General features: G+C 44.3%; 100 protein-coding genes (1 of these 100 running past the window's edge). 40 read left to right on the forward strand and 60 right to left on the reverse strand.

What is annotated here, in order from left to right:
- Positions 1 to 236: 236 nt before the first annotated feature.
- Together HUO09_RS17910 and HUO09_RS17915 are read right to left on the reverse strand one after the other, a co-directional pair.
- A complete protein-coding gene (locus HUO09_RS17910; RefSeq protein WP_188234888.1) occupies positions 237 to 1,799 on the reverse strand; it encodes a PAS domain-containing methyl-accepting chemotaxis protein in 1,563 nt (520 codons plus the stop codon).
- 202 nt (positions 1,800 to 2,001) lie between these two features.
- Complete coding sequence (locus HUO09_RS17915; protein WP_167411085.1) at positions 2,002 to 2,616, reverse strand: OmpA family protein; 615 nt, start codon at positions 2,614 to 2,616, stop codon at positions 2,002 to 2,004.
- A gap of 153 nt (positions 2,617 to 2,769) precedes the next feature.
- Here HUO09_RS17915 and HUO09_RS17920 point away from each other — a divergent pair, with 153 nt between their 5' ends.
- Both HUO09_RS17920 and HUO09_RS17925 read left to right on the forward strand, forming a co-directional pair.
- Positions 2,770 to 3,396, forward strand: a complete 627-nt coding sequence (locus tag HUO09_RS17920; protein ID WP_188234889.1) for a thiol:disulfide interchange protein DsbA/DsbL — start codon at positions 2,770 to 2,772, stop codon at positions 3,394 to 3,396.
- An 11-nt stretch (positions 3,397 to 3,407) separates the two neighbouring features.
- Complete coding sequence (locus HUO09_RS17925; RefSeq protein WP_042483099.1) at positions 3,408 to 3,881, forward strand: FKBP-type peptidyl-prolyl cis-trans isomerase; 474 nt, start codon at positions 3,408 to 3,410, stop codon at positions 3,879 to 3,881.
- Positions 3,882 to 3,948: 67 nt separating this feature from the next.
- Here HUO09_RS17925 and HUO09_RS17930 read toward each other — a convergent pair whose 3' ends face one another.
- Complete coding sequence (locus tag HUO09_RS17930) at positions 3,949 to 4,551, reverse strand: beta-phosphoglucomutase family hydrolase (protein WP_167411088.1); 603 nt, start codon at positions 4,549 to 4,551, stop codon at positions 3,949 to 3,951.
- A gap of 140 nt (positions 4,552 to 4,691) precedes the next feature.
- Between HUO09_RS17930 and HUO09_RS17935 the strand changes: the two genes are divergently transcribed.
- Positions 4,692 to 6,455, forward strand: coding sequence for a methyl-accepting chemotaxis protein (locus HUO09_RS17935; protein ID WP_188234890.1), 1,764 nt, complete (start codon positions 4,692 to 4,694; stop codon positions 6,453 to 6,455).
- A gap of 87 nt (positions 6,456 to 6,542) precedes the next feature.
- Here the strand turns inward: HUO09_RS17935 and HUO09_RS17940 are convergent, their stop codons facing one another.
- Positions 6,543 to 7,073, reverse strand: a complete 531-nt coding sequence (locus HUO09_RS17940) for a GNAT family N-acetyltransferase (RefSeq protein ID WP_167411090.1) — start codon at positions 7,071 to 7,073, stop codon at positions 6,543 to 6,545.
- A gap of 164 nt (positions 7,074 to 7,237) precedes the next feature.
- Here HUO09_RS17940 and HUO09_RS17945 point away from each other — a divergent pair, with 164 nt between their 5' ends.
- The 4 genes from HUO09_RS17945 (at position 7,238) to napH (ending at position 11,851) form a co-directional block, all read left to right on the forward strand.
- A complete protein-coding gene (locus HUO09_RS17945) occupies positions 7,238 to 8,359 on the forward strand; it encodes a fatty acid desaturase (RefSeq protein ID WP_188234891.1) in 1,122 nt (373 codons plus the stop codon).
- Between the two features lie 302 nt (positions 8,360 to 8,661).
- The gene (gene dcuC / locus HUO09_RS17950) at positions 8,662 to 10,029 is read left to right on the forward strand and encodes an anaerobic C4-dicarboxylate transporter DcuC (RefSeq protein ID WP_102942256.1); all 1,368 of its coding nucleotides are present in this window, start codon (positions 8,662 to 8,664) and stop codon (positions 10,027 to 10,029) included.
- A gap of 204 nt (positions 10,030 to 10,233) precedes the next feature.
- On the forward strand, positions 10,234 to 10,995 hold the full coding sequence (gene napG / locus HUO09_RS17955) for a ferredoxin-type protein NapG (protein ID WP_188234892.1): 762 nt from the start codon (positions 10,234 to 10,236) through the stop codon (positions 10,993 to 10,995).
- A gap of 10 nt (positions 10,996 to 11,005) precedes the next feature.
- Positions 11,006 to 11,851, forward strand: coding sequence for a quinol dehydrogenase ferredoxin subunit NapH (gene napH, locus HUO09_RS17960; protein WP_188234893.1), 846 nt, complete (start codon positions 11,006 to 11,008; stop codon positions 11,849 to 11,851).
- A gap of 105 nt (positions 11,852 to 11,956) precedes the next feature.
- Here the strand turns inward: napH and HUO09_RS17965 are convergent, their stop codons facing one another.
- Together HUO09_RS17965 and narQ are read right to left on the reverse strand one after the other, a co-directional pair.
- A complete protein-coding gene (locus HUO09_RS17965) occupies positions 11,957 to 12,589 on the reverse strand; it encodes a response regulator (RefSeq protein WP_188234894.1) in 633 nt (210 codons plus the stop codon).
- The gene (narQ, locus tag HUO09_RS17970; protein ID WP_188234895.1) at positions 12,576 to 14,309 is read right to left on the reverse strand and encodes a nitrate/nitrite two-component system sensor histidine kinase NarQ; all 1,734 of its coding nucleotides are present in this window, start codon (positions 14,307 to 14,309) and stop codon (positions 12,576 to 12,578) included. The genes HUO09_RS17965 and narQ overlap by 14 nt, the downstream gene beginning before the upstream one ends.
- A gap of 252 nt (positions 14,310 to 14,561) precedes the next feature.
- Here narQ and napF point away from each other — a divergent pair, with 252 nt between their 5' ends.
- From napF to HUO09_RS18010, 8 genes are all read left to right on the forward strand, one after another.
- Positions 14,562 to 15,044, forward strand: coding sequence for a ferredoxin-type protein NapF (gene napF / locus HUO09_RS17975; RefSeq protein WP_188234896.1), 483 nt, complete (start codon positions 14,562 to 14,564; stop codon positions 15,042 to 15,044).
- A gap of 15 nt (positions 15,045 to 15,059) precedes the next feature.
- A complete protein-coding gene (locus HUO09_RS17980) occupies positions 15,060 to 15,365 on the forward strand; it encodes a chaperone NapD (RefSeq protein WP_167411097.1) in 306 nt (101 codons plus the stop codon).
- On the forward strand, positions 15,362 to 17,851 hold the full coding sequence (gene napA / locus HUO09_RS17985) for a periplasmic nitrate reductase subunit alpha (protein ID WP_188234897.1): 2,490 nt from the start codon (positions 15,362 to 15,364) through the stop codon (positions 17,849 to 17,851). The genes HUO09_RS17980 and napA overlap by 4 nt, the downstream gene beginning before the upstream one ends.
- A gap of 87 nt (positions 17,852 to 17,938) precedes the next feature.
- Complete coding sequence (locus HUO09_RS17990) at positions 17,939 to 18,400, forward strand: nitrate reductase cytochrome c-type subunit (RefSeq protein ID WP_167411099.1); 462 nt, start codon at positions 17,939 to 17,941, stop codon at positions 18,398 to 18,400.
- Positions 18,401 to 18,426: 26 nt separating this feature from the next.
- Entirely contained in the window at positions 18,427 to 19,005 is a 579-nt protein-coding gene (locus HUO09_RS17995) for a NapC/NirT family cytochrome c (protein ID WP_167411100.1), read from the forward strand.
- An 11-nt stretch (positions 19,006 to 19,016) separates the two neighbouring features.
- Positions 19,017 to 19,151, forward strand: a complete 135-nt coding sequence (locus tag HUO09_RS18000; RefSeq protein ID WP_167411101.1) for a TIGR02808 family protein — start codon at positions 19,017 to 19,019, stop codon at positions 19,149 to 19,151.
- A gap of 182 nt (positions 19,152 to 19,333) precedes the next feature.
- Positions 19,334 to 20,626 carry an efflux RND transporter periplasmic adaptor subunit gene (locus HUO09_RS18005; RefSeq protein WP_188234898.1) on the forward strand — a complete coding sequence of 431 codons (1,293 nt, stop codon included), beginning with the start codon at positions 19,334 to 19,336 and terminating at the stop codon, positions 20,624 to 20,626.
- Complete coding sequence (locus HUO09_RS18010) at positions 20,623 to 23,730, forward strand: efflux RND transporter permease subunit (RefSeq protein WP_223159488.1); 3,108 nt, start codon at positions 20,623 to 20,625, stop codon at positions 23,728 to 23,730. The genes HUO09_RS18005 and HUO09_RS18010 overlap by 4 nt, the downstream gene beginning before the upstream one ends.
- Here the strand turns inward: HUO09_RS18010 and HUO09_RS18015 are convergent.
- The 14 genes from HUO09_RS18015 to urtA form a co-directional block, all read right to left on the reverse strand.
- Positions 23,725 to 24,672: an AEC family transporter gene (locus HUO09_RS18015; protein ID WP_188234899.1), complete on the reverse strand. Its 948-nt coding sequence runs from the start codon at positions 24,670 to 24,672 to the stop codon at positions 23,725 to 23,727. The two genes, HUO09_RS18010 and HUO09_RS18015, sit on opposite strands and share 6 nt — an antisense overlap.
- Positions 24,673 to 24,872: 200 nt before the next feature.
- Positions 24,873 to 25,415 (reverse strand): HupE/UreJ family protein, encoded by a 543-nt coding sequence (locus HUO09_RS18020; protein ID WP_167411104.1) that lies wholly within the window; start codon positions 25,413 to 25,415, stop codon positions 24,873 to 24,875.
- A 48-nt stretch (positions 25,416 to 25,463) separates the two neighbouring features.
- Positions 25,464 to 26,108 (reverse strand): urease accessory protein UreG, encoded by a 645-nt coding sequence (gene ureG, locus HUO09_RS18025; RefSeq protein ID WP_188234900.1) that lies wholly within the window; start codon positions 26,106 to 26,108, stop codon positions 25,464 to 25,466.
- A 2-nt stretch (positions 26,109 to 26,110) separates the two neighbouring features.
- Positions 26,111 to 26,773 carry an urease accessory protein UreF gene (locus HUO09_RS18030; protein WP_167411106.1) on the reverse strand — a complete coding sequence of 221 codons (663 nt, stop codon included), beginning with the start codon at positions 26,771 to 26,773 and terminating at the stop codon, positions 26,111 to 26,113.
- Positions 26,773 to 27,327 (reverse strand): urease accessory protein UreE, encoded by a 555-nt coding sequence (ureE, locus tag HUO09_RS18035; protein ID WP_188234901.1) that lies wholly within the window; start codon positions 27,325 to 27,327, stop codon positions 26,773 to 26,775. The genes HUO09_RS18030 and ureE overlap by 1 nt, the downstream gene beginning before the upstream one ends.
- Positions 27,328 to 27,350: 23 nt before the next feature.
- On the reverse strand, positions 27,351 to 29,057 hold the full coding sequence (ureC, locus tag HUO09_RS18040) for an urease subunit alpha (RefSeq protein ID WP_188234902.1): 1,707 nt from the start codon (positions 29,055 to 29,057) through the stop codon (positions 27,351 to 27,353).
- Between the two features lie 10 nt (positions 29,058 to 29,067).
- Positions 29,068 to 29,373, reverse strand: coding sequence for an urease subunit beta (locus tag HUO09_RS18045; protein WP_188234903.1), 306 nt, complete (start codon positions 29,371 to 29,373; stop codon positions 29,068 to 29,070).
- Positions 29,374 to 29,381: 8 nt separating this feature from the next.
- Entirely contained in the window at positions 29,382 to 29,684 is a 303-nt protein-coding gene (gene ureA / locus HUO09_RS18050) for an urease subunit gamma (protein ID WP_167411110.1), read from the reverse strand.
- Between the two features lie 25 nt (positions 29,685 to 29,709).
- The gene (locus HUO09_RS18055; protein WP_223159489.1) at positions 29,710 to 30,561 is read right to left on the reverse strand and encodes an urease accessory protein UreD; all 852 of its coding nucleotides are present in this window, start codon (positions 30,559 to 30,561) and stop codon (positions 29,710 to 29,712) included.
- A 13-nt stretch (positions 30,562 to 30,574) separates the two neighbouring features.
- Positions 30,575 to 31,270 (reverse strand): urea ABC transporter ATP-binding subunit UrtE, encoded by a 696-nt coding sequence (urtE, locus tag HUO09_RS18060; RefSeq protein WP_167411112.1) that lies wholly within the window; start codon positions 31,268 to 31,270, stop codon positions 30,575 to 30,577.
- Positions 31,264 to 32,103 (reverse strand): urea ABC transporter ATP-binding protein UrtD, encoded by an 840-nt coding sequence (gene urtD / locus HUO09_RS18065; protein WP_167411113.1) that lies wholly within the window; start codon positions 32,101 to 32,103, stop codon positions 31,264 to 31,266. The genes urtE and urtD overlap by 7 nt, the downstream gene beginning before the upstream one ends.
- The gene (gene urtC / locus HUO09_RS18070) at positions 32,100 to 33,185 is read right to left on the reverse strand and encodes an urea ABC transporter permease subunit UrtC (RefSeq protein WP_188234905.1); all 1,086 of its coding nucleotides are present in this window, start codon (positions 33,183 to 33,185) and stop codon (positions 32,100 to 32,102) included. The genes urtD and urtC overlap by 4 nt, the downstream gene beginning before the upstream one ends.
- A gap of 2 nt (positions 33,186 to 33,187) precedes the next feature.
- On the reverse strand, positions 33,188 to 34,798 hold the full coding sequence (urtB, locus tag HUO09_RS18075; RefSeq protein WP_188234973.1) for an urea ABC transporter permease subunit UrtB: 1,611 nt from the start codon (positions 34,796 to 34,798) through the stop codon (positions 33,188 to 33,190).
- Between the two features lie 204 nt (positions 34,799 to 35,002).
- Positions 35,003 to 36,277, reverse strand: coding sequence for an urea ABC transporter substrate-binding protein (gene urtA / locus HUO09_RS18080; RefSeq protein ID WP_167411115.1), 1,275 nt, complete (start codon positions 36,275 to 36,277; stop codon positions 35,003 to 35,005).
- A 339-nt stretch (positions 36,278 to 36,616) separates the two neighbouring features.
- Between urtA and HUO09_RS18085 the strand changes: the two genes are divergently transcribed.
- A complete protein-coding gene (locus HUO09_RS18085) occupies positions 36,617 to 39,964 on the forward strand; it encodes an ATP-binding protein (RefSeq protein ID WP_188234906.1) in 3,348 nt (1,115 codons plus the stop codon).
- Positions 39,961 to 40,881, forward strand: a complete 921-nt coding sequence (locus tag HUO09_RS18090; protein ID WP_188234907.1) for a DNA-binding response regulator — start codon at positions 39,961 to 39,963, stop codon at positions 40,879 to 40,881. The genes HUO09_RS18085 and HUO09_RS18090 overlap by 4 nt, the downstream gene beginning before the upstream one ends.
- A 57-nt stretch (positions 40,882 to 40,938) precedes the next feature.
- Here HUO09_RS18090 and HUO09_RS18095 read toward each other — a convergent pair whose 3' ends face one another.
- Positions 40,939 to 43,014, reverse strand: coding sequence for a peptidase U32 family protein (locus HUO09_RS18095; protein WP_223159491.1), 2,076 nt, complete (start codon positions 43,012 to 43,014; stop codon positions 40,939 to 40,941).
- 278 nt (positions 43,015 to 43,292) lie between these two features.
- Here HUO09_RS18095 and HUO09_RS18100 point away from each other — a divergent pair, with 278 nt between their 5' ends.
- From HUO09_RS18100 to HUO09_RS18130, 7 genes are all read left to right on the forward strand, one after another.
- The gene (locus HUO09_RS18100; RefSeq protein WP_167411119.1) at positions 43,293 to 43,850 is read left to right on the forward strand and encodes a DUF1439 domain-containing protein; all 558 of its coding nucleotides are present in this window, start codon (positions 43,293 to 43,295) and stop codon (positions 43,848 to 43,850) included.
- A gap of 75 nt (positions 43,851 to 43,925) precedes the next feature.
- Entirely contained in the window at positions 43,926 to 45,404 is a 1,479-nt protein-coding gene (locus tag HUO09_RS18105; RefSeq protein ID WP_188234908.1) for a bifunctional diguanylate cyclase/phosphodiesterase, read from the forward strand.
- Positions 45,405 to 45,664: 260 nt separating this feature from the next.
- The gene (locus HUO09_RS18110; protein WP_167411121.1) at positions 45,665 to 47,311 is read left to right on the forward strand and encodes a methyl-accepting chemotaxis protein; all 1,647 of its coding nucleotides are present in this window, start codon (positions 45,665 to 45,667) and stop codon (positions 47,309 to 47,311) included.
- A 228-nt stretch (positions 47,312 to 47,539) separates the two neighbouring features.
- Complete coding sequence (locus HUO09_RS18115) at positions 47,540 to 49,186, forward strand: methyl-accepting chemotaxis protein (RefSeq protein WP_188234909.1); 1,647 nt, start codon at positions 47,540 to 47,542, stop codon at positions 49,184 to 49,186.
- Between the two features lie 180 nt (positions 49,187 to 49,366).
- Entirely contained in the window at positions 49,367 to 50,503 is a 1,137-nt protein-coding gene (gene chrA, locus HUO09_RS18120) for a chromate efflux transporter (protein WP_188234910.1), read from the forward strand.
- A 53-nt stretch (positions 50,504 to 50,556) separates the two neighbouring features.
- The gene (locus HUO09_RS18125) at positions 50,557 to 51,270 is read left to right on the forward strand and encodes an AraC family transcriptional regulator (protein WP_188234911.1); all 714 of its coding nucleotides are present in this window, start codon (positions 50,557 to 50,559) and stop codon (positions 51,268 to 51,270) included.
- 99 nt (positions 51,271 to 51,369) lie between these two features.
- Complete coding sequence (locus tag HUO09_RS18130; RefSeq protein ID WP_188234912.1) at positions 51,370 to 52,305, forward strand: DMT family transporter; 936 nt, start codon at positions 51,370 to 51,372, stop codon at positions 52,303 to 52,305.
- Here the strand turns inward: HUO09_RS18130 and HUO09_RS18135 are convergent.
- The gene (locus HUO09_RS18135; RefSeq protein ID WP_188234913.1) at positions 52,223 to 53,659 is read right to left on the reverse strand and encodes a PLP-dependent aminotransferase family protein; all 1,437 of its coding nucleotides are present in this window, start codon (positions 53,657 to 53,659) and stop codon (positions 52,223 to 52,225) included. The two genes, HUO09_RS18130 and HUO09_RS18135, sit on opposite strands and share 83 nt — an antisense overlap.
- A 100-nt stretch (positions 53,660 to 53,759) precedes the next feature.
- On the opposite strand from HUO09_RS18135, the gene HUO09_RS18140 reads away from it, so the two are divergent.
- Both HUO09_RS18140 and HUO09_RS18145 read left to right on the forward strand, forming a co-directional pair.
- On the forward strand, positions 53,760 to 54,665 hold the full coding sequence (locus HUO09_RS18140) for an EamA family transporter (protein ID WP_188234914.1): 906 nt from the start codon (positions 53,760 to 53,762) through the stop codon (positions 54,663 to 54,665).
- 109 nt (positions 54,666 to 54,774) lie between these two features.
- On the forward strand, positions 54,775 to 55,089 hold the full coding sequence (locus HUO09_RS18145; protein WP_167411128.1) for a hypothetical protein: 315 nt from the start codon (positions 54,775 to 54,777) through the stop codon (positions 55,087 to 55,089).
- Between the two features lie 62 nt (positions 55,090 to 55,151).
- On the opposite strand, the gene HUO09_RS18150 is transcribed toward HUO09_RS18145, so the two are convergent.
- Both HUO09_RS18150 and HUO09_RS18155 read right to left on the reverse strand, forming a co-directional pair.
- Positions 55,152 to 55,511, reverse strand: coding sequence for a group 1 truncated hemoglobin (locus HUO09_RS18150; RefSeq protein ID WP_167411129.1), 360 nt, complete (start codon positions 55,509 to 55,511; stop codon positions 55,152 to 55,154).
- Positions 55,512 to 55,519: 8 nt separating this feature from the next.
- Positions 55,520 to 56,050: a hypothetical protein gene (locus HUO09_RS18155; protein WP_223159492.1), complete on the reverse strand. Its 531-nt coding sequence runs from the start codon at positions 56,048 to 56,050 to the stop codon at positions 55,520 to 55,522.
- A gap of 146 nt (positions 56,051 to 56,196) precedes the next feature.
- On the opposite strand from HUO09_RS18155, the gene HUO09_RS18160 reads away from it, so the two are divergent.
- On the forward strand, positions 56,197 to 58,122 hold the full coding sequence (locus HUO09_RS18160) for a winged helix-turn-helix domain-containing protein (RefSeq protein WP_373563708.1): 1,926 nt from the start codon (positions 56,197 to 56,199) through the stop codon (positions 58,120 to 58,122).
- A 10-nt stretch (positions 58,123 to 58,132) separates the two neighbouring features.
- Here the strand turns inward: HUO09_RS18160 and leuE are convergent, their stop codons facing one another.
- From leuE to HUO09_RS18180, 4 genes are all read right to left on the reverse strand, one after another.
- Complete coding sequence (gene leuE, locus HUO09_RS18165; protein WP_167411131.1) at positions 58,133 to 58,774, reverse strand: leucine efflux protein LeuE; 642 nt, start codon at positions 58,772 to 58,774, stop codon at positions 58,133 to 58,135.
- 121 nt (positions 58,775 to 58,895) lie between these two features.
- Positions 58,896 to 59,636 (reverse strand): DNA-binding transcriptional regulator YciT, encoded by a 741-nt coding sequence (locus tag HUO09_RS18170; protein WP_167411132.1) that lies wholly within the window; start codon positions 59,634 to 59,636, stop codon positions 58,896 to 58,898.
- A gap of 75 nt (positions 59,637 to 59,711) precedes the next feature.
- Positions 59,712 to 62,135, reverse strand: a complete 2,424-nt coding sequence (locus HUO09_RS18175; RefSeq protein ID WP_188234916.1) for a formate C-acetyltransferase/glycerol dehydratase family glycyl radical enzyme — start codon at positions 62,133 to 62,135, stop codon at positions 59,712 to 59,714.
- Positions 62,136 to 62,137: 2 nt separating this feature from the next.
- Positions 62,138 to 63,037 carry a glycyl-radical enzyme activating protein gene (locus HUO09_RS18180; RefSeq protein WP_188234917.1) on the reverse strand — a complete coding sequence of 300 codons (900 nt, stop codon included), beginning with the start codon at positions 63,035 to 63,037 and terminating at the stop codon, positions 62,138 to 62,140.
- 175 nt (positions 63,038 to 63,212) lie between these two features.
- Here HUO09_RS18180 and HUO09_RS18185 point away from each other — a divergent pair, with 175 nt between their 5' ends.
- Complete coding sequence (locus HUO09_RS18185) at positions 63,213 to 63,887, forward strand: fructose-6-phosphate aldolase (protein ID WP_188234976.1); 675 nt, start codon at positions 63,213 to 63,215, stop codon at positions 63,885 to 63,887.
- A 36-nt stretch (positions 63,888 to 63,923) separates the two neighbouring features.
- On the opposite strand, the gene HUO09_RS18190 is transcribed toward HUO09_RS18185, so the two are convergent.
- A complete protein-coding gene (locus HUO09_RS18190) occupies positions 63,924 to 64,538 on the reverse strand; it encodes a HutD family protein (protein WP_188234918.1) in 615 nt (204 codons plus the stop codon).
- Positions 64,531 to 65,916 (reverse strand): formimidoylglutamate deiminase, encoded by a 1,386-nt coding sequence (locus tag HUO09_RS18195; protein WP_188234919.1) that lies wholly within the window; start codon positions 65,914 to 65,916, stop codon positions 64,531 to 64,533. The genes HUO09_RS18190 and HUO09_RS18195 overlap by 8 nt, the downstream gene beginning before the upstream one ends.
- A gap of 243 nt (positions 65,917 to 66,159) precedes the next feature.
- Here HUO09_RS18195 and hutG point away from each other — a divergent pair, with 243 nt between their 5' ends.
- A complete protein-coding gene (gene hutG, locus HUO09_RS18200; RefSeq protein WP_188234920.1) occupies positions 66,160 to 66,972 on the forward strand; it encodes an N-formylglutamate deformylase in 813 nt (270 codons plus the stop codon).
- Between the two features lie 149 nt (positions 66,973 to 67,121).
- Positions 67,122 to 68,444 (forward strand): YjiH family protein, encoded by a 1,323-nt coding sequence (locus HUO09_RS18205; protein WP_188234921.1) that lies wholly within the window; start codon positions 67,122 to 67,124, stop codon positions 68,442 to 68,444.
- Between the two features lie 81 nt (positions 68,445 to 68,525).
- Here the strand turns inward: HUO09_RS18205 and HUO09_RS18210 are convergent, their stop codons facing one another.
- The 4 genes from HUO09_RS18210 to HUO09_RS18225 all read right to left on the reverse strand — a co-directional run bounded on the left by HUO09_RS18210 (position 68,526) and on the right by HUO09_RS18225 (position 70,865).
- Positions 68,526 to 69,071 carry a GNAT family N-acetyltransferase gene (locus tag HUO09_RS18210; protein WP_167411138.1) on the reverse strand — a complete coding sequence of 182 codons (546 nt, stop codon included), beginning with the start codon at positions 69,069 to 69,071 and terminating at the stop codon, positions 68,526 to 68,528.
- Between the two features lie 175 nt (positions 69,072 to 69,246).
- On the reverse strand, positions 69,247 to 69,843 hold the full coding sequence (locus tag HUO09_RS18215; RefSeq protein WP_167411139.1) for a glutathione S-transferase family protein: 597 nt from the start codon (positions 69,841 to 69,843) through the stop codon (positions 69,247 to 69,249).
- 98 nt (positions 69,844 to 69,941) lie between these two features.
- Positions 69,942 to 70,388, reverse strand: coding sequence for a GNAT family N-acetyltransferase (locus HUO09_RS18220; protein WP_188234922.1), 447 nt, complete (start codon positions 70,386 to 70,388; stop codon positions 69,942 to 69,944).
- A gap of 57 nt (positions 70,389 to 70,445) precedes the next feature.
- Positions 70,446 to 70,865 (reverse strand): rhodanese-like domain-containing protein, encoded by a 420-nt coding sequence (locus HUO09_RS18225; RefSeq protein WP_188234923.1) that lies wholly within the window; start codon positions 70,863 to 70,865, stop codon positions 70,446 to 70,448.
- A 144-nt stretch (positions 70,866 to 71,009) separates the two neighbouring features.
- On the opposite strand from HUO09_RS18225, the gene HUO09_RS18230 reads away from it, so the two are divergent.
- A complete protein-coding gene (locus tag HUO09_RS18230) occupies positions 71,010 to 71,900 on the forward strand; it encodes a LysR family transcriptional regulator (RefSeq protein WP_223159493.1) in 891 nt (296 codons plus the stop codon).
- 123 nt (positions 71,901 to 72,023) lie between these two features.
- Here HUO09_RS18230 and HUO09_RS18235 read toward each other — a convergent pair whose 3' ends face one another.
- The 10 genes from HUO09_RS18235 to nirB all read right to left on the reverse strand — a co-directional run bounded on the left by HUO09_RS18235 (position 72,024) and on the right by nirB (position 81,835).
- The gene (locus HUO09_RS18235; RefSeq protein WP_102942210.1) at positions 72,024 to 72,227 is read right to left on the reverse strand and encodes a hypothetical protein; all 204 of its coding nucleotides are present in this window, start codon (positions 72,225 to 72,227) and stop codon (positions 72,024 to 72,026) included.
- 274 nt (positions 72,228 to 72,501) lie between these two features.
- The gene (locus HUO09_RS18240) at positions 72,502 to 72,714 is read right to left on the reverse strand and encodes a cold-shock protein (RefSeq protein ID WP_042483411.1); all 213 of its coding nucleotides are present in this window, start codon (positions 72,712 to 72,714) and stop codon (positions 72,502 to 72,504) included.
- Positions 72,715 to 73,119: 405 nt separating this feature from the next.
- Positions 73,120 to 74,679, reverse strand: coding sequence for an AbgT family transporter (locus HUO09_RS18245; RefSeq protein ID WP_188234924.1), 1,560 nt, complete (start codon positions 74,677 to 74,679; stop codon positions 73,120 to 73,122).
- A 392-nt stretch (positions 74,680 to 75,071) separates the two neighbouring features.
- On the reverse strand, positions 75,072 to 75,824 hold the full coding sequence (locus HUO09_RS18250; protein WP_188234925.1) for an SDR family oxidoreductase: 753 nt from the start codon (positions 75,822 to 75,824) through the stop codon (positions 75,072 to 75,074).
- A gap of 180 nt (positions 75,825 to 76,004) precedes the next feature.
- Positions 76,005 to 76,427 (reverse strand): hypothetical protein, encoded by a 423-nt coding sequence (locus HUO09_RS18255; protein WP_188234926.1) that lies wholly within the window; start codon positions 76,425 to 76,427, stop codon positions 76,005 to 76,007.
- A gap of 275 nt (positions 76,428 to 76,702) precedes the next feature.
- Positions 76,703 to 76,855 (reverse strand): hypothetical protein, encoded by a 153-nt coding sequence (locus HUO09_RS18260; RefSeq protein ID WP_167411442.1) that lies wholly within the window; start codon positions 76,853 to 76,855, stop codon positions 76,703 to 76,705.
- Between the two features lie 199 nt (positions 76,856 to 77,054).
- Positions 77,055 to 77,825, reverse strand: coding sequence for a uroporphyrinogen-III C-methyltransferase (cobA, locus tag HUO09_RS18265; RefSeq protein ID WP_188234927.1), 771 nt, complete (start codon positions 77,823 to 77,825; stop codon positions 77,055 to 77,057).
- 128 nt (positions 77,826 to 77,953) lie between these two features.
- A complete protein-coding gene (locus HUO09_RS18270; RefSeq protein WP_188234928.1) occupies positions 77,954 to 78,799 on the reverse strand; it encodes a formate/nitrite transporter family protein in 846 nt (281 codons plus the stop codon).
- A 134-nt stretch (positions 78,800 to 78,933) separates the two neighbouring features.
- Positions 78,934 to 79,257 (reverse strand): nitrite reductase small subunit NirD, encoded by a 324-nt coding sequence (gene nirD, locus HUO09_RS18275; protein ID WP_188234929.1) that lies wholly within the window; start codon positions 79,255 to 79,257, stop codon positions 78,934 to 78,936.
- A 13-nt stretch (positions 79,258 to 79,270) separates the two neighbouring features.
- The gene (gene nirB, locus HUO09_RS18280; protein WP_188234930.1) at positions 79,271 to 81,835 is read right to left on the reverse strand and encodes a nitrite reductase large subunit NirB; all 2,565 of its coding nucleotides are present in this window, start codon (positions 81,833 to 81,835) and stop codon (positions 79,271 to 79,273) included.
- A gap of 320 nt (positions 81,836 to 82,155) precedes the next feature.
- Between nirB and ylqF the strand changes: the two genes are divergently transcribed.
- Positions 82,156 to 83,100, forward strand: coding sequence for a ribosome biogenesis GTPase YlqF (ylqF, locus tag HUO09_RS18285; protein ID WP_167411447.1), 945 nt, complete (start codon positions 82,156 to 82,158; stop codon positions 83,098 to 83,100).
- A gap of 85 nt (positions 83,101 to 83,185) precedes the next feature.
- Here ylqF and HUO09_RS18290 read toward each other — a convergent pair whose 3' ends face one another.
- Positions 83,186 to 84,172, reverse strand: a complete 987-nt coding sequence (locus HUO09_RS18290) for a GTP-binding protein (RefSeq protein WP_188234931.1) — start codon at positions 84,170 to 84,172, stop codon at positions 83,186 to 83,188.
- Positions 84,173 to 84,789: 617 nt separating this feature from the next.
- Between HUO09_RS18290 and clcA the strand changes: the two genes are divergently transcribed.
- Both clcA and HUO09_RS18300 read left to right on the forward strand, forming a co-directional pair.
- Entirely contained in the window at positions 84,790 to 86,187 is a 1,398-nt protein-coding gene (gene clcA, locus HUO09_RS18295; RefSeq protein WP_167411449.1) for a H(+)/Cl(-) exchange transporter ClcA, read from the forward strand.
- A gap of 201 nt (positions 86,188 to 86,388) precedes the next feature.
- Positions 86,389 to 87,354, forward strand: coding sequence for a TDT family transporter (locus HUO09_RS18300; protein ID WP_167411450.1), 966 nt, complete (start codon positions 86,389 to 86,391; stop codon positions 87,352 to 87,354).
- Here the strand turns inward: HUO09_RS18300 and HUO09_RS18305 are convergent.
- Positions 87,351 to 88,313, reverse strand: a complete 963-nt coding sequence (locus HUO09_RS18305) for a sensor domain-containing diguanylate cyclase (RefSeq protein WP_188234932.1) — start codon at positions 88,311 to 88,313, stop codon at positions 87,351 to 87,353. The genes HUO09_RS18300 and HUO09_RS18305 overlap by 4 nt on opposite strands.
- Positions 88,314 to 88,549: 236 nt before the next feature.
- Between HUO09_RS18305 and HUO09_RS18310 the strand changes: the two genes are divergently transcribed.
- A complete protein-coding gene (locus HUO09_RS18310) occupies positions 88,550 to 90,073 on the forward strand; it encodes a DEAD/DEAH box helicase (protein ID WP_188234933.1) in 1,524 nt (507 codons plus the stop codon).
- A gap of 121 nt (positions 90,074 to 90,194) precedes the next feature.
- Here HUO09_RS18310 and HUO09_RS18315 read toward each other — a convergent pair whose 3' ends face one another.
- The 6 genes from HUO09_RS18315 to cra form a co-directional block, all read right to left on the reverse strand.
- On the reverse strand, positions 90,195 to 90,635 hold the full coding sequence (locus tag HUO09_RS18315) for a universal stress protein (protein ID WP_188234978.1): 441 nt from the start codon (positions 90,633 to 90,635) through the stop codon (positions 90,195 to 90,197).
- 111 nt (positions 90,636 to 90,746) lie between these two features.
- On the reverse strand, positions 90,747 to 91,160 hold the full coding sequence (gene arfB / locus HUO09_RS18320; RefSeq protein WP_188234934.1) for an alternative ribosome rescue aminoacyl-tRNA hydrolase ArfB: 414 nt from the start codon (positions 91,158 to 91,160) through the stop codon (positions 90,747 to 90,749).
- Between the two features lie 71 nt (positions 91,161 to 91,231).
- Positions 91,232 to 93,736 carry a cache domain-containing protein gene (locus HUO09_RS18325; RefSeq protein WP_188234935.1) on the reverse strand — a complete coding sequence of 835 codons (2,505 nt, stop codon included), beginning with the start codon at positions 93,734 to 93,736 and terminating at the stop codon, positions 91,232 to 91,234.
- A gap of 188 nt (positions 93,737 to 93,924) precedes the next feature.
- Positions 93,925 to 96,966 carry an AAA family ATPase gene (locus HUO09_RS18330; protein WP_188234936.1) on the reverse strand — a complete coding sequence of 1,014 codons (3,042 nt, stop codon included), beginning with the start codon at positions 96,964 to 96,966 and terminating at the stop codon, positions 93,925 to 93,927.
- A gap of 1 nt (position 96,967) precedes the next feature.
- Positions 96,968 to 98,104 (reverse strand): exonuclease SbcCD subunit D, encoded by a 1,137-nt coding sequence (locus HUO09_RS18335; RefSeq protein WP_188234937.1) that lies wholly within the window; start codon positions 98,102 to 98,104, stop codon positions 96,968 to 96,970.
- Positions 98,105 to 98,282: 178 nt separating this feature from the next.
- Positions 98,283 to 99,263, reverse strand: a complete 981-nt coding sequence (cra, locus tag HUO09_RS18340) for a catabolite repressor/activator (protein ID WP_188234938.1) — start codon at positions 99,261 to 99,263, stop codon at positions 98,283 to 98,285.
- Between the two features lie 323 nt (positions 99,264 to 99,586).
- Between cra and fruB the strand changes: the two genes are divergently transcribed.
- From fruB to HUO09_RS18360, 4 genes are all read left to right on the forward strand, one after another.
- The gene (gene fruB / locus HUO09_RS18345) at positions 99,587 to 100,726 is read left to right on the forward strand and encodes a fused PTS fructose transporter subunit IIA/HPr protein (RefSeq protein WP_188234939.1); all 1,140 of its coding nucleotides are present in this window, start codon (positions 99,587 to 99,589) and stop codon (positions 100,724 to 100,726) included.
- A 25-nt stretch (positions 100,727 to 100,751) separates the two neighbouring features.
- Positions 100,752 to 101,711: a 1-phosphofructokinase gene (gene pfkB, locus HUO09_RS18350; RefSeq protein WP_167411498.1), complete on the forward strand. Its 960-nt coding sequence runs from the start codon at positions 100,752 to 100,754 to the stop codon at positions 101,709 to 101,711.
- A gap of 17 nt (positions 101,712 to 101,728) precedes the next feature.
- Positions 101,729 to 103,471, forward strand: a complete 1,743-nt coding sequence (gene fruA, locus HUO09_RS18355) for a PTS fructose transporter subunit IIBC (RefSeq protein WP_167411459.1) — start codon at positions 101,729 to 101,731, stop codon at positions 103,469 to 103,471.
- 547 nt (positions 103,472 to 104,018) lie between these two features.
- Positions 104,019 to 104,486 carry a 2TM domain-containing protein gene (locus HUO09_RS18360; protein ID WP_188234940.1) on the forward strand — a complete coding sequence of 156 codons (468 nt, stop codon included), beginning with the start codon at positions 104,019 to 104,021 and terminating at the stop codon, positions 104,484 to 104,486.
- A 50-nt stretch (positions 104,487 to 104,536) separates the two neighbouring features.
- On the opposite strand, the gene HUO09_RS18365 is transcribed toward HUO09_RS18360, so the two are convergent.
- From HUO09_RS18365 to nrdD, 4 genes are all read right to left on the reverse strand, one after another.
- Complete coding sequence (locus HUO09_RS18365; protein WP_188234941.1) at positions 104,537 to 105,235, reverse strand: ATP-dependent zinc protease; 699 nt, start codon at positions 105,233 to 105,235, stop codon at positions 104,537 to 104,539.
- A gap of 28 nt (positions 105,236 to 105,263) precedes the next feature.
- A complete protein-coding gene (locus tag HUO09_RS18370) occupies positions 105,264 to 106,445 on the reverse strand; it encodes an amino acid aminotransferase (RefSeq protein ID WP_167411462.1) in 1,182 nt (393 codons plus the stop codon).
- A gap of 115 nt (positions 106,446 to 106,560) precedes the next feature.
- Positions 106,561 to 107,028 carry an anaerobic ribonucleoside-triphosphate reductase-activating protein gene (gene nrdG, locus HUO09_RS18375; protein WP_188234942.1) on the reverse strand — a complete coding sequence of 156 codons (468 nt, stop codon included), beginning with the start codon at positions 107,026 to 107,028 and terminating at the stop codon, positions 106,561 to 106,563.
- An 18-nt stretch (positions 107,029 to 107,046) separates the two neighbouring features.
- Positions 107,047 to 109,167 carry an anaerobic ribonucleoside-triphosphate reductase gene (nrdD, locus tag HUO09_RS18380; RefSeq protein WP_167411464.1) on the reverse strand — a complete coding sequence of 707 codons (2,121 nt, stop codon included), beginning with the start codon at positions 109,165 to 109,167 and terminating at the stop codon, positions 107,047 to 107,049.
- 308 nt (positions 109,168 to 109,475) lie between these two features.
- Here nrdD and HUO09_RS18385 point away from each other — a divergent pair, with 308 nt between their 5' ends.
- Positions 109,476 to 110,372 (forward strand): endonuclease/exonuclease/phosphatase family protein, encoded by an 897-nt coding sequence (locus HUO09_RS18385; protein ID WP_188234943.1) that lies wholly within the window; start codon positions 109,476 to 109,478, stop codon positions 110,370 to 110,372.
- A 107-nt stretch (positions 110,373 to 110,479) separates the two neighbouring features.
- Here HUO09_RS18385 and HUO09_RS18390 read toward each other — a convergent pair whose 3' ends face one another.
- The 4 genes from HUO09_RS18390 to HUO09_RS18405 all read right to left on the reverse strand — a co-directional run.
- Positions 110,480 to 113,647, reverse strand: a complete 3,168-nt coding sequence (locus tag HUO09_RS18390; protein ID WP_188234944.1) for an efflux RND transporter permease subunit — start codon at positions 113,645 to 113,647, stop codon at positions 110,480 to 110,482.
- Positions 113,648 to 113,649: 2 nt separating this feature from the next.
- Positions 113,650 to 114,654: an efflux RND transporter periplasmic adaptor subunit gene (locus HUO09_RS18395; RefSeq protein WP_167411466.1), complete on the reverse strand. Its 1,005-nt coding sequence runs from the start codon at positions 114,652 to 114,654 to the stop codon at positions 113,650 to 113,652.
- Positions 114,655 to 114,772: 118 nt separating this feature from the next.
- Positions 114,773 to 115,231, reverse strand: a complete 459-nt coding sequence (locus HUO09_RS18400) for a YeeE/YedE family protein (RefSeq protein WP_167411467.1) — start codon at positions 115,229 to 115,231, stop codon at positions 114,773 to 114,775.
- 85 nt (positions 115,232 to 115,316) lie between these two features.
- Positions 115,317 to 115,343 carry the final stretch of a YeeE/YedE family protein gene (locus HUO09_RS18405; RefSeq protein WP_167411468.1) on the reverse strand. Its footprint extends 393 nt past the window's final position, so 27 of the gene's 420 nt are visible here — the last part of the coding sequence; the start codon falls outside the window, past its right edge; it ends in the stop codon at positions 115,317 to 115,319.

Raw genomic sequence — 115,343 nt, forward strand, 5'->3', positions numbered from 1 at the left:
AGCGAACGAGCTACTGGCTTAATCCAATACGATAAAGAATAAAAATCCCCGCCACTGTGCGGGGATTTTTTTATGTTACAAAGCAATGCTGATATTGAATTGTCCATTCTCGACTAGCCACGTACCAAAGGACAGCGAAACCATTGAACAAGAGTAATTTAACAAGGTAAAGCGCTTGTTCCTTAAGGCTTAAAAAACGGAGACACTAAGTCTCCGTTTATATTTATGAGCAACGATTATTTCTCTTCGAAACGCGCCGCCAGAGTAATGAAATTGTCCACTTGTTGTTTCATCTCTCGGCTGTGCTCACTGACAATACTCGTAGCCGCAACGTTTTGAGTGGCCGCTGATGCGATAGAGTGAATATGGTGATTCACCTCTTGCGTCAAACCGCGCTGTGCTTCTGCGGATTTCGCCATATCAGCGACTAACGTTTGCATATCTGAAAGCATTCGTTCAACTTCATAAAGTCGATTACCCGTTTCCTCGGCAACTAAACCACACGCCTGAGTTTGCGTTTGGCTTTCTTGAATCTCATGTTGCCAAGAATTAATGGTCTCTAGCATCGCAGATAAACTATTTTGAATCTGGTGAGTAGCTTTTTGCGTTCTTCCAGATAAAGCCCGAACTTCATCAGCAACAACGGAGAAACCTCTGCCCTGTTCCCCTGCTCTTGCAGCTTCAATCGCTGCGTTAAGTGCAAGCAAGTTCGTTTGATCGGCAATACCATCAATTTCTTCCATCAACTTGCTGACCGCATTGGCTTGGTCATTCAGTTGATGGGTCGTTCCGGTCGCTCGCTCAGCTTGTTCAGCTAAAGCCATCAAATCAGTGTGCGTCTGTTGAATAGTTTGCTTCGTTTTCAGACATTGATTCTGCGCTTGATCTAACAAGGCATACGCTTCATTAGTACTGCTGGAAACCGCATCAGCGGCAGACTCTACCGAATCCGTTGCATTCATTACGCTCTGAATATCAACATTTTGCTGTTCCAAGGCTTGATTTACTTCAACACACGTTTGGTTAAGCTGTTCAGAAGTCGCATAAAGTGGTTTAGCGGAATCTACCATTCGACCGAGCACAGTGCGAATACGTGCTGAATACATGCGCAAGTGATAATCCGCATAAGAGAACTCGCTATTCCCTGAGTAAATAAGACGGCTGATACTGTCGTACTTATTCTTCAGCTTGTTAATTTGGCGAGGTGTTTCAATCAGTTCATTTCTAAATAGCAACGCTAACGCTGCAACAGGAAGCAGACCCGAAATTAACTGAACAGCACTATTTGCAGACGCCAAATAAGCTAATGATGGCGCAGACAGTGACCCAGCCAAGATGGCGTAACGAACCGAAGAAGGCAGGGTTAAGGAGAAACGTTTACCGCCTCTTTCTGCTTTACACAACGCTTTATAAGCTTTACTTGCGGTTTCAACACGTTCACGTTTTGGTTGGACACGAACAGACTGATAACCCGCTAGCTTTCCATTTTCGTAGATAGGAGTTACGTAGGCATCAACCCAATAATGACCGTTGCTTTTGGTACGATTCTTAACAATTCCACGCCATGGATGACCTTTCTTTAAGTGGCTCCACATATCAGCGAATGCCGCTTTAGGCATATCTGGATGACGAACAATATTGTGGTTTTGGCCTAATAACTCATCTTCAGTAAATCCGGCGATTCGACAGAAGGTTTCGTTACAGTAGGTAATTACACCTTTAAGATCTGTTGTAGAGACTAGCTGATCTGTCTTCCCGACTGGAACCTCCAGATCTGAGGCAACTTGTTGAACTGACATACTTCTCGATATCTTATACGTTATATTTTGCGTGGAAATGTACACAAAGGTTAATAATGTTTCAAAAATATTATCGTATTTTATTCTATAACTGCGAGAGCAATCAATTTCCTTTGAAAGCCTGTGGACATTAAACAATTATCCCAGCCGAAGCTGGGATAAAAAGCAGAGGGTGAGTAATCAGAAGGATGTATTTACGTAGTTAATTGTTCGACACAATAAACAGTAACTCGACTCTGCGGTTGCAGGCGCGCCCTTCTGTTGTGCGGTTTGTACACGCTGGAATGTATTCGCCATAGCCACGCGTATAAATTGCGTCTTTAGATACTCTGTTCTTAATCAACGTTGTTTTCACTGTATCTGCACGTTTTACAGATAACGAATCATTAAACTTAGGTTTTCCAGTGCTGTCAGTATGTCCATCAATCACGACATCAATGCCTTGTTGTCTTGAAAGAAAATCACTCATCATTGATAGCCAATGGTATGACTCTTGTGAAACCTTAGAAGAACCTGTTTCAAATTGAACAGAATCTTTTAGGCGAACCATGACATGATTACCAGGCAGAACTTCATAGTCTACGCCGTTGTGTAGAAGAAATTGTTGCAAAGCGTCATAACTGCTAGTGCGAACTTGACCCAATGGGCCACGGACACCTGAAGTTGCGCTGCGCGATGGCGCTACCCACTCTGGATTACGTACATCCGTCTCGCCTTTCGGTGCCGCATCTAATAAATTGTTGCTGAACATACGGTCAGTTTGTAGTGAACCACAACCAGCCAATAACAACATCAGTGGGAAAACTAAAAATTTCATCGAATACATCACCCTTCAATCTAACTACATACATTTATCGGCACCATTTACAAAACTTTATAGAAAATTGATAACAATTTGTTTATCCGTGGTTTGCGTCACATCATTAAGCCGTTAGAATCTAAGCTAGTGTTTTTTAAAGGCGAATCTAATATGAAAAAATTGCTCACTGGCTTTATAAGTCTGTTTTCCTTGGTGTTTTTACTCTCCGGGTGCAGCGACAATTCAACACCCGTCGAAGGAGAACAATACCAACTATTGCCAGCGAATCTTTCTACCTATCGCTTAGCACCTGTGACTGAAGTATTTTCACTTACCTGCGGTCATTGCCGAAAAATGGAAACCATCATTCCTCAACTAGAACAGTTGACGAACGAACACTTCGGTAAGCTGCACGTAACCTTCAATGAAGGTGCAAAGATCGGCGCTATGATTTACTACACAGCAGTGATGCAGTTAGATGGCATTCCAGATAATGCAATGATGGAAGAGTTGTTCGCAGCAGTTCAGATGGGCGAAGGTTCAACACTGACTGACCGCCAAGCAGCAATTGAGAAAGTCTTTACAGACCGAAACCTAACTACCCCTTATCACTTAACTCAAGAACAACAAAAATCAGTGATGGCTATGGTTAAAACCGCAGACAAAGCGTCACGTGAAGGTCAGATCAATGCCGTCCCGACTTTTGTTGTTAAAGGTAAATACCAAGTTCTCACTAGTGGCCACAAAGATGTGGAAGGTATTGCTAAAACTATCAGCTACTTACTAACCCAACCATAAGATCAATAACCATGTATAAAATCGTTTTTCCTATTGTTATTTTTGTACTTGCGGCTTTTTTCGTATACCGCACTTGGACAAACCATAAAGCCGGTGAAGAGCAACTTGCGCTAGGTCAGGCATTCTTAACAGAGAATGCTGCTAAACCCGATGTTCACACAACCGAAAGTGGTTTGCAGTATCTTGTGCTTGAAGAAGGCACAGGTACGGTTCATCCAAAAGCAAACAGCAAAGTTACGGTCCATTACGAAGGTAAACTGCTTGACGGTACTGTCTTCGACAGTTCTTACCAACGTAATGAGCCAATTACATTTGGCTTAAACCAAGTGATTAAAGGCTGGCAAGAAGGTGTTCAGTTAATGGTTGAAGGACAGAAAATGCGTCTTTTCATCCCTGCTAACCTTGGTTACGGCAAAAGTGGTACAGGTCCTATTCCACCGTCAGCAACTCTGATCTTTGACGTAGAGCTGATTGCAATTAACTAATCAGCAGAACAACTGATTGAATTGAAATAGAGCCGCAATAGCGGCTCTATTTTTACTGTTCAGCGTTTTAATCTAGATATGGAAAGAACTGCAATCCGTGTTCTGTCACCATGATGCAATCCATACCACCTGCATGCGCGGCTTGTTTGCCGAGATCGGTGTCTTCAAAAACCACACATTCTTGAGGTTCTAACCCCAACAATTCACACGCCGTTAAAAAGGTTTGTGGATGAGGCTTATGATTTTCAACATCTGTCGCCGTGACTAGTGCATCCAACTTATCTAGCATGTTTACTCGGGTTAGTAGCTTAATCGCACTTATTCGTTGGCTTCCTGTACCTACCGCCAATTTTTTCTTACCTAAGTTCGCTTCCAGAAGATTAGCGGTTTCTGGTATTAAATCGCCACTTTCATCAATCTGACTAAACGCTTGCATCTTGTAATCGGAGACAGATTTCGGATCGAGTTCAATGCCGTAGGCTTTACTCACCTCAACCGCGATCTTAATACTCGGCATCCCGCCCATGCTTTGCAGCCATTTTGCATCAAATGGAAAACCAAATTTCTCAGCGGTAACACGCCAAGCTTCGACGTGTGCAGGCATCGTATCGATAAGAGTTCCATCCATATCAAATATCAAACCTTTGTACTTTTCTACGTCTATAGTCATCCGACCAAGGCTCCTGTCATAAAACTTTAATAATTGTCGTGCATATATTAGCCGACACTGAACTTAAGGGGGCGATTTCCCCCTGCACTCACGACGATAATAACAAAAATATCTATAAACTTTATAAACCAGGTAATCATATGAATATTAAACAAAAACTGTATTCATTAGGTGTTATTGCTGTCTTGGGCATCATTACCCTTTTAATAAGTTCTAATTATTTCGCGAATACCACACGAGAATTAACTCACGCCATCACTTTAGTCGACAAGCTTGAAATTCGATTACTTAATTTACGCCGTAACGAAAAAGATTTTTTACTTCGCAGCAGCACAAGTTACCTAGATAAATTCAAAAAGAACAGCGAACTCTTTTTAAGTTTGGAATCTGAACTGTCGCTCATTCTGTCTTCCAATCAACTTGGGTCATCTGCGGATCTGCGCAATGATCTTCTCTCTTATAAAAGAGGCTTTGAAGATCTAGTTGCCGCTTATGTTCAACTCGGGCTGGATAAAGAATCTGGCTTATTTCAGAAGTACTACGCTCTCTTCAATCAAGCGTTCAACTACGCTAACAAAGAAGGCCAACTTGAGCTCAATCAATTTGATGACAATGTTCTTGCAGGTGTGATTAATCCGCAAGGAGAAGTCGCGTCAATGTCAGAACTTATTGCAGCAGCGAAAGCGGTAACTATGCAAGAGCAGAAAATCGGCTTGAAATACAATGAAGGTTTGTTGGGCAATACGCGCAACCTTTCACACAATGTAGAACAGCAGTTTAAGACCTTTTCCGAAACACTGAGCAAAGAAGTGGATAACCGCCGTTCTGAAATTGCGATGATTGAAAACAGTATTACAGTGTTCGTTATTATCGTGATCTTTGGGCTTATCTTCCAGATTAGCCGCACCATAAATATTCGCGTCAATCGCATGTTGAATGTTATTCACAATATCTCTGATACCAACAACATCGGCTTGCGTTCAGACATCACTGGTAAAGATGAACTTGCATCGGTCAGTCATTACTTCAATAAACTGCTCGATAAATTCGAAGCACTAATTTCAGGCTCTCAGGCAAAATCAAACCAGTTATCGGTAAGCACTGCAGCTATGCACAATGAGTTGGAAGAAGTACTGCGACACTTTAATGCTCAAGCAGAACACACCTCAATGATGGCAACCTCCGTACAAGAAATGGTTTCCGCTATCGGCGAAATATCAGAAAGCACCAGTGTAGCCGTTGAAGGTGTACAGCAAGCCTCACACAACGCAGAGAACGGTCGTCAGGTCGTGGATTCTACCGTGCATAATATTGAGCAGCTCTCTACAACGTTGCAATCGAGCCAAAACTCAATTGCATCGCTAAACAATCATGTTGAAAAGATTGGCGGAGCCGTGAACATTATTCAAGGAATCGCTGAGCAAACGAACCTTCTTGCACTTAACGCAGCAATTGAAGCGGCACGTGCAGGCGAACAAGGCAGAGGTTTTGCGGTAGTCGCCGACGAAGTACGCTCGCTGGCAACAAGAACTCACGAATCAACGGAAGACATCACGAAAGTGGTAGCCGCCATTCAGTCGCAAATGGGCCTAGTCGTTAAAGACATAGAACAATGTAACACTCAGAGCCAAGAAACCTTGATGGATTCGCACAAGCTTGACGAAAGCCTGAGCCTCATTCTTTCAGATATGACTAATATCCAAGCGAACTCTGAACGTATTGCTTCTGCGATTGAAGAGCAAGGCATAGTGATGAACCAAGTCAGTGAGTCGATCACGGAACTGAATTCTATATCAGAAGACAACATGCACTCAGCACAGCAAGTCATGTCTGAAGTGGATATGGTCTCCCAGCAAGCTAAAGATATGGACCAAGCAGTTTCGGAATTCACAACTAAACGCTGATATCCGACAAAAGTTTTTGTTACTAAAACAGAGAGCCCAGCAAATGCTGGGCTCTCTGTTATGACTAGACTATCCAAATACATTGACTTACTCGATGGATGCCAACATCAGTTTTGGCGTTTTCCAAGCGAAAACAAACTCTGGAACTTCACTACCACATGGCGCTCTCCAGAGTTGTTGTAATTGGTGTTCACCACCGATGTGATCGTAGAAATCGATTGCCTGTCTGTTTTGTTCCAACACTTCCAGATATACCCCATTGTCTGGAAAATAATGATCTATCCACTGAGCCATTTCGCGAATCAGCTTCTTGCCAAGTCCGCGTCCTCGATACTCAGGGTCAATATGCAGTGACTCAATGATACTTCCGCGCTCAAAATCGTGATTTCCAAATGCGCAAATAAAACCAATTAACTGGTCGTTTTCTTCCAATAACAAAATATGCTGATTAAAAGGTGGGTTGGTCAGGCGAGTTTGCCAAATCACAAGTCTATCCGGCAGTGCTTCATTATCGAGATAATCTTGCTTCAATAAACCTTGGTAATGTGCTTTCCAACTACGAACGTGAAGAGCAGCGATTTTTTCAAAATCGCTATATTCCGCTATCCTAATTTCCATTTATTAGTCCTTATAACTTCCTGTAAGGATTTCTAGTACCCATTCATACTATTCATTTAGGATGGAAAAGCAAAACATACTGGTCACAATTTTGCTAAAGTTATTTGACTTACACATGTTCGCTGATAATCTAGCGCACACTTGTAAGCCCAAAGGATTTAATCATGACAACTAAGCCGCCAGTTATATGGCTAAATGTCGCAATATTCACACTCAGTTTTCTTTTAGCTGCGGTTGTTACACCGTGGTTTGGTTGGCATTTTGGCTTTGGTGCTGAGCACTGGGTTTGGCTAATCGTTTGTTTTTCATTCTGTAACCTTTCAATTACCATGGGCTATCACCGCCTATGGTCACACAAGACTTTTGAAGCCCATTGGCTAGTTCGTCTATTGTGTGCTCTCGGCGGCGCATTTGCATTACAGAATAGCGCGCTGCATTGGTCTTCCGATCACCGAGTTCACCATAAGTTTGTCGACCAGAATGACAAAGATCCTTACTCAGCAAAGAAAGGTTTTTGGTATTCACACATTGGCTGGATGCTACGCCACTACAATAAAGCGGTATATGACGACTACAGTAACTGCCGCGATCTACAAAAAGATGCGATCGTAATGTGGCAACACCGCTATTACGTCCCTCTTGCTGTGCTCATGAATATCGGTGTGCCTCTGCTACTCGGCATTATCTATAACGATATTATCGGCATGTTGCTGATGGTTGGCGCTGTCCGCTTGGTACTTAACCACCACACCACTTTCTTTATCAACTCTCTGGCGCATATTTGGGGTTCACAGCCGTACACCAATAAAAACACCGCAAGAGACAACGGTGTGTTGGCTTTCTTCACTTTTGGCGAAGGCTATCATAACTATCACCACATCTTTGAAAATGATTACCGAAACGGTATTTATTGGTGGCAGTACGATCCTACCAAATGGCTCATCAAAGCTTGCTCGTGGGTAGGCTTGACTAAGAAACTGAGAAAAGCACCACCGTTGAAAATCGAGAAGGCGCGTGCTCAGATGGCACTGGTTTATGTGCAAAGCAGAATCCTGTCGCTGCCAAATCACGTCGTACTAATGAATAGCTTTCAACATGAATTTGATTCATTCATGAGCGAACTGCACAATTACTACGATATTAAAAGACAACTGCTTGAAAGTAAGAAAAACCTAGCATTTAAGAAGTATGAACGTTCTATGCTCAAGGTTCGCTACGACCAGGTTAAGCTCGATTTTGTTGAAAAAAGAAACCGCTGGAACCGAATAGTTTCACAATACGCTTAATTCTTCCTATCTTTTAAAAAAGTGGCGCATTTGTGCCACTTTTCTTTTTCCCCCTCAAAATATTAGTAAATCTCATACAAAAGATAATTTTAACTAATGCATATATTTATTAATATTATCCGGAGTAATTATTCATAAAAAGCACAATACCCTATAAAAGATAGTTTAATTTTTATTGCTTTAGATCATTCAAAGTGCAAGTTGAACTCGTGCCACAACAAAGTTTCAAGTAAATTGCCGTAACACTTTGCAACATTTACTTTTAACTTTACTCGCATCATTCTCATAGATTGGAGACTACTATGCTTGAACTTCTCATCGGGTTAGTTGTTACGATTGCTGTTGGATACCTGATCGTAAAAGGCTACAAAGCGGCTGGCGTGCTACTGACTGGTGGTCTTGTGCTACTCATTCTCACCGGTATTATTGGTCACACCGTATTGCCTAAAAACGTTGCGTCAACGGGCAACTTGCTGACAGATTCATTAGAATACGTGAAATTTATGCTGCAAAACCGAGGCGGCGGCTTAGGCATGCAGATCATGCTGTTGTGTGGTTTCGCCTCTTACATGACTCATATCGGTGCAAATAATGTTGTAGTGAAACAGTTTTCTAAACCACTCTCTTTTATTAAATCACCATACATTCTGCTTGTTTCTGCATACATCGTTGCTTGTTTAATGTCTCTGGCTGTAAGCTCAGCAACAGGTCTAGGCGTGCTATTAATGGCAACGTTATTCCCGATGATGACAGCGATGGGTATCTCTCGCCCAGCAGCAGCGGCAGTATGTGCTTCACCAGCGGCAATCATTCTTTCTCCAACTTCTGGTGACGTTGTCATTGCGGCTGAAAAATCGGGCTTGAGTCTAGATGTGTTCGCGGTACAAACCGTTCTTCCAGTGTCTATCTGTGCCATTATCGTTATGGCGATTACTGCTTACTTCTGGAACAAATATCTGGATAAGAAAGATAACACGCCAATGGAACGTGTTGATGTATCAGAAATTGAAGTGAATGCACCGGGTTATTACTCAATTCTGCCATTCCTTCCAATTATTGGTGTCTTCCTGTTCAACGGTAAAACCATCGAAGGTCTATCTTTAGATATCTACACTATCGTTGTCGCTTCTATCTTTGTTGGTGCCTTAGTTCACTACGTATCTCGTAAGTTCAACGGTAAAGAAGCTTTAGAAGACCTAGAAGTGTGTTACGACGGTATGGCCGATGCGTTTAAAGGCGTGGTAATGCTATTAGTGGCAGCAGGCGTATTTGCGCAAGGTTTAATGTCTATCGGTGCTATTGATAACCTACTTCACCTTGCTGAAACTGCGGGTGCAGGTGGTGTGGCTCTAATGCTTATACTGACCATATTGACGGTTGCGGCTGCAATCGCAACAGGTTCAGGTAACGCACCTTTCTACGCTTTCGTAGAGCTTGCTCCGTCACTGGCTGCAAAATTGGGTCTGAACCCAGCGTTCCTAATTATCCCAATGTTACAGGCATCAAACCTAGGCCGTACTATTTCTCCGGTATCCGGTGTTATCGTTGCGACTTCAGGTATGGCACATTTAAGCCCGTTCGAAGTAGTTAAACGTACCTTCCTGCCAGTAATGACCGGTTTAATTACCGTGATTATCGGTACTACGGTTCTTGTTCCTATGATGGCTTAACATCAGCCAACCTTAACCATAAAAAGGCCAGCGATTCGCTGGTCTTTTTGTATTCCAATTCGATAGGTTTTGTCATTCATATTAGCTTTCACTTGACCTGAATCAACGGAGTGTTCGTACACTACTTTGGAGGTAGCGACTAATCTTATGCACACAGATAATGTGGTTATAATTTTAGTAGCGCGTTTTATACAAGGTTGGCGTATGAAAACTTCTCGTTCCAAAATTTCCGAAAGCCGCCGCCGGTTCTTAAGAGATGCTTCCAGAACTGCCGTTGGTGTCGGCGCAGCTGCATCACTTCTCGGATTGCAATCTCTGCAAAGTCAGGCAAGAGAAACATCAGGTGTCCCTATTCGCCCGCCAGGTGCGTTGCCTGGTAATGATTTCGAGAAAGCCTGTGTGCGCTGCGGCTTATGCGTTCAGGCATGTCCATATGATACGTTGAAGTTGGCTTCTCTTCTTTCACCTGTTGCTGCGGGTACACCCTACTTCACAGCCAGACAAATACCTTGTGAAATGTGTGAAGACGTTCCTTGCGTAAAAGCCTGTCCCAGCGGTGCGTTAGATCCTGCACTGACTGACATTGATGATGCAAGAATGGGCACAGCAGTACTGATCGACCAAAAGAACTGCCTCAATTTTCAAGGCTTACGTTGTGATGTCTGTTATCGCATCTGTCCTGCTATCGATAAAGCCATCACCCTAGAAACTATCCGCAATGAAAGAACCGGATTTCACGCCAAATTTATACCGACCGTTCATGCTGATTGCTGTACAGGTTGCGGTAAGTGCGAAGAAGCTTGTGTGTTAGATGTGGCAGCAATAAAAGTGGTACCGACTGAACTTGCGCAAGGTCAGTTAGGTAAACATTACCGCTTAGGCTGGGAAGAGCATTCTGAAGTGCGTGTCGACACCGAAGAACACGGTGGCGTTCCAATTAAACCATTTAACGGTAACCAGCTTTAGGAGGTGGATGATGGCTAAGCATTTGGCTAAAGACGCCGGTAAAGCGGCAATACAAAACTTAGGTTGGTGGAAAGCACATCGCTTCCTAATCCTTAGAAGACTTTCTCAACTCACGATTATTGCGCTGTTTATGGCAGGCCCGACATGGGGAGTATTCAAAGGAAACCTGTCATCAAGTACTTTATTTGATGTCATTCCATTTACCGATCCACTGTTACTGCTGCAAACCATCGCCGCTGGGCATCTTCCTGAATTCACAGCAATATTGGGCGCTCTCATTGTTGTTGGATTATATGCCATTATCGCGCCAAGAGCCTTCTGTGCTTGGGTTTGTCCGTTGAATATCGTGACTGATTTAGCCGCTTGGCTACGCAGAAAATTGAATGTAAAAGCGAGCTATTCATGGCCAAAGAGCCTACGTTATTGGCTGATTCCAGTATTGTTGATTGGTAGTGCCCTTTCAGGAAGCGCACTATGGGTATGGATTGACCCTGTTTCTGCGCTGCACCGAGGTCTGATTTTTGGTATGGGCGCGGGCTGGATGCTGATTGTACTTGTCTTCTTGCTTGATCTATTGCTCGTTGAACACGGCTGGTGTGGTCACTTATGCCCTTTAGGGGCGACCTACGGCATCATCGGGAAACAAAGCATTATTCGTGTCACCGCTACAAACAGAGACGCTTGCACTAAATGTATGGATTGTTTCAACATCTGCCCAGAGCCACAAGTTCTTAGGGAGCCATTAAAAGATGGTGATATAAGAGTTATGGATAAGGATTGCATTAGCTGCGGACGCTGCATTGATGTGTGTTCTGAAAAGGTATTTGAGTTTAAAACTCGCTATTCGAAACAGTAGCGACTGCTCAATTGCGGACAAAAATCCATTCTTTCACTTAGGAACAAAGCACTTAGAAAAAAGAGGCTTAATCGCCTCTTTTTCGTTTTAGAAGAACAGCTATTGTTATCTCAATTCGCCGTAGCGTTCCAGATAAAGCACTGTTGCTGCTGTACGCGAAGGCACACGTAACTTTTTCAGCAAACTCTTCATGTGAACTTTAACTGTCGCTTCAGAAATGAACAGGTGATCCGCAATTTGCTTGTTACGGTAACCTTTCGCAACTTCCGCAAGAATTTGAGATTCACGATCTGTCAAAGAATCAAATACATCAGAGTGTGCTTGACGTTCGCGAAGATATTTAGCGACGACGCTGCTGTAAGCTTTCTCACCAGAAGAAGCTTGTTTTAACAGTTCAATCAGTTCGTCAGGCTCAGTATCTTTTAACAAATAGCCGTCAGCTCCTGCTTTCACTAATGCTTCAATGTCTGCCGCACTGTCAGAAACCGTTAGTATAACGATGGTTGAGCTGCATCCGTCGGTACGTAGTGCCTGAAGGGTATCAAGCCCAGACATGCCCTTCATGTTCAGGTCAAGCAGGATTAAATCTGGTTCATCTTCATGGGCCAACGCGACGGCTTCAGTACCGTTACTTGCTTCGGCGATCACGTCAAAATCGTCTTCTAAGCTCAACAACTGATTAATGCCTCTGCGCATTAGCGGGTGGTCATCCACCAACATTACTCTAATCTTCGTCAACGTTAATGTCCTTAGACTGTTTAAATTTCAAAGTTATTCTGCAACCGGAATTCAGAGAAGAGTTCACTGTCAATTCACCGTTTAGGCGGGCTGCTCGCTCTTGCATTATGCTTAAACCATAGTGGTTAAGTTTTGCATCGTGTTCTTCAAAACCGACACCATTATCTTCGACTACGACAACCACATCCCCGCCCAACTCATTACACTCCACTACAATTTTTGTAGCCTCTGCGTGCTTAATAGCGTTAATGACTGCCTCTCGGATCAACTGCATTAAGTGCACCTGCTGATGTGCATTCAACTCCAGAGAAGAGAGATTATTGGTTAATTCAATTGATGCACTGGTGTGCTCTTTCAACTGATTGATCATTTCCAATAACGCACGTCCGAAATTGCCTTCTTTGATGGTTAATCGGAACGTGGTCAGTAACTCTCGCAACTGCGTGTAAGCTCCGGATAAACCCTCATCGATATCTTTTATAATGTCTGCTGTCTTTTCACTTTGTGGCGTTTGTTCTAGCTTGTTCATGACTCGCTTAAGCAAAGAGACCTGAATTTTCAAATATGAAAGCGACTGAGCCAGAGAGTCATGCAGTTCACGTGCGATGGTCGCTCGCTCTTCCATTAGAAGTAACTGCTCTGCCTGTTTCTGTGCTTTGTTAAAGTAAACCGCTCGTGAAAGCATCTGCACAAAACTGTCGATCAGTGCTTTGTCCGGGCATGGTAAACCCGCCCGCCAGTACAATCTTCCTAACGTTTGTCCATCTACCCTAAGTGGTTGCTCGTGACAGTTGTTATTACAATTACTGTCGCAATAACCTTCATTTAAAACAATACCTTTGCCCGCCTCTTCATCTATTTCGAGGCGAACGGCATCAATACCTTCAACACTGACGATTTGTTTCAGTAACGTCTGAAAATTCTCTTGGCTAATTCGAGAAGCCGTTAACTGTTGTGAAGACTCATAAAGCACCTGCAACGACTGATTTGCGTGTTGAAGCTTGTGGGTCTTCTCATTCACTGCATTTTCAAGACCGTGATACAGCTTACCCAACTCATTCGCCATATCATTAAATGTGCGGGTCAATATCGCCATTTCATTACGGCTGGTTGTTTTCAACTGCACATCAAAAGAGCGGTTCTGTACCTGTTCACTCGCCACAACTAAATTACGCAACGGGCCTACAACTTCTCTTCGGGTATAAATAATGACCAACGCAGAGACCAAAAAGACACCGCCAAGACCCAAGCTCCCAACCCATGCCAACTTGATTAATTTGCTTTCAGAAAACTGTTGCAGTTTAAACACAAACACATCAATTTGGCTGACGAAGCCCGCAACAAGATTCAAATAGTCAGCACGTTGGTCACTTTTTAAAATTGTTTTCAGCTCTTGCCAGCGAACAATGATGTCGTTGTAATCGGACTGAATATCTTCAGGCACTGTCCAATGTTTTAACGCCTGCATAGAAGGCGAAAATAGCGAATGTTCAAAACTCTCAATGTGACGCGCATAGTCAACGGAGGAACTTTGAATATCATGCGCTAAGCGATAACTCTGCATGCGCATTGAACCAGACACGTTTACCGCTTCTGCATCATTCAAAGAAGATGCTAACGTTATGATAGCGAAACTAATTGTTGCAAACGACATCATGACAATGCTAAACATTGCCTTGGCGATTGTGCCTATGAGCGACCTTTCAACTCTTCTAACCAAACTTGTGCATTTCCTTCATTTTGACGTTTGTCGTCTTTCTTAATATTTGAATGACAGCCAAAGACTAACAATATGTGATCACTCTCGCTGGAAATTATTGATCTAAAACAACGCTTACCCCCAATTACCTCCTTATAGGTATTTAAGAAAATAGCCTGAAAACTACAATTTTCATATGGATATGTGAAAATTGTGGCTTAACATCTATGGGCTACAATTTACCTATCGCTTACTAATAATAAGGTGATTGTAGTGGTCGATTTAGCCAGACGTCGATTGTTCTCGCGTAAAACTGTTGAAGACTCAGCAATAATCATGCCTTGGGTTAAATCAGCAGCTTCGTTTACTGACGATTGTACACGTTGCGGCAAATGTGTTTCTGCTTGTGAAACCAAAGTCATTATTAATGGTGACGGTGGTTTTCCAACTGTCGATTTTACTCAAGGCGAATGTACATTTTGTTATCAATGTGCCGATGTTTGCCCTGAGCCTATCTTCCTTCCACAGTCCAGTTCACCTTGGCAGATTAAAGCGAATATCAAACAAAATTGTTTGGCGTATCAAAACGTTGAATGTCGTAGCTGTGGTGAGTCCTGTGACACCATGGCCATTCAGTTTAAGTTGCAGTTAAACAAAGTTGCACAACCAGTCATCAACTTTGATGACTGCAGTGGTTGCGGAGCATGTGTTTCAGTATGCCCAACAGCAGCTATTCATGTAAGCAATGCAATATAAAAATGAGAGTAATGTATGTCACTGAATGAAGTGCACATTTCAAGTTTGGTGGTTCATGTGCTTCCACAGCACATTGAATCAATAAAGGCTCAAATCGAAGAGTTCGAGAATGCAGAAGTCTACGGTGACAGCCCTGAAGGTAAAATTGTGGTGGTTCTAGAAACTGAGAACCAAGGTTTTATTACCGACACAATTGATGCCATCAACAATTTACCTAACGTGCTAAGTACTGTTTTGGTTTATCACCAAATCGAAACAGATTTAGAGCAGTTGGACGAAGACACTGGAATTCAACAATCCCAAACAGAGGATGAAGTATGAAAATGACAAGACGAGCGTTTGTGAAAGCAAACGCAGCAGCATCAGCTGCAGCTATCGCTGGAGTAACACTGCCAGCCTCTGCTGCCAACCTGATTGCTAGCACTGATCAAACCAAAATTACCTGGGACAAAGCGCCTTGTCGTTTCTGTGGTACTGGCTGCTCGGTTTTAGTGGGTACACAAAATGGTCGTATTGTGGCAACTCAGGGTGACCCTGAAGCACCAGTAAACAAAGGCCTAAACTGTATCAAAGGGTATTTCCTTTCTAAGATCATGTACGGCAAAGACCGTCTTACTCAACCTCTGCTTCGTATGCGAAATGGTGAATACGCTAAAGATGGCGATTTCGCACCGATTTCTTGGGATCAAGCTTTCGACATTATGGCTGAGAAGTGGAAAGCGTCTCTTGCTAAGAAAGGTCCAACAAGCATCGGTATGTTTGGTTCTGGTCAATGGACAGTGATGGAAGGTTATGCGGCAGCTAAATTAATGAAGGCTGGTTTCCGTTCAAACAACATCGACCCGAACGCGCGTCACTGTATGGCATCTGCGGTAGTGGGCTTTATGCGCACCTTCGGTATTGATGAACCTATGGGTTGTTACGACGATTTAGAAAATGCGGACTCTTTTGTTTTATGGGGTTCGAACATGGCAGAAATGCACCCTATTCTTTGGAGCCGTCTGACTGACCGTCGCTTAAGCGAACAGCACGTTAAAGTAAACGTACTATCTACTTACTATCACCGATCATTTGAGTTGGCTGACCACGGTTACATTTTCCATCCACAATCTGACCTAGCCATTGCCAACTTTATCGCTAACTACATCATTCAAAATGACGCTGTAAACTGGGATTTTGTTAACAAGCACACTAACTTCAAACAAGCGGTGACTGACATCGGTTATGGTTTGCGTGATGAGCACCCGCTACAGAAGAAAGCCAAAAATGCGAACAATGGCTCAATGAGCAGCATCTCTTTTGAAGAGTACAAAAAATCAGTAGCACCATACACTGCTGCTAAAGCATCTGAACTGTCAGGTGTGAGCGAAGAGAAACTGATCACACTTGCGAAACAGTACGCGGATCCAAATACCAAAGTCATGTCGCTTTGGACCATGGGTATGAACCAACATACACGTGGTGTATGGATGCAAAGCCTTGTGTATAACCTCCACTTGCTGACGGGTAAAATTGCGACTCCGGGTAACAGCCCATTCTCGCTAACAGGTCAGCCATCGGCTTGTGGTACTGCGCGTGAAGTCGGTACCTTTGCTCACCGTCTGCCAGCAGACATGGTTGTTGCAAACCCTAAACACCGTGAAATCGCAGAAAAAGTGTGGAAATTGCCTGAAGGAACTATCCCACCAAAACCGGGTTTCCACGCGGTTCTTCAAGACCGTATGTTAAAAGATGGCATGCTGAACTGTTACTGGGTTCAATGTAATAACAACATGCAAGCAGGTCCAAACATCAACGAGGAACGTCTACCGGGTTATCGTAACCCAGAAAACTTCATCGTAGTTTCTGACCCGTACCCAACAGTGACAGCGCAAGCGGCTGACTTGATTCTGCCAACGGCAATGTGGGTTGAAAAAGAAGGTGCTTACGGTAACGCAGAGCGTCGTACTCAAGCTTGGTACCAACAAGTGGGCACAGTAGGTGAAGCAAAATCTGACTTATGGCAGCTAATGGAATTCTCTAAACGCTTCAAGATGGAAGAAGTGTGGCCGGAAGAATTGCTCGCAAAAATGCCTGAATACCGTGGCAAAACTATGTTTGATGTGCTGTACAAAAACGGTCAGATCGACAAATACCCAGTGAGCGAAGCTCGCGAACTGAACGATGACGCACACCACTTTGGTTTCTACGTTCAAAAAGGTATTTTCGAAGAGTACGCAATTTTCGGTCGCGGTCACGGCCACGATTTAGCACCTTACGATATGTACCACCAGACTCGTGGCCTACGCTGGCCAGTAGTGGATGGTAAAGAAACACTATGGCGTTACAAAGAAGGCTCAGATCCATACGCGAAGAAAGGTACCGGTTGGGATTTCTACGGCAAGCCAGATGGCAAAGCATTGATCATCTCTGCTCCATACGAAGCGCCACCTGAAGTGCCAGATGCAGAATATGATTTGTGGTTATGTACTGGCCGTGTTCTTGAACACTGGCACACAGGTAGTATGACTCGCCGTGTACCTGAACTTTACAAAGCTTTCCCTGATGCGGTGTGTTTCATCCATCACGAAGATGCTGCCGCACGAGGTCTACGCCGTGGTGATGAAGTTGTGATTGCTAACAAACGCGGTGAAGTTAGAGCGCGTGTAGAAACTCGTGGTCGTAACAAGCCGCCAAAAGGCTTGGTATTCGTACCATTCTTTGATGCTCGCATTCTGATCAACAAGTTGATCCTAGATGCTACCGACCCACTTTCAAAACAAACGGACTTCAAGAAGTGTCCAGTTAAAATCACCAAAGTGGCTTAAGTAAAGCAAGAGTATAAAGGCTGCCCTACTGCAAAGTCCTCAGGGCAGCCACATTAAAGAATTTAGCCATTAGGCGGAGAATGTAATATGAAAAAATTACTGGTTGCACTGTTATCTGTAAGTGCTGTTTTATCCGGCTTAGCTTTTGCGCAAGCTGAGTTGGATCTTCCTGGCGGAACGGGTGGTTTAGAATCTCTACGTGGTTCTAGCCTTCTTGAAGAAACACGAAGTGCTGACGAAATGAAGAAAGTACCTCGTGAACAAGCTTTAGAAGCGGATTTTGTTTATCAACCACCACTGATTCCACACTCAATTCGTAACTACGAAGTAACTAAAGATGCGAACAAATGTTTGGCCTGCCACAGCTGGAAAAACGCCAAAGATATGGGCGCGCCAAAAATCAGTGTCACGCACTTTGTGAACCGAGAAGATGCGGTTCTGGCTGATGTTTCTCCTCGTCGTTATTTCTGTTTGCAATGTCACGTTCCTCAAGCGGACGCTCAACCTTTGGTTGAAAATGACTTTAAGCGCGTTGAATCACTCCGCTAAGCAAACCACAAATTAAGAGGCGATTTATGAAACTACTCAAAGCGTTTTGGAGTAAGTTAACAAGGCCAAGCAAAGCCGCGGCTGGCGTTGTCTTATTCTTGGGGTTTTCGGGCGGCTTGCTATTCTGGGGCGCGTTCAACACGGGTATGGAAATGACAAACACCGAAGAATTCTGTTCTGGCTGTCATGCACCAATCGTTGCTGAAATTCAGGAAACCATTCACTATTCTAACCGCTCAGGTGTTCGAGCTATCTGTTCTGACTGTCACGTACCTCACGAATGGACAGATAAAATTGTGCGTAAAGTGCAGGCTTCTAAAGAGCTGTTTGCCCACTACGTAACCAAAACCATCGATACACCAGAAAAATTCAAAGAGCGTAGAGCGCATCTAGCCGAACGAGAATGGGCTAGGATGAAAAAGAATGATTCTCTCGAATGTCGAAACTGTCATGAATTTGAATTTATGGATTTTTCAGAGCAGAGTACTCGTAGTGTTCAACAACACTCTACGGCTCTGGCTTCAGGAGAAAAAACCTGTGTTGACTGCCACAAAGGTATCGCACATAACCTACCAGACATGCACGGCGTTGAAGGCTGGCAATAAGGAGAGCTGGAATGAGTACACTTGAATCAGTTATCTGGCATATCCTAGGTTACGGTGCCATGCCAGTAATTATACTGGGTGGGTTTGTTGGTGTTGCTGCGGTGTCGATTGGCATACTGTCCCTGACCAAAGATAAAGAGTCGTAAAAGTAAGTAGTCCCTGACGATTTTTTACTTAACTTTACCCAAATCCGGTGCCCAGCACCGGATTTTTATTTTAGTTAAAGCTAAATTAATAACGTGCAATAAATTGGGAGCTGACACCTGTTTATTTCACAACTTTTACATTAGCTTTTACTTATACAAATAATAATTCAGGGACAGTGACTATGGCGAACTACAGTTGGATGCAAAGATTAATGATTGTTCCGCCAATCGTATTAGGTGCTATTGTTCTCTTTATTGCCCCCAGCATGAAAGCAGAACCGCCAAAAACAGAACAAGCAGGAGCAACAAAAGTTGTTCGTGTGATCAAAATGAAACCTCTTGCCATTCAACCGAGTGTTATCGGTTATGGCTACACTCAACCAGAACAAGAATGGCAAGCTCAAGCGGAAGTTGAAGGAAGAGTGATATGGGTGTCTGACAACTTCAAAAACGGGGCTTTTGTGTCGAAAGGTGAACCTTTATTGCGACTCGATGACTCCGCTTATCAACTCGCTATCACTAAACTCAATGCTGAACTGGACGTTTCAAAACTCAAATATCAAACCCTAGGCGTAAGTTATTCCATTGCCGCACAAGATTACAAACTGCAACAAGAAGAATACCAACGCAGTGAGCGACTAGCGAAAACTGGTCATCTTTCTCAAACCGAAAAAGACAAAGCCAAGCGCGATCTGCTCAGCAAACAACAACTGCTACAAAATCTGAAAAACGAACAAGCAATTACCCTTGCTGAACAGCAGGTATTAAACGCTGAACTTGACATTGCGCGACGTGATCTCAGCCATACCGAAGTAAGAGCGCCTTATGACATTCGCATTACGGCTACCAACATTGATGTAGAAGAGTATGTAAACAAAGGACAAGCACTGCTCCAATCCGATGCTATGGACTCGGTAGAAGTGCTGGCACAATATTCGATTGGCAAGATGAGACCACTGCGCAGAGCGAGTCAATCGCAAAACTTCGACAACTCACTGCACAACGATTTAGAAGCCACTGTCACCCTAAGCGCAGGCGACAAGCAAATTCACTGGCAAGGCATCGTTGACCGAAGTGGCGGCATAATTGACGCACAAACACAGAGCCAGACTCTTATTGTTCGCATTCCAGAACCTTATCGCCAAGCTCAGCCTGGGAAAAAACCACCGCTGATTCGAGACACCTTTGTAAAAGTTACGCTGAAATCATCGCAACTTGATAACCAGATGATTGTGCCAATAAACGCTATTCATAGCGGCAACATCTATGTGGTGAAAGACAATCAACTCGCTATTCAACCAGTAGAAGTGGACTTCACTCAAGGCCAAATCGCGGTACTTAAATCCGGTGTTCACGAAGGTGATATGGTTGTGGTTAGTCAGTTGCAACCCGCTGTAGAAGGCATGAAGCTAAAACCACAGCCAGATAAAGCCATGGTGCAGTGGATAAGCCAACAAGCAAAGGGAGATGAATGATGATCGCCTACTTTGCTCAACACAAAACCGCTGCCAATGTTCTGATGATAGCGATATTGCTGCTTGGGATATATGCCCTGCCTAAAATGCAAAAAGACACCTTTCCTTTAACGCCAACCACCAATATTGAAGTGAAGGTAAGCTATCCGGGAGCGTCGCCAAAAGAAGTGGCGGATGAGATCTGTATACCTCTTCAAGATGCGATGGATAAATTGGATGGCATTTATGAATTCACTTGTGATGCACGGGAAAACGTCGCGATTGGCAATGTGGAAATCAACCGTGGCGAAAACATCGATATTCTGACCAGTGAAGTACAGCAAAAAGTAAATGCGATTAGCGATTTCCCTGAGCGTGCAGAACAGCCTACAGTGACGAAACTAGACCGTGTAGCTTCGGTTGTCAGCATTGCAATTACAGGCCCTATGTCTGACCAGGATCTCTACTGGTATGCAAACGAAGTAAAGCAGAATCTCAAAGCCAGCCCAGATATCGCCCAAGTAACCATTAGTGGTTTCTCGGATCAAGAGATTGAAGTATCAATTCCAAGCGAAACTCTAAGGCAGTATGGCCTGAGTATTTCTGATCTATCGAACCGCATCCAGCAACAAAATGTCAGTGTTCCTGCTGGCACCATGAAAAGCGACTTATCAGAGTCCAGCATTCGCTTTGACCAACTGGCCAAACAGGTGGATGAGATCGGAAACTTGATGATCAACAGCACCACTCAACTGCGTTTGAAAGACATTGCCTCAATCGAACAAAAATTTGCTCTCGAAGAAGATAAGATTCTGTTTAACGGCAAAAGAGCGGCACTGCTTCAGGTATCAAAAAACCAAAATCAAGATACCCTCAAAGTGCGCGAAACCGTAGAGAGACTTATCGATAGAGAACGGGCTTTGGCTCCACAAGGGGTCGAGTTAACCATTACTCAAGATGTAAGCGTCAATATCAAAGAGCGTCTTCGTATCTTAGGCAGTAATGGTGTACAGGGGCTTGTGCTCGCTTTCCTCACTTTGTGGGCATTCTTCAACATTCGCTTCAGTTTTTGGGTAACGGTAGGTCTTCCGGTCTCATTTCTCGGTACGCTTTTCATCATGCTCATTCTCGGTTACACCATCAATATGATGACCATGGTCGGGCTGATTGTGGCCATCGGTATCCTGATGGATGATTCATTGATTATTGCTGAAAACATCGCGGCGAAACGTGAAGCTGGTATGGCTCCTGTTCAAGCGGCAATAGAAGGAACAAAGCAAGTACTACCGGGTGTTATTGCCTCTTTTGCTACCACCATCATGGTCGTTGGTCCGTTGATGTTCCTAACTGGAAAGCTCGGTGACATTCTTCGCTATATCCCGATTGCATTAATGATGACTCTGATCGTGAGCTTAATTGAAGCCATGTTCATTCTGCCTTCACATTTAGCTCATCATCCTGACGTTGCCAATGGCAACAGCATTCGTAGAAGAATTACCGCTGGGTTTGAGTTTGTGCGCGACAAAGGTTTTGTTCCCCTTTCAGTAATCGCAATGCGCTCGCCTTACTTGAGTCTTGGTATCCTTATATTTGCGGTCGCAGTCACAACGGCGACCTTTCCCGCAGGCTTTCTTAAATTCAAAGCGATGCCAACCCTCGAAAGCGACACCCTGCAAGCTCGGATACTACTAAGCCAAGGCAGCTTGTTGTCGCAAACAGAAACGGTAGTAACCAAAGTAGAAGCCGCATTAAAAGAGATAGACAAGGAATATCAAGAGCAGTTTGGTGAACCATTAGTCAACAGCATCACCGTTATGTATAACACCAACATCGACGCCTTCGACTCCGGCCCACATATGGCAACGGTTAGTGCAGATTTGTTGCCTGCTCAGTTTCGTCAGCAAAGCATTAAACAACTGATTCAGAACTGGAAAAGCAAAGTTGGCCCGACTGCCGATGTTATTGCTCTTAAATTTACAGACAAGGAACGTGGCGTCGCGGGTATAGGCATTGATATTCGTGTTCAAGGCAACGACCCACAACAGCTTTATGCGGTAAATTTAGCCTTGATGAAATGGCTGAAACAGTTTGATGGTGTGTTCAATCTATCTTCCGATTTGAGGTACGGGCGTGACGATATTCAAGTGACTCTCAAAGACCAAGCGGGTGTACTGGGCGTAACCGCAGCGCAAGTTGCACAAACGCTGCGTAACGCCATTAAAGGCGACAATGAACTCACTGTGTTCCAAGATGGAGAGATCGTCGATATTCGCATCCGCCAGAGCAACTTCCTGCATCAAGCGACGATTGAAGATCTGAATGACATTCTTATCACCGCCAGCAACGGCAAACTGATCCCTTTGATGGCTGTCGCCGATTTAACCCAAAGTAAAGCTTTCTCTCGCCTTAACTTAGTGAACGGTATTCCAACAGCCACAGTGCAAGGAAACATCAACACTCAAGTAGCGAATGCTCGTGAAATCATGCAGCAATTCTACTTAGAATTTGTACCCCAAATGGCTCAGAAATTCCCACTCGTGCATTTTGCTTCTCAAGGTCAGGACAAGGAGAGCGCAGACACTGGCTCATCACTGCTCACTTACTTTACTTTGGGCATCATTGGCGTGTATCTGATATTGGCATTTTTGTTCAAAAGTTTCGTTCAACCATTCGCAGTTTTACTCGCCATTCCTATGGCGTGGATTGGCGTCGTTTGGGGACACTTAGGATTGGGAATCGATCTGACGATTCCAAGCCTGGTGGGCTTTGCCACCCTTGCAGGTATCGTGGTAAACGACAATATTCTGCTGGTCACGTTTGTCAAAGACAAAGTTGCAGAAGGAGTGGAACTTCGTCAAGCCTGCAAACTGGCGATACATGATCGTTTCCGAGCGATATTGATTACGTCACTCACCACGTTTGCAGGGCTACTACCCTTGCTGACTGAAACCAGCACTCAAGCGCAATTCTTAATTCCATTGATTGCCAGTATTGCGTTCGGTCTGGTAAGTGCAACACTGCTTGCTGCCGTTGTCGTATCTTGTGTTTTGTTGATCTTGAATGACATTAATCCAAAATTATGTGGAAGCGACTTAACCATCGATACAACTGAGCACGCTTTATAGCGTGCTCAGGAAAACAAGCATGATTGGCGTAAGAACCATGGAAACGAAGTAACTGGTAATCCAACTGGTATTCGCCACTTCTTTGTCCAAGCCATAAAGCACTGCTGGTAGCGTCCCCATAAATGCTGTGGGCATCACTGCCAGCACCAAACACACCTTCGCGACCAATTGGCCTTCAACCTGCCAAAGGTTAAACAATGAAAGCAGCAATAAAACCACTAATACTGCGCCAAAAGAGCGAGCTATGGTTGCCGTTATCGCTACTTTTTGCCAGCGCTTCCCACCTTTTAAGTTGAAAGTTAAACCGACAGAAGCAATCAACAAAAATGTACCTACTGGAATTGTCCAATGGCTCACTGAAAGGAGAAATTCAGGACGTTCAATACCTGCAACATTGAGCAATAAGCCTGAAGAAATAGCGCAAATGGCGATGAGGAAAATGGGGTCTTTCCACACTTGCTTGTTTTTCGTGGACTTCAGCGCTTCATCTTGAGACTTGGATTTTGCGTACGGGAAAACCAGACCAAAATAGGTCAGCTCTTCAAACAGTTTAAATAGAGCCATCATTGCCACACCGTTTTCACCGAATGTGATAAACAGAACAAGGTTACCAAGCGCACCAATGTTGTAGAGCGCGGTCACTGGCACGAGCGCCCCTGTTTGCACTGGCGTCAACTTGTTCTTCCTCGCGACAACTATTCCGACCAAAGTGCCCGCAGCGATCACCCCTGCGCCAATAAAAGGCAGGTACAGTAACTCAGTGCGAATATTGTTTAACTGCCATAAAGAGACAAACACGCTAAACGGAATCAGAACCATCAACGAAATCTTGGTTAAGAGCAAACTGACAAAAGATGAGCGCTGTTTAAGATAACGTTGGAAAAACAATCCCAGCACAAAGCCACTGAAAATGATGCTAAAAGTAAAGACAAATGGGTTCACAAAGGTAGACCTTACATCTAATGCACAGACCCAATTAGTTATCTCAGCTTAACTAGGTCATTACAATGCTTTTTGTAAATATATTTTCATATTTAAATAATGTCATTCACTAATGATAAGCGACACATACAAGCAAAGGGGCTCTCAGCCCCTTTGTTCTCACTGTTTAACGCAGCTATAAACTGCTAAAAGCTATAACATTACTGTTTTACCGCAGTGAAATGATCTACTGCATTACGAATCACTTTGACCATCATATTGACGCTAACCATCACCATGACGCTGGCAGCCAACGAACCTAATCCAAACTCACTTACAGCGCCAATCGCTTCCGCACCTTGAACCAAACCATGACAAGCACTAAAGGCGGCAATACTGATCATAGAAATCCACTTAATCGCCCCTGTTTTTCGGTACGCATACAGAGCGATAGGCAATGCAATCAAAGAACCCGCCACCAATGATTCCACTTGTGACGCATTCGACCACTCTACACCGACAAAGAAACCCGCCATTAAGGCCGCTGCAAAACAAGCAATGATTTGCGCCGATTTTTTGTAGCTATAGCCTGCGGCGAAAAAGCCGATGAGAACCAAAGCCGCTAAATGGTCGACACCCGTTAACGGGTGCAAAAAGCCTTCAGAAAAGCTCGCATGCATAGCATGACCAGTATGAGCGAAACTAGGCGTACTTGCAGCGAAAAGAGAGGCACCTGTGATAATTTTGCTAAGAGATAATTTCATTTAAAAGTTCCTTTTTCTTTGTTACGACAGCCAATTACTGCTGCTCTTCTATACCTGTTCCGTGACAACTACATCTACGTCGCGCTCTGCCAACATGCCTTGCTGAACGATAAAGTCGATCACCGTTTTAAGGCCGTCACCACGAATTAGATTAGTGAACACAAACGGCTTTTCACCGCGCATTTTCTTCGCATCTCTGTCCATAACTTCAAGTGATGCGTTAACCATTGGCGCAAGATCAGTTTTATTGATAATTAGTAGATCAGACTTAGTGATACCCGGACCACCTTTACGCGGAATCTTGTCGCCCGCACAAACGTCGATCACATACAGCGTCAAGTCTGAGAGTTCTGGGCTGAAGGTTGCGCTAAGGTTGTCGCCGCCGCTTTCCACCAGCACCAATTCCAAACCCGGATGACGGTGTTGCAGTTCGTCAATAGCAGCAAGGTTCATGGAAGCATCTTCGCGAATCGCAGTGTGCGGACAACCACCTGTTTCAACACCCATAATTCTGTCGATATCCAACGCCTCATGGCGCATCAAAAACTCAGCATCTTCCTTGGTGTATATGTCATTGGTGACCACCGCAAGATTGTAGTGTTCACGCATTGCCGAGCATAACTGACGTAGTAATGCTGTTTTACCGGAGCCTACCGGGCCACCGACGCCTACTCGTAAACATTGTGTGCTCATATTTAACTCCTAAATAATCTTGAATATTGAGTCTCATGCCATGCACTCACCATGGCAAAATTGGGTAGTGTCAGCCCGATGTTGTCGTCACTGACGGATAAACCTGTTTCGATTGCCTGCTCTATTACTGGCATCATTTCAATCAGCACTTTCTGAGCAGACGTCTGCCCAAGAGGCACTGTTTTACAAGCCACCGTGACCTGATTTTCCAACCAAGACCACAGCCAACCTGTCGCTGCTACTTTTAGCGGCACGTTAAAGTGGACACAGGCTTTGGCGTATAACGGCAGATAACTCATGCTGCGAGTATTGCCGTCTAGTTCAACATCCAAACTCGCCAATAACCGATGAAGAGTTTGCCCAAGTTTCTGCTCTTCCATCACCAACTCTGCGGTTTCTCGATTTGCCAGTAACACCTGTTGCCAATAGTCGATTTGGTTTAGATCGTTTAATTGCCAAGCCTGATAAAAGCGTTTTAACAGTGGCAACTCCAAATTTGCTTGCCCGCTTCTCAATAGTGGCGACAGCCATGCCTTTAAGCTTGCTTCATCCTTCACCCATTGCAGTTCCACCGCGCCTTCCAAGCCTTGGCTATAAGCAAAAGCGCCTATTGGCAAACTTGGGCTACTTAAATGCAGCAGAGATAACAACGCTGAAATTTGCATTAGTGATGATGCTCCCCATGGCTTTCGATGTGCGAATGGCTGTGTCCATGAGAATGATCATGGTCGTGATCGTGCGGCTGGTGATCATGTGAATGGTCATGCTCATGCCCGTGATGATGACCTTTACCACTGCCATGATAAGCGCCATTTTCTGGCGTAAATTCTGCCAGTTGGGCTTCACACACCAACCCCATCATTTCCACCATCTCTTGCAATACATGATCCGGTTGGAATCGCAGCCAACATTGGCCTATCGCCATAGGAACATGGCGGTTACCCATGTGGTAACACGCCTTAGCAAAGGTTTCCCAATCATCGGTTTTCGCCGTCACGACGGATTCTTTTTCCGCAACGACAACCAATACTTGTCCGCACTCTGTGTGAAGGTAGTCACCGTGTTTGAGCACGTCACCTCGAGGTAAAAACACTCCCACATCCAAACCTGACTGACTCATTGCTCTGAATCGACCTTTCTGACGCAGTGCAAAAGGCAAAATCACGTTATCCAACACTGCTCCATGGAAATGATCGGAACGTCCTACAACTTTCAACATACAACTCTCCTTAGTTCGGTTTCTCAGAACAACGAATAACGCTGTGCCAGAGGCAGTTCCGTTGCTGGGTCGCAAGTTAATAGCTGCCCATCAGCTTTCACCTCGTAGGTTTGCGGATCAACGCTGATCACTGGCATGTAGTCGTTATGAATCATGTCGTTTTTGGTCACGTTGCGACTGTTGAGACACGCGGCTAACTCGCGTTTCAGTCCTAGCGTTTGCTGTAAGCCGTTCTCCATTGCTGCTTTACTAGTGAAGGTCACAGACGTAGCTGCGCCAGCAGTGCCGAAGCCGCCAAACATATAGCGATAATGCACAGGTTGAGGCGTCGGAATCGAAGCATTTGCATCGCCCATTGGCGCAGCAGCAATAAAACCGCCTTTGATAATTAGGGCAGGCTTAATGCCGAAGAAAGCTGGCTTCCACAGCACGATATCCGCCAACTTACCTACTTCTAGAGAGCCCACAACGTGAGAGATGCCATGCGCGATAGCTGGGTTAATGGTGTATTTAGCGATGTAACGCTTGGCGCGGAAGTTATCCGCCTGACGCTCTTCATCTTCTGGCAATAAGCCGCGTTGCACTTTCATCTTGTGCGCGGTTTGCCAAGTACGACAAATCACTTCTCCCACTCGACCCATTGCCTGTGAGTCAGAAGCAATCATCGAAAAAGCGCCTAAGTCATGCAGAATATCTTCTGCCGCAATGGTCTCTTTACGGATACGAGAATCAGCAAACGCCACATCTTCAGGAATGTTAGGGTCGAGGTGGTGACACACCATCAACATGTCGAGGTGTTCATCCACGGTGTTTACTGTGTAAGGACGAGTCGGGTTGGTCGAAGAAGGAAGCACATTCGGCTGGCCACAAGCGACAATAATATCCGGAGCATGACCACCACCCGCACCTTCCGTATGGTAGGTGTGAATCGTACGACCTTTGAATGCCGCGAGAGTATCTTCTACAAAACCTGATTCGTTTAACGTGTCGGTATGAATCGCAACCTGCACATCGTACTTCTCTGCCACTGCCAAGCAGTTATCGATGGAAGCTGGTGTGGTTCCCCAGTCCTCATGCAGTTTTAAACCACATGCACCCGCTTCAAGTTGCTCTTCCAACGCTTGCGGTAAACTGGCATTACCTTTACCGAGGAAACCGAAGTTCATTGGCATTAAATCGGTACTACGAAGCATCTGAGCAAGGTTCCACGCCCCCGGTGTACAGGTAGTAGCGTTAGTCCCTGTTGCAGGTCCCGTGCCTCCACCCAACATAGTCGTCGTACCCGACATCAGGGCTTCTTCGATTTGCTGCGGACAGATAAAATGAATGTGCGCGTCGATTGCGCCAGCCGTCACTATATGCCCTTCTCCCGCAATCACTTCGGTGCTGGCACCAATATTAATCGTTACATTAGGCTGAATGTCGGGATTACCCGCTTTGCCAATTGCGTGGATCTTGCCATCTTTGATACCGATATCCGCTTTCACAATACCCCAGTGATCAAGAATCAAAGCATTGGTGATCACGCAGTCCACCACTTCATCACGGCATTTTTGCCCTTGCCCCATACCGTCACGAATCACCTTACCGCCACCGAACTTCACTTCGTCGCCATAAGTCGTAAAATCTTTCTCAACCTGAATCCACAGCTCTGTGTCCGCCAAGCGAACTTTGTCTCCGGTTGTCGGCCCGTACATATCGGCGTACGCAGCCCTAGATATTTCTGCCATCGTCAGCTCCTCAAACCTTACCCATCACTTCCGCGCGGAAACCGTAAACTTCCCGACTTCCATCAAGCTCAACCAACTCAACATTACGAGTCTGCCCCGGTTCAAAACGCACAGCCGTACCTGCGGCTATGTTCAAGCGCATGCCCTTGGTTTTTTCGCGCTCAAAATCGAGCGCAGGGTTGGTTTCAAAGAAATGGTAGTGACTGCCTACTTGCACAGGTCGGTCGCCATGATTCACCACTGAAATGCTCAAGGTTTTGCGGCCAGAGTTCAGTTCAATGGGCGCAGATTGCAGTTGGTATTCTCCAGGCTTCATACCGCCTCCTACTGAATCGGGTTGTGAACGGTGACCAGTTTGGTCCCGTCGGGAAAGGTCGCTTCTACTTGCACTTCTTCCAGTAGCTCCGCAATGCCGTCCATGACCTCGCTTTTGCTCAGAAGTGTCCGCCCTTCACTCATCAACTGAGCGACTGTTTTACCTTCACGCGCCCCTTCCATAATGGCGGCAGAGATGTATGCACTCGCTTCCGGATAGTTGAGTTTGATGCCTTTGGCCAAGCGGCGTTCAGCAACTAACGCTGCAGTAAACAGCAGCAGTTTATCCTTGTCTCTTGGTGATAATTCCATATCGTCCCTCTGAAATAGTCTTGAATCAGGTGTTCCAAATCCTTGGTGGGCAAGGTTCTTTGCCCATAAGCGAAGGCCTTAGCAGCTGCCAGCAACCTCGTAGTTGTTGCTGTGCCTGTTCACTACAATCGCCCAAATAGCGAACTACAATCACCCCCATACGATGGGTGACACTGAGCGTGGTTTGCTCCGTGTTGAGCGAATCTCTTAGCTTTGTCACCGCAACATCTGCGTCTTCGATACCGAAGATCACTAACGTTCCAGAAACCAGATGATGATTAAAACCACTCATTGCGGTAAGAAGCGGATCGTCAGCAGACAGATATTGGCGTTCAAGCAGAATCGGCTTGTCTTCTAAGTAAACCGCCAAACGCTGTTCAACACTGCCGCTAACAAAAGGCAGGTGGCTTTTGGGTCTACCCAAGCAAAACACATCGATGCCAACGAATTTCGCTTCACCATACAAGTTCACTCTGGTCGACAGCTTGCCGTGCGCGCCATCAAATACGATGGTTTCCATTGGCATCCATTCGCAACTGGCATTGTGTACATCGATATGAACTTGTTGACGTTGCGCGCCGCCTTGGCTGTCCGCACGATAGATTTTCCCCGCTGAAGGTGTGGTGATCAGTGCATGGCTGCTTTGTGCGCATTCCACCTGAATGCTTAGGTCATCACCTGATACCAAACCACCGGGAGGATGCAGCAGATAAACATGACATACATCCTGCTCTGGATAGAAAGGACGCTGCACACGCAGTGGCCCTTGAAATGCCATCTGATGCATTCGAGTTTTCTCTCCGTCGTTATCAAAACCGAGAGAGAGAAAGGCTGGCCAATGGCGCTCGGTTTGACTGATGAGATCGAACTTAGACATAAGATTCATAGCGCTAAACCGTTAGGTATTCTTTAACTAACGCATCATTAAGCGCTGTCATTTCACCCATTGCCACTTGGCGTCCACGGTCAAGAATACAGAATCGATCCGCCACTTTTCTGGCAAAGGGTAGTTTCTGTTCCACCAGCAATACCGTCAGACCAATTTCTTGGTTTAAACGGCGGATGATGTCACCAATTTCAGCCACCACGTTAGGTTGTATACCCTCTGTTGGCTCATCCAAAATCAGCAGTTTTGGATTAATAACCAATGCACGACCAATCGCAAGTTGTTGTTGCTGACCACCAGAAAGGTCACCGCCGCGACGATGCAACATCTCCTTTAACACAGGAAAAAGCTCATAGATAAAATCCGGTACGTTTTTACTTTTATCGCCTCGAATCGGCAGACCAATACGCAGGTTCTCTTCCACGGTCAGAAGCGGGAAAATTTGGCGACCTTGAGGCACATAACCGATGCCTAACGGAGCACGTTTTTCAGCTGGTAAAGTTGCTATGTCTTGACCTAAATATTCGATTTGGCCGCTCTGCGTAGCGAGTAAGCCCATTACACATTGCAGTAATGTAGTTTTACCCACGCCGTTACGCCCCATCAAACAAGTGCATTTTCCCTCTTCCACATTGAGGTCTAAATCCCACAAGGTATGGCTCTGGCCGTAAAACTGGTTTAATCCCTTAACCGTTAACATGCTTCTTCTCCCAAATAGACTTCAACCACTTTGGGGTTGCTTTGCACCTGATCCATCGTACCTTCGGCTAACACAGAACCTTGATGAAGCACCGTGACGTTTTTAGCAATGGAGCGAACAAAATCCATATCGTGTTCAACCAACACAATGGTGCGTTCACCAGCGAGGCTGGTAAGTAGCTCGCCAGTTCTGTCCATCTCCTGATGAGTCATGCCTGCGACAGGTTCATCCACCAACAATAGTTTTGGGTTTTGCATCAGTAGCATGCCGATTTCCAACCACTGTTTTTGCCCGTGAGACAGCGCGCCAGCAAGTAGAAATCGCTGAGGCTCTAAACCAATTTGTTTCAGCACATAATCGATGTAATCAATATCCGAAGAGCTGAGTTTGGCGAACAACGTTGAACGAACGGTTTTAGCACCCGCCATTGCCAATTCAAGGTTGTTAAATACGGTTTGGTTTTCAAACACCGTCGGTTTTTGGAATTTACGGCCGATTCCTGCTTGCGCGATTTCCGGCTCACTCAGCTCAAGCAAATCAATGTTCTGCCCAAACCAAGCACTGCCACTGTCTGGGCGAGTTTTGCCAGTAATAATGTCCATCATGGTGGTTTTGCCCGCGCCATTAGGACCAATAATGCAGCGCAGTTCGCCCTCATTGATGTACAAATTCAGATCATTAATCGCTTTAAAGCCGTCAAAACTGACCGTTAAACCTTCAAGGTAAAGTAAACAGCCATGGCCGACGCTCAGCATTGGGTTTACTTTAGGTACAAGGAAATCGTAAACATGTTCTCTGTCCGTCATTGACCTTGCAAAATCTCTTAAGCTCATGCGTTTGCCTCCTTGGTTTTGATTAAGCCAACCACACCTTTTGGCAGGAACAAGGTCACTAAAACGAACATAGCACCAAGGCTAAACAGCCATACCTCTGGCAAAGCAGCCGTTAAATAAGTTTTGGCGTAGTTCACCGCTATCGCGCCAACAACCGCACCGTACAAGGTGGCGCGTCCACCCAATGCGACCCAAACCACTAGCTCAATTGAGTTGAGCGGAGAAAATTCAGAAGGGTTGATGATGCCCACTTGCGGTACATACAAAGCACCGGCAATACCAGCTAAAACCGCAGAGAAACAAAAGATCGCTAACTTGATGTATTCCACTTTGTAACCAGTGAAACGGGTGCGAGATTCCGCATCGCGCACAGCCATCGCAACTCGACCTAATCGACTGACCACGATAAAGCGACACGCTAAATATCCAAGGCCAAGCGCTACACCCGATAAGATGAACAACGTAATTCGCGTTGAGTTGGCCTGTAAATCAAAACCCAGTAAGTCTTTGAAATCGGTTAAGCCGTTGTTACCACCAAAGCCCATTTCGTTACGGAAAAATGCCAGCATTAATGCATAAGTCAGCGCTTGAGTGATGATTGATAGATACACCCCCGTTACGCGAGAACGAAACGCTAGCCAGCCAAAAACAAAAGCAAGCACACCAGGAGCTAACACAATCATTAAAGCAGCAAACCAGAACTGGTCGAAACCGTGCCAAAACCAAGGCAATTCTTTCCAGTTGAGGAACACCATAAAATCTGGCAGTTCAGGGTTGCCGTAAATGCCACGGTCACCGATCTGACGCATCAGATACATACCCATCGCATAGCCACCCAAAGCAAAGAATGCCGCATGACCTAAGCTCAGAATGCCCAGATACCCCCATACCAAGTCCACGGCGACAGCAAGCAACGCGTAAGTTAAATACTTACCCATCAAAGTGACGGTATAAGTAGAGATATGGAACGGGTTTGCTGACCCTACCAACATGTTCATCGCTGGAATCACACACAAAGCGACTGCCAGAACCAGTAGAAATGTCATGGTAGAGCGATCAAATAACTTCGGTTGATACACCATGATTATCCCTCCGCAGAACGCCCTTTCTGAGGGAATAATCCTCGGGGCTTTTTCTGAATAAATAGAATGATGAACACAAGCACTAGGATTTTCGCCAGAACGGCGCCAGCCCAAGGTTCAAGAACTTTGTTTGCCACACCTAGCGACATACCCGCCACCAGCGTTCCCCATAAGTTGCCTACGCCGCCAAATACCACCACCATGAAAGAGTCAATGATGTACGCCTGACCAAGGTTTGGTCCTACGTTAGTTAGCTGACTTAACGCAACGCCAGCAATGCCCGCAATACCCGAACCTAAACCGAAGGTCATGGCATCGACCCATTCAGAGCGAACACCCATGGCACGTGCCATACTGCGGTTTTGCGAAACAGCGCGAACCTCAATACCTAAGCGGGTGTAGTTCAAAATCAGATACAAAAGGGCAAACACAATCAGACAAAACACAATGATGTATAAACGGTTTAACGTCAGACTAAGCAGAGGGTTTATTTCAATTACACCTTGCATAAACTCCGGTGTAGAAACCGAGCGATTTAGAGGTGAGAAAATAGTTCGAACCGCTTGTTGCAGGATTAGGCTGATACCAAATGTCGCTAGCAGAGTCTCTAACGGACGACCGTACAAGAAGCGAATTACGCAGCGTTCGATCAGCACACCCACCGCAGCAGAAACAACAAATGCCAAAGGTATTGAGATAAACACTGACAAACCAATATGTTCTGGCATTAGGGTTTGAACCACATAAGTGGTGTAGGCGCCCAACATGATGAGTTCACCATGAGCCATGTTAATCACGCCCATTACGCCAAAGGTAATAGCCAGACCAATCGCCGCCAATACCAATACCGAGCCTAGGCTTAAACCGAAAAACAGAGTTTGCGTTATGTCCGCCACTTTCTCACGCTGTTCGATGCTGCTTAATGCAATTCTGGCTGCGCCAACTAATGCGCTGTCCGGCTGGTCGCTAACAAACTGATTGAGTGCATTACGCGCTGTTGGTTGATAGCTGGGTTGGAGCATTTCAATCGCTTGTTCCAGCACACTCTCATCACTGCTGTTTTTCAAATCGTAGATAGCCAACGCTGTTGAGCCTAGGTCTTTCACTTTGGCATCAGACTCTTTCACTAAGTGATCTTTGAGGAGTTGATAACTCTCTTGGTCCATAGCACCCATTAGCTGGTTGATCGCATCAATGCGTTTATCCGGATTGGGATGAGAAATACTCAGTGCAGCAATAGCCGCCTTTAATTTTCCACGCAGGCTATTATTGATACCGACTTTTTTAATCGCACGGGATGTCACTATCGAGGTATCACCCTCGTTGGTTGATAAAAGCGGCTGAATCGTATAATCACGGCCCTCTTTGGCTTTAATCACCACCAATGTTTTGCTTGATTTTTCGACGTATAAGTCGCCATTGAGCAGCAACCCCAACACATCGGCAGCCCGTTCATCACCACTTTGCAGAATGCTATCAACCCCAGATTTAATTTGATTGAATTTGAGTGTTGAAATCGCTTGTAAGCCTTCATCGAATGAAGCGCTCGTCTCGGCTTGCGCCAAAGAAGTCACACATAAGGCTGTCACTCCAAGCAACCACACCAGAGCCATTCGTCTGGTATCGGTCGCAATGGAAGAAATACACTTAATTAAAACCATGAGTAACCCTTTCTGACTCGGCTATTTGCCCAGCCTCTAAAATCCATTTCTTGCTTTATCAAGCAGAGGATAAGTGGGGCTTTCGCACCCACTTATTTCGTTACGCCTGTTCGTCAGGCTAATGTCGTAAAACAGCAGGAAGGTCTGTTTTACGAATTAGTAATTCTGACCAGAACATTTCCCTGTTTTCACGTTGTAGTTACCGCAGCTTAGTGGCGCGCGCCAATCTGAAATCAGGTCTTTAGAACCCGGTAAGAAATCAGACCATGCATCGCCCGCAACCAAACCTGCTGTTTCCCACACGGTCTGGAACTGACCGTCGTCTTGGATTTCACCAATCAACACAGGTTTAGTGATGTGGTGGTTAGGCATCATGGTTGAATAGCCGCCAGAAAGGTTAGGGACAGATGTACCGATCAGAGCGTTTTGTACCGCAGCTGGATCAGTCGTACCTGCTGCTTCAACCGCTTTCACCCACATATTGAAACCGATATAAGTCGCTTCCATTGGGTCATTCGTGGTGCGTTTGTCGTCTTTGGTAAACTTGTGCCACGCATCAATGAACTCTTCGTTCGCTTCTGAATCGACGCTTTCGAAGTAGTTCCATGCCGCTAAGTGACCCACAAGCGGTGAAGTATCCATACCGGAAAGTTCTTCTTCACCCACAGAGAATGCAACCACTGGAATCTGGTCAGCTGATACGCCTTGGTTACCCAGCTCTTTATAGAAAGGAACGTTCGCATCACCGTTAATGGTTGAAACAACGGCCGTCTTCTTGCCCTCTGATCCGAACTTCTTAATGTCAGAAACGATAGATTGCCAATCTGAGTGACCGAAAGGTGTGTAGTTGATCATGATGTCCGATGCAGCCACACCTTTGTCTTTCAAATACGCTTCTAGGATTTTGTTGGTAGTACGTGGATAAACATAGTCAGTGCCTGCCAGAACCCAACGTTTCACACCTTGGTCCATTAAGTAATCAACCGCTGGAATTGCTTGTTGGTTTGGCGCAGCACCTGTGTAGAACACGTTTTTCGAAGACTCTTCACCTTCGTACTGAACTGGGTAAAACAGGATACTGTTGAGTTCTTCGAATACCGGCAGTACAGATTTACGAGACACTGACGTCCAGCAACCGAACACCGCAGATACTTGGTCTTTTGAAATCAATTCGCGTGCTTTTTCAGCAAACAGAGGCCAGTTAGACGCTGGGTCAACAACCACAGGTTCTAACTTTTTGCCCAGCAAACCACCCTTTTTGTTCTGCTCATCAATCAGCATCAACATCGTATCTTTAAGCGTGGTTTCACTGATCGCCATAGTGCCTGACAGTGAATGCAACACACCGACTTTAATCGTGTCTGCTGCAAGTGCATGTGCGCTGAGTAGTGACGCGGCCAGTACTGCAGTGGAGAGAAATTTCCGTTTCATTTTTCATCTTCCCTTGATTAATAAATGGTCCAAACTTACACCTCGAATGACCAACAGAAATTGCAGGCATCAGAAGCAAGCTCCCGAAAAGTATCGTTGAGATAAACAGTTAGCGGTATGCGCGTATTGCGCACTTTATCTACGTCAAACTACGCATATTAGATTTAGGAAAATGGGGCTATACTCGCGCGAGTAGGGTATAAAGTAGCCAATGCCTTAGCTGCGAAAGTTGAAGGTAACAAGATCACAAAAAGGTAAGGTTAGCTAAGCGATACACTGCAACAATTCGATACTTGCAAGGAGTGCAGGTAAGAACTTAAAGGATGAAGAGAAAATGAGATGCAGAAGGTTCCGATAACACGCAGGCGTTATAACACACTGGTTGGCAATGAATTACTGGAAGATTTTGCGCTACGTTTTACCGCCAAGCGCGCAAGGAAGTGGTCTGCAGGCTGGATAGCCAATACCGCTTTGGGCATAGTTTCGTTTCTGGTTCTTGAAGCGATTGGCGGCACTATCACGCTTAACTATGGCGTCATCAACTCATTGTGGGCAATTGTTGGCGTTTCATTGGTGGTCATTTTAAGCGGTATTCCTATCTGTTATTACGCCGCCAAATATGGTGTCGATGCGGATCTTCTAAGCCGCGGTGCAGGCTTTGGTTATATAGGCTCGACCATAGTGTCGCTCATCTACGCTTCGTTCACGTTTATTTTCTTCGCCCTCGAAGCCGCCATTATGTCGATGGCGATAGAACTGTTGTTCGGTATTCCGTTGTTTTGGGGCTACATCATTAGCGCAGTCATTGTGATTCCGCTCGTCGCTTTGGGTATTTCCAATATCGGCCGGTTTCAGATGTGGTCACAACCCTTGTGGCTGGCGATGCAACTCATCCCGCTGTTCTTTGTTTTCAGCCACCCAGACAGTCAAATTGACCAATGGCTATCTTATGGCGGTTTAGTGGGACACAGTCCTGAGTTCGACTGGATGTTGTTTGGCGCAGCCTCGGCAGTACTGCTTTCTGTTGTGGCGCAAATTGGTGAACAAGTCGATTTTCTGCGCTTTCTTCCCGCACAAACTCCATCCACTAAATTGCGTTGGTGGGCTGCGATGCTCATCGGTGGCCCCGGTTGGATGCTATTTGGTGCACTTAAAATTGCACTGGGAAGTTTCTTGGCGTGGCTTGCTATTAGTCACGGTATTGCGCCAGATCTGGCAGGCGACCCAGCTCATATGTATGTAAATGTGTTCGGTTATATGACAGACAATACCAAACTTGCCCTTATTTGCGCCGGTTTGTTTGTCATCATTTCCCAACTGAAAATTAACGTTGCCAATGCCTATGCGGGCTCTCTGGCTTGGTCTAACTTCTTTTCACGTTTAACCCATCACCACCCCGGTCGCGTGGTATGGATGATCTTCAATGTATTGATTGCGTTGCTTTTGATGGAACTCGGCGTCTATCAACTCATTGAGCAAACTCTGCAAATCTATTCGGTTCTGGTACTTTCTTGGATTGGCAGCATAGTGGCAGACTTAGCCATCAACAAGCCACTCGGGCTCAGTCCCAAGCACATTGAATTTAAACGCTCTAAACTTTATGACATAAACCCTGTGGGCTTGGGTTCGATGATCATTGCATCACTGTTTGGCTTGTCCGCACATTTGGGGCTGTTTAACGATGTGATTAAAGCCTTTGCTTCCTATCTCTCTTTTGCTATTCCATTTATCACCGCTCCGTTAATTGCCTTTGCGACTCGCAGCAAATATTACTTAGTTTCTAACGATATTATTGTTCACCAGGGGCATGAGGAACATCAGTGCGTCGTGTGTGAACACAGTTTCGAAGCAGAGGACATGGCGATGTGCCCTGCCTATCAAGGCCACATCTGTTCGCTTTGCTGCTCTCTCGATGTTCGTTGCCATGATAAATGTCGACCACAAGCGACTTTTCATGCGCAAGTTAAGCACGCATTAAAACCCTATTTACCGCTGGCATGGATTAACAAGCTCGCCTCTTCTATCAGCCAATTCGTTATGGTGATGGGGTTAATGAGCCTTACCATAGGTGCAATTCTGGCTCTGGCTTACAGTCAGGTTCCGAGCTTAGATCCCACCAAAATGAATGCCCTTTCCATCAGTTTGTTTAAAGCTTTTGCGTTGCTGCTGATCCCCATTGGCATAATCAGTTGGCTATTTGTTTTGGCTCGAAGCAGTAGTAGTCTTGCAATGAAAGAGCTTCAAGCGCATACCAATTTACTCTCTAATGAGATAACCGCTCACGAAAAAACCTCTCAAGAACTGGAACGGGCAAAGAAAAAAGCTGAAAACGCGAATGACGCCAAAAGCCGTTATCTAGCAGGTCTCAGCCACGAGCTGAGAACACCGCTTAACGTGCTGCTCGGTTATGCTCAATTGCTGAGTAACGATAAAGAGTTAACGCCTAAAAAACGCCAATATGCGGAAACACTGGAAAGAAACGGCAAACATTTGGGCGATCTGTTGGAAAGCTTGCTGGAAATTTCGAAAATTGAAGCGGGACGTTTAGAGCTGCACCGCGATACATTTAATCTGCATTTATTGCTGCAACAGTTGGTTGAAATGTTTCGTATGCAGGCAGAACAAAAGCAGCTGACTTTCCACTACAGTTTTGCTGGTCATCTGCCTGTATTTATCAGTGCCGATAAGCAAAGGTTAAGACAAATTCTTATTAATATGCTCAACAACGCTGTGAAATATACAGAGACAGGACACATACATTTCTCGGTTACCTATCGAAACCAAGTCGCCCGCTTCAGTGTTGAGGACTCCGGCATCGGCATTTCTCAAGACGAACAACAACTGATTTTCCGCCCATTTGAACGCATTCAATCAGACCATACCAAACACATCAGCGGAACCGGATTGGGGTTAACCATATCCAATGCCTTAGCCGATTTAATGGGAGGTGAAATTGAATGTGTCAGTGAAAAAGGCAAAGGCAGCACCTTTACCTTGAAAATGATGCTATCTGAAGTGAATGACTATCTGAATGAGCCGGAGTTAACCAATCTTGATATCACTGGCTATAAAGGTTCGAAGAAAACCATTTTAGTGGTAGACGACATTGACGATCAGCGTATGCTTATTAGCAACATCTTAGGGCCGCTCGGGTTCAATGTCCTCCAAGCCAACTCTGCTGAAGCAGCGTTAGAACTGGCAGAAAGCAAAGCCATAGACCTTTTCATGCTGGATATATTTATGCCGCAGGTCAACGGTTGGCAGTTAGCCATTAAGTTAAGACAGAAGTATTACTATCAGCCGATTCTTATGCTCTCTGCCAATATTCAGGAGCTGGAAACCAATAATCAGCTCTATAGCTACCACAATGGTTATTTGACCAAACCCGTCTCCCTGCCACTCTTGCTTGGTAAATTGAGTCAGTTGTTGGGCATTGAATGGCTTTATCAACAAGATGAAAAAGTAACTCCTAACGAAATACCTGATTTCTACCCCAATCATTCCGAGCTTTATAAACTGAAAAGTTATGCCGAGATTGGGTTTATGTCCGCATTCAGTGACCTTCTCGACCAACTAGAAAGCAACGGGCATCAAGGCACAACCTTTATCAACACCATGCGAGAAGAGGCGCACCACTGCCGCTTCGCCAATATCGTTGAACATATTAATGGATTAATAGATTCATGAACGGTTTCTCAGCAAAAAACATCATTGTCCTAGTTGTCGATGACTCGCCAGAATCATTGGGAATGTTAAATGCCACACTCAATGAAGCAGGGCTCACGGTGCTAGTAGCATTGGACGGCCAGCAGGCTCTGTCGATTGTGGAAAAAATTCAGCCAGACGTCATCTTACTTGATGCCGTCATGCCCGTATTGGATGGTTTCGATACCTGCCTGAAATTAAAAGAACGTTTGCCCGCAATTCCTATCATATTTATGACTGGATTAAACGACTCCAAGCATGTGATCAAAGGTTTTGAAGCAGGCGGTGTGGACTACATTACGAAACCTGTCGTACCGGCAGAAGTGCTCGCCCGCATTCGCGTTCACAGCCATAACGCAAGAATGGCAAAATCCGCGCAAGCGGCACTGGATTATGCGGGGCAATTTATATTCTGTGTTTCAAAAAATGGTGATTTAGAGTGGGCAACACCCCATGCTCAGGAACTGTTATGCGATATCAGCAGTCGCTCAGACAGCACACAAGATATTGCGCATACATGGTCACAAATACAAACCGATATTGCGGTATGGCTTAATAGTGGTGACACGTCGGCACCGCTAACCATTACCCAATTTGACTCGCCTCTCGAAGCAACCTTTGCTGGAAATGACAGTAACACTCATGTCCTTATTCGAGTGGATGTCCCTAAACAGGCAGGAACCGAAGATGACCTGCGTGAAGTGTTTAATATTACTAAACGTGAATCTCAGGTTCTCTACTGGCTCTCGTTTGGCAAAACAAACTGGGAAATTGCACAGATTCTCGATATGAGCCCACGAACCGTAAACAAACATCTTGAGCAGATATATAAGAAGCTGGAAGTCGATAACCGAACTTCGGCTGTCAGTATGTCAATACGGGTGCTGGAAAAGTCTTAGTTGATGAAAAAATTGGGCAAACTGTAATAAGTTCACCCCTTTTTCTCTTATCAAACGTTAATTCAGACCTTTTAAATACTGCTTATTGGTCGTACCGATAATATTTGATGATAACGCTTTCTGTGCAGCTTCACCGCCCTTCAACGCTTGTTTAAACAGCTCAATCAACTCTACTTTGGTTATACCCAGTTTGGTGTGTGTTGGGATATCTCGAAGATCAATCATCATGTCGGTAAACAGATTCTGCACTTCAGCTAATAGAACCAAGTTTAGGAAATTCTCGTTGCCATACAGGCAGTTGTGATTGCCGCGCTGTTTGTGAATGATATGAGACTGGTCTTTTAAGCTGATGATTGACGCAGTTTTCTCACAGCGTTTCATGCAGCCTTTGTTCATTTTCTGCTTCTTACAGCCGATACTTTGAATGAGCAAACACTGTCTGCTGGTCATCAAATGAATCGGATGATAGAGGCTGTAAAACAATCTAAAACCTTCGGGCCTCACTAACCGCTTCATCTGATTGGCGCTGAGTTCATTGGAAATAAATGCACCACTGCCCTTCAGTTCTTGCTTAACACACTGCAATGACAGCGAGTTAGTGATATTAAGTTGTGGTCCAGCAACCCAAGGCAAGTCCATACTTTGGGCAGCCTCAGCCACTCCAAGGTTATTGGTAACAAGCCATTCAGGTTTGATTTGTTCAAGCAGTCGACACGCAGCTTGGTAGTGTTCAGCAATCAATATCGCAGGAAAATAAGGAATTAGAGTGGGATGGCGAGTAAACACATCCAATACTTCTTGATACTGAAGTTCTAGCGCATCTGGTATTTGATAGAAAAAATCTGTTTCGCTGACTTGTTCAACTAAGTCTAAATCACTGACCTTGTCGATCAGTACCGAAAGTTTCGTAGTACTGTCTAACTTTGCGTTCGCATCAAACTTAGGTAGCGGGATATCCGTGATAAAACCACTTCCCTTCAAGCTTCGCTTGGCATTGGAAGTAATTGGCATGGTTTGAGTAATCGAGTCGACCTTGCGAATAAGCGAGGTATTGCGGTCATAAATAAACTTCTTCGCATTTTGTAAGGCTGTATCCGCATCGAATGGCTGGCTTATCTCTGAAGTAACTTCAGTAGCGTTCGTTGCGCAAAACTCTTTATATGCCAGGCCATTGGAAGTTATATTGTTTTTAGCAAAGTGAGCAGCGGCGAAATTCCGAGGATTATCAATGTACATACCGCGATGGATATCACCTTTGAGATAGCCATTGGTAAAATCACGATTGAAGACAGTATAAAGCTCAGACATATCGGTAAGCATCTCACCGGATTGGCAGTAATGGTCGATTTGTTTGCGCCAGTTATCAACCACAGTATAAACGTAATGGGATTTCTTAATTCGCCCTTCAACTTTCAGTGAATAAACACCGGCATGAGCCAGTGCTGCCATATCATCATAGGCAGAGTTGTCTTTAAGATTCAGCGGATAGTTGTTCCCAGACTCCGTAGTTTGGTACTGATCACGACAAGGCTGACTGCAACGGCCACGGTTACCAGATGCACCATTGAGCGCCGAACTAAAATAACACAAGCCTGAGAAGCCTATGCAATAAGAACCGTGTACAAACACTTCCATAGAAACATTGTGCGCGCGACCATATTGCGCCAGATGAGAGATTTCGTCGATATTCAGCTCTCGGGATAAATTCACACGGCTTGAGCCGAGTTTGCTTAAGAGCTTAATTTGCCCTTCGTTGTGTGTGTTCATCTGCGTCGAGGCATGCATATCCAAACGAGGAAAATAGTGTTTGATGAGATATGCCAGACCAAGATCCTGCACGATAACGCCATCAATATCTGTCTCGTTGAGCTGAGTTAACAGACGAATAATGGAAGCAATTTCACGCTCTAACAGCACAATATTAAGAGTAAGGAAGATCTTACAGCGGTGTTGATGAGCAAGTTCAACCACACCCTCAAGGACATCTAGTGTGATATTGGTTGCACGGTTACGTGCGTTAAATCTGTCCAATCCGCAGTAAACGGCGTCTGCACCTGCTGCGATGGCTGCTTTGATCGAATCTAAATCGCCTCCCGGGGCGAGTAACTCAAACTGCTCTTTTATAAAACCCAAACCGCACTACTCTCTCAGCCAACATGAGCAAGAAATTATAGCGACCTCGATCACAATTCCTTTGATATGGCTCAGGTGTCCTTCAAGTTTGTCCAACTCGTTTATAAAAGATGATTTATTGAAGGCTGTAGCTTGACACCATAAGCAATCAAGACTTTGCTCTTATGATAGCCATAACGGTATGATGCAGAATCAGAAAACGCCCATATAGTTATACAAAGTGATTAGCTATGATGTGCCATAGCTATTTGTACCGTGCATAAAAAGAGCCAGATATCATGATCAAAAAAGTATTTAAATCGCTTCTCTTACCCTTAGCGGCCCTAACATTCGTCGGTTGTGCAAGTTATAGCGTGACAGAACAGGATATGACCAAATATTTGCATGATAACGTCAGTTTCGAGCAGTCGGTTGGAGTTGAAAATGTCATGCATGCCTTCGTTTCTATTCACGACCTTGACGTAAACATAGGTCGCGCCGATGCAGATCGCGTTTCTGTGCTCGCAAACACCACAGCCAAAGTACAGATCTGGAATCAGCCAGAGAAAAAACTCGAACTGGATTTGGAGTTTAGTGCTGTCCCCGAATATGACAAAGAGACAGGTGAAATCTTCTTAAAATCTCTACGTCTAGACCGCTTTGATGAAGAAAGCCAACTACTGACACCTGAAATTAAGCAGCTACTCAAACCTGCAGTTTCAATGATAGGCACAGCATTATCACAGTATCCGGTATACAAACTGGACAGCGGTAAAGTGGAACAGGCATTATTGAAATCGGCAGAGCCAAATCTGGTTATTAAAGATAATAAGCTAGTTATCGAACTCTTTGACTAGACAAAGCATAGACATTCATGGTGTGCTAGACACACTTTGTTACATGTATAAACAACCCTAGGAGAGAGAGGGAATATGAACAGAACAGTCACTTCAGCGGTTAAAGTTGCCGCTACGTACGCTCTGTTCGCAACCTTATGGATCCTTTTCTCCGATCTTGCGGTGGAAGCTCTTTTACCCAATGCTCAAATGCGTTCCGTCGCTCAAACCTATAAAGGCTTAGCTTTTGTTGTAATCACTGCAGGCATGCTTTTAGCCATGGTGTTAAAAGGAAACAATGCATTAGAAAGAGCCAACGATATGGATAGTCTGACTGGTTTGCACAGTATGACCATGTTCGTTCGTACGTTAAACCTCACAATCAGACAACTCAAACCGAAAGAGCAGCTTATTCTTGGCTATCTCGATATCGATGATTTCAAAAGAATTAACGATTCTATTGGATTTGAAAAAGCCGACGCTTTTCTTCGAGACTTAGCCCAAGCTCTTACTGACTCCTTGTTACCCGGCTCATTTGCCTCTCGCTTACACGCGGATCAATTTGCTAGCTTCGCAAAAATCAGCAATCAATACGATATAGACGAACACATGCAAGATATACAGCGTCTATACAATCGACTTTCCAAAGAGTACGGAATTGAATCTACTTGCTGCATCAGTATCGCCCTTTACCCTCAAGATGGCAGCACAGCCAAAGAGCTAATGGTTTCAGCAACAGAGGCGCTCAATGTTGCAAAAGAGAAAAAGAACGCCATCCAGTACCACGATAAAGCGCTAACGGAAAAAGCGCTACAACGCCGTCAAATGATGTTGGATTTGCGCAATGCACTCAGCAATGACGGACTCAGTGTGGTGTATCAACCCAAATACGATTTAAAAACACTCAGTGTAAACGGGGTAGAAGTCTTAGTACGTTGGAATCATCCGACCAAAGGATTTATCGCTCCTGATGTATTTATTCCTCTCGCGGAAAATCACGGTTTAACGGGTGAAATATCGAAGTTAGTGGTTAGCAAGGTGGCGAAGGAGTTGAGTTCAACAAACTTATTGGGTAACAAGATTAAGACGATCGCAGTAAATGTATCGGCTACAGAATTCAACAACGCGGACGAAATGCATGAGTTGGTGCAATTTATCAAAGATAAAGACGTTATTGCCCCATATATCAGCATTGAAATTACTGAAACCGCAACTTTAGATAACTTACATAACAGTGTTGAAGTGATTTCTTCACTGCAAAAGAGTGGAATCGCAATTTCTATTGACGATTTTGGTACGGGCTATACTTCCCTCGCCATGCTTAAAGATCTTACTGTCGATGAAATTAAAATCGACCGCAGTTATATCTCTGAAGTGGATAGTGATGACCGTTCAAAAACCATTGTTAGTGCCATTATCGCCATGACCAATAGCTTTGGTATTAATCTTGTTGCCGAAGGTGTGGAAACAGAAAACCAACTAAAAATTCTGCAAGAAATGGGTTGCCAGCAAGCGCAAGGCTATTACTTGGGCAGACCAATGCCCGTGCAGCAGTTGATTGAACATCTAGCTTAGTTTTACCCATTGGTTATAAAAATCTCTTTCACTCAAAGTTGATGATTACTTAAACCGAATAATCCTGAGACTGAGCACATCCTGAATACCACATATCTATTTTCATTTATCTCAATAGCACTTCTTTCGTTTTAACCTAAGCTATTAATTAATACATAAACTTTTTTATTAGTTACTCCTTTTTAGTCAGCCCTTTCTTTAGCTGACCAATACGAGTCGCTTGACTCTTACTAACTACAAAAACGAAAGGTATTCACTCAATGTTAATAGATAAACTCTCTCTGAAAAGTAGATTGATCATTACAGTAGCAATCCCTTGCTTAGCATTGGTCTTCGTCGGTTTGGCAAGCCTGAACGCCATGTCGGCAATGGCCAGCAAAACGGAAGAAATGTACCTTAACACCGCAGCGCCGATGAGGGCTGTAGCAGAGGCGGCATCCCGTATTCCCAGAATGCGAGTTGGCATTGATATGATGTTGCTTCAAGAAACCAGCTTACGCGATGCGAAAGGCGTTAAAACTCGGGTTAAAGAAACACGCGAAGAAGATATTCCCGAAATGCGCGACGCACTGACTCTAGCGGTGAATACGCAAGTCAACCCTGAACTGAAAGCGCAAGTGCAACGCTTACTGAGTGACTTTGAAAAGATGGTAAGCACTGAACTCAACCCTCTACTTCAAGCACTTGATAAAGATGATACGGCAACTGCACAGAAAATATACAAAGAGAAATACGCAGTGAGCTATGGAACGATGCGTAAAGAGGCCAATGCTCTGCTGGAAACCTTGCTAGCTCAAGCTGAATCACAAAACAAACTGAGCCATGATAATTATATGTCGGGAAGAACAACGCAGATTATTATCATCAGCGCAGGTCTTATCATCTCCTTTATCATCTCTTCTGCGATTGTTATGAGCTTACGCAACAGGGTCTCAACCTTAAGAGATACCATTACGATCGCCGCGCAGGACATGTCATTAAACACACGAATCAAGCTGGATGGGAAAGATGAGCTGACAGAGATTGGCGACAGCTTTAACTTGTTCATGGAAAAAGTCCACAATGCCATTAATCAGGTGGCTGACAACTCCCGCCAACTAGCTGTAATGGCGCGAGATGTGTCCGAGCGAGCTAGCCACACTCAGAGTAATTGCACCTCTCAACGTGACCGGACAGTGCAAGTCGCGACAGCAATTCATCAATTAGGCGCGACAGTCAGTGAAATTGCGACAAATGCCGCTCAAGCAGCAGACGCGGCCAACGAAGCAACCCATCAATCCAGTGATGGTCAGAAAGTCGTTATGCAGGCTAGAGATCAAATCGGTGCCCTTTCTCATGAACTGCAAAAAGCGACCAATGTGGTGGAATCCCTAGCAGAGCAAGTTAATGGCATTAGTTCGACCTTGGACACCATTCGCAATATCTCCGATCAAACGAACCTACTTGCTCTGAATGCAGCCATTGAGGCAGCAAGAGCTGGCGAGCAAGGTCGAGGTTTTGCCGTTGTAGCCGACGAAGTAAGAACCTTGGCTAGCCGCTCAGCAGACTCTACAGAAGAGATTCAGCAGGTTATCGATAAACTTCAATCTGAATCCAAACGTGCTGTAGAAGCAATGCAACAAGGTCGCCAACAAAGCGACCTAGTTGTCGAATATGCTGACAACGCCACCAATGCACTGGAACAAATTAACAATCATATCGATCAAATCAGCGGGCAGAACATACAAGTAGCCACTGCAACGGAAGAGCAATCTACCGTGGTCGACGACATTAACCGCAATGTCGAAGAGATAAACCATCTGACTACCGAAACCACGGATATTGCAATGCAGTTAAATCAATCCAGCGACAGCCTACAGCAACTCTCCTCTCAACTGGACGAGCTGGTCGGTAACTTCAAGCTTTAACTCTTAGCGCTGACCCCTATGAACAATCTTATTAGTTCATAGGGGTCAACCCTGTTTCAATTAAACTCATTTAAACTTATGAAATTTCTAAAATTCCTCGCAATCTCGAAATGTCGTCTTGCAAAACTGTGTCCACATTCACATCCGATTAAATTTCCACCGTTTTAATTATTGGCAAATTGGTAAAGTCTTTTCCTATATCAGTAACTGACATGGACATTGACCGTTATGCTCATCAACAATTTCACCTTAAAAACCCGATTGCTTATTACCGTAACTATCCCCTGTTTAGCGTTAATTGCCGTTGGCTTACAAAGCCTTTCCTCTATGGAGTCCATCGACAAGAAGACAGAAGCAATGTACTTAAATACTGCCGCCCCAATGCGTGCAATAGCAGAAACAGCCTCTAGAATTCCAAGAATGCGTGTCGGAATAGATATGATGCTACTTCAGGAAACCGCCCTAAGGGATGCAAAAGGCATTGCGACCCGCGTTAAAGAAGCAAGAACAGAAGACATTCCTGAAATGAGAGCCGCCCTTGAAGACGCGGTCAATGCTCAGTCCGATGACGCGCTTAAAGAACGAGTCCAAAAACTCGCGGATGCCTTTGAGGTGGTAGTAAAAACCGAGCTAAACCCAATGTTAGACGCGTTGGATAAAGGCGACCTGTCAACAGCACAGCAAATATACCGAGACCAATACGCCAAAAGTTACGGTGTAATGAGAAAAGAAGCGAATGTCATATTGGATACCTTGATCCAACAGGCGGAAGAGCAAAATTCCCTCAGTCACGAAACCTATATCACTAACCGAAATACGCTGATGGTGATCAGTATTATTGGACTGCTTGTGTCATTCATTATTTCGTCATCCATCGTACTGAATCTTCGCAGACGCGTGACCTACCTGCGTGAAACTATGAATAACGCGGCACAGAATATGGCATTGAATACTCGGATCGAAGTTGAAGGCCGCGATGAGTTGACCCATATCGCCAACAGCTTCAATCAGTTTATTGAGAAGGTACATACCTCTATGGTTCAGGTGGCGAAAAATTCTCGCGACTTGGCCGAAATGGCTGGAAATGTCTCTGAACGTGCAGACCATACTCGTAATAACTGTACCTCTCAAAGAGACCGCACCGTTCAGGTATCCACGGCTATTCATCAGTTAGGCGCAACCGTTGAAGAAATTGCAGCCAACGCATCACAAGCCGCGGAAGCCGCGAACGAAGCCACACATCAATCCAGCGATGGACGTGACGTCGTTGGTCAGGCTCGAGAGCAAATTGGTGAGCTATCAAGAGAGCTCGAAGAAGCAACCGACATTGTTCAGTCGCTGGCAAACCAAGTGGATGATATCAGCTTAACTTTGGACACCATTCGCAACATCTCCGATCAAACAAATTTACTAGCACTTAATGCTGCGATTGAAGCAGCTCGCGCTGGAGAACAAGGTCGCGGTTTCGCCGTTGTTGCCGATGAAGTTCGTACACTTGCCAGTCGCTCAGCTCAATCAACAGAAGAGATCCAAAACATCATCGATCGATTGCAGACTGAATCTCGCAGAGCAGTGAACGCTATGGATAAAGGTCGAAATCAAAGCAACTTAGTTGTAGGGTTTGCTGACAACGCCACCACCTCTCTTGGGCAGATCAGCAGTCACATTGAGCATATCAATTCACAGAATATTCAGGTTGCGACAGCCACTGAAGAGCAATCCACTGTCGTTCTCGATATCAATCGAAACCTTGAGGAAATTAACCAGCTAACCTCTGAAACTACAGATATTTCAGAACAACTCAATCAGTCCAGTACCCATTTGCAAAGCCTATCCTCTGAGCTCGACAAGCTGGTGGGAAATTTTAAACTTTAGCCAAATAGACTCAGAGTAAACCACTCCAAGCCATTGCCGAATAAAGCAGAAATTGAATTTCTGACACATTCGGTAATGGCTTTTTACATTAAATAATTGTGAATTATTAACGAGATAGGTTGAAATTGGCACTTGCTTTAGATATTCATTGCGCAACATCGATAAAGGAAGCTTATTTACATGCTCACTATCTTCAAAACCTTCTTCTGGTTAGGTTGGATTAGCTTCGGCGGCCCAGCAGCTCACATTGGTTACTTTCGCCAAACCTTTGTGCAAAAACTCAAGTGGCTAGACGACAACGAATATGCTCAGATAGTAGCGCTCAGCCAGTTTTTACCCGGCCCAGGTTCCAGTCAGGTTGGCTTTTCAATTGGTTATAAACGTGGTGGTTTACTCGGAGCGACAGCGGCATTCATCGGCTTTACAGCTCCTTCTATCATTCTAATGCTGATTCTTGCCTTAGTGAGCAGTCAGATAACCGATACCGCTCTGTTTCACAATATCGTTCATGGGCTCAAACTGCTTGCTGTGGTTGTGGTCGCAGATGCAACTTGGGGAATGTACAAAAACTTCTGTTCAACCAAGCTCTCGGCAGGTTTAGCACTTTTAACAGCAACCGCGCTGTTGGTTATCCCAAGTATAACCACGCAATTATTGGTGCTAATTTTGGCGGCGATTATCGGCGCGATCTATATCAAAGGAAACACAGCCAAAGCACAAAACCCATTTAAACCTAGCTATGTGCCATTACTGTTGTTTGTTGCCATTTTGATTGGTACTTCAGTGCTTTCGAGCCATCCAAGCGTGCAACTGTTTGGCGAATTCTTTCAAGCTGGCAGCTTGGTATTTGGTGGCGGACACGTGGTTCTACCATTACTGCAAAACCTTGTAGGTGACCAACTGAGTCAAGATGCATTCCTAACAGGTTACGCGGCAGCTCAAGCTGTCCCCGGGCCAATGTTCACCTTCGCGACGTATTTAGGTTACGCTTTGATGCCAAACGCTCCTGTTTTAGGTGCATTGTTAGCGACTATAGCGGTATTCCTGCCCGGTTTCTTGCTGCTATTAGCGGTGTTGAAAAACTGGCACGCACTGGCAGATAATCCAACCATTTCAGGAGCCCTGAATGGCGTAAATGCCTCCGTCGTTGGTCTATTGGCCGCAGCGTTATACCAACCAGTATTTACCAGCGCGGTGTTTAGTGCGACTGACATAGCCTTGGTACTGGTAGGCTTCTATCTGCTAAAACAGCTTAAGTTGCCAATCGTTGTATGTGTAACATTCTTCATTGTTGCTGGAGCAGCTTTAGGGATATAGTGTTTTCACGCTTTTACAAAGGTCAGACGATCTTTAGCCTTGAAAATGAATAAATGCTTAGTTCCAACTCACTCTCAATTCGATCATACAGCCGTCAAAAGAACGGGCACAGCCACGATTTTCATCAGTTGGTTTTGCCTGTTCGTGGTGTCATTAACATTGAAGTTGAAGCCTTTAAAGGTGCAGTAAGACCCGGAGAGTGTGTTGTTGTTCGCGCAAATGAAATGCACTATTTCGCGGCAGAAACAGAAGCGCGCTTTGTTGTGGCCGATCTCGATACCCTGCCATCGCACATTTTGGAATCTGACACCCTAGTCTTTTCCATCAGTCCACCTTTAATGCATTACTTGAGCTTTATAGAAGAGCAACTCAAGTATCAAGTGAATACAGAAATTGAAGAACTGATGTTAACCACTTTCTCGCTTTTGCTTAGTGAACAACAAATACTTAAGCAGTTCGACCATAGAATCAGAAAAGTCCAAGAATATATTGAAGCCCATTTAGCCCAACCGCTTTCAATTACTCAACTGGCCGCGATTGCCTTTTTAAGCCCAACGCAGTTTAAAAAACTGTTCAAAGAACAAACGGATTTAACGGTTACCCAATACATTACTCACAAGCGAATGGAAAAAGCACAAGCACTGCTTATCCATACCGATTACCCTATTCAAATCGTCGCAGAATCTGTCGGTTACGCCGATCACAGTGCTTTTAGTCGTCGATTTTCGCAACACTTCGGGTTGCCTCCTTCAAAGATCACTCGTTAACTCCGTCTTCACTGCCAACATAAGCGTCCGTTGTGCATAAACAAAACAATAAAATACACATACCATTTCACTTGTAGTAAATAAGTCTATGGAGTGGCTATGTTTAAGGGAAATACCAACATCAGCGGAATATTCAGCGTTGTTTTAGCAAGTGTATTTTGGGGAACCACAGGGACAGCGGCCAGTTTCGCACCGGATATCAGTCCTCTGGCCATTGGCGCATCAGCTATGGGTGGTGGGGGCCTATTGCTACTCATAAGTGCGCGTAATAAGCTTATCAAAGACGTAGCCACACTGATAAAGCAATACCAACTTTTACTCTGTGGCGGTGCCGCCGTGACTATCTACCCTTTAGCTTTTTACACCTCCATGCGACTTTCAGGCGTGGCGATCGGTACTTTAATCTCTATTGCTACTGCTCCTTTTTTTACTGTTCTGCTAGAGCGTCTAATCAGCAAAAAATCTATATCGCTAAACTGGGTAATTTCGTTCATCATTGGTGCAACCGGAATAGTGTTACTCACAGTGGGCAAACAAACCACTACACACTCTAGCGATACGACTTTTCTGCACCTAATAGGTATAGGGCTGGGGCTTATCGCTGCGCTAACTTACGCGACGTATTCATGGGCGGCTCGCGGCATGATTGAACGAGGAGTGAGTTCTCAGTCAGCGATGGCGAGTATGTTTGGTTTAGCTGCTACATTATTGCTGCCTTCACTATGGATGACTGGTGACAACCTTTTTGCCGATGCAAAACATACTGCTGTAGTTGTCTATATGGCAACCATACCAATGTTTTTAGGTTACCTGCTGTTTGGTCATGCGTTAAAACAACTGGAAGCGAGTACAGCAACTTTGATTACACTATTAGAACCAGCTGTTGCCACATTGTTTGCCATCTTTTTAGTCGGCGAGAGATTCACCCTTGTTGGTTGGTATGGTTTGATGTTTATTCTTGTTTGCATGCTACTGCAAGTGGTTCCTTTTCGAGCGTTACGCTTGCGCAAGAATCCGGCTGTCGACAGCTATTAATAAACTCAACAAGTCTATTCAGCAAGTGTTCAATATCGTTGTTCAAAGCAAATCCGATATTAATCCGAATGCAATCGTCATAACGTTGAGACTCGGTAAATACGCTGCCAACTCTTATATCTAGGTTGGATTTATTCGCCTCTGTACTGAGCTTGTCCGAATTTAAACCCATGACCTGAAGCCAAAGCACTAAACCACCATCAGGTTGAGTAATGCGGCTATCTTGCGGCAAATGCTGTGCTAAGAAACGGGTGTAATCTTGCTTGTTAATCGCAAGCCGTTGTCGGGTGCGCTTGAGATGTCGGCTGTAAGCGCCCGTTTGAATGAAATCGGCTATCGCAGTCTGAATAAGCGTGGGTACGCCTTCGTACTGCTGAGTATACTTTGCAACGAACTTACCAGGTCGGCACCAACCCAAACGGTAGCTTGGTGAAAGAGTCTTAGAGAAAGAGCCACACCAAATCACGTAGCCACTGTCATCGTAGTAAGCCGTTGGCAAATGCAATTGATCCGAATGATTTAGTTCGAAATACACGTCATCTTCAATCACAGGAATTTTATACTGGCTTGCGAGCAGACTTAAACGTTTTTTCTGTTTAGCCGACATGGTAATGCCTTGTGGGTTCATGTGCGTGGTGCAAAACAGCCCCGCTTGAACCTGCTTACTTTGAAACAGTCGTTCCAAAGCATCGAGATCGATGCCATCTTCTACTGACGGAATTTCAATTACTTTTAAGCCCAAATTGGCGAGCAGTTCCAGTAACCCGTTAAAGCACGGGGAACTTACTGCAACGGCATCCCCAGCATTAACACAGATCTGTAATGCGGTTTTTACTGCATCCATACAACCATGCGTAATCACCAGTTCATCCGTACTCAATGCAAATCCCAACTGGCTGAAGTGAGAGCACAACGCTTCCCGCATAACAGGTTCCCCCTGTTTATTGGGATACTGTGTCAATCTGGATGGCGATTGCGTCATGACGCGGCGAAAACTCTTATCCAAGGCGCGTTGCGCTGTGACATCCAACTCAATACAAGCGATGCCTAGTGGTCCCGATTTCACTTGAGGTTTTATGCGTGGCCTAACGTTTGTCGCAAGCTGTGTCGCAAATCGCTGCCAAGATGGAGTAACCACAATCGGCGTTTGTGAACAGATAAAGAACCCTGACTGAGGACGAGCTTTGAGCCAGCCTCTCTGTTCTAAATCTTGATAACAACTTACCGCTGTAGAAACACTCACACCATGCTGTTTGGCAAACAGACGCAAAGAGAGCATACGGTCACCCTGTTTCAGTTTGGTCGACTGAATATCATCAATAATCTTCTCTGCTAACTGTTTGTATTTCTGCATAGTGATAAATTGTACCGGTTAATTTTTTAAAAATTGTATCTGTACTGATTTTGTAACTCAAGCAATACTCTGATCATATTGTGAACACTAGGAGTTTATTGTGCAGGGAAAACATTTATTACTCGTTATCGGGGTTATGGTGATTTGGGGCGTGAATTTTTCCGCCATAAAGCTCGGCGTAAACCAACTCGACCCCTTCTTGATTGCGGCAGCCCGCTTTTTACTGGCTACATTTCCTATCATCTTTTTTGTGAAAAAGCCGAACGTTCCCCTCAAATACTTGATGGCTTACGGTTTAGTTTTCGGCACAGGTATTTGGGGAATGGCGTATTGCTCCATTGCTTTTGGGCTTTCATCGGGAATGGCTTCAGTTCTGCTGCAACTGGACGTTTTAACCAGTATCGCGGTAGGTGCTTTGCTTTATAAAGAAGTGATCACCAAACAGATGTGGCTTGGAATTGTCGCAGCACTGATTGGTTTAACTCTGTCGATTATCTATACCAACGGCAACATTACCTTGCTGGGTTTTGTCTTCATTCTTATTGCTGCTATTTGCTGGCCTGTAATGGGCGTAATTATCCGCCATTCAGGAACCAAAGCACCGTTCGCCTTTAACATCTGGGGGATGCTGTTCGCTCCAATTCCACTTATTCTACTGAGCCTTGCTATTAATGGCGTGGAAGGCCTTATCACCACTTACGAACAATGGAATGGCAGCGCATGGTTTTCGGTACTGTTTCAAGCCTACCCGACCACCCTATTCGGTTACTGGGTTTGGAACAAAATGGTAATCAGCTATCCAATGTCGAAGCTTGCACCGCTCACCCTGTTAACCAGTGTGTTTGCCTTACTGAGCGGATATCTGTTCTTTGGTGAAACGCTCTCCACCGTTCAGTGGGTATCGTGCACACTGTTCTTAGCGGGTATTGTTGCTGTGCTCTATCCAAGCAAAGAGAAGCCAAACATCAGCATTGGGAAATCTAAATATCGGCGCATTCCTACTTAATAGTGACATGGTTTATCTGTATACTTGGCGGCTGTTTATCACCTATGCAGCCAAGTTACAGAGCTTGCCTAGTGGTAAAACACCTGATTAACCAAATGCGGAGAACTTGATGACTGAGCAAAATGTTGGGCAGATTCTCAAAGCCTTCAACAGTATTGAAGCCAAAATTGAACAACAAAACAGTGCTTTAAGAGAGCTCAACCTGAAAGTAAAAACGCTTGAAAGCCAAAACAAACAATTGGCACAAATGATCAACAAGCTTCAAACCCCGGCTGCACCAAAAACCGATATTGAGCAGGTAGCGCTAAACAAACAGTTTCAGGCTAACGTTGCGAAAAGCTTGGATTCAATTGAAGACAAATCTAAGAAAGCGATAGAGCTGATTAAAGCGAACTCAGGCGGCAAGAAACGCGCTTGGCCGTAAATATAGATTGGGTTGACGAAGATTGAGGGCCAAGGTAGCCACCCATTGCCCTCATTTACGACTCAAACCAAGATAATATCTGAACGCATACTATAAAGAATAAACAGTACCTCTTCCTGCTCTCTCTGGCCTATGCCATTTTTCTCTAGCGCTTCTAGAGCATCATCCAGAACTGCCATGAATTCAACGGCAGAAATGTTCATCCCTTTGTGAGCCGCTATCATATCGGAACCTTTATAGACATTTGGTCCTCCACTGCCTGTAATAAAGAATTCTGAAACAGTTTTCTTGAGTTTATTCACATCTGATTTAGCGAAACGATTTGAGATAGAACGGTTCTCAAGATGTAAGTCCACTATATCACTAGAAATCTTGGTTATGGTCTCACTACCACCTAGCCTTTCATATAAAGACATACTCATACCTCTTTCTACTTGTTCATAATTGGAACCATAATGTGTGCGTAAGGTGTATCTTTCCACATTACATAAGGTCCTCCGTTATAAGGGTCTTCACTTAAACCCTTGAGCAAGTATTTGGGTACAACGATCATAAGATGTGGCCCTTCTTTAACCCACACATCACCGTTGTTGGGATCTGTTGCCATAGGGTTTGAATTGCTCACATGTGCATCCCCCTGCAACATGTAAGAAATTCCCATTGAACTAGTTACAAAAGGCTTTCCTTCCGACGCAGCCTTTAAGAAATCTTGCCATACAGAATCCACGCACATAGGATGCAAATCGCCTGGCATAAGTGGAATCCCCGGATAACATACCCAGTCTGATGTCCCCTCCCTTAATACGGCCCCATCTGCAGCCAATATTGTTGCAGTAGAACTAATATCTAATGGGGCTGCACTTTCAGCTCTTTTTACTAGATCATTGTTAGCCATTTGCCCTGACGAACAACCAAATAAAATGGTCATAGTGGCTATTAAACATAATTGAAAGAATCTCATATATCCTCCCGTTTCTTTCATCTGTCCTATCAAACATAGACTTGAGAATCATTCTTTATGATGAGATTTTCATGAGAATTAAGTGTGAGATCTATTATTTCTACTATTATCAATAGCATTAAAAGTCACCAAAATGGATGAACACGGTGAGGTCTATTGTAGAAACAACACGTGCTTCCGAGTTGAGTTTTCTAGAACAAGTATTTGATGAGGATGGCCCTGACGTAATTGGTTTATACGGGATTCTTGGCGTAGGCAAAACTACGCTATTAAATCAATTCATAAAAAATCACGCCAACCACTGTCTGACAATTAACTGCCAACATTTAGAACCTACGCCTAGAGCCTTCATCAAAAAGTTAAGTAAGTTAACTAATTGCAAAGATAATCTCTCTTCAATCTATTGCTCAATTGCTCCGAAAACGATCTTGGTTATCGATCAGTTTGAATCATTAAACTTAATTGAAACTTGGCTCAGGCGAGAATTCGTACCACATATGCACGGACGGCTAAGAGTCATTTTTTCTGGTCGGATTCATCCCGATAGACAATGGATCATTAATCCACCAGATAACAGTGATTTCCGCTGTATGAAACTCAACAGTCTCAGTTTTTCTGCTGCGGTTAGCTACTTACAGACTCTTGGTCATACACAAATAGTCGCTATGGGGATCAATCAATTCGCTCATGGGCACCCATTAGCCCTTCAACTTGCGAGTTCAGCGCTTCTAGAGCAGTCTCAGCGCAAGTTAAATGAAATCCCACCTAATGATGTGGTTCAAACATTGGTACAGTTTTTTGTTGAGGATATAAAAGACCATCAGTTAAAACAGGCTTTGGAGGCGACAGCGATTGTCCGTAGGATATACGAGCCATTACTCACTGCGATGTTAAACGTTGAAGAGAATGTCGGTAAGTGCCTTTATAACGCCCTGTCAGAAATAGAGTTCGTAGAGCATAGAGAAGATGGGCTGAGCTTGCATGACATACTAAAAAACGTCATTTCAGCGAATATGAAATCTCAATACCCAATCCGCTACTGCCAATATAGACATCGAGCCTGTGTGTTGTTAAATGAAGAAATGAGACATTCGTCGCCGAGCCAACTCTGGCGTTATACAGCAGATATTATTTACTTGGTTGACAACAGTGTCATCCGTTCAGCCTTTTTCCCACCATTTGATCAGAGAGAATACAGTGTAGAGCCCGCAGATGAACATAACCGAGATGCGATATTTGCCATCATTGAAAAACACGAAGCTCCAGAGATGTACAGGGTCTACCAGCAATGGTGGGAGAAACAAATAAACACCTTTCACTGTATTAAAAACAGTAGCAATCAAACAGTAGGATTTTACTGCCTGATAAAACCTGGCGATGTATCTCTAGAATTAATAAACCAAGATCCAATCACTTCTCTCTGGACTCAACATCTCGCTAATGACAAAAACAACTGCAACCTAAACCAATGCTTATTTATCAGGCGCTGGTTGTCCTTGAACGAAGGAGAATCATTATGTGGGGCACAGGCTGCATGCTGGCTTGATATAAAACGAACCTATTTGGAAATGAGGCCAGAATTGAGAAGAGTTTATCTGACCGTGAACGATCTACAGCCTTACTCGCTCATCGCAACAGAGCTTGGGTTTCAAGTATTGGATTTGGACTACAAGATTGATGGTAAATCCTATTGTTCAGCCATGTTGGATATGGGAGAAGGCTCTGTAGATGATTGGGTTTCGAAAAGGCTAATACAAGAGGTCAATCAGGATCAAACGAATTTGGAGTTCCCTGACTGGTTCGATAGAAACGCCCGCCAATTAGTTCTAAGCAACACTCGTACCGATTTAACTCCCCTAGAATTCGGCACTCTAGAACTCCTGCTCAGTCGACAAGGTACAGTGATTACTCGTAAAACGTTGCTTAAAGAAGTGTGGAGAATCGAGTATGAAGGTTCGAGTAACGTCGTAGATACCATCATACGGTCTTTGAGAAGAAAGTTGGATGATAAAGCCGATATCATCCAGTCAGTGAGAGGCGTCGGTTACCGTTATCGGCTTAACGAAAAGTAATCCCGGGCTTTCAGCTCAAGCTCGCTAAACGCGCTGCAAACCCCATAAAGAACATACCCAACAAACCATTACCTAAGTTCGCAAGTATTTTGTTGTTCTTAAACAGCTGAGTGAGTGATGTGCCCAAAAAGATCAGCGCACTTAAATACACAATGCTGAACACTTCCAAAATGGTCGCCAATATCAGATATGAAGCCCAAGTGTGCTCATAGTTGTAATCGATAAATTGAATGAAAAACGAAACATAAAAAAGAATTGCTTTTGGGTTGGTCAAACTCAAAGTAAGTGACTTAGCAAATACGTTCTCTTTTTTCTTAGGACGAGCAATCTCATCAGCATCGTCACTCTTTTTACTCATCAATTGATGAATAATCTTGATACCCAAGTACAAAAGATATGCTGCACCAAGGTATCGGATAATGGTAAACAGCATAGGTGAAGTTTGAATCAAAGACGCAACACCCAAGTAAGAAAGCAGGATAAGAATAGCGTCACCCAGTAAAACGCCTGAAGCCGCTTTATAGCCAGCCTTAACACCCAATGAAGAACTCGATTTCAGTACATAAAGTGAGTTTGGCCCCGGCGCAAGAATGATCATTGTCAGACCGACCAAATATGTCCAAATATTGATAACGCCAAACGCTTCTAACATCTTGTCCTCAACTTAACTATTCAACCACTCAATCTGTATAACGAAAACTACGCGCCGCGTCTATAGATCACAGATGACTTTTACATTTCACGGATTACTTTGTGCAAAGTCCATATCTCAATTAGCCGAGGATAACCTCAATACCTTGTTGCTTTAAAAAGCGAAGGTCACTTTGCGACGCATTATCATCAGTAAGAAGTATGGATATCTGGTCAAAACGTCCAATGGTCGAAGGGTATATCTGTCCGAACTTACTGGAGTCGGTCAATATGATATTTCGACGCTGCTTTGCCAATATGGCGGAAGCAATATCCGCTCGCATCATGTCACGACTAGTAAAACCAGTATCTTGATGAAAACCATCAACGCCTAAAAATGCGGTACTAAAGTGGATATTTTCAATACACAACTTGGTTAACGGGCCTACAAGACTTTCACCTTGATGCTGATATACCCCGCCGAGCAATATGATATTGGCTGAGGTATTACGAATAAGGTGCGCGATATAGGCCGAAGGGGTAACGATAGTAACGTCGCCACGCTCTGCAAGGGTTCTCGCTAACAAAGCATTTGCACTTCCACCTTCAATTAACACAGTTTCATTACGCGCAACCAAATCTGCGGCTTTGTTGGCGAGAGATTGTTTGATATTGAAGTGAACCTCCAAGCGGTTATCAATATCATCACTTTGCAGAGTGGTAGCCGCACCATGAACACGCTTAAGGTAACCTTCCTGCTCAAGAAAATTCAAATCTTGACGAATGGTAACGCCAGACACACCAATAAGTTCGACCAGTTCAGTGACCTGAATTCGTTTACGGTCATTGACCAACTGCACAATTTGATTTTGCCTAGCGTTCATAACACTGCTCTAAAGTGGAAAGAGGCTCCATTATAGAGCCTCTTCTTTTCATTTGAAACCAAAGTGAAAGTTTAATTACAACTCATGTTCAGTACGAGCAATGATGTCGTCCTGCGCATCAGGTGATAAAGCTGTAAAGAAAGCGGAGTAACCTGCAACTCGAACCACCAGATCGCGGTATTGCTCCGGGTTCTTCTTCGCCGCTAATAAAGTCTCACGAGAAACAATATTGTATTGAACATGCCAGCCTTTGTGATGGTTAAAGAAGGTACGAATTAACATCGATAGCTTCAATTTGTCGCTCTCAGACTCAACCGCCGCAGGGCTTAACTTCTGATTAAGCAGCACGCCACCTAGAATCTTATTCGCTTGGATCTTACTGACTGAGTTATAAACCGCAGTTGGTCCTAGTCGATCTGAACCAGAAGCTGGGCTAGCCCCTTCCGCCAATGGTGTTTTGGCTTTACGACCGTCCGGTGTTGCCATGGTTGAGGCGCCAAACGGAACATTGGCAGAAATACTGGAAGTACCTGCATAGTAACCACCACCTATCGGTCCGCGTCCGTGACGTGTATTGACAAAGTTGTCCAGTTCATCAATGTAGACCTGATAGGCCTGCGCAAGCAGTGAGTCGACAGAATCATCGTCATTGCCATACTTAGGAGCGAAATTGATAAGACGTTGACGTAACTGTTCTTGTTCAGAACTTGCAAAATTGTCAGCAAGAGCTTTTGCCAACTCAGGTTGTGAAATCTGAGCATCATCAAAGACCATGTGTTTGATCGCAGCAAGGCTATTACCTAAGTTAGCAATACCAACTTGCAGCCCCGACACCCAGTCGTATTTTGCTCCGCCCTCTTTAACCGTTTTACCTCGCTCTAAACAGCTATCAACCAGCGACGAACAGAAAATATCGTGAGCTTGTTGCTCAAGCACGGTATCCACAACCGTATCAATTTCGATAGATTTTCGCGTGTAGAAACGAACTTGATCCACCCACGATGCCATCACGTCATCAAAGTTGGTAAAGCTACCTTCTGCCAACGATTTATCGTGCGCTAAGAAGGTTTTACCTGAAGTCCCATCTTCGCCCTTGTTCAATGCCGCAAGCAAAATTCGCGCGAAGTTGATAAAGCTCATTCCGGTACAACGGTAGCCCCATTTCCCCGGTACCGCTGTTTCTATACACCCGATAGAGGCATAGTTGTAGGCGTCTTCCTTCTCCACACCTAGCTTGATGAATTCGGAAATGACAATTTCATCGTTATTAAATGCTGGCATACCGAAGCCGCATTTGATCACTTCGATACAGCCCATCAAAAACTCTTGATTCAGACCCTCATGATAGCGAACGCTCAAGTTAGGTTGTGTTGAGCGAAGCTGACCACAAGATTCCAGAATCGCCCAAGACAGAGGATTAACAGCATCTTCCGGCTCCCCGTTTGCATTGAGTTTTTGCCCACCAATACAGACGTTTTGATACAGAGGTGAACCCGCTGACGCTTTAGAGTGAGCTCCCGAACGGATCTTGTTCACTTCTAACAATTTCAGCCAGCAACTTTGCAATAACTCAAGCGCAAATCCTTCTTCAAGCGTACCGCGGTCAACATCAGCAACATAAAATGAATTAAGGAACTGATCCATACGACCAAACGAAACTGAGTGTCCGTTTGATTCGATTTGTAACATCAACTGAACGAAATAAACCAACTGTAATGCTTGCCAAAAATTCTGTGGCGCGTGGTAAGCAACATGACGACAGTTTTCAGCAATAGTTTCCAGCTCAGCTTTGCGCTCTGGACGAGATTCGGCTAACGCCATTTTTGCGGCCAGTGTGGCATAGCTCGCCATGTGCTCTTGGATTGAACAAAGCACTATTTCTGTCGCTTTATAGAACTGCTCTTTTCTTAACCCTTCGAAAGTGGATACATCATTGTTGGATCTCAGTTCACGAACTTCCGAAATTAACCCATTCATGCCTATTTTGAGGATTTTTTCATTATCAATCGCAAGGTGAGCATCACCTGATGTCATGTTACCTTCAGCTTTGATGATGGTTGTCGCGAGGATGTCTTGTTGTTCATCGGTAAAAAGACCGTAACAGCGATCTTGTACCGTTTTACCTCGCCAGTATGGCGTTAGTGTATGAATGATTTCTTTATCTTGCTCACTAACTGCAAAGCCAGCTCCCGGTCTATCGGCTAAATCATCAATCTCTGCCTCTATCCAACGAACCGTATATTCAGGGAAAATAGGAGCCGCTCTTAGTTTGCTGGCTTGGTTACCAACAATTAACTCGTCATTTTTAATCCAGATAGTACGAGTTTCAAGGTGCTCTTTCAGCGCGAGAGCACGTTGAATAATCACGGGTTTATCTTCATTTTCGGCATATGCGCGCGTATAAGCTTGGGCTCTCTCGGTACAAACCGGCGGGGTAACGATATTAATCAGTTCCGATTTGTGCGCTTTAATACGCTCAGGTAGATAATTTAAGTCCATGATTAGCCTCTCACAGTGACATTCAGTTGAGTATGTTTACGCGCGTATTGTTCAGCTCTCTCTAAAAGCTGCGGGTTGTTCAGAGGTTTATCCGAGCACAAGTACGGCATATCCAATAAGCGGTATTTGTTGATTCCTAGTGTGTGATAGGACAACAAGTGAAGTTCTTTGCAGCTTTTTAGAGAAGCCGCAAAGTCGATAATTTGTTTGAGTTCTTGGTCTGTATCGTTGAACTCCGGCACAACAGGTACACGGATAACGATGCGCTTGGCGATAGAATCTAACTTGCGGAAATTTTCCTTGATGCGCTTCAGTGAACCTTTAGCCCATTGATTGAATTTGACCTCTTCCGTGTGTTTCACATCGGCTAGCCAGCAATCAATAAAAGGCGCGACCTTTTGCACGCTTTTCCAAGGTGCATGCATACACGATTCAATCGCAGTCGAGACATTGTTTTGCTTTAGTTTCTCGGCAATATCTGCAACCAAGTCTGCTTGCATCAAAGGTTCACCACCCGAAAACGTTACCCCGCCAGCGCTTTGGTAATAGAAAGGTTTATCTTTCATTAGTTCGCTAAACAGGAACTCTGCATCTGCTCCTTGCCCACATACTGTTAGTGCTTGCGTCGGGCAGATATTGTCGAGTGCCGTCAGATGTTCGTCGGTAAGCAAATCTCTATTGATGGCAATAACACCATCTTGTTTGCTGATCGCCGGGCAAGATTTGGCGCATATGTCGCAATCCTCTAGGCAGATTCTCTGATCAAACAATAGCGAACGTTTTTCACTACGACTTTCAGGATTCTGGCACCAAGGGCAAGCAAGCGAACATCCCTTTAAGAAAAGGATAGAACGGATGCCATCACCATCATGGGTTGAAAATCGTTGAATGTTGAAATACATGCCTTACACCTAATAGAACCAAATTCTATAATCTAGTTTTTTACATTTTCTATATTTGAAATAATCAAACTTTCAAATGAAAGTTACATTGATCGAAATCAAAGGCTGGATAGGTAGCGTTCTTTATAGTTATGACAACGATGAAACTGAGATCTCGAACAGAGAGAGAAATATCATGATTGAACTCTACCTTGACACAGCCGATGTCGAACAGACAAAACGTTTTAACCAGTGCCTGCCACTGAAAGGAATTACCACCAATCCAAGTATTCTGGCCAAATCAAATCAAGGGCTAAGAGAGACATTACAAGGCATGCAACAAGCATTAGGTGGTACACCGCGATTTCATGCTCAGGTGGTCAGTTCGACAGCACAAGAGATGTTGGAAGAAGCGCGCCAGATTAACGAATTGCCTTACGATATGGTGGTAAAAGTTCCAGCAACGGAAATTGGCTTAACTGCAATTAAGCTTATGAAAAAAGAGGGGATTCAAGTGCTCGCCACTGCAATTTATTCAGCTCAACAAGGTTTCTTGGCCGCACTATGCGGTGCTGATTACTTAGCGCCATATGTAAACCGTATTGATGCAATGAATGGTAATGGCGTAGAAGTTGTTGCCGATCTTCAACTGCTTTTAGACCAAAATCAGTTGCCAGCAAAGATACTTGCTGCGAGTTTCAAAAATACTCAGCAGGCGATGGAAGTGATGAAGCTGGGTATAGAAGCCATCACACTTCCTGTCGATGTTGCCGCTGCAATGTTTGCTCATCCGGCGGTTGCACCTGCGGTTGAACAGTTCGATAAAGATTGGAAGGAAGCTTTTGGCAATAAACTTTCATTTGAAAGTTAATCAATAGAAAACGAAGCCATTGGCCGACCTTATTGGTTAGCCAATGGCTTCGTTGTCAGTAATCGTGATAAAGACCCCACAACCTTTTTGCAGTGTAATCTGACTATTCTGATGCAGCAGTACCGTTGCTTGGTTTGGTATTACGATACTTTGCTGTTTTGACTGCGATTGAATCAACAACTCACATTCACTGTTGGCGTAGAAACCGGTGAATAGCGTCTTCGAATCACGATGAATATCGAAAGACGCTGGAGAGAAAACCGTTTTCACATCAGAATTGGCTTTCCCTTCTCTTACCATAATGTTGAGATCTTCGATCGCCCCATTTGCTAGTTTTGCATAAGTTCTATCACCACCAGCGAAATGCGCAACAGACAACACTTGTTCAAGGTTATGTTGATATTCTTTTTGTGCGTTTTTATGGGACAGAAGCATCCCATTACCCTTTAGTAAAACAAGCGTACGATGCAAACCAGAAAAATCAGAGAAAACGCCATCTTCTACTACAGCGGCTTGGCTTACGCGATACAGAACCTCATCGTTTTCTCGACACACCGCAACTTCTAGCGTTTCACCCAAACCATTTTTCCACGGCATTCGCAGATAGTCGGGCTGATTAATAACAGTAAACAAGCGAGTGTGATTAGACATCGTAAATTACCTTCTTAATCACTTTAGAGAACTCGGAACGGCTCATGACGTCTAGCTCGTGTCGACCTTCACTTATCACTTGCTTACCCGCTACAAACACATCTCTCACCACATTTTCACTGCATGCGAACAGCCAGCGATTCAGCACATCTTTGCTTTCACTCGCGCCAATAAACGGATGGCTATCATCAAGCACCATAAAGTCTGCGCGTTGACCAACAGCTAAGCCTAGCTCCACGCCACATGACTGGTTTCCGCCTGATAACGCTTGTTTAAACAGGTTGTCACCAATACTTGTTTGTTCGTCTCTATATAGACGGTTGCGCTGTTGATCGCGAAGGCGTTGTCCGTATTCCAGAACACGCAGTTCTTCGACGATCGAAAGGCTCACATGACTGTCAGAGCCGATACTCCAGCGACCATTCAAACGCTCGAACTCAACCCCAGGGAAAATACCGTCACCTAAGTTTGCTTCTGTCGTCGGGCACAAACCCACGACCGCTTTGCTGTTTACAATCGCGTTAAGCTCAAAATTATTAAGGTGTGTCGCGTGAATTAAATTCCAGCGCTCATTCAAACCCACATGTTCATGCAACCACTCAACCGGACGCTGACCACTCCATGCCAAACAGTCATTGACTTCTTTCTGCTGTTCGGAAATATGGATGTGTATCACTTTGTTGCTGTCTGATGAGCTCAATACTTCTTTGATTTGCTGCTCTGTGACCGCACGTAGTGAATGGAAACAGATACCAAGATTGTGCAGCTTAGAACCCGCTAAGGCTTGCTCACATTGACTTTGCAGTTCCAGATAAGAGTGTGATGAGTTGATAAAGCGAGCTTGCCCTTCGTTCGGAGCCAGAGCGCCAAAACCAGAATGAGAATACAAAACAGGAAGTAGAGTCAGACCAATACCAGAGCGATCCGCCGCATTGATTAACTGATGAGACATCTCAGCTCGATTGGCATAGTGTTTACCCGCAACATCATGATGTAGGTAATGGAATTCCCCCACTTGGGTATAACCGGCTTTCAGCATGTCGATATAAAGCTGAGTAGCGATAACATTGGCTTGCTCTGGCGAAAGTTTTTGTACAATTTTGTACATAAGATCACGCCAGCTCCAAAAGCTATCATTCGGGTTCAAACACACTTCTGCCATTCCAGCCATTACGCGCTGGAAAGCATGCGAATGCACATTTGCCAAGGTCGGCAATACTGGGCCAATAAGCTTTGTTGCACCCTCAATCGCTGAAGTATCCGATTCGACATGTTTAAACACTCCATCGATGACTTCGAAAGAGACATTGTTATGCCAACCATCAGCAAGCCAAGCTCGCTCAGCAAAAAAATAATGACGCGTATGAGTCCCTGTCATGGTGAATTCCTAGTTCAAAAAAGTAACCACTTGCACTGTTTAAAATAAGTGTAATTTAGCTTTATATGTATATACAAGTTATATTTACCCACTCAATTCACCTATAAAAAACAAGGAAAAGCCAAGCAAGAAAAAGTGAGATAAACGCAATAAATAATTAACCTCTTACTTGCAACAACGTTTTATGACAGCTAGATTAACAAATGTATATACATTTAATAAAGATAACGGAGTATCTGTCAAATGAGTCAGCCAAATTGTGTGCCTTCACCATTCGAATTTCATCAAGGAAGCGTCCCACTGTTAGTGAGTATGCCTCACTCTGGGTTAGGGTTGACTCCAGAAGTTGAACAAGGCTTAACGCAAGCCGCTAAAAAACTTCCAGATACCGATTGGTTTATTCCAGAGCTTTATGAGAGTGTCAAAGAGCTGGGGGCCAGTGTCATTTCAGCCAACTATTCCCGTTACGTAGTTGACCTAAATCGACCAAGTGATGACAAGCCTCTATACGCAACAAAAACTACGGGGTTGTTTCCTGAAATTCTTTTTGACTCCACACCTGTGTTTGTAGATGGCAAAGCACCAAGCGAAAGTGAACATGATCGTTATATAGAACAAATTTGGCACCCATACCACTCCACCATTGAACAAGAACTGGCACGTCTTAAATCCATTCACGGCTACGCAATTTTATTCGATGCTCACAGCATTGCCGCGCAAGTTCCTATGTTGTTTGAAGGTACATTGCCTGATTTTAACTGGGGCACCAATCAAGGTGAATCGTGCAACCCTGCCATTGTGGATGCAGTGATGAGCGCAGTTTCTGATCGCTACAGCCAAGTGCTCAACGGGCGTTTCAAAGGCGGGTTCATTACTCGTGGATTTGGCAAGCCAAGTGAAAACATTCACGCCATTCAGCTTGAAATGTCTCAGGACACATACTTGAACAATGACGCTCTCGCTCAAGGGAAATATGAGCTGGATTCCGACAAAGCGATCGCAATTAAATCTCAACTTAAAGCGATTTTAAGTGCTGTTCTAAAAGCACAAATTTAACTGTTCAAAGCAATAAACTTAACTATTTGCCGTTTGGATAAGCGGCGAGAGAAGAGCGTATAAAACGCCAAAATTAAAAGTTCAGTCAAAAACACGGAGCACGGGGCTACTGCCTACGTGCAACGTTTAACTCACTAAGGAAGGTAACTATGGAAGCAACCGAATCCGTGCTCACGAAGCCTGTATGGTCTTCAGCTCTTAAACTTGTACTGTTTAGCCTTATCGGAATCATCTTTTTCTTTGTCCCCATCGAAATCAACGCAAAATCCACCATTCCACTCGACCACATGGTTTCTTGGCTACGCTCAGGATCTCCTAGAGGAGTCGAGCTCTACGCATTACTGATCATCATCGGTGGCGGCGTTTATCCTTTCATCTCGGGAAATTGGAATGCAAACACAACACAAAAAGTACTTTCTGTACTGAAAGTTGTCGGTGTGATTACCGCACTGATGGCATTTTTCTCAATCGGCCCTGCACTGCTGTTTGAAAAAGACATGCTGCCGTTTCTATTTGGCAAGCTTGTTGTGCCTGTAGGTTTGATTGTTCCTGTTGGCGCGATCTTTCTAGCTTTTTTAATAGGATTTGGCTTACTTGAAATGGTTGGCGTAATGCTTCAACCTGTGATGCGCCCGATTTTCAAAACACCGGGCAAATCAGCTATTGATGCTGTTGCTTCTTTTGTAGGCAGCTACTCAATTGGCCTTCTGATTACCAACCGCGTATACAAATCCGGTCAGTACTCAGCAAAAGAAGCCGCTATTATCGCGACTGGTTTTTCGACGGTGTCAGCAACCTTCATGGTGATCGTTGCGAAAACACTGGGTCTAATGGAGATCTGGAACCTGTTCTTCTGGAGTACTTTGATACTCACTTTCGTTGTGACGGCTATCACAGTGCGTCTTCGCCCATTAGCACGTTTAGATGATTCAAAGCCGATTTCTGACGAGAATCCAAGTGATTTACCGCGCATCAAACAAGCGGTAAACGAAGGTCTGCAAATCGCAGACAAATCTGAACCAGTAGTAAGTAGCATCATTAGGAACCTAAAAGAAGGTCTGTTAATGGCAATGAGTATTCTGCCATCAATCATGTCTGTGGGTTTGATCGGCTTACTACTTGCCAAATACACACCCGTCTTCGAATGGTTGGGGATTCTATTCTATCCATTCGCGTGGGTCGCACAAATGCCAGATCCAATGCTAGTTGCGAAAGCGTCGGCTACTGGTCTTGCTGAGATGTTTTTACCGGCTCTGATTGCTGCGAAAAGTGACTTCATTACACGCTTTGTAATTGGTCAGATTTCGATTTCTTCCATCTTGTTCTTCTCAGCGTCGATACCTTGTATTTTGTCGACTGAAATTCCAATCTCGGTAAAACAAATTGTCGTGGTCTGGTTCCAACGTACGGTTCTTACACTGCTACTCAGTTCGCCGGTTGCTTATACCATTCAGCATTTTGCGATGAGTTAATAGCGGTTAGATGAATGAAAAATCCCCGCAGTAATCACTGTGGGGATTTTTGTTTTAGACGAACAGATAAATGCAATCTGTTTACTTGCTAACCCAATGATTGTGGCTTAAGCCATATACCGCATGGTCAACAACGCGACCGTTGAGGTTTTCCGCGCAAGTAATAATGCCTTCCAAGTTGAACCCCAAACGTTCACATACATTGCGGCTTGGTGCATTTTCTACTGCGGCTGAAATCTGTACTTTCTGCATATTCATTTCGCTGAACGCAATTTCGATTAGTGTGGAAACCGATTTCGAGACGATGCCTTTTCCTTGATATTGCTCACTTAGCCAGTAACCAATTTCGACAGTTTTAATATCATGATTAATGGTGTTAAAACTGATGTTTCCCACCAGCTCGTCCTCATAGAACATCGCGCACACCAAAGATTTTCCATCCGCATAATCATGTAATGAACGTTTAATGAAACTGAGGAAAAACTCTTCGTTATCGGCATGTGTAGGCCAAGCTAGCCACTGACTTAGATATTCCCGCTCTCTTTTTACGATTTCGAGATATTGAGGCGAAAATGAAGGCTGAACCAACGCCAACTGTAATCCCTTTTCTATATTCAAACTAAACATGACATCCTCTGTAAACGTATCGCATCATTGACAAGCCGGAACAATAAACTACTGATATATAATATGTACCACCTGCTTAAGCCCATCATATCTGCAAAGTTTCAAACTGTTCTTATGGCTAACTTTAACCGAAATCACGATCTCGTGAAGACTTAGCAACGAAATTGATACACCATCAGCTCGGCTCTGACATCGCGGCTTCTGAGACGGATCTTAAACACGACAAATGTTTAGAGAAAAACGCTAGCTCTTCGCTGCCGTGTTGCAGTGCTTTTTTGTATATCGATGCGACGAATATATCTGCAAGGCTAAAATTTGCACCAACAGCGAAGTTTGATTCAATGCAAATGCTAGACTTAAGCTTTTCTAAACACTCGCAGATCCACTCACCACGTAGTTTTCTTTTACTGCTTTCATCCAATTCTGGGCGGAAAAACCGGAGTACGCTTTTGTTTTGCGGTGAGTGAATTGTCGAGTTGACGTATTCGCAGACCCGTCGAATATTCGCTCTCTCTTGAGGAGTGCTTCCTAGTAGCGATTTTCCATCAAAACACTCTTCTAAATACTCGATAATCGCCATCGATTCGGACAGCACAAAGCCATCTACAGCAATAGCGGGTACAAACCCGATGGGATTCAATTTGAGAAAACTGGATGTCATCGCTTCCGGCGTAACATCAACTCGTTGATAAGGGATCTGTTTGTAATTGAGCGCCCACTCTACTCGTTCTGCGCTGTTAGAACCCTTGGCACTATAAAACACAACTTCCATTTTCCCTCCCAAACGAGTTATCTGATTGTCATTCCAAACATATGAAATTCAGAATGACAGCTTCAAATGAAAGTCGCAATCAGGGATGACGAATTAAATTAATTAGGGTTCCAGAAGAATCTTTGTTTCTCTTTATCAATAGCTCCCAACCTGCGATAAAAGCCAATGGCGTTGGTATTTGATGTGGGTGTCTGCCATTGAATTTCTAATAAAGAAAGTTCTTCAGCAAACTCAGAAGCTTTCATCAACATCGCTTTGCCTAAGCCTTTGCCTCTGGCTTCAGGTCTAAGATAAAGGCAGTCCAAGTAGAGATAGTGTTTCATATCCCATGTTGAAAACTGCTTTATTAGGCTCATATACCCCACAACTCGACTATCGATTTCAACAACCCAAATTGCAGCGGGGCATGTTTGATTCTGTAAAGACTGAAGCTGGCCAGATTCAACAAGGTCGTGGCCTTCATAGTACGCATGATCGCACATCAGTTGCCAAACAACGTGAGCGTCAGCACCACCACTCCTACGGATAGCTAATTGTTGATTCACTATTTCACTCCAAGTTAACCTGTTCACAGCTTCAGTTGTACTCTCTTAAAGCATCGTTTAGCTTTGTGCTTCACCTAATCGGCGATTAACAGGATAACGTTCGAAATCTTCCCAATACTGAATGCCGCCAATCATCTCTTTAACAGCAAAACCTAAAGCTGAAATTTTCTTAGCCGCTTTAGTCGCGCCGTTACAACCGGGTCCCCAACAATAAACTACAAAGGTAGTGTCTTTAGGGTAATGCGCGAAAGACTCCGCATTGATGTTGGCGTGAGGCATGCTCTGTGCGGTGATAGCGTGGCTTTTGTTGTAAGCCTCTACGCTTCGAACATCTAACAAAATGAACTGTTTGTTTTTCTCTTTGATATCTGCGTAAACATCTGAGCAATCCGTTTCGAAACTCAATTTATTGGCAAAAAACGTATTCGCTGCTTCACTGTTCGCTGCTGGATGGGCAAGTACATTCGATTTAGACATAATGATTTCTCTCCTTAACGTTGTATAACCAAAACCATGTTGTTTCTCACCCAGTGTATTAACCAAGCATAGCGATGAGAATTCGTAGTTTCTGAACGAAGCGTTAAGAGAAAACAAATATACTTTTGCATCTGATAACCGATAATGGCTCATCGATTACTGAATTGGGACGTGCTGGCTTACATGGAATTTTATCACCTACGCTCATTTGTCGTTGTGGCTCAGACAGGCAACTTAACCCTAGCGGCTAAGCAACTATATACAACGCCACCAGCCGTCAGCGCACACATCAAAGCGTTGGAAGAAGAGCTGCAGGTTCCACTTTTTGTGCGCACCAGTAAAGGCATGAGCCTGACCGAAAAAGGCGAACTGTTGCTTAAAAAAGCGCAAAAAACGTTAGATTCTGCGTTTGATTTGGTAAACGCTGCTGCATCGAGTCAGGATGAAATCGTTGGTACATTTCGCTTAGCATTGAATCAAAAGCCAGCACAGCTTGAGATCCCTCGCCTAATAGAGAATTTGCTGCACAGTGCCCCTGGTATTCGACTGCAAATCCACCCTATGTCTACAGGGAAAACGATTGAAGCCATACGCTCTGAAGAGATAGATGGAGGTTTTGTGTATGGCGAAGTGCCGAGCGATTTTGTCTCAGTAAAAGTAAAATCACAACGAATTACGACGATAGCGCCATACGGATTCAGCCCAGATGTGCCTATAGAAAAAAGACGCTGGATTACCATGGGGTACTACTGCCCGTTTGATGATTTTCTAAAATCGAAGCTGGGTGATGAATTCAATGCGATTACAAGCAGTGATGATGATGCAACTCGCTTGGAGCTTGTAAAAAGTGGGTTAGGATTAAGCTTTTATGAATTCGAAGACGCTCAAGCACATACTCAAAACAAAGAAGTAGTCGTTATTCCCGACTTAGATTTCGAAGCAGAACTCAATTTCGTTGTACCTAAAAACAAAGCTCATTCACCGATTGCCAAGGCGGTTATGCAGGAGATCTGTGCTATTTGGCAAATAGCTTAAACATCCAAATAGGTAATTCGCTGTGCATAGCACGAAAAGAACAGAAATATCTTATTGAGATTAACTAGATGGACGCAAGGAAAGCCACAAGATCAAGCGAGACTGTGGCAAATCAATTTGGAATTACTGGTGTTGCTTAAAGAAACGTTCTGCACTAGCGAATAGAGATTCGCAAAGTTTTTCCTGCGCCTTGAATTCATCGGAACCAGCCGTCATCGTTTCAAGAGTCTCTTTTGCACTATGGTATTCACCTACCATTTGCTCAAACTTTGCTTCATAGCCACTTTTCCAAGCTTTCTTTGCAACTTTATCTCGTCTTTTTCTCATTCAATATTCCTGTGCTGAAAAGCATTTTTAAAAGATATTCCATTTGAGATTTGTATTTTATGAGTAAAAAGAAAGACTCAGGAAAAATAACAATCATAGCTACACGTAACTAAAATAAATCTTAAAATATCAATTAAACAGACTATTCAGGTCATTAAAAAATAGGATATCCACTAATGTGAATTTAGGATAAAAACATATGTAAATATTTTTATCCCACTTATATTTTTTCTATTTAAATAAGCCCGCTGTGCTTATTTTTTCAATAGTTCGCTTAAGCAGTTAGAACGTTTGTCGCTTGAGCGCCTTTCGCACCCTGCTCAACGCTAAATGTTACTTTCTGGCCTTCAGCTAAGGTTTTAAAACCTTCTGAAACGATAGAATTAAAGTGAACAAATAGATCTGGACCGCCATTGTCTTGAGAAATGAAACCAAAACCTTTAGTTTCGTTAAACCACTTTACTGAACCTGTTGCTTTATTAGACATAATAATACCTCGTTAATCATCATAAAATCCAAAATCGAGGCTATTTGATGGAAGATGAAGAATAAGTTGCCGCAGGAGTAGTATAACGAAATCGATCGAAAGAAAACTGAGAAGAGACTTGAACTAAACATTTCATAAATAGCTCACGTTTAAGAGCTGCGAGCACTATACACCGATTAGTTCAAATAGATATAAATATTTCATAATATTTTGATTTTTGCAGATTAAAGAACAATAAATTATGCAATATTTTGAGTGATTACTCATGCAATAATTCCTTTTATTTTCAGGCAAAGTTCGTCATAACCTGCACATATTCAACACCATTGTTCTGACGTTATACTCTCCCCGTAAAAACAAAAAAACCTGCACAATATTTGGCAGGCTTTTCGTTATTCGGCATGGCTACATTACGTATTCGTATGGCGCTTGAATTCCCAGAGGAATACCCACAGCCCAATATGCAAGTAGGAAGATTGTCCACCCAATCAACATTGCGATTGAGAACGGCATCATTAATGAAGCCAGAGTACCGATACCCGTAGATTTCACGTAACGTTGACAGTAAACCACTACCAGTGGGAAGAACACCATCAGAGGTGAAATGATATTAGACACTGAATCACCCACACGGTAAGCCGCTTGAGAAAGCTCAGGTGAGATGCCCACAGCCATCAGCATTGGAACTAAGATTGGGCCAATCAATGCCCATTTCGCAGATGCAGAGCCAATAATCAAGTTGACTGAAGCGGTTAGCAAAATCATACCCACGATGGTCGCTTCGCCCGGCAGGTTCATGGCTTTTAGACCTTCAGCGCCGTATAGCGCCAACATAGTACCGATGTTTGATTGCGCAAAAACCGACAGGAACTGAGCACAGAAGAACGACATTACTATGTATGCACCCATCGTAGACATGGTGGTTGCCATCGCTTTAATGATGTCATTACTGGTTTTAAATGTGCCAGAAACTCGACCGTATACATAACCCGGAATGATAAACAGGATAAAGATCAACGGAACGATAGACTTCATGATCGGTGCAGAGAATGCGGTAATTTGACCATCCGGAGAACGCAGTGCTGAATTCTCTGGCATTAACGCTGCGACAAGAAGTCCAATACCAGCCAACATTGCCCAACCTGCATATCGGAATGCTTTGGATTCTAGTTCAGTGAAAGACGCAAGATCCGGCGCTTTCTCAGCATCTTCATCAATTGGCGTGTTTGCTAAACGTGGTTCAATGATTTTCTCTGTTACATACCAACCAATCGCAATAACAACCACAGAAGAAAGGCCAGTAAAGATGATATTCGCCAGAGGGTTGACTACGTATTCAGGATCAAGAACTTGCGCTGCCGTCTGAGTAAAGCCCGCTAGCAATGGGTCGATACCAGATGGAATAAAGTTCGCAGAGAAGCCACCAGAAACACCTGCAAAAGCGGCTGCAATACCCGCTAGAGGATGACGACCTGCTGCGTGGAAAATGATACCACCTAGAGGAATCACCAGTACGTAACCGGCATCTGCTGCGGTGTGTGACACAATTGCCACCAGAATCAGCATTGGCGTTAGAAGTTTCGCTGGAGTGAAGTTCAGCATTTTCTTCAGACCAGTTGTGATAAAGCCAGAAGAGTCAGCAACACCAACACCTAACATCGCAACCAACACGATGCCTAAAGGTGCAAAACCAGTGAACGTTGTCACCATGCTCGCGAGGAAATTCGCTAGTGAATCACCGGTTAGTAGGTTTTTAATTACTAGTGCTTCGCCAGTTCTAGGGTTTACAAGGTCAAACGAAACGTTTGATAAAAGTGCAGATGCAACCCAAGTAATAACAAGGGCCCAGAAAAACAAAATTGCCGGATCAGGGATTTTGTTGCCTGCCCGTTCAATGAAATTAAGGAAGCGATCCATACCGCTCGGCTTCGGTGATGACGCTTGATTTAATGCTTGGTTACTCATGGTAACTCCATAATCAAAGATGTTGGTTCCAAAGGCTTTCTAAAAATTATTATCTCAGCCTATTTATCAACGTTTGATTCTATTAAATCCGCCAAACAAAAGCACAAAACACTACACGAAAAGAAATACTTGGATACATATTTCAATGAAACACAATCAATGCGCAACAAACCACATACAACTCAAGATCGGAAATTAAAACAATTGCAAAACCAGACCGAAACACCGCACGACAATTTTTAAAAAATAGCCATGCAAAAGCCAATATTTCCACGATTAATAGATAACGTTTATCTAACTGATTTTATGACGTTGTTAACATTTGATATCCAAATCAAAAGTCCATTATTCACTCTGACAAGGTTTACTCATTCCATTAATTCACCGACTGCTTACAAACCACCAGCGAGATCTAAAAAGTTGCCCGTAGAAAACGATGATTTTTCCGAAGCCAGCCAGTAAATCGCTTCTGCTACCTCTTCCGGTAAGCCACCGCGTTGAAGCGGAATTCTAGACTTCAGTCGTTCGATACGCTCAGGCTCTCCGCCATCTGCGTGCATGTCAGTATGAATTAATCCGGGGCGAACACAGTTAACGCGAATACCTTCCGCCGCCACTTCTAATGATAAGCCTTTTGTTAAGGTATCTATCGCACCTTTCGATGCTGCGTAATCGATGTATTCATTTGGTGAGCCAGAACGAGCTGCGGTAGAAGAGACATTCACGATCACTCCCCCCTGTCCACCATGTCGCGTTGACATACGCTTAACGGCTTCTCGGCAACAAAGGAAATAGCTGGTGACATTGTTACAAAGGATAGCGTTGATTCTCTCAGCACTCATCTCATCCAGACGCGTCTGCTTTTGCAAAATCCCCGCGTTGTTAACGAGAACCGTGAGTGTACCCAACTCTTTATCAACGGTTTCAAACAGACGCATAACTTCAGCCTCTTGAGAAACGTCTGCCTGCACAGTGATACATTGTCCGCCTAGTTGTTCTATTGTTCTTGCGACATTTAAAGCTGCTTCAGAATTTGATTTGTAGTTGATACACACCGCATACCCTTGGCGAGCAAACAGTTTTGCTGTTTCTGCCCCAATCCCTCGTCCACCGCCCGTGATAATCGCGACTTTTTGTGAATTCATACTGCTTCCTTGTTGTCTGACTTTCTCAAGTTGTGAATAGTTATCTTAACGTACAGTAACTTAATTACGGAGAAGCTCGAAATACCTGTAAACCATTAAAGAAAAACCGTTTATAAACGTGATGAGCAAGCAACAGCATAGGAGGTTGTATAGATTCGGTTCGTTGCTAAGCAGTTAGCTCTACAGTTTATCCAACTCTTTCATTGCTACATTAACTGCTTGGGTTAGTTCAGCGTGGGACATTCCAGAACGGGCAACGGAAATCTTATCCAGCAGCGCTTGATTAGCTTCAAGTGAGCCGCCTTCTGACTTTTTAAGACGATCAAATTCCAATACAACATAGTTAAAATCTAAGAAGGTTTGCTTTATCTGCGCGATCGACTTATCCGTTTCAAGACCAGAGTGCTTTAGCTCTGCCATTTTCAACTTTGTTCGCGTCAAATCATTCATTATTCCGCCGCTGGAAGGATGCTGTTTGGTGAACGCATTGATATTGTTTGATGAGAGAGTGTCCCCCCACCCTGCGTATTTGTCTTCATCACCACAACCTACAAAGAAAATACAGAGCAAAGAGATTAACGAAGCACCTATCCTTGTGTTCATCACATTTACCGTTGATATCCAATCTTATTAATAAGAAATAATAGAAGCACAAATTTGTACAAAAACCATTATCTCAATGAATATTTATCATTTTTTTCATCAGACTTGTGGATTACATCAACATACAACACTTCGTTCTGTTTGATAGAGAAACTCGGTATAGGCTGAGCGCCAAATGGTAGAACTGAAGTTGGTGAAATATTTGCCTATAGGTGAATATTGATAGAGAGATTATTGCTAAAAAGATTAAGTATTGTGAAAGGGACAATCTGCCCCTATTCGAAAGCGTTAGTGTGGGATTCTAGCTGCTTTTCACTCTCTGAATTGGCAATCGCTTCTGCTGCTATTAACGCCCCAACAATGAACACAAAGGCTAAAACAACTTTGATTAGAGATGCTTTGCTTTTATTCACACGAAAACCTGTCATAACTGCTCCTTACTCTACTTCAGTACTAACACGGCTCCTTCGCGAAACTAGCGATCAATAGCTCTCTGCCTGAAGATTTTATCTAAGCCGCATGTTACATAAACGCCTGTCTGTAATATGTAGGACAAAAGGCCGTGTTAAGGATGAAGTTCACACTATTAAAGTAGGGCAATGAGATTTGCGCCTCCCTTGATGCCCTTTACTTGTTGAACCAATCCAATTTATTGTGCAGCTCTGTAACGCTACCCACCACAATCAGTGCTGGGCTTTGCGCCTGCTCTGCCAACTTTGATAATTGATTCAGTTTTCCCTGAAATACACGTTGCTCAGGTCGTGTCCCATTTTCAATAATGGCGCATGAGATCTGAGGATCTAAACCATGGCTAATGAGGTTATCCATGATGTGACCGCTTTGCTTTAAACCCATGTAAAACACGAGTGTGTTGTTTGATTGCGCCAGAGATTGCCATTCAATTTCACGACCGTCTTTTTGCACATGGCCGGTAATAAACTGAACGCTTTGAGCATGGTCTCTATGGGTGAGCGGAATACCTGCATACGCCGTTGCGCCAGCCGCAGCGGTAATGCCCGGAACCACCTCATAGGCAATGCCATATTCGGCCAACTCTTCTAGCTCTTCCCCCCCACGACCAAAGATAAACGAGTCACCGCCTTTTAAACGCACAACACGCTTACCCTCTTGCGCTTTCTGCACCAGAATTTGATTGATTTGATCTTGAGGTACACAGTGATAGTCGAGCTTTTTGCCAACATAGATTAGCTCTGCACTTTCATCGGCTAAGGCTAGAATTTGCTCTGATACCAAACGGTCATACACGACGACCTCTGCTTGTTGAATGACTCGATACCCTTTCATGGTCAACAAATCTGGGTCACCCGGACCTGCACCGACAAGAGAGACAAAACCCGTTTTTAAATCAAGGTTGTTCACAGTGATATCTGTATTCATAGCAACGCCTGCCGTTTCAAATTTGGATATAAAAAGAAGCACTCGTCGGTTATGCAAGTCACTGCTTTTTATAGCCAAAAATCTGTATTAAAAGGGCTCCATCACTTTAATGACGGAGCCCATAAACATTATTTGCTTAGTGCTACTTCTGCATTTACTTCAGTTTCTGCACTTAACGCTGGCGCTGTTTTCGCGTGAGTTAGGTATAGAGGAATACAAGTAAATACTAGACCGCCCACGATGTTGCCAAGAATGGTTGGGATTAGGTTGAAGTTCAACCAAGTTGCCACGCCGAAATCCGCACCTAGCATCATACCTAGTGGGAACAGGAACATGTTTACTACTGCGTGTTCAAATACCAATGCGAAGAAGATGAAGATTGGTAACCACATAGCTGCGATTTTGCCAGCAACAGAGCGAGAGCTCATATTACCGATAACACCTAGACACACCATTAGGTTACAAAGGATGCCGCGCACAAAACAGGTAATCCAACCGTCAGCACCTAGGTTTTCAAAACCTACTGTACGTGCAGTTGCAACAGCAATGAATTTTTGACCAACGGCATTTGGCTCTACGCTAAAGTTCATAGTTAAAGAGAGAGCGATCAAACCAGCCACAATCAATGAGCCAACAAGGTTACCGAAACCAACCAGACCCCAACAACGAAGAACGCGACCCCAAGTGATGCCAGGGCGGTTTTCAAATTTAGCCAGTGGTGCAATACCAAACACGCCTGTAACTAGGTCATAGCCCATTAGGCTCAGAATACAGAAGCCTACAGGGAACACGAGTGCGCCAACAACGCCTATGCCTGTTTGAACAATAGTCGTAATCGCCACGACTACGGCTAACGACAGAATCACACCAGCCATCATACCGCGCAATACTAGATCACGAGTGCTGGTTTTTACTTTTGCCTCACCAATGTCGATCATGGTTTGGACAAACTCTACAGGTTTTAATGCAGACATGTGGATCTCCTAAAATTGAAAATATAAAAATGTGTAAAACGGAAGATTAAATAGAGAAAGGCTTTCAAACGGATTCCCGACTAAAGCCTTTGCCTATTGAATCTGCCCCTCCCATTGAGAGGGGCATCAATCAGTTAGGCTGCGATTTCAACTTCGCCTTTGGTGACTCGCGCTCGATAAGACTTCACGCTAAAATCTTCATCTTCCATGCACACACCTGTCGCCAAGTTGAAGCGTTGTTTCTTCAGTGGGCTTGCAACCCAAAGTTCACCTTTGTGTTCACAAATCAAACCACGAGACAGCACGTTCGATTGGTAAAACGGATCGGTATTGCTGATAGCAAACACTTCTTCAGCATCAGTAGGACGAAATACTGCAACCTGCTCACCGTTCACCAGCGCACAAACGCCTGTGCCCGGAACGATGTCGCTGATTTGGCAAATTTTTTCAAATGACATATCTAACCTTCTCTTATGCTTCTGTCGCAGCTACGTGCAAAATGTCGCCTTTCACTTCAGGATGTTTTTCCGTGAAGGTTGCAGGGCGGTGTTGATCGCGCTCTGGCACAAACACAACGTTGTCATCGCGTTTGTCCGAGTTAATAAAGTGAGCAAAACGAGTCAGTTGTGATTCATCATTGATGGTCGCCGTCCACTCACATTCGAACTCATCCGCTAACTTCGTTAAGTCGGCTTCAAGTTGAGCATTGATACCTAGCTTGTCTTCAACAATCACTTTACGCAGGTAGTCCACACCGCCTTCCATGTTATCCAACCAAACCGATGTGCGTTGCAGTGGCGCAGCAGTACGGATGTAGAACATCATGAAACGGTCGATGTATTTGAGCAGTGTTTCTTTGTCTAGGTCGCTAGCTAGAAGATCCGCATGGCGAGGCTTCATACCACCGTTACCACACACGTACATGTTCCAGCCAGCGTCTGTCGCGATGATGCCTAAGTCTTTACCTTGCGCTTCCGCACATTCACGAGTACAGCCAGACACACCAAATTTCATCTTGTGAGGAGTACGAATGCCTTTGTAGCGATTTTCAATCAATGAACCTAAACCGACAGAATCCTGAACACCGTAACGACACCAAGTCGAACCTACACAAGTCTTCGCCATACGCAGTGCTTTTGCGTACGCTTGACCCGTTTCAAAACCAGCATCAATCAGCTTGCGCCAGATTTCAGGTAGATCATCTTTCTGAGCACCAAACAGACCAATACGTTGAGCACCGGTGACTTTGGTGTATAGCTTGTATTCTTCTGCTACCGCAGCCAAAGCGCCTAGCGCTTGTGGTGTTACTTCACCACCCGCCATACGCGGAATAACAGAGTAAGTACCGTCTTTCTGAATGTTGCCAAGGAAGTTGTCATTGGTGTCATGCAGTTTCACCAACTGAGGTTTCAGAATATGTTCGCCCCAGCAAGAAGCCAAAATAGAACCAGCAAGCGGCTTACACACTTCACATCCGTAGCCTTTGCCGTATTTTGCTAGTAGCTCATCGAAGGTTTTGATTTCTTCAATGCGAATCAAATGGAACAGCTCTTGGCGCGAGTAAGCAAAGTGCTCACACACATCGCTTTTGACTTCGATACCTGATTTCGCAAGCTCTGCATTCAAAACAGAAGTGACTAATGGAACACAACCACCACAACCGGTACCCGCGCCTGTTACCGCTTTGATATCTGCAAGCGTATGATGGCCATCGGCAACCGCTTGTGCGATCTTGCCTTTGGTCACATCAAAACATGAACAGATAACCGCGCTTTCAGGCAGTGCATCGGCACCTAAAGCTGGTTTCTCTGCGCCAGCATGAGCAGGCAAAATCAGTGCGTCTGGATGTTCTGGCAAGTCAATTTCATTCAGCATTAACTGAAGTAGGTCACCGTAATCAGAGGTATCACCCACAAGCACTGCACCAAGCAGTTTCTTGTTGTCTTGAGATACGATCAGGCGTTTGTAAACTTCTTGCTCTTCGTTTTGGTAAACGTAGCTCTTACAACCTTCAGTTCGGCCATTCGCATCACCGATTGAACCTACTTTCACGCCAAGTAACTTCAGTTTTGCAGACATATCTGCACCTTCGAATTTACTTTCCGTTTTACCAAGCAAGTGATCCACGGCCACAGTTGCCATCTTGTAACCCGGAGCCACAAGGCCAAAGAACATTTGGTTCCAAGAAGCGCATTCACCAATCGCGTAAATATTCTCATCAGAAGTCTGGCAGTGATCGTTAATCGCCACACCACCACGCGGAGCAATATCTAACTCCATTTGACGTGCCAGTTTGTCTTGTGGACGAATACCTGCCGAGAACACGATAAAGTCGGTTTCTAGCTCAGAGCCATCGGCAAAGCGCATGACGTTACGTGCGTTTGTGCCTTCTGCAACAATCTCAAGCGTGTTTTTGCTGGTGTGAACATGCACACCCATGCGCTCGATTTTCTGACGTAACTGGTTACCACCAGCCAAATCTAATTGTTCTGCCATCAATTTAGGCGCGAACTCTACGACGTGAGTTTGTACACCCAACGCCTTTAGAGCGCCCGCAGCTTCAAGACCTAGCAAGCCGCCACCGATAACAACACCTGACTTACTTTTCTTCGCGCAAGCTTCGATCGCTTTCAAATCTTCAATTGTTCGGTAAACAAAGCAGTCTTTGCTTTCATGACTTTTAATAGGTGGAACAAATGGGAATGAGCCTGTAGCAAGGATCAGCTTGTCGTATTGAATTTCACGACCGGTGCTTGAATACACGATTCGGTTTTCACGGTTCACGTTAATTGCACGTTCACCAAGAAGAATATTAATGCCGTGTTTTTGGTAGAAACCTTCTTTAACTAATGAAAGCTCTTCCGCAGTGTGATGTGAGAAGTAAGAGGACAAATGCACACGGTCGTATGCAGCACGAGGTTCTTCACAGAAAACCGTGATATCCATCTGAGAGACATCGGTTTTCTCGACTAAATCTTCGATGTAACGGTGACCTACCATCCCGTTACCGATAACGACTAGCTTCAACTTGCTCATTGTAATTCCTAAGGGTTAGGTTCTTAACTAAGCGAAGTTTTATTTTTCTGCGTAAATTAATACATGATGTAGGTCAATTGAGTTTTTAAACTACCCTAAAGTGGTATGTGTTTTATCAATAAATTGAGTGGAATTCATTCGTTCTAGATTCTACTTCGCCCAACAAGGGCATCTATACTTATCCAGACAGTAATGGTGAATTGGATACACATAGCATTCTCGCGTACAATACCGCCCATCAAATTAACCAATACTCTTCTGGTTTAGTGCACTTGCTAAGTACGTTCTAAAACAGAGGAAGACTAAGGCAATAAATTCAAATGGTTAACAATAATATTCAGTGGTTTCCTGGGCATATGCATAAAGCGCGCAAGGAGATCGAAGAAGTCATCCCACAAGTTGATGTGATCATCGAGGTGTTGGATGCGCGTATTCCTTTCAGTAGTGAAAACCCGATTATTTCGAAACTTCGCAAAGAAAAGCCTTGTGTAAAAGTACTGAACAAGCGCGACTTGGCTGATCCTGAAATGACTCAGCTTTGGATTGAGCACTTAGAGAAAGAGCAAGGTGTAAAGGCGATTGCCATTACCACTTCTAACCAGAATGAAGTGATGCAAATCATGGAGTTATGCCGCAAGTTAGCGCCAAACCGTGAAACTTTAGGTAAGAACGTTCGCACCATGATCATGGGTATTCCAAACGTTGGTAAGTCAACCATTATCAACTGCTTAGCAGGCCGTACTATTGCTCAAACCGGTAACCAACCAGCGGTGACTCGCCGTCAGCAGCGTATCAACCTACAAAATGGCATTGTGCTTTCCGATACACCGGGGATCTTATGGCCGAAAGTGGAAAACCCGCACAGTGGTTTCCGTTTAGCGGCGACAGGCGCAATCAAAGATACGGCAATGGAATATGAGGAAGTGGCCTTCTACACAGTAGAATACCTCGCGGAACGTTACCCAGACCTATTGAAAGCACGTTACAACATCGACGAATCACCTGAGTCTGACCTTGAATGGATGGAAGAGATTGGTCGTAAACGTGGCGCACTGCGTGCTGGTGGCCGTGTAGATTTACACAAAGCCTCTGAGATTCTTCTGCATGAATTACGTCAAGGTATCCTAGGCAAAATTACCCTTGAGCACCCTGAGATGATTACTCAGGAGCTGATTGAAGTGGAAATCGAAGAAGCGCGTAAAGCGGAAGAAAAAGCGAAAAACAAAGAAGAACGTCGTAAGCGCTACCTGCGTAACAAGCGTTAATCTTTTCGTTATAGATAAAAAATTAAGGGCGACTCATGTCGCCCTTGTCGTATCTGCTGTTTTTAACTTCTTCAGTAGCTTGAGGTTACTTGGAAATTCCGGCCAATTTTAACAGAATGCCTTCCAACTGATCCCACGGCATTAGCTGAGAGTCAATCACTTCAAGACGTGACTCAAAGCCTTCAAGACTCAATTCATTAACGGAAACTACGCCATTGGCAGAGTTAAACGCATAACAGCCACGGTCAGTATTCACTACCGCTTTTACGCGCTCTGCGGTTAAATCGCTGATCATTGAAAAAAGTTCGTCAAAGTTAAAACGGTACTCGGCACCAAATAGCCAGCCACAACTGAAATAACCCTGCCCTTTGTTCTCTTTACGAGCAAAAGCTTGGTTTGGGTTTAACTGAAACTCAGGTTCCATCTCCGCATGGTGATGATGGTGAGATTCAATATGTGACGATGCGCCACCGTGGACACGTTCAATATCCAACACTTCAATAGGCAGTTGACCGCGTGTGACCAGTTTGTGGAACACTTTTGCGGGCGTTTGGTCCGTTACCCAGTCGTTGAACACGTCGATATCATGAGCAGTACACTCATCCACCTTGTTACCGATGATCACATCTGCCGTTTGCAATTGGTCGTTGAAATTTTGGTTGCTGGTATACTTTTCATTACTCAGGTTTCTCGGATCAACCAAACCAATCGTCGCTTTAAGGTCAACATACGACGTGTATTGGTCAGAAGTTAAAGTGGCAATCACTTGTTTAGGATGTCCAAGCCCTGTTGGTTCGATGATCAAACGGTCAGGTTGCTGGCGTAGCAGCGCATTAATGCCGACAGACATTGGCACGCCTGCGGTACAGCACATACACCCACCCGGTACTTCTTTGATCAAGGCACCTTGCTCTGTCATCATCGCACCATCAATGCCAATTTCACCAAACTCATTGACAAGTACAGCCCACTTTTCGTTTTCAGGCTTATTGTTTAAAAGATTCAATATCGTTGTCGTTTTCCCTACCCCGAGGAAACCCGTGATGATATTGGTTGGGACTTTATTCGTCATCGTCATACTCCTTTTCCAAGGAGTATACATAGGAGGTTAAAAGCTTTCTATATACTCGCTTTCTTCAGAGTAATTAGCAGGTAAGCGAATGAACATAAATAAATTGCCCTATGACTCAGCACTGAATAGCTCGACTGATACTACTGATAGTTGGAAACAGGAAAGAGAGAGTATGAAGACTAGATACGATAGCAGAGAGCAGACAGTATAAAGGCGCACTGCAGGAGCGCGCCTTATTCCTCGTTACTCAATCGTGAGTGGGCGGATTCTGTCATCTGTAGATAGATGTTATTGAATCAAATACGAGGTCAATCGATTAGAATTTTGATTCCTTCCAAATTGTAAGTAAGGCTCTTTTCACATCCTCCGTAAGAAATATCGATAAACGCCTTACGATTTAAATATGGCTCATATCCCTTGAAATACAAGTTTCTCAGCCAATTTTATGTGCAATATTTTTAGCCAAATCACCTTTTTGAAAAGTAGCAAAACACATCCGCTTTCATATCGAAGTCATATATGAAATTCTAATTTGCAACTTTGCAGCTATAGTTGACTGTAATGCTAAGTATAATCTGACATTCCTCACATAACGCCAACCATGAGACCCGTTTTAAATGACCAATAGAGAGAAATTTACTCAAAGTCTTCTAGCAAAAGTTCCAAAAGATGCTATCAACCAGTTTCTCTCTAAAGATAAAACCCCCATCTCTGTTCTTCTTCTCTCTCTTGCTGTTGGCATATTGGCTGGTATTGCCGGAACATACTTTGAAAAAGCCGTTCATTTCGTCTCGGAAACGCGTACAGAATGGCTGAGAAGTGAGATTGGTAACTTACTTCCATTGTGGTTAGCGGCGTTTATTATCAGTGCGGCATTAGCGCTTGTTGGTTATTACCTTGTTCACCGCTTTGCACCTGAAGCCGCAGGCTCTGGTATTCCTGAAATTGAAGGGGCGATGGACGGTATTCGTCCAGTTCGTTGGTGGCGCGTCATTCCTGTGAAATTCTTCGGCGGTATGGGGGCATTAGGTTCTGGTATGGTTTTGGGTCGTGAGGGTCCAACCGTACAAATGGGCGGTGCTATCGGTCGTATGATTTCTGATATCTTTCGCGTTAACAATGAGGATACCCGTCACTCACTTCTCGCGTCCGGTGCAGCAGGCGGTTTAGCAGCGGCTTTTAATGCGCCTCTGGCTGGCATCATGTTTGTTGTTGAGGAAATGCGTCCTCAGTTTCGTTACTCATTGATCTCCATTCGTGCAGTTATTATTTCTGCGGTTTCCGCCAATATTGTGTTTCGCTTAATCAATGGTCAGGAAGCCGTCATCACCATGCCGGAATATGATGCGCCTGAGCTGAAAGCGCTTGGTCTATTTCTATTTTTGGGTATGTTGTTTGGCATTTTCGGTGTGATATTCAACCGCCTGATTACGTTTTCTCAAGATATATTTGTTCGTATTCATCAAAACCAACGCAAACGCTATTTAATCACTGGCTCGATTCTTGGCGGTTTTTTTGGTTTGACCCTGCTTTATGTGCCTGAACTGACTGGCGGTGGTATCAGCTTTATTCCTGATATTACCAACGGCAGTTATAGCGCAACGGTGCTGCTTCTACTGTTTATTGGCCGTATCTTTACCACTGTGATCTGCTTTGGTTCAGGCGCTCCGGGCGGCATTTTTGCCCCGATGCTGGCGCTAGGTACGCTGTTTGGTTATGCCTTTGGACTGATTGCGAAAAGCTTCTTCCCAGAACTTGATATTGAACCAGGCATGTTTGCAATAGCTGGTATGGGTGCTTTGTTTTGTGCCACTGTTCGAGCACCGATTACGGGTATCTTGCTGGTTATCGAAATGACGGGTAACTACAACCTTATTCTGCCACTCATTATCACAGGGTTAGGCGCGGTGATCTTTGCTCAGATGTTTGGTGGGCAACCTATTTACAGTCAACTTCTAAATCGTACATTGAAGAACGAAAAACTGCGTCAGCAAGATCTGCCGCAGCAGGAGTAAAAAGAGGATTAATATTTAGTATTCCGCCTAAATGTTATGAATTTGCTGCTTATTTTGTGACAGTCGCACACATTATTGTCGTACAGAAAGTGGCGAAACTTGTTAATATCGCCACCCAAAAGACAGTGGTAGCGATGTGCCTTATCTCGGACACCAGAGCTGCATTACACCACTGTATGACGATGGAATGCGGAGTTTTCGTTGAACTGGAAAAGGTTTCTTCAAGTACAATCTGTTCCCCCTTCCCAAGCGGCCCTTGCATTAGGCATGATTGGCTTGGGACAAGCGTGGGCGCTATATTTGCCTACATTTGGTCTTGCCATTCGTCCTTATCTGGTTGCGATGGGCGCCCTTCTATTGTTACCTGTTTTGGCAAGGTACCTCACCAGTTACAAAACATTCATTGCGGATATCAAACACCCGCTTTCTGGCAGCCTTATGGCTCCTATGAGCATGGCACTGTTGATTCTGTGTGATTATCTAGTGGTGATCTCACCATTGATAGCCTACCCGCTATGGGGCTTAGCGCTCATGCTGCATTTTACAATGATGATATTGTTCTTCGGCTTTCAGATCATGAATTTCAAGATGTCGAACATCGTACCTAGCTGGTTCTTATATCCGGTGGGAATGATCAGTAGTTCGTTGGCGGGAACGCAGTTTGGTCACAACTTGTTTTCAGAAACACTCGTACAGGTGTGTGTCGCTATCTACTTTATTATGTTGCCGGTGGTTTTGTATCGCTTGGTATTCTTTGGCTCGTTGCCACGCAGAGCAAGACCAACGTTGGCTATTATGGCGGCACCGATTAACTTAACTCTCGCCACCTATCTGGTCAATTTCCCTGACCCAGACCCAATATTAACCGGAGCACTGGCGGGTATTGCCATCACCATGACATTGCTGATCTACCTTTGCTATTTACGCTTATTGCAGTTGAAATTTCAGCCTTCGATCGCGGCTGTCACTTTCCCATCCGTGATCAGCGCTATCGCAATGCACAGACTGACAACCTTTTTTGAGTCAGATTTTCCGCACTGGCACTGGTTACACAATTTCGGATTTCTTGAACTCACCATTGCAACCGTATTGGTGATATGGGTTTCAGCCGGTTATATCAAAATGTACTGGCCAGAATTTTTCCCTAAAAAGAGTGGTAACCATTAATTTTCGTCGGCATTGATGTAGGCCACACCATTTTTGCCACTGCGTTTTACTTGATACATCGCTTTATCCGCGAGTTCATACAGCTCTTCGAAGGTGTAATTGGAAGTGGTAAATTCGCACACGCCGATACTAAAACCAATATGAGACGACCCGTTGTCTACCTTCATCGGTTCACTAACATTTGTCAGCAACTGATCGATGTAACGACTGATGACTTCTCGTGGATGGTCAACACAAAGCACCACAAACTCATCACCGCCTAAGCGCGCAATAATGGACTCACTTGGAGCGTACTGATTGAGCCATTCAGCTACTTTCATCAATACCGCATCACCAACTTTATGGCCGGAGTGATCATTGACCATTTTGAAGTTATCAAGGTCGATAAAGATAAGAGAGGCTGGTTGATCTAATATGCCGCGACATATTTCATTGCATTTTTCGACCAACACCTTGCGGTTAAGTAGATTTGTCAGCGGGTCTAACATTGCTAATCGCGACAGTTCAAGTTCATAACGTTTTTCTTTGGTAATATCGATATGTGTACCCATCATGCGCAGCGGTTTACCGTCTTGATCGTATTCAACAATTCGACCTCGATCAGATACCCAGCTTGTGCTGCCGTCATTGTGGATCATGCGATGAATCACCTGATAAGTATCAACTTTACCATTGACATGGTCTTCGAACGCTCCGACCGCTAAATCATAGTCATCAGGATGAAGACGGCTTTTCCAAATCTCAACCGTCGCTTCCAGCTCCTGAGGTTGAAAACCCAGCATTTTCCCCCACTCCATATTAAATATGGTGAGTTTGCCAGTGGGTAAATGATTCTCCCACAAACACAAACCGTTGCCATCGAGTGCGACATTAAGCTTTTCTTCCAAGCGCTGGTTATCTCGTGTCAGTTTTTCAACCTGCTGTTCTAGCTGATTAATTCGCTTTAGATATTCGTCCATCAACTTCAGTACTTGTCGTGCGCCTAACCTTTGGGAGCTGATAGTTTAGCACCATATCAATAGTCTTAAATTATAATTCGCTAACAAAACGTAACTTCAATCCATCAATGAAAAGCGTCGAAAAGAAATTATCTGTTGCTACTGTGGTGCGAAAGCCTCAGAATGTCGCACTTTTCGCCATCAATAACCATTTGTCTGTGGCGAGTATTAATTAAGTACAATATTGAGAATTAAATATGGGTTTTACCTCGTTAGGTCTATCTGCTCCAATCCTTAAAGCTATTGAAGAAAAAGGATATACCACTCCTTCACCTATTCAAGTACAAGCGATTCCAGCTGTATTAGAAGGCAAAGATGTAATGGCGGCAGCGCAGACTGGTACAGGTAAAACTGCTGGTTTTACTCTGCCTATTTTAGAGCTTTTATCACACGGTCCAAAAGTTCGTGGCAATCAGGTTCGCGCTTTGGTCCTTACTCCAACCCGTGAGCTTGCCGCTCAGGTTGAAGACAACGTCAACACCTATGGCAGTCATTTACCTCTTACCAGTGCTGTAGTTTTTGGTGGTGTAAAGATTAACCCACAAATGCTGCGCTTACGTAAAGGCGCAGACGTGCTGGTAGCAACACCAGGCCGTCTGTTGGATCTATACAATCAAAATGCGGTTAAGTTTGATCAACTTGAAGTTCTGGTTCTTGATGAAGCAGACCGTATGCTCGATATGGGCTTCATTCGTGACATTCGTAAGATCCTTGATTTGTTACCGAAGAAACGCCAGAACCTACTGTTCTCAGCAACGTTTTCTGACGAAATTCGTGCCTTAGCCAAAACGATGGTCAACAACCCCGTTGAGATATCCGTAAGCCCTGCTAACTCAACAGCAAGAACCGTAGAGCAATGCATTTACCCAGCGGATGTTAAAAAGAAAGCACCAATGCTGGTAAAACTGATCAAAGACGGCAACTGGCAGCAAGTGCTGGTGTTTACTAAAACCAAGCATGGCGCAAACAAGTTGTCAGCATTTTTAAATGATGAAGGTATTACCTCAGCACCAATTCATGGCAACAAGAGTCAAGGCGCGCGCACCAAAGCACTGGCGGATTTTAAATCTGGCGAAGTTCGCGTACTCGTGGCAACAGACATTGCAGCTCGTGGTATTGATATCCCTCAGTTACCGCAAGTGGTGAACTTTGAACTGCCTAAAGTTGCTGAAGATTATGTGCACCGTATCGGTCGTACAGGTCGTGCAGGTGAAGTGGGTAAAGCGATTACTTTAGTTTCAGCGATTGAAGCGCCTGAACTTTTTGCTATTGAGCGCCTTATTCAGCAAGTGCTTCCACGTATGGAGCTGCAAGGATTTGCGCCAAGCAACAAAGTTCCTGAATCTGTTTTAGATACTCGCCCGATAAAACCGAAGAAGCCTAAGAAACCGAAAAAGCCTAATACTCCTAACGCAGAAGGTAACCGAACTGCTCAAGAGTCTTCAAAAGGCGGAAAACCTGCGGCTAAACACACCTCGAAACCTAAACGCCATAAACCAAGTGGTGAAGGTCATCGTGATGGCAATCCAAATGCCAACAAACCGAGTGGCAACGGTAAACCAAACCGAAATGGAAAGCCTGGTTCAGGTGGTAAACCCGGTTCAAATGGCAAACCTGTTACAACAAGCGGTAAGCCAAGTGCAAACGGCAAACCAAGCGGAAACAGGAAACCGAATCGCGGTTCAAACCAAAACCGCAGCAAACCAGCTCAATCAGCATAATATCGATTCCTAAAAAAGAGTGTGGCCTAAAAGCCACACTCTTTTTAATTCCACGTCTTTACTCTTCAATCCTATCTTTTCGTTCTCACAGTACGACTTGAGTTAATACTAGCTTGAACCGTTAAGATTCCATGGGAACAACCAAAATATCAATCGGTGACTTGTTGATCAGATCTCGTGAATAGGAAACCATATTGCTCCAGAAGTCATGGTGATGACCGCAGATAAGCAGGTCGTACTCATGCTGCTCGATCACTTTTTTAAGTTTGCTACCCAAACTGCCTGTCCCGACCCAGAAATGTTTGATAGGAAAATCAGGGAATTGCTCTTTCGCATAAATCTGGAACTTATGGAGAAGCTCATTGGAATGCTGATTAAGCGGCTTTTGAGTTGGGTCCTGCTGAATATCAATTAACTGGGTATAAACCTCTCCCACAGCTCCATCAACATGGATGAACGAGACATCAGCATCGAAAGTGTTCGCCATTGCGACCGCTTTATTAATTAAAGCTTTGTTCTCTTCAGTCAGCTCTAGCGCGACTAAAATATGTTGGTATTTCATCATTCTGCCCTCATGCCAATATGACTGTTGAGAGCATAGTCTTTGTGCAAAAAAAAGGTGTCACTGAGATCACACGATTAAAAGAACAGTTAATCCTGTAAGTTCAAAAGCTTAATAGGAAACTTTGCCACGCAGAGACTTGTTCGCACCGTTGCGCTTTTTAGCCTCAACGCGTCGACGCTGGGATGCCTTTGTCGGCTTGGTTGGCCTGCGCTTTTTCACTACAACCATTGCTGCAACAATCATCTCTCGCAGACGATTCAACGCATCTTCCCGATTCTGTTCTTGAGTCCGATAGGTTTGCGCTTTAATGATGATCACCCCTTCTTTGGTGATTCTACTGTCTGACAACGCAAGCAATTTCTCTTTATAGATAGGAGGTAAAGTGGAACTCGGTACATCAAACCGAAGATGAATCGCACTCGACACCTTATTCACATTCTGACCGCCACTGCCCATCGCACGAATGGCCGACAATTCGATTTCCCAATCAGCCAGTTCTACAGTGTTTGATATTTTAAGCATGACATTATGTTCAACGGTAAAGAATGAACCGCCATTTTAGAGAACTTCCGTTTCTAATACTATGGCTACGGCTAGATTGAATCGGAACCTGATTGAAGCTTTGAACACAAAAGTTCGCCAATTGAGTCAATGGTCAAAGGCGGAGCGAAATAATAACCCTGCACAAAATCACATCCATATTCAGTCAATTCACTGTATTGATTCATCGTCTCCACACCTTCAGCAACAACTGTCATGTGGCACGATTCACCAATAGCAATAATGGCTTTCACCAACGTTTTGGTTTGTTCACTAACCAAGAGCTTTTCTATGAAAGATCGATCAATTTTAATTTCTGTAATCGGTAAAGTATTGAGATAACTCAGTGAAGAGTAACCAGTACCAAAGTCGTCTAAAGACAATCCAAAGCCAAAGCTTCTCATACTGTTCAAGCGTTCGGCTACCGTATCCAAGTCCTCCAATAACACATTCTCTGTGATCTCCAGTGTCACACGAGAAATATCAATACCCACCTCTTGCGTAATTGCAACCAAGGTTTCAGGAAAATTTGGCTCCATCAACTGTTTAGGAGAGATGTTAATTGAAACGCCTAAAGCATCGGATCCATTAGGACTGATTGAAAGAATGTCTTCACAAGCTTTATGGAATACAAAACGCCCCAGCTCATGTATTACTCCAATATCTTCAGCCAAAGCGATAAATTTCACGGGCGAGATTGGCCCTAGTCGAGCGCTGTTCCAACGTGCAAGCGCTTCAACTCCCATGATCTTCCCGCTTGCCACATTGACCTGAGGTTGATAAAACACTTTGAACTCGTCGCCTTTCAGGGCTTTTCTCAGCTCGTCTTCTATCATGTAGTCAAGTTGTATCTCTGCATTGATGTCACTGTTGTAAAACATAGCGTTTCCTTTACGCTGTGCTTTGGATTTATACAAAACGACATCCGCCTTACGGATTAGAGCTTCTGGTTCAGTATCATCATGCGGGAACATAGCCACACCGATACTACAGTTGGTGGTCAATACCTTACCGTCGATGATGAACTTATCTTCAAACACTTGTTGAATAAGCAATACTTTCTCTTTGGCAGCCACGTTATCGGCCAGAGCAGGGAAACAGAATATAAACTCATCACCACCAAAACGTGACACTGTATCGTGAGGGCCTAGCAGGGTTTCAAATTTACGGCTGATGGTTTTAAGAAGTTTATCGCCTGATGAATGTCCGTGGAGATCGTTTATCTTCTTAAAATCATCAATATCCAACAGCATGACAGCACCACAACACTGGTTGTGATGAGCATAATCAATTCCGTTGTGAATGATACCGTTCAGAAGAAGCCGATTAGGCAAGTCTGTTAAAGAGTCGTGTTCTGCAAGATATTTTAGCTTATCTTTAACTTGGTTTAGCTCAGCAAAATCTTTTGCTATGCGCTCTTGGAAACGCTTAAATCGATCACCTATCGCACTGCCCAGTTTCAATGAAAGTGCAATGATTATTAAGGTGGAGACCATACTTGCCAACAGAACACGTTTCAATTCAGTTCTATTGCTGGCTTCTAATGCACGAATATTTTCGTCCAGATAAGCTTCGAAGCGTTGAACATAAAAACCAGTGCCGATGGTCCAATCCCATCCATCAATCATTTTGAGATAACTGATTTTCTCTCCACCACTCGTAGATCCAGGCATATATTTAGCCATGTAGTGGGTAAAACCGGAACGATCCGTGTCTTTGGCTCGTATTTCATCAATCTGCAGGTGCAGTTCGTCAGAAACAGGAGTGTTAACCATGGAAGCTTCAGGGTGCGCTAAAATCGTTCCTTCATTATCAATGACAAACACATAGTCGTTATTGCCATACCGGAAATGCGTGAGCCAATCTATAACTTGTTTTTGTATATCTGCTTGCACATCAACGACATATTCCCCAGTACCGATATACCAACCATACGGCTCAAAATACTTACCAAACCCTATTTTTTCGAAATGCTTGCTAGGGTCTTCATTTGGCTTGCTATACCACCAGCGATAAAAAGCTTCACCACCAGCATCGTTTACTTTCTCAATGTGCTCCTGAACAATCAAGGAACCTTTCACATCTTTGGTGTCCCAGACAGACTGGCCTTCTAACTCGGGTAAATAGCTGTGCAAGACATTGATGCCTTTACTATCAAAAATAAAGAAATAGCCACGCCCAGAGTTAAAGCGAATGGGTCTCAGCGCTTCTCTAATCATACGCACGACCTCTTCCTTCGGCTGGTCACTGTGTTTCTGATAGATGTTGGTTGCTATATTGTGAGCCTCATACACACGGTCTCGTAGCTGATCCTTTAACGTTTTAATTGTCAGGCTTTTTTGTCTTTCGATTTGACTGGAGACTTGTTGGATTTGGTCTTGAACTATCTGTTTTTGTTGTTCAATAAGATTGTCACGAATGAAATTTATCTTCTCTTCTGATTCAATCTGATTACTTTGAATAAGAATGACGTTAACCACGATAGCAAAGAGAGTGATGAACACTGCTGGTGCATATCGAATAATATTCAGCAATTTTCTATCGTTTAGTGGAATCATCGCTTCCTACTTAAAGGTGTGGCTACTCATTAAGAATAGACAATTTTAACTAGATACAAGAAACGAAAAGTCTAAAATGATTAACCAGACAAGATAGCGGTCATTTTGAAGATTTTTCTGATTTTTAGTAGCAATATAACGCGAGCCATTGGTACAACAGCTCGCGCTTAAGATGAAATCTTAGGTGGTTAAGCAACCAGTTTAGTGGAACTTCCCATCCTTGAAGCTTCCACATCTAACCTAAGGGAAATTTGCTCTTTGAGTTCACTCACGTGCGAGATGATTCCAATAGTTCTGCCTCCCTGTTGCAAATCAATCAAGGTTTGTATCGCCAGATCCAATGATTCAGGATCAAGACTGCCAAAACCTTCATCAATAAACAGAGTATCGAGACGAATACCACCGCTGTACGACTGCACCACATCCGATAAGCCAAGCGCCAAAGAGAGCGCTGCCATAAACGATTCACCACCGGAAAGGGTCGCTACGTCGCGCCATTTACCTGTGTAGCCATCTTCCACCATCAGATCTAAGCCTGAACCACTATTACCTTTGGCACGATCTTCTTTGCGTTTTAGTAAATAACGTCCTTTGCTCATCAATTGCAAACGCTGAGAAGCTTGAATCAAGACATCATCCAGCAAAACTCCAAGCACGAAGCGATGTAGGCTTACTCTGGCTCCGGTTTTACCCGTAGCGATATCACTTAATGTGCCAAATACCTGATAGGCTTTCTCCAGCTCTTCATTTTTCGCATAAAGCGCGGCGAGTTTCTGTTGCACCTGATTGAGGCTGTCCATTCGCGAGCGCAATTGCGTATAGCGTTGCAACGCTTGTTCAACCTCTTGCTCTTTTGCTGTCAATGCTTGTTCTAAAGGCTCTAACTCTGGTTGCTGTTTATCTTTCAATTCAGTAGAGAGCGTTTCAAGCTGAGTTTTTAGCGACGCGCCTTTATCTTCGTATTGGCGAATTGACGATTCCAGTTCGGCTATCGCCGCTTCTGCCAATTTTGCGCTTAAATAGGCATCCTGGTTTTCAAACGAACTTGCAGCCAGAGCTTCTAACCAAGCTTTCTCGGTGCTTTGCTTTTCATCAAACCACTGTTTCTTCAGCGACTGAGCATCATTTAACGATGATTCAATCGCGGAAAGCTGCTTCTGAGTTTCAGCAAACTGTTGCTGCGCCTGCTGCTCAGCTTTTTGCAACTCTTCGATTTGCTTTTTAATCGCAACATATTGCGATCTCACCTGCTCCACATTCTCGAAACCAGATGAAACACCTTCGAGAAGTGAAGCTACTTCGGTTTCCAAAACCGTCATCGCATGCTTGCTGTCTGCTGTGCCTGCAATAGACTTCTCAAGATTAGCCTTGGTTTGTAAATGGCGGCCTTCCAGAGCCTCTAACTGCGCTTTCAAAACTTGAGGCTGCATGGATGCCAGAGTTTGAATCTCTTTCTCTAACGTTTCTTTGCTTTGTCCAAGCACAGCGAGTTCGGCTATCGATTGCTCTGCAATCTTCGCTAATAGCTGGTTCAGTTCACGTTCAATTTGACCAACATTTGATACCGCAGACTGATGATGTTTCAACGCTTCCAACTCATTTGACGCACGCAACTGCTGCGCATCTCGGGCAACTTTCACTTCCTCTCGGGTAACCACATCACCGGTAAAACCTGCTAACTGAGGATGTTCCAAGCTACCACAGACAGGACAAGCATCACCCTCACTTAGTGACTTCGCCAATTCAGCCGCTTGGTTGGTGTGCCAGATCATCTCTAGTCTGTCGGCGTCTTTCTTAGCTTCATTGGTTGCTGCTTGCGCTTCGGCATATCTTTTTTCCGCCAGAGCCACGGCTTGCTTAAGTTTGCTTTGTTGTTCCGTCAGATGATTGCTGCTTTGACGAACTTTGATCTGTTCAACCACATTCGCGAGCGACAAACGTTTAGCATCTAAACTCGACACTGCATGAGACGTTTGTTCGTATTCGGTTCGTTTGGCTTGTATCTCTGCATCTAGATTCTTTAACTGTTTCTCAAGCGTTTCTTCTTCTGCCTTTGCCTTTTGAAACCTTAATTTTGCCGCCTCAAGCGCTTTTTGTTTGTCATCAAGTATGCGGTATTTTTTACCGATTTCTTCAAGCTGATAAAGCTGTTGAGACAATTCAGGAACCACTTGTACATTCTTCACCGTTTGCTGCCAAACAGATTCCGCTTGTTCAACCTTGGCTTTAGTTTGCACTACCAGCAGTAGCTTTTCGCTAACGCTTTTTTCTGCCTGTTCACACTGTTTCGAAGCACTGACCCATTGGCTAAATGGCAGATCTAAGGTAAGCGCCTGTCTTGCTTTGGTTCTTTTCTGGCGTAGCTGTTCAATATTCGGCAACTCAGATTGATGTTCGGTTACCGCTTTCTCAATCTCAGCCTTTTGTACAAATTTCTGTTTTAGCTCCTGAGCTGAATTGCGTTGTTTTTTCGCTTCATCCAGTTGCTGTTGCAGTGATTGATAGCTCTGTTCGCTTTGCTTTAGTTCAGGTTGAAGTTTTGTTTGTTCTTCTTTCAGCTCTTCTTCCGAAGCCGCAGATACCACATTCAACGCGCCTTTTATCTGGTTATCGAACTCATCTTTTTCTTTGCGAATTCCCGCTGCTTTTTCAAACAGAGCGCGTTCTATCTGGGTATAAATTTGCGTTTGAAATAACTGACCAAAGATTTGTTCACGCTCTTTTGAATTAGCCACTAAAAGCTCACGAAACCTACCTTGCGGGATCACCATTACTTGACGGAATTGCTTAACATCCAAGCCAATCAAATCGACCATCGCTTTTGCAACAGGGTTCGGGCGATTAGCCAGCAGCTTTTGTTCACCGTCTACAATTTCAACTAAGGTCGCCGCGTGAGCTTTCTTAGTTGTACCCTCGCCGCGTTTTTTTGGTGTCTCCTGATCTGGGCTGCGAGTCACAAGGTACACACGTCCTGCGAGTTCAAACTCAAATTCGATCTCCGTGATGAGTTCAGCATCAGCGTAATCACAACGCATCTGATCGCCAGTACGTTCGCTGCCAGTGGTTTCACCATAAAGCGCAAAACAGATTGCATCTAAAATCGAGCTTTTACCAGCGCCTGTAGGACCGTTGATAAGGAACAGAGGAGATGCACCAAGGCTGGTGAAATCCACCACCTCTTTGCCAGCAAAAGGACCAAATGCCTGAATCGATAATCGGAGTGGGCGCATTCTATTCCCCTTGCTTCAATGACTGGATAACGGCGCTGACAGCTTGCTCTTGAGCTTCTGTTAATGCTTCCTGTTTGGCTTCGAGGAAGAAGTCTTTAAACATCTCCATTTCGCCACGAGCTAAACGGGCTTTACCCATTTCCTGATCGACACCGATTAACATACCGGGCTTTTCAAGGTGCAACACATTTGGATAGACCTTACGCAGCTTTTCCATTGGATCGAGAATGGCGTGCTTGTCTTGTAGGCGCACTAATAGGTAATCATGGCTATTAGGGTCTGTTCGGCCTTGCTCTAAAATTTGGTCTAACTCGCCTTCGACAATTCGCATGTTATGAGGTGCATTGAGTGGTATTTGGCTGGCTGAAACAAAACCGTCTTTATCCAGTTCCACGAGTGTCATCGCTTTCTTGTGGTGTTGCTCACTGAAGCTGTATTTCATCAGTGAACCGGAATAGCGGATATAATCTGAACCTTTCATTTGTGGCTGATGCAAATGACCGAGAGCCACATAGTCAAAAGCTAAAAAGTGTTCGTGACTGACTCTGTCCGAGCCACCAATAGAGAGTGGTCGTTCTGATTCAGACTCAATCGCGCCATCAACAAAACAATGACTGATCAATATGTTTTTTTGAGAAGGTTTAAATTGCTCGGCAATTAACCCGCAAAGATGCTGATGAGCTTCATCGTGAGTGCTAATCGCAGTCTGATAGTAATGACGGACCAACTCAGGATCGTTATATGGCATGCCGTAAAATGCCACTTCACCGGCTTGTTTACTACAAAGAACCACTGGCTCAAGCATATGTTCGAAATCTGCAATGATGTGCAAACCGGATTGCTTCATCTGCTTTGCCGCAAAGCCTAGTCGTTTCGCTCCGTCATGGTTGCCCGGTATGACAAGCATAGGCACACCAATCTCTCCACAAATCTTTGTGACAATCTCATCCAGTAACTCAATCGCCAGTGTTGGAGGAACGGAGCGATCATACACATCACCGGCGAGTACTAAGGCATCAACCGAGTTGTGTTTTATGTAATCAACGATTTGAGATAGTACGTGCCTTTGATCTTCAAGTAGCGACACGTTATGAAACTGACGGCCTAAGTGCCAATCTGAGGTGTGAAGAAACTTCATGCCTTTCCTGTGCAACGAACACTTTATTAAAATAGTTGCCGAATATGATACCCGTTTTACGAGCAAATGCGACGCTGAAAAGATAAAGAGTGAGTGATGGTGCAGGATTGATTGCCCTTTGTATTTCATCAATGAAATCAAAGAGCAATCGAAATCAGGGTTTAAATGATCGCTTAACTCACGCTCTGACTTTCAAACGGCGTGGAACCAACTCAACACCAGATAGATAGCGTTTTGCTGATGCATTAAGCGCAAGCGCCAACGCACTGTCGGCAATCACTTCAAACTGTTGCGGTAGCGAATTGATTTTTACTGGCAGGAAATCCAATAAGCGGTTGTCACCAAACGTTGCTAAACGAATTTTTTTCAGCAGGTCTGGATGATCCATCAACACATCTAAAATGCCTTCTAACAAGGTATAAGAAGTTGTCACGATGGCATCAGGCAAGCGTTCTTTCTTCATCCACTGTTCAAACACTCTGCGTCCTTCTTCACGGTTAAAGTGTTCACCATAACCCAACATAAATTCACGCTGGTTAGATTTAACTGCAGACTCAAAACCAAGTTGGCGCTCTTGAGAAATGTTCAGTTCAGGTAACGCACCAATTAAACCCACAGTTTTGACATTGTCTGTCAGCAGTGAGGACGTCAGGTCAAATGCTGCGCCGTAATCTTCACTAATCACACAGGCAAAATATTCGTCATCCAACGGACGGTCAATCGCAATAACTGGCGTGCCAGAGTTTTGCATTTTTAAGTAGTAGTCACTGGCGTTTGGAATTGAACTCGCAACGAAAAGCGCATCGATGCGTCTTGATACCAACGCTTCTGCAGCACTGATTTCAGTTTCAGGATCATCATCAGAACAGGCAATTAAAATCTGATAACCCGCTTGTCGAGAGTTTTGCTCAATCAACTTGGCGAGTCGGGCGTAACTGGTGTTCTCTAAATCCGGAATAATCAAACCGAATGAACGGCTGTTGCCTGCTCTCAAAGAGGATGCCGCGTGATCAGGTCGGTAATTGTGTTCATTGACCACAGCCATCACTTTTTGTTGTGTCTTTTCACTAATGCGGTACTTCTGGGCTTTTCCATTGATCACATAGCTTGCAGTCGTTTTCGAAACTCCTGCTAATTTTGCGATTTCATCTAGCGTCATATCAACTGCTCTATTTATGTGCGGCGGATCATAGAAACAATTTTTCGATCCTCATTGGTGTTGAATTATACGCTGAATCGATTCAGTATAAAAGCTGAAAGGATTCAGCAAAGTTGGGAATTGATACCAATGTCAATGTTTACGGTAAATTCTCAATTATCGGTAGATGTGCCAACCGACTATTTGAAAGCAGTTTGGCAACTTTGCTGAATTTTTTTGGACCAAATGCTGAATCGTTTCAGCCAAGGTTCAGCAAAAGTTACTACAATAAAAAAGAATTAAAAAATCATCCTGTCGAATAACGACAGAAGAAGGGGCAAACAATGCTGCAATTAACCACTCAAAATATTCAACTTAATCAAGCTCATGCTAATAAGTTGGACGCAATTCGCGCTATCGCTGCCGACCTTACTCAAAAAGGTTTAGTCGACAATGGCTATGTTGAAGGCATGTTAAACCGTGAAGCTCAGAACTCTACGTTTCTGGGTAACGGTATTGCTATTCCACACGGCACAACCGACACACGCGATTTAGTTAAACAAACAGGTGTTGCTGTTCACCACTTCCCTAATGGTGTGAACTGGGGTGACGACAACACTGTTTACGTTGCTATCGGTATCGCTGCCAAATCAGATGAACACTTGGGTATTCTAAAACAGTTAACCAAAGTGCTTTCTGCTGACGGCGTAGAAGAGAAGCTGAAAAACGCAAAATCAGCAAACGACATCATTGCTCTGCTTAATGGTGAAGTTCAGTTCGAAGCCGATTTCGACGCATCACTGATTCAACTTCTTTTCCCTGCAAGTGACATGGTGCAAATGAGCGCAGTGGCTGGCGGTTTGTTGAAAAACAGTGGCTGTGCGGACTCTGAGTTCGTTGCTGACCTAGTGACCAAGACACCCACCCACCTTGGTAAAGGTCTATGGGTTGTGAGCAGTGACAAAGCCGTAAAACGCACAGGTATGTCTTTCGTATCTACTGCCAATCATTGTGAATCTGAAGGTTTACCTGTTAAAGCTCTTGTCGCGTTTGCTGCATGTAATAACGCACACGAAAACATGCTAAACACACTTACACAGAAAGTGTTTGCAGGCGAACAGGAACTGTTCCTAAAAGCCAACACAGAACAACTACTTGCTTTGTTTAGCAACGAAGCAGAAGAAGAAAAACCGGTAGCAGCTTCTGGCGATAATGTTGCTGTATTTAAGATCAAGAACTCTCATGGTCTTCATGCTCGTCCGGGCGCAATGCTGGTTGCAGAAGCGAAAAAATTCGAATCTTCAATCCGCGTGTCTAATTTGGACGGCGACGGTAAAGACGTGAACGCGAAGAGCTTGATGAAAGTGATCGCTCTTGGTGTTAAGCACGGTCACCAACTTCAATTCACTGCTGAAGGCCCAGATGCAGCTAAAGCGCTGGAGTCTATCGGTGCTGCTATTAACGCTGGCCTAGGTGAAGGTTAAGGGGCGACTCATGCTAAATAACGCCATGACAACGAAAGTCGTCACCATCACCCTAAATCCAGCGCTGGATCTTACTGGTAGCTTGGACACGCTCAACGTGGGCACCGTGAGCCTTGTTAAAAAAGGTTCACTGCACGCGGCAGGCAAAGGTGTGAACGTAGCGAAAGTACTGAGTGACCTTGGTGCAGACGTTACTGTGACTGGCTTTCTAGGCAGAGACAATCAAGAGATGTTCTGCCAGCTGTTTGAAGAGATGGGTGCGCATGATGAGTTCATCCGCATTCAGGGCTCAACTCGTATCAACGTTAAACTCGTTGAAGCGAGCGGTGAAGTAAGTGACATCAACTTCCCAGGTATCAATGTTACAGACGAAGATATCGCGGCTTTCGAAGCGACTCTACTTCGCCTTGCGCAAGACCATGATTATTTCGTTCTTGCAGGCAGCTTGCCTACGGGTGTTTCTCCAAGCTTATGTGCTTCTTGGATTGAAAAGCTGCATTCACTAGGCAAACGAGTTCTGTTTGATAGTAGTCGTGATGCCTTGGCAGCTGGCTTGAACGCTCACCCTTGGCTGATTAAGCCAAACGATGAAGAGCTATCTCAGTTTGTTGGTCGTGAGTTGGTCACTCCTGAAGAGTGCCGAGCAGCGGCGGCTGAGCTTGCAGAAAAAGGTATCGAAAACATTGTTGTCTCAATGGGAGCCAACGGAACCATGTGGCTAAACCAAGGCCAATGGCTTCATGCAAAACCACCACGTATGAGCGTTGTCAGTACTGTAGGTGCAGGTGACACTCTCGTTGCCGGTCTTTGCTGGGGTCATATGCAAAATATGGACAAAGAATCTTTAATCACATTCGCTACAGCATTATCTGCCCTTGCAGTTACGCAGGTAGGGGTGGGTGTGACTTCAGAAACTCAACTAATCACCCTACAAAAAGAAATCCAATTACAACCAGTTGGTACTTTTGAAGTATCTAACAAATAAGGACAGAAGGTCGTACTATGAATATTGCTATTATCACTGCATGCCCTAGCGGCGTTGCAAACAGCATTATCGCTGCGGGATTGCTTGAACAAGCTGCTAAATCACTGAACTGGACTTCCGTTGTGGAATGTCACTCTTCTGTGATTGAAGGCTACAAGCTTACCGATTCAGACATCAACAATGCTGAAGTAGTTATTATCGCAGCCAATACACCTGTTGATACTACTCGCTTTGTTGGTAAAAAAGTCTACCAAAGTGATATCTCTGCTTGCACAAGTAATCCAGCGGCTTACTTGAAAACAGCGGTTGAACAAGCTTCTGAGCTTAGTGCAAGCGCTGCAACAACTTACCAAGCTCCTGCGGCTCCTGCAGCAAGCGCGAAGAAGATTGTTGCCATCACTGCATGCCCAACTGGTGTTGCACACACATTCATGGCTGCTGAAGCGTTGGAAGAGACAGGTTCTCGTCTCGGCCACACTGTCAAAGTAGAAACTCGTGGTTCTGTTGGTGCAAAAAACCAACTGACTGCTCAAGAAATCGCTGACGCAGATCTTGTTATCATTGCTGCTGACATCGATGTTCCGCTTGATCGCTTCAACGGCAAAAAACTTTACAAAACCAGTACTGGTCTTGCTCTGAAGAAAACAGAACAAGAGATCAACAACGCATTCGAAAAAGCGACGGTTTATACCCAAGCTGAAGCTTCAAGCAGCGCTGAAAGCACTGGTGAGAAGAAAGGTGTGTACAAACACTTGATGACAGGTGTTTCTCACATGCTACCAGTGGTGGTTGCAGGTGGTTTGATCATCGCTCTGTCTTTCGTATTCGGTATCGAAGCGTTTAAAGAAGAAGGTACTCTAGCAGCAGCATTGATGACTATCGGTGGTGGTTCTGCATTCGCTCTTATGATTCCTGTTCTTGCTGGTTTCATCGCGTTTTCAATTGCTGACCGTCCTGGTCTTGCACCAGGCTTGATTGGCGGTATGTTAGCAAGCTCTACTGGCGCAGGTTTCCTAGGTGGTATCGCTGCTGGTTTCATTGCGGGTTACTCTGCGAAGTTCATTGCTGACAAAGTTTCTCTTCCTCAGTCAATGGAAGCGTTAAAACCGATTCTGATCATCCCATTCGTTGCTAGCTTAATCACCGGTTTGATTATGATCTACGTCGTTGGTGGCCCAGTATCAAGCATCATGTCTGCAATGACTGAGTTCCTAAACAACATGGGTTCAGCAAACGCAGTACTGCTTGGTATTATTCTAGGCGCAATGATGTGTTTCGACCTTGGTGGTCCAGTAAACAAAGCGGCTTACACATTTGGTGTTGGTCTATTGGCTTCACAAACTTACGCACCAATGGCAGCTATCATGGCAGCAGGTATGGTTCCGGCTCTAGGTATGGGCTTAGCGACTTTCCTTGCTAAAAACAAATTTGAACCTAGTGAGCGTGAAGCAGGTAAAGCATCATTCGTACTTGGCCTATGTTTCATCTCTGAAGGTGCTATCCCATTTGCAGCGAAAGACCCAATGCGTGTTATCCCAGCATGTATGGCAGGTGGTGCATTAACAGGTGCTCTATCAATGCTGTTCGGTGCAAAACTGATGGCTCCACACGGCGGTTTATTCGTACTAGCGATTCCTGGTGCTATTACTCCAGTGTTTATGTACCTAGTTGCTATCGCTGCGGGTACAGCAGTAACAGGCTTTGGCTACGCTTTCTTCAAAGCTCGCGCTACTGAAAAGTCTGCAGTAACTGCTTCTTAAGCGAAAACAAGAAGCTAAGCATTACGCTTAGCTTCTTATCAATTTCCAAGTCTTTGCCCCCCGAAGGCTATTGCCAGTGACATTGTCCACTGGCTTTTTTATTTTGACTCAATAGTACGAATGCCACAGGACACAAAGTTCGGCTCGCTTGGCTATCTAACGTAACTATCTCCTTCCCCCTATTCTTTCCTTTACCAACCCAACGAGCTCAACTAACCGTTATTTCATTAACGTGTTCCACCAATGTGTTTCGTTAATGTGTTTCACTAATATGTTTCACTAATGACATCTAACCCGATTCACATGACTGTGTATCGCGAAAAATGTCGAATTTTGTCTAGAATCGAAGAATAGTCGCTTGAAGAGAATGCTGATTATGGCGACTCTTGATAATACTCGTCACAATACTGCTATTGCAGATGGATGAAATGTTTCGTTCTAACTTATTGAATTTATGGAAGTGTCACATCTATGTCGCCTATATGACGTAATATATTGGATACGCAGTTGGTAAGTTATGGCTCATGGCAGTAGAAGGAATTTTTAAATGATTATTAGAAAACTCAGACTAAAACACGGTTGGTCTCAAGAACAGTTGGCCGAACTAAGCGGCTTAAGTATCCGTACTATTCAGAGAATTGAGCGTGGCCAACAGCCTGGTTTAGAGTCACTAAAATCCCTAGCAGCTGTCTTTGAAACCAGTATCGAAGAACTTCAGCAGGAGCCAGAAATGACCAACGAAACCAAATTTACCGAAGAAGAACAGACGGTGATTGACCAAGTCAGATCCATCAAAAGTTTTTACTCACACCTGATGACATACGTAATGGTGATTAGCCTACTTTTCGCCATCAACCTATTCACCAACCCCGATTATATATGGGCTTGGTGGCCAGCTTTAGGTTGGGGTATTGGTATCTTGAATCATGGTTTAAATGCCTTCGAGGTGTTCAATCTCTTCGGACCTAAATGGGAAAAGCGTCAAATTGAAAAGCGCCTTGGCAGGAAGTTGTAAAACATAGAAAAAGCCAGCATCAGCTGGCTTTTTGATTTTCCATTTCGAGCTTATTTGTGTTTTGGTTGAATGTACTTACGGCTAACATCAACCAGTGCAACATCTTTGAAGAAGCTGCGACCGAGCAACACAGGGAAAGTCAGGTGGCTTCTGTCTGTAAGAGTAAACTCAGTATATTCTTTCAAATCACCGATTTGGATCCACGCCATAACCACAGCGCGACGTTGCGTGCCTTCTGCGCTTGACTGACGAATATCAACCCAACGTTCAACTGGTAGCGCGAACTCTTTGCTCATCACATCGTCATGTGCAATCTTAAATTTTACCCAATCTTTGCCGTCACGCTCGAATGGAACAACGTCGACTGCACTCACTGAAGAAGTCGTCGCACCGGTATCAATACGTGCACGGAAGTTCTCTTTCAAGCCAGTAACATAAACCCATTCTTGCTCTCCAAGAATTAAACGTCCATCAGCTGTTTTCTTAGCATCAGCCACTACAGGTGGTTTAGGATCCGGCTTTGGTTGCTGTTCAGGTCTTACTTCCGGCTTAGGTTCAGTAATAGGCTCAACCTTTGGCGTTACGGTTTCATATTTACTGAGGTCTCTTTCTGGTTGAGAAACCTCTTGCTTAGGTTCTTCAACTTGAACAGCTTGATCCTTTGCATCACCTTCTTTAGGCGTTGTAGAACACGCAATTAAACCGCCACTTAGCATCAAAGGAATTAAAAATTTCCACTGTTGTTTCATTCGCTCACCTACTCAAACTGAAAAATATCTATAAAACTTTCATTATTGCATCCGCCACATAAGGGATGTCTTTTTCTGTTAAACCAGCAATGTTGATACGACTATCGGCAACCCCATAGATACCGAAGTCTTCGCGTAATCGTAACATTTGCTCTGCTGTTAAGCCTAGCATAGTAAACATACCTTTGTGACTTTCTATGAAATCAAATTGTGAAGTATTGTGTTGATTTCTCAACTGGTTACATAAACTTTTACGAAGACTTAACAGACGCTGTTGCATTTCAACCAACTCATTCTTCCAAACTATGGTTAATGCATCGCTTTGCAATACTGTTTTTACCAGCGCCGCGCCGTGGTCAGGCGGCATAGTGTATGTGGTACGCGCTAATGCCAGCAGCTTACCTTTAGCATTCGTTGCTTCAGTCGCATTTTTCCCCAGTACCATGGCTGCCCCAGTACGCTCGCGATATAAGCCAAAGTTTTTGGAGCATGATGTGGTGATCAGCATTTCTTCTACTCGCTCTGCCATATAGCGAATACCTTTCGCATCTTCTTGCAGGCCATCACCAAATCCTTGATAAGCGATATCTACAAATGGCGTAAAACCATTTTTCTGAGCCAGTTCCGTAATCGCCTGCCAAGCTGAAAAATCAATATCAGCACCCGTCGGGTTATGACAACAACCATGAACAACAACCACATCTTTTGGCCCAGCATGAGCCAAGTCCGCAAGCATACGATCAGCATTCACCATTTTGGTTTTTTGGCTAAAGTAGCTGTAAAACTTCACTTTAAGTCCTGCAGCTTCCATGATCGGTTTGTGATTGACATAACTTGGGTCTGTTAGCCACACCGTGGTTTCTGGCTGAGCAAAATACATCAAATCAGCAAGCATACGTAATGCGCCACTGGCACCCGGAGTCTGAATAACGGAGAGTCGTTCACGCACGGGGGTATCACCTAGCACTAAATCCGCCATGCATTGGTTGAACTCTTCGCATCCTGCAAGGCCAACGTACGACTTTGATTTCTGTGTTTTCGCTACAATATCTTGAGCTTGCAAAATGGCTTGCATGATTGGCGTTTCGCCTAAGCTATTTTTATAAACACCAATGCCTAAATCGACTTTTTCAGCACGAGGATCGTCACGGAAAGCCGCCGTCAGTGAAATGATTGGGTCAAGAGTTGGAGCAGTTAAATGAGAGAACATGAAAGTCACAGCCTTTTGAAATTCAAGTGATGAGTTTCAAAGTAACACTATCGCTGAAACGGCTCAAGATACTTGTTTATAGGCAAGTTATTAGCTCCTAAATCGGAGCTAATAATTAAGATTTGAGGTAGTGAATGACTTGATTACTGCTGCCTCGCCAATCTAGGCTTGGGTCGGCAAGATCTTTGATAAATTTGCCATCTATCAGCACATCAATGTATTCCAATACCTGTTGTTGCGCTTCGCTCAGTTCCGCAAGCAAATAACCCGTCCATAGCCAGATATCTTTATCGCTACATTCTTGCTTAACGCGTTTCACCAAATTGAGAATGGCAGAGACATTTTGCGGATGCAGAGGATCACCGCCGGACAACGACAAGCCACGTTTCGGTATACGGGAATCGTTCAAGTCCGCAATGATGCGATCTTCTAAATCTTGAGTATAAGGATGACCAGAGCGCAAAGACCATGTGCTCTGGTTATAGCAGCCTTTACAGTTGTGTTCACAGCCGGAGACAAACAGTGTACAGCGTGTCCCCGGTCCGTTGACCACATCAATAGGATGATATTGGTGGTAGTTCATTGCTCAATCGTATTTCATTTAAAGGTGCTTAACGCGACGTTTAACTTCTTCTTGTTTACCGAAGTTGAACGGACGAGCGTCAGGGCTACCCAAATAACCACATACACGACGAGTTACTGATACTTTAGACGAATCATGGTTACCACACTTCGGACATACAAAGCCCTTGCTGGTACATTCAAATTCGCCAGTAAAGCCGCAGTCATAGCACTCATCAATCGGCGTGTTTGTGCCGTAATAAGGAACACGAGAGTAGCTGTAATCCCAGACGTTTTCTAACGCTTCGATATTGCGTTGCATGTTCGGGAACTCACCGTAACAGATAAAGCCACCGCTCGAAATTTCTGGGTAAGGCATCTCGAAATCGATCTTATCGTATGGGTTTACTGTTTTTTGCACATCCAAGTGGAAACTGTTGGTGTAATAACCTTTGTCAGTTACACCCTCAATAACACCAAACTCTTTTGCGTCGATACGGCAGAAGCGGCTACATAAGTTTTCGCTTGGTGTACCGTACAGGCTAAATGCGTACCCTGTTTCTTCTTTCCATTGATCTACGGCGTTACGTAGACGTTGAATGATTTCAATCGCATGCTCACGCAGTTTCGCATCATCATAAACATGATCGTCAGCGCCGAACAATGCTGTGATAGTTTCATGTACACCGATGTAACCCAGTGAAATTGAAGCACGACCATTTTTGAAGATTTCAGTGATTGAATCGTCGGCTTTCAGACGAACACCACATGCGCCTTCCATATACAGAATTGGAGCAACACGAGCTTTCACCTTCTCCAGACGGCTGATTCGCGTTTCAAGTGCGCGACGAGCCAGTTTCAGCTTCTCATCCAACAACTCGTAAAACTTATTAATATCGCCATTTGCTTTCAATGCAATGCGCGGCAAGTTCAAACTCACTACACCCAGGTTGTTGCGACCTTCGTGAATCAGTTCACCATTCTCTTCATAGGTATTCAGGAAGCTGCGGCATCCCATTGGCGTTTTAAACGAACCCGTCACTTCAACCACTTTGTCGTAGTTCAAGATGTCTGGATACATACGTTTTGACGCACATTCCAGCGCAAGCTGTTTGATGTCGTAGTTTGGATCAGATTTCTTATGATTTAAACCGTCTTTAATCGCGAACACCAGTTTAGGGAAAACCGCTGTTTTGCGGTTTTTACCCAAGCCCGCGATACGGTTTTTCAAAATAGATTCCTGAATTAAACGCGATTCCCAGCAGGTACCTAAACCAAAACCAAACGTTACAAAAGGAGTTTGTCCGTTAGCTGTGTGAAGCGTGTTGACTTCGTATTCCAGAGACTGGAATGCGTCATAACACTCTTTCTCAGTACGAGATTTAGCAAACTCTTCCGGGCTGTGAATGTCCCACTCTTTGGCGATTTCTAAGTGTTTTTCGTAGCTTGCTGTTACGTAAGGCGCAAGAATTTCATCAATACGGTTGATCGTTGTACCACCGTAGATATGACTTGCAACCTGAGCAATGATTTGTGCGGTTACCGCTGTCGCGGTCGAAATTGATTTTGGCGTATCAATTTCCGCGTTACCCATTTTAAAGCCGTGTGTCAGCATGCCCTGCAAATCGATAAGCATACAGTTAAACATTGGGAAAAACGGTGCGTAATCGAGATCATGATAGTGAATGTCACCTTCTTCATGAGCCTGAACGATATCACGAGGCAGGATACGAGTTTTCGCATAGTGCTTAGCTACGATACCTGCTAACAGGTCGCGCTGTGTTGGGATCACTTTGCCGTCTTTGTTGGCATTTTCGTTTAGCAGATCGGCATTGCTTTCTTGAATTAAGCCTTCAATTTCTCTGGTCAACGCGCTTTGCTTTTCACGAGAAATATCGCGGTCATGGCGATATTCAATGTATGAACGAGCTAATGCTTTGTACGGACCTTGCATTAGCTCGTTCTCTACCATCGTCTGAATTTCGGCGATGTGAACTTCTTCGTAATCTTTCAATTTCAGTTCAACAGCAAGTGCTACATTAAGAGCATAAATTGCCAGCTCTTTATCCACATGATCTGCGGCACTTTCAACTGCAGATTGAATACGATCCCTGTTAAACGGGGCTTTAGAGCCATCACGTTTGATCACGATAGGTTTCAAAATTTCTCCTTACCCCAGCATACTCACAGACTTATCCACAAACACACTATATAGGGCTTTTTATTATCCAACTGACACTATATGTTGTGGCGTATTTAACCTCCGACATCAAGTTGGAGTATTGATATAGATCAATGGATTTAGACCACCGGACAGAATTGATTCAAACTTACAGCACAAGATCTCAAACTCGTAAGAAAAGCTGTAAACCGCAAAAATTGTGATATCAGATGTTGATTTTTTTGGAAGCCTGATAGATTAAGCGCTGCAGAAATCACGATAAAAGACATGACAAAAGGAAAGGAAAAATGCGCCTATTTCACGCTCTATTTGCAAGTGTAATTTTCATCATAGTGGCACCCACTGCGCATGCTGAAAAATTAACCTTGAGTACTTGGAATATGGAGTGGCTCACCATCAATCCAAACCATAATGTCTATGAAGGAAAGCGAAGCAATGACGATTTTTCTGCCTTGAAAGGATATTTTGAGCGACTCAATGCGGATGTGATTGCTTTTCAGGAAGTCGATAGCATCGACGCATTCAAGCGAGTAAGCTCGTCAGATTATTCCGTCGTTCTGTCAGACAGAGACCTGCCTCAATACCATAATCACCAGTTTTCTGATATCAACCAGTACACGGGCTTTGCCATTCGTAATAACGTACCTTTTTCTGATCCCAAAGACATCGACTTGTATGGCAGAGCTAATCACAAACTAAGATTTGCTTCTTATGTCATTCTTTATCCTGATAGTGCCACACCTGTCCACGTACTTTCACTACATCTCAAAGCGGGTTGCGTAGGGAAATTCTATTCTCACAAAGAGACCTGTCAGACTCTGTTAGCACAAGGGAAAAGTCTCAACCGTTGGATTAAAGAGCGCGAAAAGCAAGGGCAAGAATATGTGATTATGGGAGATTTCAATCATAACCTGAGCTTTAAAGGCGACTGGTTGTGGCAAGAGTTTAATCAGGGTTTGAAACAAAAACCAGAACTGGCAACCCGCAATACTCAGGCTTTATGCAAAGTTCGCAAACGCAATAATGCTTCACAGCTGCATCAATTTCGTTCCGTGATTGACCATATGATTGTCAGCCCTAAGCTTCAAACAACTCAGCCCAAACAAATGGTTTATAAAGACCAAGATGCACTCAACTATCACTTAAGTGATCACTGCCCTATTGTTTCTCAGTTCAATTGGTAGCTGCAGATACTGTTCAACTAAAAGTGACAAACACAAAAATGCCTCACACTGTATTGGCTTACATTGTGAGGCATTAAGACAAGTTTACTGACTACAAATCCCTATACCTAAACAGGACTTTTTTCGAAGCGTTTTCTCATCACTACGTAGTATAGGACAGGGATGACCAACAAGGTCAAAATTGTCGATACGAATATCCCGAAAATCAAACTAATAGCCAAGCCGTTGAAGATCGGGTCATCGAGGATGAATACCGCGCCTATCATCGCAGCCAGTGCCGTCAGCATAATGGGTTTAGCACGTACCGCTGCGGACTGAATCACCGCTTCAGAGAACACAATACCTTCTTCCACTTGTTGGTTGATAAAGTCCACCAGCAAAATCGAGTTACGCACGATAATACCGGCCAAAGCAATCATGCCGATCATTGAAGTCGCCGTGAACTGTGCGCCTAATAAGGCGTGCCCCGGCATCACACCAATAATGGTGAGCGGGATTGGCGCCATGATGATCAACGGCACTAAATATGACTTAAACTGCGCTACAACCAACAGGTAAATCAGAATCATACCGACAGCGTAAGCGATACCCATATCGCGGAAGGTTTCATAAGTGATAGTCCACTCACCGTCCCACAGTATAGAAATGCCGTTTAAACCATCTGGCTGATTGATGTAGTACTGGTCAACTGCCATTGCTTTGTCCAGTTCACTGCCCACATTAAACATACCGTACAGTGGGCTATCTACACTTCCTGCCATATCACCGACGACCATGACCATAGGCACAAGGTTCTTATGCACAATGTAATCTTCCATTGGCGTTTGACGAACCGACACCAAATCAGACAGTGGATAAGCGCTACCCGTCATGCTGCCCACTTTCATATTCAGCACTTGTTCTAAACGCACCTTTGCCGTTTCACTTGCTTGAATCTGAATTGGAATTGGGTACTTACTGTGCTCACTGTGAAGATAAGTCACCGGTTTTCCACCAATCGAAGTGGCTAGAGCATCAACAATCGAAGCATAAGGCACCTGGTAGTGAGACGCTTTGCTTCTGTCGATCACTACTTGCCATTTCTGGTGCAGCTCTGGCAGGTACATGTCCACATCGACAATATCCTGAGTAGTGCGGAACACTTCTCTTACTTGTCTTGCGGCGGCATTACGAATTTCCGGCGTTGGACCATAAACTTCCGCCAATATCGGAGACCAGACAGGGGGACCCGGTGGTACTTCAACCACTTTAACCTTACCGCCAAATTTATCTGCGACCGCTTTTAATACAGGGCGAATAGAGCTGGCAATTTCATGGCTGTCTCTATCACGCTCTTTACGTCCTGCTAGGTTGACCTGAATGTCACCCTGATTCGACTGATTACGCATAAAGTAGTGACGAACCAGACCGTTAAAGTTAATCGGCGCAGCTGTACCTGCATAGATTTGGTAGCTTTCCATCTCTGGTACTTTGTTTAGCTCTGTGCCCATTTCGAACAACACGCGCTGTGTTCTCTCCAAAGACGTACCTTCTGGCATATCCAGCACAACTTGAAACTCTGATTTGTTGTCAAACGGTAGCATCTTCAACACAACCGCTTGGAACACAGGCAACAGCATAGAGCCAGCGATCAAAGCCAGAATCACCAACAGCAACATGAAACGATTACGACCTTGATTCTTTGCAGTGACAAACGGAGCCATGATTCGGTGGAATACCGAACTGGTTGCTCCACCTTCTTGGTGACCATGAACTGTAGGCTTTAAGAAATGCCCTGCAAGCCAAGGCGAAACAATAAATGCCACCGCTAAGGAAATGAGCATGCCCATAGACGCATTGATTGGAATCGGGCTCATATAAGGCCCCATCAATCCTGAGACAAATGCCATAGGTAATAGTGCCGCGATGACTGTTAATGTCGCGAGAATGGTTGGTCCACCGACTTCATCAACCGCAGGCGGAATCAGCTCACTTAGCTTTTGCTTACCCATTGCCATATGTCGGTGAATGTTTTCCACCACCACGATCGCATCATCGACCAGAATACCGATAGAGAATATCAGTGCGAACAATGAAACTCGGTTGAGCGTAAAGCCCCATGCCCATGAAGCAAATAGCGTAATCATCAAAGTGACGACAACCGCTAAGCCTACTACAGCCGCTTCACGCCAACCCATAGTTAGTACAACTAAGATAACAACCGCAGTGGTCGCAAACGCAAGTTTACCAATCAGGGTATTACTTTTATCTGCCGCTGTTTTGCCGTAGTCACGGGTAATATCGACATCAATGCCTTGAGGAATAAGCTGGTTTTCCAATTCAACCAAACGCGATTCAATAGCATTCGCTACATTTACCGCATTTTCGCCCCCTTTCTTGGCAACGGCTAACGTCACCGCGGGATAAATGCCTTGCTTGTCACTGGTCCAAACATTTTGCGTTGGTGTGTTGACACCAAACTTCACGGTCGCGATATCTTCCAGATACACAGGGGTATTGTTGTGTAAACCGACAACCAGTTGTTTGACTTCTTCTACACGAGTAAGGAATTGCCCCACTTGAACCGGAAATTGTTGGTTATCATGAGTAAGGGACAACATGGTGGAACTTGAATTCGCTGAAGGCAGATGCTGATTCAGTTGATCAAGCGTGATACCAAAACTGTTCATCTTCACCGGATCAAGACGCACATCGACGATAGTGTTGTGACCACCTACAGTGTAAATATCGCGAGTACCATCAATTCGCTTCAGTTCGGTTTCCAAACCGTGAGCGACTTGCGTTAACTGTTGCTGATCTAACTCACCACTCTTATCAGCCAAAGTGATAGTCACAATAGGCACGTCTTCAATGCCCTTCGGCTTGATGATAGGTTCACCTACCCCAACACCTTGAGGCATCCAATCCTTGTTGGAATAAAGTTTATTGTAGATGCGAACCACGGCGTCATTGCGCGTTACACCAACATCGAAAATGGCAACAATCATCGCGCCGTCAGGCTGAGAGAAAGAATAGATTTTATCAATGCCCTGAATTTCAGAGATCACTTGCTCCGCAGGCGTAGTCACTAAACTTTCAACCTCAGCAGGAGAAGCGCCGGGGAACGGAATATAAACGTCTGCAAAAGTCACATCTATTTGAGGTTCTTCTTCTTTCGGCGTCACAATCACCGCGAAAAGCCCCATCAAAAGCCCGACTAAAGCGAGCAAAGGTGTCATAGCAGAATTTTGGAAGGCCGCGGCAATGCGACCCGAAATGCCGAGTCGTTTGTCCATAATTACTTACCTTCTGCGTTAAGAGCGGTAGTCGAAATGACGTCGCCTTCTTCAAGGCCAGACAACACTTCGGTGTAATCGCCGTAAGTTTGCCCTAACCGTACGGGGTTAAGCACTCGGCTGTCGCCCTGAATTCGGTAGACTGAACTCAGTTCTGCTCTGCGAACAACGGAACTGTTCGGAATCAGAATCGTGTCTCTGTTGCCGTAATGGAACTCGGTTTTTACCCACATTCCCGGCACAAAAGTTGAGATTTGTTCAGGTAAGTTAAGACGAATTTTAAAGGTGTGGGATTGAGGATCCGCATAGCTGAACAAGCTATATTGAGTAGGCAATATGCGTTCACCTTGAGGTGAGACAACTTCGAATTGAGCAACATCTGCAACTGCGGGTTGATAACGCTGAGGAATCTCAGTCTCTACTCGAAGCTTATCAATCGAAAAACCACTCACGAGTGGGGTTCCAGGCGCAACAGTTTCACCTAATTCAACGTGTCTTTGGGTAACTACACCGTCATAAGGCGCGGTAACACTGGTATAACCTAGGGATTCTTTGGCCTGAGCAACCGCTGCTTGAGCCGATTTCACCGCCGCTGATGCACTGCGAGCTTTTGCTTCAGCAGAATCCATCACATCTTGTGAAATTGCCCCTTTGGGGAAAAGTTGACGGTAGCGTTTAACTTGCGCTTGAGCTTCTCTGTCTTGCGCAATCGCACTGGCTAATTGAGCCCGAGCAGCGTCGAATGAAGCCGATTGCTGAACGGCACTGATTTCCAATAGCACAGTGCCTTTTTTTACATAGTCATTCACATCCACATTCAGGCCAACAATTCGACCTGAGGTTTGTGAAGCAACAGTACCTTGATTAATGGGTTGAACCACGCCATCAAGTTGCACAACTTGCGAGAGTGACTCACTCTTTACGATGTAACGTTCACTTACTTGTTCTGCATTCACATAGCCAGAACTGGCAAGTGCCACAGAAATACTCAAAGTTAACCATCTCATAAGTCACTCTCCTTAGTGCCTAAATACTGCTCACGACTATCTCGTTGTATAAGCTACTCACTTATTTGTATAAGTCGTGCCTATACTCGATTTCTATACCACTAATAGCATAGTGTGGCTAAGCTGTTTGTGATTGAACTTGTTTATTATTCTTAATACAGATCAATAAGTTTGTTGCGCCAAGGCCGACCATCATACTAGCGAAGAAAACCCAAGCACCTGAGTTGCCTAAAGCGAGGCTTGAAACCACAGGACCAGGACAAATACCTGCAATTCCCCATCCCAAGCCGAAGATTGCCGCACCGCTAAGTAAACGGCTATCTACTGTTTTATTTGTAGCTAAACAGAATTTTTCAGCGTTAACTGGTTTCTGCTTTGGCTTAATCAGTAAGAAATAAGCAGGCATAAACACCATTAGTGCTCCACCCATGACGAACATTAAACTCGGGTCCCAATTTCCAGCCACATCAAGGAAACCCAACACTTTTGCCGGATCTGCCATGCCAGAAATGATCATACCAATACCAAACAACACACCCGCCAACAAAGACGTTAATCGAAACAACATATTATTCATTTGAAAACACCTATTAGTTTTAAACCAACCCAGTTTTTAAACTGGCCTAGCTTTTAAGCTTATGTTTTAACTATAAAAGCTAAAATTAAAGAACATGGAAACGGACAAACAC

Origin of the sequence: Vibrio sp. Y2-5 (assembly GCF_014596725.1) — a bacterium.
Taxonomy (GTDB): Bacteria; Pseudomonadota; Gammaproteobacteria; order Enterobacterales; family Vibrionaceae; genus Vibrio.

Bases quoted from the DNA above. Each gene is read 5' to 3' on its own strand.
- HUO09_RS17910 (WP_188234888.1), bottom strand. From the start codon at position 1,799: ATGTCAGTTCAACAAGTTGCCTCAGATCTGGAGGTTCCAGTCGGGAAG.
- HUO09_RS17915 (WP_167411085.1), bottom strand. From the start codon at position 2,616: ATGAAATTTTTAGTTTTCCCACTGATGTTGTTATTGGCTGGTTGTGGT.
- HUO09_RS17920 (WP_188234889.1), top strand. From the start codon at position 2,770: ATGAAAAAATTGCTCACTGGCTTTATAAGTCTGTTTTCCTTGGTGTTT.
- HUO09_RS17925 (WP_042483099.1), top strand. From the start codon at position 3,408: ATGTATAAAATCGTTTTTCCTATTGTTATTTTTGTACTTGCGGCTTTT.
- HUO09_RS17930 (WP_167411088.1), bottom strand. From the start codon at position 4,551: ATGACTATAGACGTAGAAAAGTACAAAGGTTTGATATTTGATATGGAT.
- HUO09_RS17935 (WP_188234890.1), top strand. From the start codon at position 4,692: ATGAATATTAAACAAAAACTGTATTCATTAGGTGTTATTGCTGTCTTG.
- HUO09_RS17940 (WP_167411090.1), bottom strand. From the start codon at position 7,073: ATGGAAATTAGGATAGCGGAATATAGCGATTTTGAAAAAATCGCTGCT.
- HUO09_RS17945 (WP_188234891.1), top strand. From the start codon at position 7,238: ATGACAACTAAGCCGCCAGTTATATGGCTAAATGTCGCAATATTCACA.
- dcuC (WP_102942256.1), top strand. From the start codon at position 8,662: ATGCTTGAACTTCTCATCGGGTTAGTTGTTACGATTGCTGTTGGATAC.
- napG (WP_188234892.1), top strand. From the start codon at position 10,234: ATGAAAACTTCTCGTTCCAAAATTTCCGAAAGCCGCCGCCGGTTCTTA.
- napH (WP_188234893.1), top strand. From the start codon at position 11,006: ATGGCTAAGCATTTGGCTAAAGACGCCGGTAAAGCGGCAATACAAAAC.
- HUO09_RS17980 (WP_167411097.1), top strand. From the start codon at position 15,060: ATGTCACTGAATGAAGTGCACATTTCAAGTTTGGTGGTTCATGTGCTT.
- napA (WP_188234897.1), top strand. From the start codon at position 15,362: ATGAAAATGACAAGACGAGCGTTTGTGAAAGCAAACGCAGCAGCATCA.
- HUO09_RS17990 (WP_167411099.1), top strand. From the start codon at position 17,939: ATGAAAAAATTACTGGTTGCACTGTTATCTGTAAGTGCTGTTTTATCC.
- HUO09_RS17995 (WP_167411100.1), top strand. From the start codon at position 18,427: ATGAAACTACTCAAAGCGTTTTGGAGTAAGTTAACAAGGCCAAGCAAA.
- HUO09_RS18000 (WP_167411101.1), top strand. From the start codon at position 19,017: ATGAGTACACTTGAATCAGTTATCTGGCATATCCTAGGTTACGGTGCC.
- HUO09_RS18005 (WP_188234898.1), top strand. From the start codon at position 19,334: ATGGCGAACTACAGTTGGATGCAAAGATTAATGATTGTTCCGCCAATC.
- HUO09_RS18010 (WP_223159488.1), top strand. From the start codon at position 20,623: ATGATGATCGCCTACTTTGCTCAACACAAAACCGCTGCCAATGTTCTG.
- HUO09_RS18020 (WP_167411104.1), bottom strand. From the start codon at position 25,415: ATGAAATTATCTCTTAGCAAAATTATCACAGGTGCCTCTCTTTTCGCT.
- ureG (WP_188234900.1), bottom strand. From the start codon at position 26,108: ATGAGCACACAATGTTTACGAGTAGGCGTCGGTGGCCCGGTAGGCTCC.
- HUO09_RS18030 (WP_167411106.1), bottom strand. From the start codon at position 26,773: ATGCAAATTTCAGCGTTGTTATCTCTGCTGCATTTAAGTAGCCCAAGT.
- ureE (WP_188234901.1), bottom strand. From the start codon at position 27,327: ATGTTGAAAGTTGTAGGACGTTCCGATCATTTCCATGGAGCAGTGTTG.
- ureC (WP_188234902.1), bottom strand. From the start codon at position 29,057: ATGGCAGAAATATCTAGGGCTGCGTACGCCGATATGTACGGGCCGACA.
- HUO09_RS18045 (WP_188234903.1), bottom strand. From the start codon at position 29,373: ATGAAGCCTGGAGAATACCAACTGCAATCTGCGCCCATTGAACTGAAC.
- ureA (WP_167411110.1), bottom strand. From the start codon at position 29,684: ATGGAATTATCACCAAGAGACAAGGATAAACTGCTGCTGTTTACTGCA.
- HUO09_RS18055 (WP_223159489.1), bottom strand. From the start codon at position 30,561: ATGTCTAAGTTCGATCTCATCAGTCAAACCGAGCGCCATTGGCCAGCC.
- urtE (WP_167411112.1), bottom strand. From the start codon at position 31,270: ATGTTAACGGTTAAGGGATTAAACCAGTTTTACGGCCAGAGCCATACC.
- urtD (WP_167411113.1), bottom strand. From the start codon at position 32,103: ATGAGCTTAAGAGATTTTGCAAGGTCAATGACGGACAGAGAACATGTT.
- urtC (WP_188234905.1), bottom strand. From the start codon at position 33,185: ATGGTGTATCAACCGAAGTTATTTGATCGCTCTACCATGACATTTCTA.
- urtB (WP_188234973.1), bottom strand. From the start codon at position 34,798: ATGGCTCTGGTGTGGTTGCTTGGAGTGACAGCCTTATGTGTGACTTCT.
- urtA (WP_167411115.1), bottom strand. From the start codon at position 36,277: ATGAAACGGAAATTTCTCTCCACTGCAGTACTGGCCGCGTCACTACTC.
- HUO09_RS18085 (WP_188234906.1), top strand. From the start codon at position 36,617: ATGCAGAAGGTTCCGATAACACGCAGGCGTTATAACACACTGGTTGGC.
- HUO09_RS18090 (WP_188234907.1), top strand. From the start codon at position 39,961: ATGAACGGTTTCTCAGCAAAAAACATCATTGTCCTAGTTGTCGATGAC.
- HUO09_RS18100 (WP_167411119.1), top strand. From the start codon at position 43,293: ATGATCAAAAAAGTATTTAAATCGCTTCTCTTACCCTTAGCGGCCCTA.
- HUO09_RS18105 (WP_188234908.1), top strand. From the start codon at position 43,926: ATGAACAGAACAGTCACTTCAGCGGTTAAAGTTGCCGCTACGTACGCT.
- HUO09_RS18110 (WP_167411121.1), top strand. From the start codon at position 45,665: ATGTTAATAGATAAACTCTCTCTGAAAAGTAGATTGATCATTACAGTA.
- HUO09_RS18115 (WP_188234909.1), top strand. From the start codon at position 47,540: ATGCTCATCAACAATTTCACCTTAAAAACCCGATTGCTTATTACCGTA.
- chrA (WP_188234910.1), top strand. From the start codon at position 49,367: ATGCTCACTATCTTCAAAACCTTCTTCTGGTTAGGTTGGATTAGCTTC.
- HUO09_RS18125 (WP_188234911.1), top strand. From the start codon at position 50,557: ATGCTTAGTTCCAACTCACTCTCAATTCGATCATACAGCCGTCAAAAG.
- HUO09_RS18130 (WP_188234912.1), top strand. From the start codon at position 51,370: ATGTTTAAGGGAAATACCAACATCAGCGGAATATTCAGCGTTGTTTTA.
- HUO09_RS18135 (WP_188234913.1), bottom strand. From the start codon at position 53,659: ATGCAGAAATACAAACAGTTAGCAGAGAAGATTATTGATGATATTCAG.
- HUO09_RS18145 (WP_167411128.1), top strand. From the start codon at position 54,775: ATGACTGAGCAAAATGTTGGGCAGATTCTCAAAGCCTTCAACAGTATT.
- HUO09_RS18150 (WP_167411129.1), bottom strand. From the start codon at position 55,511: ATGAGTATGTCTTTATATGAAAGGCTAGGTGGTAGTGAGACCATAACC.
- HUO09_RS18155 (WP_223159492.1), bottom strand. From the start codon at position 56,050: ATGAGATTCTTTCAATTATGTTTAATAGCCACTATGACCATTTTATTT.
- leuE (WP_167411131.1), bottom strand. From the start codon at position 58,774: ATGTTAGAAGCGTTTGGCGTTATCAATATTTGGACATATTTGGTCGGT.
- HUO09_RS18170 (WP_167411132.1), bottom strand. From the start codon at position 59,636: ATGAACGCTAGGCAAAATCAAATTGTGCAGTTGGTCAATGACCGTAAA.
- HUO09_RS18175 (WP_188234916.1), bottom strand. From the start codon at position 62,135: ATGGACTTAAATTATCTACCTGAGCGTATTAAAGCGCACAAATCGGAA.
- HUO09_RS18180 (WP_188234917.1), bottom strand. From the start codon at position 63,037: ATGTATTTCAACATTCAACGATTTTCAACCCATGATGGTGATGGCATC.
- HUO09_RS18185 (WP_188234976.1), top strand. From the start codon at position 63,213: ATGATTGAACTCTACCTTGACACAGCCGATGTCGAACAGACAAAACGT.
- HUO09_RS18190 (WP_188234918.1), bottom strand. From the start codon at position 64,538: ATGTCTAATCACACTCGCTTGTTTACTGTTATTAATCAGCCCGACTAT.
- HUO09_RS18195 (WP_188234919.1), bottom strand. From the start codon at position 65,916: ATGACAGGGACTCATACGCGTCATTATTTTTTTGCTGAGCGAGCTTGG.
- hutG (WP_188234920.1), top strand. From the start codon at position 66,160: ATGAGTCAGCCAAATTGTGTGCCTTCACCATTCGAATTTCATCAAGGA.
- HUO09_RS18205 (WP_188234921.1), top strand. From the start codon at position 67,122: ATGGAAGCAACCGAATCCGTGCTCACGAAGCCTGTATGGTCTTCAGCT.
- HUO09_RS18210 (WP_167411138.1), bottom strand. From the start codon at position 69,071: ATGTTTAGTTTGAATATAGAAAAGGGATTACAGTTGGCGTTGGTTCAG.
- HUO09_RS18215 (WP_167411139.1), bottom strand. From the start codon at position 69,843: ATGGAAGTTGTGTTTTATAGTGCCAAGGGTTCTAACAGCGCAGAACGA.
- HUO09_RS18225 (WP_188234923.1), bottom strand. From the start codon at position 70,865: ATGTCTAAATCGAATGTACTTGCCCATCCAGCAGCGAACAGTGAAGCA.
- HUO09_RS18230 (WP_223159493.1), top strand. From the start codon at position 71,010: ATGGCTCATCGATTACTGAATTGGGACGTGCTGGCTTACATGGAATTT.
- HUO09_RS18235 (WP_102942210.1), bottom strand. From the start codon at position 72,227: ATGAGAAAAAGACGAGATAAAGTTGCAAAGAAAGCTTGGAAAAGTGGC.
- HUO09_RS18240 (WP_042483411.1), bottom strand. From the start codon at position 72,714: ATGTCTAATAAAGCAACAGGTTCAGTAAAGTGGTTTAACGAAACTAAA.
- HUO09_RS18245 (WP_188234924.1), bottom strand. From the start codon at position 74,679: ATGAGTAACCAAGCATTAAATCAAGCGTCATCACCGAAGCCGAGCGGT.
- HUO09_RS18250 (WP_188234925.1), bottom strand. From the start codon at position 75,824: ATGAATTCACAAAAAGTCGCGATTATCACGGGCGGTGGACGAGGGATT.
- HUO09_RS18255 (WP_188234926.1), bottom strand. From the start codon at position 76,427: ATGAACACAAGGATAGGTGCTTCGTTAATCTCTTTGCTCTGTATTTTC.
- HUO09_RS18260 (WP_167411442.1), bottom strand. From the start codon at position 76,855: ATGACAGGTTTTCGTGTGAATAAAAGCAAAGCATCTCTAATCAAAGTT.
- cobA (WP_188234927.1), bottom strand. From the start codon at position 77,825: ATGAATACAGATATCACTGTGAACAACCTTGATTTAAAAACGGGTTTT.
- HUO09_RS18270 (WP_188234928.1), bottom strand. From the start codon at position 78,799: ATGTCTGCATTAAAACCTGTAGAGTTTGTCCAAACCATGATCGACATT.
- nirD (WP_188234929.1), bottom strand. From the start codon at position 79,257: ATGTCATTTGAAAAAATTTGCCAAATCAGCGACATCGTTCCGGGCACA.
- nirB (WP_188234930.1), bottom strand. From the start codon at position 81,835: ATGAGCAAGTTGAAGCTAGTCGTTATCGGTAACGGGATGGTAGGTCAC.
- ylqF (WP_167411447.1), top strand. From the start codon at position 82,156: ATGGTTAACAATAATATTCAGTGGTTTCCTGGGCATATGCATAAAGCG.
- HUO09_RS18290 (WP_188234931.1), bottom strand. From the start codon at position 84,172: ATGACGAATAAAGTCCCAACCAATATCATCACGGGTTTCCTCGGGGTA.
- clcA (WP_167411449.1), top strand. From the start codon at position 84,790: ATGACCAATAGAGAGAAATTTACTCAAAGTCTTCTAGCAAAAGTTCCA.
- HUO09_RS18305 (WP_188234932.1), bottom strand. From the start codon at position 88,313: ATGGACGAATATCTAAAGCGAATTAATCAGCTAGAACAGCAGGTTGAA.
- HUO09_RS18310 (WP_188234933.1), top strand. From the start codon at position 88,550: ATGGGTTTTACCTCGTTAGGTCTATCTGCTCCAATCCTTAAAGCTATT.
- HUO09_RS18315 (WP_188234978.1), bottom strand. From the start codon at position 90,635: ATGAAATACCAACATATTTTAGTCGCGCTAGAGCTGACTGAAGAGAAC.
- arfB (WP_188234934.1), bottom strand. From the start codon at position 91,160: ATGCTTAAAATATCAAACACTGTAGAACTGGCTGATTGGGAAATCGAA.
- HUO09_RS18325 (WP_188234935.1), bottom strand. From the start codon at position 93,736: ATGATTCCACTAAACGATAGAAAATTGCTGAATATTATTCGATATGCA.
- HUO09_RS18330 (WP_188234936.1), bottom strand. From the start codon at position 96,966: ATGCGCCCACTCCGATTATCGATTCAGGCATTTGGTCCTTTTGCTGGC.
- HUO09_RS18335 (WP_188234937.1), bottom strand. From the start codon at position 98,104: ATGAAGTTTCTTCACACCTCAGATTGGCACTTAGGCCGTCAGTTTCAT.
- cra (WP_188234938.1), bottom strand. From the start codon at position 99,263: ATGACGCTAGATGAAATCGCAAAATTAGCAGGAGTTTCGAAAACGACT.
- fruB (WP_188234939.1), top strand. From the start codon at position 99,587: ATGCTGCAATTAACCACTCAAAATATTCAACTTAATCAAGCTCATGCT.
- pfkB (WP_167411498.1), top strand. From the start codon at position 100,752: ATGACAACGAAAGTCGTCACCATCACCCTAAATCCAGCGCTGGATCTT.
- fruA (WP_167411459.1), top strand. From the start codon at position 101,729: ATGAATATTGCTATTATCACTGCATGCCCTAGCGGCGTTGCAAACAGC.
- HUO09_RS18360 (WP_188234940.1), top strand. From the start codon at position 104,019: ATGATTATTAGAAAACTCAGACTAAAACACGGTTGGTCTCAAGAACAG.
- HUO09_RS18365 (WP_188234941.1), bottom strand. From the start codon at position 105,235: ATGAAACAACAGTGGAAATTTTTAATTCCTTTGATGCTAAGTGGCGGT.
- HUO09_RS18370 (WP_167411462.1), bottom strand. From the start codon at position 106,445: ATGTTCTCTCATTTAACTGCTCCAACTCTTGACCCAATCATTTCACTG.
- nrdG (WP_188234942.1), bottom strand. From the start codon at position 107,028: ATGAACTACCACCAATATCATCCTATTGATGTGGTCAACGGACCGGGG.
- HUO09_RS18385 (WP_188234943.1), top strand. From the start codon at position 109,476: ATGCGCCTATTTCACGCTCTATTTGCAAGTGTAATTTTCATCATAGTG.
- HUO09_RS18390 (WP_188234944.1), bottom strand. From the start codon at position 113,647: ATGGACAAACGACTCGGCATTTCGGGTCGCATTGCCGCGGCCTTCCAA.
- HUO09_RS18395 (WP_167411466.1), bottom strand. From the start codon at position 114,654: ATGAGATGGTTAACTTTGAGTATTTCTGTGGCACTTGCCAGTTCTGGC.
- HUO09_RS18400 (WP_167411467.1), bottom strand. From the start codon at position 115,231: ATGAATAATATGTTGTTTCGATTAACGTCTTTGTTGGCGGGTGTGTTG.